This window comes from Paenibacillus sp. ACRRY, from assembly GCF_022346995.1.
In the GTDB taxonomy this organism is placed as follows: domain Bacteria; phylum Bacillota; class Bacilli; order Paenibacillales; family Paenibacillaceae; genus Paenibacillus.
This window is the reverse complement of sequence record NZ_JAKRNM010000004.1, coordinates 115,344-230,686: the sequence shown is the minus strand read 5'-3', so window position 1 is coordinate 230,686 and position 115,343 is coordinate 115,344. Positions and strand designations below refer to the sequence as shown.

General features: G+C 47.4%; 95 protein-coding genes and 1 riboswitch (2 of these 96 cut by a window edge). Of the genes, 32 read left to right on the top strand and 63 right to left on the bottom strand.

Annotated elements, in window-relative coordinates; all coding sequences use genetic code 11:
• The 3 genes from MH144_RS17035 to MH144_RS17025 all read right to left on the bottom strand — a co-directional run.
• On the bottom strand, positions 1 to 1,107 hold the 5' portion of the coding sequence (locus tag MH144_RS17035; protein WP_239302443.1) for a vWA domain-containing protein. It extends 582 nt beyond the left edge of the window; only the first 1,107 of its 1,689 coding nucleotides appear in the window; it begins with the start codon at positions 1,105 to 1,107; its stop codon lies off the left edge, out of view.
• Positions 1,108 to 1,119: 12 nt separating this feature from the next.
• Positions 1,120 to 1,857, bottom strand: a complete 738-nt coding sequence (locus MH144_RS17030; RefSeq protein ID WP_239302728.1) for a hypothetical protein — start codon at positions 1,855 to 1,857, stop codon at positions 1,120 to 1,122.
• A gap of 447 nt (positions 1,858 to 2,304) precedes the next feature.
• Positions 2,305 to 4,626 (bottom strand): glycoside hydrolase family 127 protein, encoded by a 2,322-nt coding sequence (locus tag MH144_RS17025; protein ID WP_239302442.1) that lies wholly within the window; start codon positions 4,624 to 4,626, stop codon positions 2,305 to 2,307.
• A gap of 202 nt (positions 4,627 to 4,828) precedes the next feature.
• On the opposite strand from MH144_RS17025, the gene MH144_RS17020 reads away from it, so the two are divergent.
• Both MH144_RS17020 and MH144_RS17015 read left to right on the top strand, forming a co-directional pair.
• On the top strand, positions 4,829 to 5,596 hold the full coding sequence (locus MH144_RS17020) for a helix-turn-helix transcriptional regulator (protein WP_239302441.1): 768 nt from the start codon (positions 4,829 to 4,831) through the stop codon (positions 5,594 to 5,596).
• A 159-nt stretch (positions 5,597 to 5,755) separates the two neighbouring features.
• Entirely contained in the window at positions 5,756 to 6,268 is a 513-nt protein-coding gene (locus MH144_RS17015) for a GNAT family N-acetyltransferase (RefSeq protein WP_239302440.1), read from the top strand.
• Between the two features lie 130 nt (positions 6,269 to 6,398).
• Here MH144_RS17015 and MH144_RS17010 read toward each other — a convergent pair whose 3' ends face one another.
• The gene (locus MH144_RS17010) at positions 6,399 to 7,442 is read right to left on the bottom strand and encodes a 2,3-butanediol dehydrogenase (RefSeq protein WP_239302439.1); all 1,044 of its coding nucleotides are present in this window, start codon (positions 7,440 to 7,442) and stop codon (positions 6,399 to 6,401) included.
• Between the two features lie 131 nt (positions 7,443 to 7,573).
• On the opposite strand from MH144_RS17010, the gene MH144_RS17005 reads away from it, so the two are divergent.
• Positions 7,574 to 8,485, top strand: coding sequence for a LysR family transcriptional regulator (locus tag MH144_RS17005; protein ID WP_239302438.1), 912 nt, complete (start codon positions 7,574 to 7,576; stop codon positions 8,483 to 8,485).
• 127 nt (positions 8,486 to 8,612) lie between these two features.
• On the opposite strand, the gene MH144_RS17000 is transcribed toward MH144_RS17005, so the two are convergent.
• From MH144_RS17000 to MH144_RS16970, 7 genes are all read right to left on the bottom strand, one after another.
• On the bottom strand, positions 8,613 to 10,337 hold the full coding sequence (locus tag MH144_RS17000; protein WP_239302437.1) for a methyl-accepting chemotaxis protein: 1,725 nt from the start codon (positions 10,335 to 10,337) through the stop codon (positions 8,613 to 8,615).
• Positions 10,338 to 10,640: 303 nt separating this feature from the next.
• Entirely contained in the window at positions 10,641 to 11,375 is a 735-nt protein-coding gene (locus tag MH144_RS16995) for an endonuclease V (RefSeq protein ID WP_239302727.1), read from the bottom strand.
• A 75-nt stretch (positions 11,376 to 11,450) separates the two neighbouring features.
• Positions 11,451 to 12,314 carry a prohibitin family protein gene (locus MH144_RS16990; protein ID WP_239302436.1) on the bottom strand — a complete coding sequence of 288 codons (864 nt, stop codon included), beginning with the start codon at positions 12,312 to 12,314 and terminating at the stop codon, positions 11,451 to 11,453.
• 1,157 nt (positions 12,315 to 13,471) lie between these two features.
• Positions 13,472 to 13,762 carry a hypothetical protein gene (locus tag MH144_RS16985; protein WP_239302435.1) on the bottom strand — a complete coding sequence of 97 codons (291 nt, stop codon included), beginning with the start codon at positions 13,760 to 13,762 and terminating at the stop codon, positions 13,472 to 13,474.
• A 13-nt stretch (positions 13,763 to 13,775) separates the two neighbouring features.
• Positions 13,776 to 15,164: a WXG100 family type VII secretion target gene (locus MH144_RS16980; protein WP_239302434.1), complete on the bottom strand. Its 1,389-nt coding sequence runs from the start codon at positions 15,162 to 15,164 to the stop codon at positions 13,776 to 13,778.
• A gap of 308 nt (positions 15,165 to 15,472) precedes the next feature.
• Positions 15,473 to 16,825 (bottom strand): amino acid permease, encoded by a 1,353-nt coding sequence (locus MH144_RS16975; RefSeq protein ID WP_275440158.1) that lies wholly within the window; start codon positions 16,823 to 16,825, stop codon positions 15,473 to 15,475.
• A 212-nt stretch (positions 16,826 to 17,037) separates the two neighbouring features.
• Positions 17,038 to 17,505 carry a GNAT family N-acetyltransferase gene (locus tag MH144_RS16970; protein ID WP_239302433.1) on the bottom strand — a complete coding sequence of 156 codons (468 nt, stop codon included), beginning with the start codon at positions 17,503 to 17,505 and terminating at the stop codon, positions 17,038 to 17,040.
• 255 nt (positions 17,506 to 17,760) lie between these two features.
• Between MH144_RS16970 and MH144_RS16965 the strand changes: the two genes are divergently transcribed.
• Together MH144_RS16965 and MH144_RS16960 are read left to right on the top strand one after the other, a co-directional pair.
• Complete coding sequence (locus MH144_RS16965) at positions 17,761 to 18,333, top strand: GNAT family N-acetyltransferase (RefSeq protein WP_239302432.1); 573 nt, start codon at positions 17,761 to 17,763, stop codon at positions 18,331 to 18,333.
• A 5-nt stretch (positions 18,334 to 18,338) separates the two neighbouring features.
• Entirely contained in the window at positions 18,339 to 18,680 is a 342-nt protein-coding gene (locus MH144_RS16960) for a DUF1801 domain-containing protein (protein WP_239302725.1), read from the top strand.
• Positions 18,681 to 18,887: 207 nt separating this feature from the next.
• Here the strand turns inward: MH144_RS16960 and MH144_RS16955 are convergent, their stop codons facing one another.
• On the bottom strand, positions 18,888 to 19,343 hold the full coding sequence (locus tag MH144_RS16955; RefSeq protein WP_239302431.1) for a hypothetical protein: 456 nt from the start codon (positions 19,341 to 19,343) through the stop codon (positions 18,888 to 18,890).
• A gap of 19 nt (positions 19,344 to 19,362) precedes the next feature.
• Entirely contained in the window at positions 19,363 to 19,914 is a 552-nt protein-coding gene (locus MH144_RS16950; protein ID WP_239302430.1) for an EndoU domain-containing protein, read from the bottom strand.
• Between the two features lie 163 nt (positions 19,915 to 20,077).
• Here MH144_RS16950 and MH144_RS16945 point away from each other — a divergent pair, with 163 nt between their 5' ends.
• Positions 20,078 to 20,419, top strand: a complete 342-nt coding sequence (locus MH144_RS16945; protein WP_239302724.1) for a DUF1801 domain-containing protein — start codon at positions 20,078 to 20,080, stop codon at positions 20,417 to 20,419.
• 353 nt (positions 20,420 to 20,772) lie between these two features.
• Here MH144_RS16945 and MH144_RS16940 read toward each other — a convergent pair whose 3' ends face one another.
• The 5 genes from MH144_RS16940 to MH144_RS16920 form a co-directional block, all read right to left on the bottom strand.
• Entirely contained in the window at positions 20,773 to 21,024 is a 252-nt protein-coding gene (locus tag MH144_RS16940) for a hypothetical protein (protein ID WP_239302429.1), read from the bottom strand.
• A gap of 105 nt (positions 21,025 to 21,129) precedes the next feature.
• Positions 21,130 to 22,434 (bottom strand): DUF1963 domain-containing protein, encoded by a 1,305-nt coding sequence (locus MH144_RS16935; RefSeq protein WP_239302428.1) that lies wholly within the window; start codon positions 22,432 to 22,434, stop codon positions 21,130 to 21,132.
• Between the two features lie 172 nt (positions 22,435 to 22,606).
• Complete coding sequence (locus MH144_RS16930) at positions 22,607 to 23,785, bottom strand: alanyl-tRNA editing protein (RefSeq protein WP_239302427.1); 1,179 nt, start codon at positions 23,783 to 23,785, stop codon at positions 22,607 to 22,609.
• A 213-nt stretch (positions 23,786 to 23,998) separates the two neighbouring features.
• Complete coding sequence (gene dhaK, locus MH144_RS16925) at positions 23,999 to 25,768, bottom strand: dihydroxyacetone kinase subunit DhaK (RefSeq protein ID WP_239302426.1); 1,770 nt, start codon at positions 25,766 to 25,768, stop codon at positions 23,999 to 24,001.
• Positions 25,768 to 26,907, bottom strand: coding sequence for a glycerol dehydrogenase (locus tag MH144_RS16920; RefSeq protein WP_239302425.1), 1,140 nt, complete (start codon positions 26,905 to 26,907; stop codon positions 25,768 to 25,770). Before MH144_RS16920 ends, dhaK begins: the two co-directional genes overlap by 1 nt.
• Positions 26,908 to 27,214: 307 nt before the next feature.
• Between MH144_RS16920 and MH144_RS16915 the strand changes: the two genes are divergently transcribed.
• Entirely contained in the window at positions 27,215 to 28,255 is a 1,041-nt protein-coding gene (locus MH144_RS16915; RefSeq protein WP_183522384.1) for a PocR ligand-binding domain-containing protein, read from the top strand.
• 5 nt (positions 28,256 to 28,260) lie between these two features.
• Here MH144_RS16915 and MH144_RS16910 read toward each other — a convergent pair whose 3' ends face one another.
• The 3 genes from MH144_RS16910 to MH144_RS16900 form a co-directional block, all read right to left on the bottom strand.
• A complete protein-coding gene (locus tag MH144_RS16910; RefSeq protein WP_239302424.1) occupies positions 28,261 to 28,734 on the bottom strand; it encodes an SMI1/KNR4 family protein in 474 nt (157 codons plus the stop codon).
• Positions 28,735 to 28,799: 65 nt separating this feature from the next.
• Positions 28,800 to 29,483: a hypothetical protein gene (locus MH144_RS16905; RefSeq protein WP_239302423.1), complete on the bottom strand. Its 684-nt coding sequence runs from the start codon at positions 29,481 to 29,483 to the stop codon at positions 28,800 to 28,802.
• An 86-nt stretch (positions 29,484 to 29,569) separates the two neighbouring features.
• Positions 29,570 to 30,496 (bottom strand): LysR family transcriptional regulator, encoded by a 927-nt coding sequence (locus tag MH144_RS16900; RefSeq protein WP_239302422.1) that lies wholly within the window; start codon positions 30,494 to 30,496, stop codon positions 29,570 to 29,572.
• A gap of 90 nt (positions 30,497 to 30,586) precedes the next feature.
• Here MH144_RS16900 and MH144_RS16895 point away from each other — a divergent pair, with 90 nt between their 5' ends.
• Positions 30,587 to 31,585 (top strand): quinone oxidoreductase family protein, encoded by a 999-nt coding sequence (locus MH144_RS16895; RefSeq protein WP_239302421.1) that lies wholly within the window; start codon positions 30,587 to 30,589, stop codon positions 31,583 to 31,585.
• Positions 31,586 to 31,712: 127 nt separating this feature from the next.
• Here the strand turns inward: MH144_RS16895 and MH144_RS16890 are convergent, their stop codons facing one another.
• Together MH144_RS16890 and MH144_RS16885 are read right to left on the bottom strand one after the other, a co-directional pair.
• Positions 31,713 to 35,891, bottom strand: coding sequence for an S-layer homology domain-containing protein (locus tag MH144_RS16890; protein ID WP_239302420.1), 4,179 nt, complete (start codon positions 35,889 to 35,891; stop codon positions 31,713 to 31,715).
• Positions 35,892 to 36,089: 198 nt separating this feature from the next.
• Positions 36,090 to 38,813 carry an S-layer homology domain-containing protein gene (locus tag MH144_RS16885; protein WP_239302415.1) on the bottom strand — a complete coding sequence of 908 codons (2,724 nt, stop codon included), beginning with the start codon at positions 38,811 to 38,813 and terminating at the stop codon, positions 36,090 to 36,092.
• A gap of 461 nt (positions 38,814 to 39,274) precedes the next feature.
• Here MH144_RS16885 and MH144_RS16880 point away from each other — a divergent pair, with 461 nt between their 5' ends.
• From MH144_RS16880 to MH144_RS16865, 4 genes are all read left to right on the top strand, one after another.
• Positions 39,275 to 39,493, top strand: a complete 219-nt coding sequence (locus MH144_RS16880; protein ID WP_239302410.1) for a hypothetical protein — start codon at positions 39,275 to 39,277, stop codon at positions 39,491 to 39,493.
• Positions 39,494 to 39,522: 29 nt separating this feature from the next.
• Complete coding sequence (locus tag MH144_RS16875) at positions 39,523 to 40,038, top strand: hypothetical protein (RefSeq protein WP_239302408.1); 516 nt, start codon at positions 39,523 to 39,525, stop codon at positions 40,036 to 40,038.
• Positions 40,035 to 40,442: a hypothetical protein gene (locus MH144_RS16870; protein WP_239302406.1), complete on the top strand. Its 408-nt coding sequence runs from the start codon at positions 40,035 to 40,037 to the stop codon at positions 40,440 to 40,442. Before MH144_RS16875 ends, MH144_RS16870 begins: the two co-directional genes overlap by 4 nt.
• 141 nt (positions 40,443 to 40,583) lie before the next feature.
• Positions 40,584 to 41,372 carry a formate/nitrite transporter family protein gene (locus MH144_RS16865; protein WP_095288637.1) on the top strand — a complete coding sequence of 263 codons (789 nt, stop codon included), beginning with the start codon at positions 40,584 to 40,586 and terminating at the stop codon, positions 41,370 to 41,372.
• A 195-nt stretch (positions 41,373 to 41,567) separates the two neighbouring features.
• Here MH144_RS16865 and MH144_RS16860 read toward each other — a convergent pair whose 3' ends face one another.
• From MH144_RS16860 to MH144_RS16835, 6 genes are all read right to left on the bottom strand, one after another.
• Positions 41,568 to 43,160, bottom strand: coding sequence for a glycoside hydrolase family 30 protein (locus tag MH144_RS16860; protein ID WP_239302404.1), 1,593 nt, complete (start codon positions 43,158 to 43,160; stop codon positions 41,568 to 41,570).
• A 19-nt stretch (positions 43,161 to 43,179) separates the two neighbouring features.
• Positions 43,180 to 45,891 carry a beta-glucosidase gene (locus MH144_RS16855; protein ID WP_239302402.1) on the bottom strand — a complete coding sequence of 904 codons (2,712 nt, stop codon included), beginning with the start codon at positions 45,889 to 45,891 and terminating at the stop codon, positions 43,180 to 43,182.
• 642 nt (positions 45,892 to 46,533) lie between these two features.
• Positions 46,534 to 51,504, bottom strand: a complete 4,971-nt coding sequence (locus MH144_RS16850; protein ID WP_239302396.1) for a DUF4132 domain-containing protein — start codon at positions 51,502 to 51,504, stop codon at positions 46,534 to 46,536.
• Positions 51,505 to 51,526: 22 nt separating this feature from the next.
• Positions 51,527 to 51,946, bottom strand: coding sequence for a hypothetical protein (locus tag MH144_RS16845; protein ID WP_239302395.1), 420 nt, complete (start codon positions 51,944 to 51,946; stop codon positions 51,527 to 51,529).
• A gap of 274 nt (positions 51,947 to 52,220) precedes the next feature.
• Complete coding sequence (gene nasC / locus MH144_RS16840) at positions 52,221 to 54,353, bottom strand: assimilatory nitrate reductase catalytic subunit NasC (protein ID WP_239302393.1); 2,133 nt, start codon at positions 54,351 to 54,353, stop codon at positions 52,221 to 52,223.
• Positions 54,354 to 54,385: 32 nt separating this feature from the next.
• Entirely contained in the window at positions 54,386 to 56,569 is a 2,184-nt protein-coding gene (locus MH144_RS16835; RefSeq protein ID WP_239302391.1) for an FAD-dependent oxidoreductase, read from the bottom strand.
• A 429-nt stretch (positions 56,570 to 56,998) separates the two neighbouring features.
• On the opposite strand from MH144_RS16835, the gene MH144_RS16830 reads away from it, so the two are divergent.
• Positions 56,999 to 58,228, top strand: coding sequence for a nitrate/nitrite transporter (locus tag MH144_RS16830; protein ID WP_239302723.1), 1,230 nt, complete (start codon positions 56,999 to 57,001; stop codon positions 58,226 to 58,228).
• A gap of 72 nt (positions 58,229 to 58,300) precedes the next feature.
• Here the strand turns inward: MH144_RS16830 and fabF are convergent, their stop codons facing one another.
• Positions 58,301 to 59,545: a beta-ketoacyl-ACP synthase II gene (fabF, locus tag MH144_RS16825; RefSeq protein ID WP_239302385.1), complete on the bottom strand. Its 1,245-nt coding sequence runs from the start codon at positions 59,543 to 59,545 to the stop codon at positions 58,301 to 58,303.
• A 140-nt stretch (positions 59,546 to 59,685) separates the two neighbouring features.
• On the opposite strand from fabF, the gene MH144_RS16820 reads away from it, so the two are divergent.
• Positions 59,686 to 60,552 (top strand): helix-turn-helix transcriptional regulator, encoded by an 867-nt coding sequence (locus MH144_RS16820; RefSeq protein WP_239302384.1) that lies wholly within the window; start codon positions 59,686 to 59,688, stop codon positions 60,550 to 60,552.
• Between the two features lie 119 nt (positions 60,553 to 60,671).
• On the opposite strand, the gene MH144_RS16815 is transcribed toward MH144_RS16820, so the two are convergent.
• The 7 genes from MH144_RS16815 to MH144_RS16785 all read right to left on the bottom strand — a co-directional run bounded on the left by MH144_RS16815 (position 60,672) and on the right by MH144_RS16785 (position 68,438).
• The gene (locus MH144_RS16815; RefSeq protein ID WP_153977011.1) at positions 60,672 to 61,511 is read right to left on the bottom strand and encodes a MetQ/NlpA family ABC transporter substrate-binding protein; all 840 of its coding nucleotides are present in this window, start codon (positions 61,509 to 61,511) and stop codon (positions 60,672 to 60,674) included.
• A 74-nt stretch (positions 61,512 to 61,585) separates the two neighbouring features.
• Positions 61,586 to 62,278: a methionine ABC transporter permease gene (locus tag MH144_RS16810; protein WP_227779605.1), complete on the bottom strand. Its 693-nt coding sequence runs from the start codon at positions 62,276 to 62,278 to the stop codon at positions 61,586 to 61,588.
• On the bottom strand, positions 62,251 to 63,039 hold the full coding sequence (locus tag MH144_RS16805; protein WP_239302383.1) for a methionine ABC transporter ATP-binding protein: 789 nt from the start codon (positions 63,037 to 63,039) through the stop codon (positions 62,251 to 62,253). Before MH144_RS16805 ends, MH144_RS16810 begins: the two co-directional genes overlap by 28 nt.
• A 130-nt stretch (positions 63,040 to 63,169) precedes the next feature.
• The gene (locus tag MH144_RS31010; protein WP_239302381.1) at positions 63,170 to 65,455 is read right to left on the bottom strand and encodes an outer membrane protein assembly factor BamB family protein; all 2,286 of its coding nucleotides are present in this window, start codon (positions 65,453 to 65,455) and stop codon (positions 63,170 to 63,172) included.
• A gap of 96 nt (positions 65,456 to 65,551) precedes the next feature.
• Positions 65,552 to 66,346, bottom strand: a complete 795-nt coding sequence (locus MH144_RS16795) for an energy-coupling factor transporter transmembrane component T family protein (protein ID WP_239302379.1) — start codon at positions 66,344 to 66,346, stop codon at positions 65,552 to 65,554.
• Positions 66,321 to 67,844 (bottom strand): ABC transporter ATP-binding protein, encoded by a 1,524-nt coding sequence (locus MH144_RS16790; protein WP_239302378.1) that lies wholly within the window; start codon positions 67,842 to 67,844, stop codon positions 66,321 to 66,323. Before MH144_RS16790 ends, MH144_RS16795 begins: the two co-directional genes overlap by 26 nt.
• Positions 67,845 to 68,438 carry an ECF transporter S component gene (locus MH144_RS16785; RefSeq protein WP_239302377.1) on the bottom strand — a complete coding sequence of 198 codons (594 nt, stop codon included), beginning with the start codon at positions 68,436 to 68,438 and terminating at the stop codon, positions 67,845 to 67,847.
• Positions 68,439 to 68,920: 482 nt separating this feature from the next.
• Between MH144_RS16785 and MH144_RS16780 the strand changes: the two genes are divergently transcribed.
• Positions 68,921 to 69,874 (top strand): copper amine oxidase N-terminal domain-containing protein, encoded by a 954-nt coding sequence (locus MH144_RS16780; RefSeq protein ID WP_239302375.1) that lies wholly within the window; start codon positions 68,921 to 68,923, stop codon positions 69,872 to 69,874.
• 165 nt (positions 69,875 to 70,039) lie between these two features.
• Here the strand turns inward: MH144_RS16780 and MH144_RS16775 are convergent, their stop codons facing one another.
• The 3 genes from MH144_RS16775 to MH144_RS16765 all read right to left on the bottom strand — a co-directional run bounded on the left by MH144_RS16775 (position 70,040) and on the right by MH144_RS16765 (position 75,018).
• The gene (locus MH144_RS16775) at positions 70,040 to 70,708 is read right to left on the bottom strand and encodes a pectate lyase (RefSeq protein WP_153977005.1); all 669 of its coding nucleotides are present in this window, start codon (positions 70,706 to 70,708) and stop codon (positions 70,040 to 70,042) included.
• 344 nt (positions 70,709 to 71,052) lie between these two features.
• Positions 71,053 to 73,875, bottom strand: a complete 2,823-nt coding sequence (locus MH144_RS16770) for an S-layer homology domain-containing protein (protein ID WP_239302374.1) — start codon at positions 73,873 to 73,875, stop codon at positions 71,053 to 71,055.
• A 267-nt stretch (positions 73,876 to 74,142) separates the two neighbouring features.
• On the bottom strand, positions 74,143 to 75,018 hold the full coding sequence (locus tag MH144_RS16765) for a radical SAM/SPASM domain-containing protein (protein WP_153980557.1): 876 nt from the start codon (positions 75,016 to 75,018) through the stop codon (positions 74,143 to 74,145).
• A gap of 202 nt (positions 75,019 to 75,220) precedes the next feature.
• Positions 75,221 to 75,323, top strand: a riboswitch (TPP riboswitch).
• A gap of 169 nt (positions 75,324 to 75,492) precedes the next feature.
• On the opposite strand from MH144_RS16765, the gene MH144_RS16760 reads away from it, so the two are divergent.
• From MH144_RS16760 to MH144_RS16730, 7 genes are all read left to right on the top strand, one after another.
• Positions 75,493 to 76,254, top strand: coding sequence for an ABC transporter ATP-binding protein (locus tag MH144_RS16760; RefSeq protein ID WP_239302372.1), 762 nt, complete (start codon positions 75,493 to 75,495; stop codon positions 76,252 to 76,254).
• Positions 76,241 to 77,059, top strand: coding sequence for an ABC transporter permease (locus tag MH144_RS16755; protein WP_239302371.1), 819 nt, complete (start codon positions 76,241 to 76,243; stop codon positions 77,057 to 77,059). The genes MH144_RS16760 and MH144_RS16755 overlap by 14 nt, the downstream gene beginning before the upstream one ends.
• 87 nt (positions 77,060 to 77,146) lie before the next feature.
• Positions 77,147 to 78,214, top strand: a complete 1,068-nt coding sequence (locus MH144_RS16750) for an ABC transporter substrate-binding protein (protein WP_239302369.1) — start codon at positions 77,147 to 77,149, stop codon at positions 78,212 to 78,214.
• Between the two features lie 47 nt (positions 78,215 to 78,261).
• Positions 78,262 to 79,074, top strand: coding sequence for a hydroxyethylthiazole kinase (gene thiM / locus MH144_RS16745; protein WP_239302366.1), 813 nt, complete (start codon positions 78,262 to 78,264; stop codon positions 79,072 to 79,074).
• The gene (thiD, locus tag MH144_RS16740; RefSeq protein ID WP_239302364.1) at positions 79,071 to 79,883 is read left to right on the top strand and encodes a bifunctional hydroxymethylpyrimidine kinase/phosphomethylpyrimidine kinase; all 813 of its coding nucleotides are present in this window, start codon (positions 79,071 to 79,073) and stop codon (positions 79,881 to 79,883) included. Before thiM ends, thiD begins: the two co-directional genes overlap by 4 nt.
• Positions 79,883 to 80,548 (top strand): thiamine phosphate synthase, encoded by a 666-nt coding sequence (gene thiE / locus MH144_RS16735; protein WP_110755687.1) that lies wholly within the window; start codon positions 79,883 to 79,885, stop codon positions 80,546 to 80,548. Before thiD ends, thiE begins: the two co-directional genes overlap by 1 nt.
• Positions 80,549 to 80,739: 191 nt before the next feature.
• The gene (locus tag MH144_RS16730; protein ID WP_239302363.1) at positions 80,740 to 81,483 is read left to right on the top strand and encodes a MerR family transcriptional regulator; all 744 of its coding nucleotides are present in this window, start codon (positions 80,740 to 80,742) and stop codon (positions 81,481 to 81,483) included.
• A 197-nt stretch (positions 81,484 to 81,680) separates the two neighbouring features.
• On the opposite strand, the gene MH144_RS16725 is transcribed toward MH144_RS16730, so the two are convergent.
• The 3 genes from MH144_RS16725 to MH144_RS16715 all read right to left on the bottom strand — a co-directional run bounded on the left by MH144_RS16725 (position 81,681) and on the right by MH144_RS16715 (position 83,677).
• Complete coding sequence (locus tag MH144_RS16725) at positions 81,681 to 82,163, bottom strand: hypothetical protein (protein WP_239302362.1); 483 nt, start codon at positions 82,161 to 82,163, stop codon at positions 81,681 to 81,683.
• A 237-nt stretch (positions 82,164 to 82,400) separates the two neighbouring features.
• Positions 82,401 to 83,057 (bottom strand): deoxynucleoside kinase, encoded by a 657-nt coding sequence (locus MH144_RS16720; protein WP_239302361.1) that lies wholly within the window; start codon positions 83,055 to 83,057, stop codon positions 82,401 to 82,403.
• Entirely contained in the window at positions 83,054 to 83,677 is a 624-nt protein-coding gene (locus tag MH144_RS16715) for a deoxynucleoside kinase (RefSeq protein ID WP_239302360.1), read from the bottom strand. Before MH144_RS16715 ends, MH144_RS16720 begins: the two co-directional genes overlap by 4 nt.
• A gap of 426 nt (positions 83,678 to 84,103) precedes the next feature.
• Between MH144_RS16715 and MH144_RS16710 the strand changes: the two genes are divergently transcribed.
• Positions 84,104 to 85,843 (top strand): methyl-accepting chemotaxis protein, encoded by a 1,740-nt coding sequence (locus MH144_RS16710; RefSeq protein ID WP_239302722.1) that lies wholly within the window; start codon positions 84,104 to 84,106, stop codon positions 85,841 to 85,843.
• An 83-nt stretch (positions 85,844 to 85,926) separates the two neighbouring features.
• Here MH144_RS16710 and MH144_RS16705 read toward each other — a convergent pair whose 3' ends face one another.
• Entirely contained in the window at positions 85,927 to 86,091 is a 165-nt protein-coding gene (locus MH144_RS16705) for a DUF3934 family protein (RefSeq protein WP_239302359.1), read from the bottom strand.
• A gap of 308 nt (positions 86,092 to 86,399) precedes the next feature.
• Between MH144_RS16705 and licT the strand changes: the two genes are divergently transcribed.
• The 3 genes from licT (at position 86,400) to MH144_RS16690 (ending at position 90,803) form a co-directional block, all read left to right on the top strand.
• Positions 86,400 to 87,260, top strand: coding sequence for a BglG family transcription antiterminator LicT (gene licT, locus MH144_RS16700; RefSeq protein ID WP_239302358.1), 861 nt, complete (start codon positions 86,400 to 86,402; stop codon positions 87,258 to 87,260).
• A gap of 185 nt (positions 87,261 to 87,445) precedes the next feature.
• On the top strand, positions 87,446 to 89,353 hold the full coding sequence (locus MH144_RS16695; protein WP_239302357.1) for a beta-glucoside-specific PTS transporter subunit IIABC: 1,908 nt from the start codon (positions 87,446 to 87,448) through the stop codon (positions 89,351 to 89,353).
• Between the two features lie 40 nt (positions 89,354 to 89,393).
• A complete protein-coding gene (locus MH144_RS16690) occupies positions 89,394 to 90,803 on the top strand; it encodes a glycoside hydrolase family 1 protein (RefSeq protein WP_239302356.1) in 1,410 nt (469 codons plus the stop codon).
• Positions 90,804 to 90,894: 91 nt separating this feature from the next.
• Here the strand turns inward: MH144_RS16690 and MH144_RS16685 are convergent, their stop codons facing one another.
• The 8 genes from MH144_RS16685 to pbp4 all read right to left on the bottom strand — a co-directional run bounded on the left by MH144_RS16685 (position 90,895) and on the right by pbp4 (position 98,700).
• The gene (locus tag MH144_RS16685; RefSeq protein WP_239302355.1) at positions 90,895 to 92,115 is read right to left on the bottom strand and encodes an MFS transporter; all 1,221 of its coding nucleotides are present in this window, start codon (positions 92,113 to 92,115) and stop codon (positions 90,895 to 90,897) included.
• 93 nt (positions 92,116 to 92,208) lie between these two features.
• On the bottom strand, positions 92,209 to 92,808 hold the full coding sequence (locus tag MH144_RS16680; protein ID WP_239302354.1) for a TetR/AcrR family transcriptional regulator: 600 nt from the start codon (positions 92,806 to 92,808) through the stop codon (positions 92,209 to 92,211).
• A gap of 111 nt (positions 92,809 to 92,919) precedes the next feature.
• Positions 92,920 to 94,068: a S1C family serine protease gene (locus MH144_RS16675; RefSeq protein ID WP_239302353.1), complete on the bottom strand. Its 1,149-nt coding sequence runs from the start codon at positions 94,066 to 94,068 to the stop codon at positions 92,920 to 92,922.
• 14 nt (positions 94,069 to 94,082) lie between these two features.
• A complete protein-coding gene (locus MH144_RS16670) occupies positions 94,083 to 95,327 on the bottom strand; it encodes an FxLYD domain-containing protein (RefSeq protein ID WP_239302352.1) in 1,245 nt (414 codons plus the stop codon).
• Between the two features lie 167 nt (positions 95,328 to 95,494).
• Positions 95,495 to 95,677, bottom strand: a complete 183-nt coding sequence (locus MH144_RS16665; protein WP_239302351.1) for a hypothetical protein — start codon at positions 95,675 to 95,677, stop codon at positions 95,495 to 95,497.
• 80 nt (positions 95,678 to 95,757) lie between these two features.
• Positions 95,758 to 95,934, bottom strand: coding sequence for a hypothetical protein (locus MH144_RS16660; RefSeq protein WP_239302350.1), 177 nt, complete (start codon positions 95,932 to 95,934; stop codon positions 95,758 to 95,760).
• A 151-nt stretch (positions 95,935 to 96,085) separates the two neighbouring features.
• Positions 96,086 to 96,505 carry a VOC family protein gene (locus MH144_RS16655; RefSeq protein ID WP_239302721.1) on the bottom strand — a complete coding sequence of 140 codons (420 nt, stop codon included), beginning with the start codon at positions 96,503 to 96,505 and terminating at the stop codon, positions 96,086 to 96,088.
• Positions 96,506 to 96,582: 77 nt separating this feature from the next.
• Positions 96,583 to 98,700: a penicillin-binding protein PBP4(5) gene (gene pbp4 / locus MH144_RS16650; RefSeq protein WP_239302349.1), complete on the bottom strand. Its 2,118-nt coding sequence runs from the start codon at positions 98,698 to 98,700 to the stop codon at positions 96,583 to 96,585.
• A gap of 148 nt (positions 98,701 to 98,848) precedes the next feature.
• Here pbp4 and MH144_RS16645 point away from each other — a divergent pair, with 148 nt between their 5' ends.
• From MH144_RS16645 to MH144_RS16625, 5 genes are all read left to right on the top strand, one after another.
• Entirely contained in the window at positions 98,849 to 99,253 is a 405-nt protein-coding gene (locus MH144_RS16645; protein WP_183522341.1) for a CBS domain-containing protein, read from the top strand.
• A gap of 360 nt (positions 99,254 to 99,613) precedes the next feature.
• A complete protein-coding gene (locus MH144_RS16640; RefSeq protein WP_239302348.1) occupies positions 99,614 to 101,890 on the top strand; it encodes a glycosyltransferase in 2,277 nt (758 codons plus the stop codon).
• A gap of 18 nt (positions 101,891 to 101,908) precedes the next feature.
• On the top strand, positions 101,909 to 103,066 hold the full coding sequence (locus MH144_RS16635) for a hypothetical protein (protein ID WP_239302347.1): 1,158 nt from the start codon (positions 101,909 to 101,911) through the stop codon (positions 103,064 to 103,066).
• A 106-nt stretch (positions 103,067 to 103,172) separates the two neighbouring features.
• Complete coding sequence (locus MH144_RS16630) at positions 103,173 to 104,594, top strand: MBOAT family O-acyltransferase (RefSeq protein ID WP_239302346.1); 1,422 nt, start codon at positions 103,173 to 103,175, stop codon at positions 104,592 to 104,594.
• Between the two features lie 16 nt (positions 104,595 to 104,610).
• Positions 104,611 to 105,822 (top strand): alginate O-acetyltransferase AlgX-related protein, encoded by a 1,212-nt coding sequence (locus MH144_RS16625; protein ID WP_239302345.1) that lies wholly within the window; start codon positions 104,611 to 104,613, stop codon positions 105,820 to 105,822.
• Between the two features lie 231 nt (positions 105,823 to 106,053).
• Here the strand turns inward: MH144_RS16625 and MH144_RS16620 are convergent, their stop codons facing one another.
• The 7 genes from MH144_RS16620 to MH144_RS16590 form a co-directional block, all read right to left on the bottom strand.
• Complete coding sequence (locus MH144_RS16620) at positions 106,054 to 106,494, bottom strand: hypothetical protein (protein WP_239302344.1); 441 nt, start codon at positions 106,492 to 106,494, stop codon at positions 106,054 to 106,056.
• On the bottom strand, positions 106,491 to 106,940 hold the full coding sequence (locus tag MH144_RS16615; protein ID WP_239302343.1) for an SMI1/KNR4 family protein: 450 nt from the start codon (positions 106,938 to 106,940) through the stop codon (positions 106,491 to 106,493). The genes MH144_RS16620 and MH144_RS16615 overlap by 4 nt, the downstream gene beginning before the upstream one ends.
• Positions 106,941 to 106,954: 14 nt before the next feature.
• On the bottom strand, positions 106,955 to 108,100 hold the full coding sequence (locus MH144_RS16610; RefSeq protein ID WP_239302342.1) for an effector binding domain-containing protein: 1,146 nt from the start codon (positions 108,098 to 108,100) through the stop codon (positions 106,955 to 106,957).
• 144 nt (positions 108,101 to 108,244) lie between these two features.
• Complete coding sequence (locus MH144_RS16605; protein ID WP_239302341.1) at positions 108,245 to 109,315, bottom strand: ABC transporter permease; 1,071 nt, start codon at positions 109,313 to 109,315, stop codon at positions 108,245 to 108,247.
• Positions 109,312 to 110,175 (bottom strand): ABC transporter ATP-binding protein, encoded by an 864-nt coding sequence (locus MH144_RS16600; RefSeq protein ID WP_239302340.1) that lies wholly within the window; start codon positions 110,173 to 110,175, stop codon positions 109,312 to 109,314. Before MH144_RS16600 ends, MH144_RS16605 begins: the two co-directional genes overlap by 4 nt.
• Positions 110,168 to 111,022: a hypothetical protein gene (locus MH144_RS16595; protein ID WP_239302339.1), complete on the bottom strand. Its 855-nt coding sequence runs from the start codon at positions 111,020 to 111,022 to the stop codon at positions 110,168 to 110,170. Before MH144_RS16595 ends, MH144_RS16600 begins: the two co-directional genes overlap by 8 nt.
• The gene (locus MH144_RS16590; protein ID WP_239302338.1) at positions 110,997 to 111,569 is read right to left on the bottom strand and encodes an RNA polymerase sigma factor; all 573 of its coding nucleotides are present in this window, start codon (positions 111,567 to 111,569) and stop codon (positions 110,997 to 110,999) included. The genes MH144_RS16595 and MH144_RS16590 overlap by 26 nt, the downstream gene beginning before the upstream one ends.
• A 224-nt stretch (positions 111,570 to 111,793) precedes the next feature.
• Here MH144_RS16590 and MH144_RS16585 point away from each other — a divergent pair, with 224 nt between their 5' ends.
• A complete protein-coding gene (locus MH144_RS16585) occupies positions 111,794 to 112,396 on the top strand; it encodes a hypothetical protein (RefSeq protein WP_239302337.1) in 603 nt (200 codons plus the stop codon).
• A 125-nt stretch (positions 112,397 to 112,521) separates the two neighbouring features.
• Here the strand turns inward: MH144_RS16585 and MH144_RS16580 are convergent, their stop codons facing one another.
• The 4 genes from MH144_RS16580 to MH144_RS16565 all read right to left on the bottom strand — a co-directional run.
• Positions 112,522 to 113,103 carry a hypothetical protein gene (locus tag MH144_RS16580; RefSeq protein ID WP_239302336.1) on the bottom strand — a complete coding sequence of 194 codons (582 nt, stop codon included), beginning with the start codon at positions 113,101 to 113,103 and terminating at the stop codon, positions 112,522 to 112,524.
• A 4-nt stretch (positions 113,104 to 113,107) separates the two neighbouring features.
• Positions 113,108 to 114,691: a glycosyltransferase family 39 protein gene (locus MH144_RS16575; RefSeq protein WP_239302335.1), complete on the bottom strand. Its 1,584-nt coding sequence runs from the start codon at positions 114,689 to 114,691 to the stop codon at positions 113,108 to 113,110.
• Positions 114,692 to 114,861: 170 nt separating this feature from the next.
• Positions 114,862 to 115,248, bottom strand: coding sequence for an iron chaperone (locus MH144_RS16570; protein ID WP_239302334.1), 387 nt, complete (start codon positions 115,246 to 115,248; stop codon positions 114,862 to 114,864).
• A 51-nt stretch (positions 115,249 to 115,299) separates the two neighbouring features.
• A protein-coding gene (locus tag MH144_RS16565; protein WP_239302333.1) for a M48 family metallopeptidase crosses the window boundary here: on the bottom strand, positions 115,300 to 115,343 show its final stretch. The gene runs 652 nt beyond the window's last position; 44 of the gene's 696 nt are visible here — the last part of the coding sequence; the start codon falls outside the window, past its right edge; it ends in the stop codon at positions 115,300 to 115,302.

The window sequence follows — 115,343 nt, the reverse complement described above, 5'->3', positions numbered from 1 at the left end:
CCCCCCATCAACGGTCGCAAGCTCGGACTTGTAATCCTGTAAACCATTAAATCCGAACTCTTCCGCCGACTTCTGGTACTTTTCCTGAGTGACGAATTCAGCGAACTTCTGGATGATTTCCTGTTTGTTCTGCGGCAGCTGCCCCAGTGCATACAGCGGACTGTCATGCCTTACGCCAAATGGGGTAAAGACATATCCACTCTTCAGGTCTGCGGTGTTGACGTATGTCTGGTACTCAAGCACAAAAGCATCCAATCGGCCTGACTTCGCGGCTTCACGCATCTGAATGGTTGTGGAAGCCGTAAATGGCACATTGGCCTGAAACTTCTCGAAGCCTTCAATCGCTTTCTCCCCCAGCGGATTGGAGCTATCGTACGTGTTCAGCGCCGTCACAAGAAAGTTAAGTCCTGTGGAGCTGGCAAACGGGTCGGTATACCCCATTGCGAGTTCGTTATTGGCAATCGCTTCGGTGACCGTTTTGACGTTGACAGAGCCGTACGTGTCAACGAGCGAATCATATTTGGCTTTGGAGATTACGATTCCGGGGACGTTGCCCACGAGTCTATCGGATACCTTTTCGGTCTTCACACCACTTGCGGCAACCATCTCGCCCCACAGTTCGTTGGAAGGTGTGTAGGCATCAGGCACGTATTTGCCAGACTTGATGTAATCGGCCGCCGTACCGGAAGCAATATTCCGGATTTTTACCGATACCGTTTGACCGCCCACTGTAATGTTAGCCTTGTTGAATTCTTCACTGACCTCAGTCAACCAGCCGTCTGCTCCGGTACCCGATTTTTCAATGGATGAGAAAATTTCGACATACTCATTCGTCGTATTCTCAACGGTAACCGCGAACTTGGAAATGTCCGGCAGGGATTCCGCTACATCAACCGGATCCAGATCGATCTGTCCCTTCACGGGTTCAGCCGTTGCTGGCGCAATGTCCGCATACAACTTGCCTAACTCTTTGCCTGCATTCTCTGTTGTCACCTGTGTACTGGATTTGCCGAAATTCGATGTCAATGTGATTCCGGCATACACCAATCCGAACACGAGCACCAACATCACAATCGATATGAGAAAAAACTTCCCCTTCTTGGCCATAAATGCAACCCCTCACTGTCTGTATAATTTGGTGTGCTTAATTAATTGATCAATGTCCTGCATACAGGGCATCTGTTCAATATCCCCGGCTTCAAAACTGTCCAGGCGTGATATTTCCAGCAGCAGCTGGTCAAGTTTGAGCAAGATTTCTTCATTCGTATGGAGCGAGTCTTTTACATAGGATAGATAGTCGTTATACACTTTGATCTTTTCCTGAACTAATTTGGGTGGAATCTTGGAGGATTTGGATTTCATCAAGGCGGCGTATTCGGCTTCATCGAACACATGGAGTCTGTTCAGCACGCTTCGAATGTTGAGATACAGCAGCTTCTCCACTTCAAGCGTGACGGAGGCAAATTTCTTATAACTCAGCTCCCCCGGATCGAACCGCTGGTTCAGCACGTTCAGGAGCGTCTCTTTCTTTTTCTTCATCCGGCTCAATTGGGACAATCCCAGCGTAATATCTTCCTCCAGCACTTTAATTCGTCTGTAAAAGGATAAAGCTTCTACATAATCTTCATGCGTCTCGATCTGCTTAACCGGCAAGACTACAGGCTGTTTGAACAGCAGGGTGTAACTTCCGTAAAATAGGGCCATCACACTTCCGAACAGCAGGGTGACGGACAGTGCAGTGGAGAAGGCTCCACCACCGAAGCCAAGCCCGATGAAGCCTGGTGAAAATAACAGAATATTGAGGACGACAACACCGAAGATCAGGCCCAGCCATTTTATGTATTTGGTCATCGTAATCCGCTGACCTCCTTTCTCGCTATATGATGGTCCAATTGTCGATATTTCCCACTAGCGTATATCTCTCATTGTACATGATGCGGCCCTGTTTCGGTCGATGAATATGGATATCCTAATATATACGTGGCGCAAGCTCATCCCATTTCATCGATATAGGGACATGAGGACGGATTTTTGACGGTTCACTAGGGAACCGATTTACGATGGAGGAGCAAACGAAAATATCCGTTTTCGGAAAAAGGAAGATTTACAGGTAATACGTGGAATCTGGAGGTTACGTGTCATTTTTTATATAGGACGAGCCGAAGATGGCAAACAAAAATACTCCGGGCACTGGGCACCGGAGTATTTTAAATTTAATTCTATTCCAGCCTGAACAGCTGATGAAAGGGTACGACTTTGTCCTCATTATACCATTGTGTTAGCTGATTTCCATGCTCTGAAGGTTTATGAAATTACAGATTCGGGCTTGCTCCGGGTCGTCCGCACCTCGACAACTTTCCCTGCGCACCCATGATCACCAATAGCCTGGAACGTAACGGTCACACTATCCTTACCGGAGGTAACAGCCTGAGGAATATCATAGGTCGCATAGAAAACCTCACCAATCTTGTTCAGATGGATTCGCTGCTCGCCAACTACAATTCCATCCACCAGTAGGTTGAATGATCTGTCATACCTCATCCCTTCCCGTTCAAATGGTGAATGATCCCCGCCCCAGTAGCCGACGCACAAAACATTGGTACCAGAACCATCCACCGCCAGCCGGTAACTGAAATAGGCCCCGCTGACACCATAGGCTTCGCGCCACATATGCAGCCTGTTACGGCTATCCGTATAGGAACCGTTGTGATGTTCTGCACGGCAATTGCTATCCAGATGATGCCCGATCTCGTCCTGCTGACCGTCTGGCTGCACCCTGTCGATCGTAATTGCATTCAGTTCCTTCTCCAGTGCATCGCCTTCATCGTTGAACGGCCAATAGACCGTATAAAACTCATGATGCACATCGTAGAACGGAATCAGCTTCACGGCTTCACCCGTTGACGTCACGTCCTTGCTAAGCTCAAAGGTTAACGTCCCCTTATCCACCACCTTGATCCATTCCCGGACATCCTCCTGCTCCGTCCAAATCACAGGCACGGGTGCTGTCTTCGGATTTAGCGCGGTCTCATCCACGATGGTATCCTCCGGCAGCCCTTCGCTGCCCAGTGCGCCTGCGAGCACAATGGGTCCATACAGGAAGGCGACTTTGTGGGCATCATCCCTGGACGTGTATCGGCTCAGCGACATTGGCAGGGTGATGGTCACGACATCCCCGGCGGACCATGTGCGCTGGATGGAGAGATAGCCGGCTTCCATCCGTGTATACGGATGGGCCGTATCCCCATTGACGGTTGCCGTCATTGGCTCCTGCAGCCAAGAGGGCACGCGTAGTCTTAGATTGGCCGGGGCATGGCCTCCGGTAATCGTCAGGGTTACCTTTTCCGAATAAGGAAAGTCGGTTTCAAGCTTCAGGGATAGCCCTTGTGACGTCCAGTCCAGTCCGGATGCGATATAGAGGTTCACATACAGATCCTGTTCATCTTCGAAATAGATGGCCTCGGCATATTTGCCGGGATTCTCCATACCTGAGCCTGTGCAGCACCACCATGCGGTATCGTGTGTACCGTAGATTTTGTAATGACCTTGGAGGGTTGAGGCAAAATACGTTTTGTTCCCTGTATCAGGATCCTGTGTGCCCAGGATGTGATTGTAGATAGCGTTCTCATAATAGTCCATGTAGGCACTGTCCGGGTTCCAGGCAAACAGCTGCTTCGTCAGATGCATCATGTTGTGGGTACAGCAGCTCTCCCCGGTTTTGATGCCAAGACTCTCCATACCCTTAGCTTCATAATGTTCCGATATGCTCGTGGCACCAAACACATAGGAGCGGTGATGAATCGTTGTGTCCCAGAAAAACTCCGCCGCCGTCCGGTAGCTCTCATGTGAATGATCCTGATTGTAAATCTCGGCTGCACCGATCACTTTCGGAATCTGGGTATTTGCATGTTTGCCCTGAAGGTCATCGCGCTCTTGCTCCAATGGCTCAAGGATCATGTGGTGGGTGAAGCGGTTGGCCGTATCGAGATACACGCGATTACCCGTAATGCCATACAAATGAGCGAATACCTCGTTCATGCCGCCATGCTCACACTGGAGCATCGTCTGTACCTGTTCCTCTGTCATGGCACTCATGCCTGTCACAGCCCAATCAGCGAACCGGATAACAACATCCAGGGCGAGCTGATTACCTGTGAGCTTGTAAGCATCAAGAAGACCGCGATAAATTTTGTGCACACTGTACCACGGAACCCAGAATCCGTTGATATCAAAACTGCCAATCCGCTCAGCCCGAAATGCCGCGTCGAACGCTTCCTCGGTTAACCCACCGATATATCCGCTGCCTGTTGCCTGCTGAATTCCCGCAAGCTCGGTGACAGCATAATCCAATGTTTGCTTGAGCGTCTCATTACCTGTCGCCTGATAAGTTACAGCCAGAGCAGACAGATAATGACCCAGGGAATGTCCACTGATTGTACGTGCCTCCCAGCCGGCATACCGCTCCTTCTTCGCCGTTAATCCATGTGCCTCGTAACATGGAGCCAGGAACCGATCAATATCCAGCGATAACAGATAGCGTTCCCCAACCTCTTGAGACGTCTGAAAAACCCCGTTTAATAGCTGTACGTGTTCCGGACCCAAAAATCCACTTTTTGTTTCGATCATGACCTATGCTCCTCCTTAATATGTAAAGAATGTTATTGTTCCTGAAATCTTTCCGGCATCATACGAGAGGGTAAAATCCGTTCTATCCACCAGTTGCTTCAAAACTTCTAATTCATAAAAACCCTTGAATATCCACATATTATCAAATAAAATACAACTACATCAGACTCATAATCCAAGAAAAGGTGGATAAATCCGTCTTATGCAGAAGCCACTCGAATTTTATCTGTGCGGCAAGTTCATCACGGAAGGCAATTGGACACATATGAAACGGATCATGCCTGTGCATGAGATCATTTTGATGCTGGAGGGAGAAATGTACATTGCGGAGGAGGAGCGGCATTACGTGGTTCGCGCCAATGATCTGCTGTTTCTGAGAGCCGGTCATACCCATTACGGGTATCAAGTCAGCGATGCTCCTGTCAGCTTTTACTGGGTTCACTATGACACGATGGCTGAAGGGTTCGATCATTATCCCACACATGCGACCATCCCGGTACCCTCCACGGCCAATCAACTGTTCAAGCAGCTGCTGCATGTCTCATCCTTCTCCACCGAAGAGGCCGATGCCGCACTTCTCCTGCTGTTAAAAGAATTGGAACGCAACACGGAGGCTGGTTATCGCCCTCATAACGCGGTTGTTGACCATATCTGCAAGTGGGTTGGTATTCATCTTCATACCGATATCACGGTAGGCAAGATTGCGGAGCATTTTAATTTTAATAAGGACTATATCTCCAAAATGGTGAAACGCGAGAAAGGTATTGGGCTTAAAACCTACATCCTTACCGAGCGGATCAACCGGGCCAAACAGCTACTGCTCAATACCAATGCCAGTGTTAAGGAAATAGCCGGACAATGCGGATTCTCGGATTACAAACTGTTTCTGCGCATGTTCAAGCAATACGAAGGCAGTACGCCAACCGAATATCGCAATAACCTGTATTCCACTCAGCTCAATCGTTTATGATCGATGGATTAGTATGAAATAATAAGATTGTCGCGTAGACTGACTCATAGAAATTCATGCGTATTCAATAGAATATTTTGATTATTCCGATAAATTTAGTTGTGTTAAGATGTGAAATAACTGTATTCATTCCACCCCATTTCAGAAGGAGAAATTGAAATGACGACAACGGCAGTCACGATTCAACCCGCTTCAGAAGCTGATCATAAAGGGATCGTAGATATCCTCATTGCAAGTTATGCGGAGTACAAGGACACCTTTCAGGATCAGGAACGTTGGGAAGCCTATGTGAAAGACATCGAGGAATCACTGGACAATCCCTACCTCACGCAATTGTGGGTCGCCAAAGTGGACGATCAGATTGTGGGGACCGTGCAATTGTTCGAAACGGCACATAATGCCTATCCCAATTTTGAACTCCCCATTGATTATCCGTTTATTCGCCTGCTTGGCGTGGATCCGGCGTGGAGAGGACACGGCATTGCCCGCGAGCTCCTTCGTCGGTGTGTTGCATCCGCCAAGGACATGGGCAAAAACACGGTGTACCTCTTCACGGGTGGGCAGATGACGAATGCCATCCGCTTATATGAACGATTTGGTTTTGTGGAGGATGAAGAGTTCAGTACACGCAGCAGCGGCGGCAATGCCATTTGTTATCGTTACGATGCCTGATTCATGCGGGAACACATAATATTAGGCGCAAGCTATAAACTTCAGTTCATTTGATGTGATAAAGATGACAAAAAGGCCACTCATCCGAGTGGCCTTTACTATGGAAGATCCAGCAGTGTAATACTGGTTATTAACCGCCGATCTCCACCAAAATTTTCGCATGGCTCTTGTCGCTCATCAGCAGTTCCAGTCCTTCTTCCACGATGTTATCCAGTTTGATTTTCTTCGTGATGACCTGTTTCACATCGAGTGCTCCTTCAGCAATGAGGGAGATCACTTCAGGGAAAATGTGACGATATGCCAATGTGGCCGTCAGGTTCGCTTCCTTCACCAGAAGATCGAAGAAGTTCACCTGCAGTGGGTTAGGGATGGCTGCAATAACAACCACTTCTCCGCCTTTTTTGACTACCGCTACAGCACTATCCATCGTAGGTTGTACACCTGCTGCTTCATAGGCGACATCAATTCCGCCAGATTGCTCCAGAATTACTTCCGTTGCATTCGCTTTGGCACTGTTCACTGGAATGGCTCCCAGTTTAGCTGCCAGGTTCAGGCGTTCCTCGAACACGTCAACCGCATAGATCGTGGAAGCTCCTGCCGCTTTTGCAGATAGAATGGTCAGCAATCCAATTGGGCCTGCACCATACACAGCGACCTTCTGTCCCACTTTCAGCTTGCTGTGGCGAACGGCATGGAAAGCTACCGCTGTAGGCTCAACAAGTGCTCCTTCTTCAAAAGAAACATTGTCTGGCAATGGGTGTACCATATAGGCCTCAACAACAACATACTCCGCAAAACCACCATCCCCATTCAAACCTACGAAACCAAATTCGGTACACTGATTATAGCGTCCCTGGATACAGTATTCGCATTTGCCACAATGATACAATGGCTCCACCACAACACGGTCCCCTACGCTGATACCGCTTACATCACTTCCCAATTCACTGACCGTTCCGGCGAACTCATGTCCCAATGTCAATGGTGCCTTCTGACCGGAGAGCGGATGATTTTCACCTTCTTGAATCCCTACACCATGGTGATAAGCATGCAAGTCACTGCCGCAGATCCCCGCATATTCCACTTTAATTTTGACTTGTCCGGATCCAGCGATCGGAACTTCACGTTCTTCCACTCGAACATCTTTATGGCCGTACCATACTGCTGCTTTCATGTAAATCCATCCCCTCTTATTGAGCTTATAAAAAGCTTGTCTATATATTATATCGCCGTTCACTTATTATTCATATTTATAGATACTAATGTTAATATTAGTAGCAGTAATGTTAAAACGGAGATGAGCCCATGAATCTGGAACAGCTTGAATATGTCGTTGAAATTGCCAAAACCCAATCGTTCTCCGCCGCTTCGGAACACCTTCATGTTACCCAATCGGCCATCAGTCAGTCGATCCATCGTCTGGAAAAGGAGCTTGGCCTGATCCTGTTTGAGCGCTCCCGTCAGGGGACCCACCCTACACCGGAAGGCAAACAGTTCATTGCCAAGGCACTGGACATTTTGCAGCGGGTTGATGAATTAAAATCGCTGAATGTGGAAGCGTCCTGCCTGACAGGCGATCTGCATGTAGCGACCTTTCCCAGTGTCATGCACTACCTTGTCCAGACCACTGCCGATATGAAACGGGAGCATCCTCTATTGAACATTTCCATTGAAGAGAAAGGTTCGATGGAAATTATCGAAGATATTCGGAACAACAAGGCACACCTTGGCTTCATTGCCATCTACACGAAACAGCTGCGTGAATTCGATGGACTGCATTTCAGCCCAATGTATTCCGGCAAACTGGTTGTAGGCACCCATCACCAGTCCGATCTGGCCAAGCTGAGCCGGGTGGCGCCGGATCAACTGAAGGAGCATCCCCTCGCGCTGTACCGCGATGGCTTCATAGAAGATTTCATTCAGGATTTTACCTACGATCATGGAGCGCTGTCCATCCTCTTCAAGACCAATAATTCGGAAGCGATCAACACGGTGCTTAAAAACAATATAGCATCCAGCATCGGCCATGACTTCTCTTTCTACCAGAACACATTGTGGAAAGAAGGCCTTGTGAAGATGGTGGAGATCGCCTCCATTGACCAGCCCAAGATGCAAATCGGCTTCGTACAGACCGAGTCCAAGGAGGTTGCCGTAGCCGCCGAACGATTTGCCCAGAAGTTCAGACAGGCGATCGAGCTGGATTATTTCAAGAGTTAAGTCTTTTCAATTTTCTAAGCACAAGCAACATTAATCAGGGACCAAATAAAACAAAAAGGTACACCACACGCTGGGGATGATCTGCTTCCACTCCTCCAGCAGCATGGGTACCTTCTCTTTGTGATGCCTACACTTTTACTTTTCTCACGGCTTCGCTCATCTCATTGGTTTGCTGCTCCAGCAAAACGGATGTCCGGGCCACTTCCTGGAACAGGATCTTCTGCTCCTGCATCAGGCGGTAGATGTCATCGGAATGATCCGAAACTCCGGTTGAAATCTGCGAAATGGTATTCACCGAAGCTGCTGCTTCCTCCGACCCTGCCGAGATCTCCTCTGCCGCTGCAGAGACTTCCTGAATACGGCTGGTCACCAGTTGGAACGCTTCGACCACATGGGAGAAAGCAAGCTCCGCCTCCGCCGTGATCGTAACCCCTTCTCCAATCTCCTTGGAGGTTAGTCCCATCTGTGAGCCGATCTGCTGTGACTCCTGCTGAATGCGAAGCAGCAGATCCGAGATGAGCTGCATGGATGTGCTCGAGGCTTCGGCCAGCTTGCGGACCTCTTCTGCAACCACGGCGAAACCTCTGCCATGTTCCCCTGCATGGGCCGCCTCAATGGAGGCATTCAGCGCAAGAAGCTTCGTCTGGCTTGCAAAGTCGTTCACCGTATGCAGCGCGCCGCCAATCTCCTGGGAGTAATTATTCAGCACATGTACCATCGCTACCACTTCATCCGAAACGGCCGAAATACTCTGCATCTGCTCTTTCATTCGGGACATGCTCAGCTTGCCGGTTTGCGCCGTGTTTAGTGCACTGGTTGCCGCATCGGATACAGCCATGGACGACTCTGATATGTCGGTGATGCCTTTAGCGATCTCCTCCATGGCATGGGCGCTGTCGCTTGCCCCCTGTTTTTGCGTGTGAGCTCCTTGGCGAATTTGTTCAACGGATTGATCAACCGCCTGACTCATCCCCACCATCTCATCGGTGCTTTGGTTAAACTGCTTGGTCGATTGGGCGAGCATATTGGTGGTAGCGGATACACCTGCAACCATATCGCTAACGATTTTATTCAGATGACCCGACATATGAGTCATCGCCTGATATGTCGTGCCAATCTCGTCTTCGCTGCGCGGGCGATATGATGTCAATATGCGGCTTGCTTCTGCAAGCTCCCCCTGTGCCATCTGCTCCACACTTGCCTTCAAAGGCCGCAGCGGACGCAGCCCTCTTACAATGAACCAAAGGACCACACCAATGCCCGCAACCGTAATAAGCAGCAGAAGTCCATAGAACGGAATACTTGACTTCAGGATATCTGCCTCGATGCTGCCAATAACGGATACAGCCGTATCAATTCCGAGCGCACCAATCATGACTCCATTCTGGTCCAATATGGGAGCATAGGATGAGATATATTCGCCGTACTCCTCGTTGTTAATGATCGGTGAGCTAGCCGTATGTCCTTGCAGCAGCCACTGGACAGCATCGCTTGGAATATCGGTGGCTTCATTAATCGGAGAAGCCTTATCGGCATCTTTCATGCCATCCACCATAATAAGCGGCGTGCCTTGATCATCTATTTTGACAAAATACACATACATGGCCCCAATGCTTACACGAAAATCATCCAGTTCATCACGAATCTTCAGGAACATCTCATTTTCCTTGGGATCTTGGGCAAACTCGGCATAGGGTGCAGTATCCATCTGCTGAACATAGCTCTGGGCAATCTGGATATTGTAACTTGAAATGGCCTCCTGCGCGGCTAACTTCATATTGGCCAACTGAAGCAGCATGCTCCCCGTGTAGATCACCAACATGACCAGTGTAACAACTGCAACAATTCGCACAACCAAACGCCTTCTGAAAAACCTGACCATCCGTTCCTCTTCCTCTCCCCTGAAACCCAAGCCTCTATCACCGGTCCTACCCAAAAGTCATAGGCTTGAAGCACTAAGTATGGGAAAATAGTATATGAATATGTCGAATTAAGCAAGAAAATATTGGATGTCTTTAAAACGCTATCATCACTGTGTCAGCTTCGATTGGACGGAACTTCGTCGCTCCTGCTCGAGGTGAAATCGTTACGCTATAATGCAAATAAAAAAACTCCAACGTGTTCGTCAGAGTTTTCGGTATTATTCGTAACTTGATTAGCCCTTACCGCCTTTATTACCGTCTGCTTGTTTCAGTGCAGCCCGGTGCTTTTTCGTTTCCAAATCAGCTTGCCTTACAGGGATGGGTAATCGACTTTCTTTGTTAATTAACACCAGAGTCACTTCGGTAGAGGTATCGATATCGATCCCATTGCCACAGGAGACAAAAATCGGCTTGACCTGAGAATGTGTTCGAAGTGCACGGCCATAGACTTCGCCATTAATCACAATATTCGTGAAAGCACCCGATTCGCTTGCTGGCATCTCATAGTCCGTGTCTTGAATTCGGAGATAGCTCTTGGCGATGCCGATGGTAGGCTTGTTGAGGTAAAACGAAGCATGGGTGGCAATCCCCATATGCCGTGGGTGCAGATAGCCGTTTCCGTCAAACATGACCAGATTCGGATCATTCTCCAGTTGTTTGAATGTATCCAGAATGAGCGGCAGCTCTCGGAAGGACAGATACCCCGCTATATAGGGCACCTTGATCTCATCCTGGAAGGACTTCGTTTCCACAATCTCATGGGTAGTGTAGTCCACTACGCAAATGCAGCACACCGCAAGTGTCCGGTCTCCATCCTCCCAGTACGCCAGATCTACTCCTGCCACCAGATGGACATCCTCCTTGTTGAAGCTGTTCTGCAAGTTTATTCTTTTCACCAGCTCCCGCTGGATCTGATCAAAGGTTTCTTCGTTAAATGATTCAGGGGGTAAAATGTTAAGTTGATTCAATGTCAATGGGCATCTCTCCGCTGGATTTGTTAAGGAAAATCTGTACCTCATTAGGGGAGACAAACTCCCCCTCATTTATTTTACCTCTTCAGTCTTTGTAGCTGCAGTTGGTAACTGGATCATTGGCGTATTGGATCCACTGACGTATGGAAGCACCCCGTCCCACTTCTTAATCGTCTCGTATTGAACCAATTGACTTGTAAGTGATTGTTGAAGCTCTTTATTTGCTTTGGCTTGACCTTCTGCTTCAATCAATAGTTTGTCTGCATTACCTTGTGCTTCCACACGTTTCCGTTCTGCCTCTTTCTTCGCAATTTCAAGCTCAGTCGTTTTACGTTCCAACTCTTGAGATGCCTCAACCCGTTTATCTATGGCTTCTTGGGTTTTTGCATCTGGTTGCGGAACACCAACGGTCACATTGGATACAATGAATCCTAGCTCTTTGACATCGTCTGCGAAACGTTGTTGAACGTCTACGCCAGCCTCAGATGATTTTTCTCCATATACATCGATTACAGTAAATTTAGAAATACCTTTCCGGGCAGCATCGCGAAAACGTGTTTTCAAATATGTATCTTCAATTTCTTGAATGCTAATGGGTCCAAAGGTATTGAAGATCGAAGACACTTGGCTTGGTTCTACTTGATAGTTGTAAGCAAAATCGATTGTGATGTTTTTTCCGTCAGACGTAGCAATCTGAATATCTTTGTATTCAACGGTTTGAATTCTAATTGGATATTTGGTTACCTTATCAAAAGCACCAACCAACTTCCATCCCTGACTCAGCGTATTATCTTTTACGCCCCCATTTGGTGAATAGACAACGCCAACATATCCGTTAGGAATTCGTGTCACAAAAAAGCTTACCAACACTACTCCTATAATAATCACTAATGCTACTGAAATGGCCCCTACCTTAAACGTCTTTAGATTCTTCATTTACATTCTCCTCTTGTTTGAATTTGTTGTATCTTTTCAACACTCTTCTACCTACCATATTGAATAGCGGGAACATTAATGACCATAGAATAAATGCTAAGATAAAGACTAAAATCATTCCTCCAATGAATGGCATACTCGTCCTCCCTCTATGGTTGTATCCAAACACAAACTTCATCATTACGTAGCAACTCACACATTTAGAATTACACTTCTGCTTAAACTCTCCCCCTGCTAATCCTTCGTAACCTAACTTTATTAAAATAATGTTATTACATCCATCTCTCCCTTCTCCCAGTCGTTAACTAAAATATTTAATTCTTCTAATTATATACTTCTATTTTCATATCTGGTTTCAATACTCTCTAAAGACTTCCTGCTGGCCAAGGATCTCTGCCTCACTTTTCAACATAGAAAAGACTCGAAAGAGCAAGACCTCGTTGCCGCCTGATCTCAACTCTCTGATCTCATTCCTTTGCACATAAAAAAAAACATCCCGGCATATATGCCGAGATGTTTGGTCCAGTGCAGCTCGGTGCACCAACTCCCGTTGGATCTGATCAAAAATTACTTCGTTAGATACTTCAGGGGTTAAAATGTTAAGTTGATTCAATCAGGGCACCTCTCAGTTAGATTTGTAAGAAATATCTATGTCTTCCCCAATTTTATCTATAGACTCTTCAATGATTTCCTTAACCTGCTTGTCCAAATCCATATTTAAAGCTAAATTCATCAACTCATAACTTTTTCGCAAATTCAGGTTTATAACCACACAGGCATAATTATCGACCAGTCCGGCAGACGAAACATCCCTTAGTCTGAGAACTATTTGATCGACTCTTGATCTTAAATTAGATTCCAACAATTCGTGGGTATAAACCTTTCTATCAGCTAGTTCTGATAATCTAAAACTTCTATGCAGTCCAAATCATCTGTGTTTTCAATTAAATCCAAGTAAGTATTAAAATACTTATTTAATGTTTCCTTCGACATTACATCAGGTGCTTTTAAAGTCCGAAAGTTTCATGTTTATCCTTACAAGCTATAATTAAAATATCCTCAATCAATCTAGTCACTGAACTAAACCTCCTTTTTATTTATAATTGCTATCTTTTTTTGTGTAAGGCAACCATCATCTAATCATGACATTAAACTCATTAAGACTTTTCTGTATACACTTCTGAGTTGAGGGGAATATCATGTTGGTTGATTGATCTACCAACACATATACCAATGCTTTTCTTATTCATTAATGAATTTGAGATTTGTATTGAAACCACTTCTATTGAAAATTCTTTTTTATCAGGTGTTCTAATAACAATACGATTATCGATGCGATTTTTAATTTGATCATGGCTGAGATCATCAAGTTCAGGATTGATACCCACTAAAATAGTGCCATATTCTAATGATTCAAAAACATCTCCAACATTCATCAATTTATACATATTAATATCCTTTCTATCTATGTTGAATATAAAGTTCATTCTTGACATCTCGTATACGGAGATCTGCATTTTTCAATCTTGTAATTGCATCTCTTAGTAGTGTTATTCTCTCTACAGAATTTAACTCTGGAGCGAATCTCGCTGCTCTTATACTGGCTTGAGCTTCGTCTAAAGCAAAATTCCGTGTATACGTATTATCATCAAGATTATATAGTTCAAAGGCTCTCCCGCTTTTAAACGCCTCATAATGTCCAATAATTTCATGAGCTATAGTAGCTCTACCCGAAACACGTGCATTGGCACTCAATGTGCCAGTTCCATGAGTCTCTGCAGGTAAAACGTCTGTATTGATATACAGTCTGTCGTACATCATTCCGGTATTCCAATGTTCTCGAAACACTATATTCTCTTCTGGGAAACCTAATGTTTTAGAGTAATTAACCAGTTCGGTTTTCTGTGCATCTGTTAGTTCTAGTTCGTTTCTCAAACCGTCTGAAGAAATCTGACGATGATCCCCTTTTCCAATTTCTTTTTCATTTTCCATAAACTTGGAAAACCCAGATGATTCTCTCGCCTTTTTACTCTCGGCAATATTGTCCAATACTCGCATGCGGGGATCCTGAAAGCCATTAAATCCACCCGTCATTTGTCCTGTACCCGATGGACGTGTGAACGAATTTATTTTCACGCCCCCTCCTGAAGATGTCAGTAGATTATGCGGTTTGATCATAGAAGAGGCATATCCGGTACCAACCATCAGCCCTCCCATACCAATCATATTCGCCCAGTGTTCGCTGGACCAGGCATTGGTTGGCATAGTAGCCTCCCTAATCGTGCCGTGAATACCGAATGTAAGCCAGTTTGCTGTATCATTGGGGGAGTTAAATGCTTTATCCGCCCGGTCTACATATCCCTGAACCAGTCCACTCGGGATACCAAACGTCCAGTAATCCAGAAATCCCCCTACACTATCATAACGTTTTTGATATCGATCGTCTGCAGATTGCATAAATGCACGACCCAACTCGGCCAAGCTGTCAGCTGATTTTTGGAATGCATTACGGTTGTCCGTTGCCGGAGCCCTACATTCATCCGGCGGTGGGGGTGCGCACCTCGAATCATAAGATTGCACTGCTTGCTGATCTGCAAGTCTGAATTTTTCTGCATGTCCTTCGAGTTCTTTCGAAATCGACTGAGATAATGAAACAAAGTTATCCATTATCTTTTGGGCAACCACAAAATCAACGTAAAACTTTTCTTTTGTGCTTCCACCCCACTGTCTTTCGATCTCGAATAAATGTTGTTTCAGGATACTATTCATCTGAAAAACCTGGCTCTGTGCGACTGCAAATTGTTTAGAAACAGATGATAATTGTTCAGGTGTTACCTTTATCGTTGTCATATGATACCTCGTTCGAATTATGTATTACGTTGTTATAAGAATACGGCAGGCAGGAAATATTGAATTGATTCAAATATACACACTTGGCCTTCTATTATAAAATGGAACTATATTATTTCGTAGCGACTGCTGGTTTATTTCCATAGTTCGTATTACCCCTAATATCTACCAAATGCAACAGATCATATCTTCCCTTATACTCTGAGATCATTCCTTTGCACATAAAAAAACATCCCGGCATATATGCCGAGATGTTTGGTCCATGTAGAGATCCACACCTCTACTCTTCAATTTCACTTCTGCAAGCCTTAAACTTCCTGTCCATTCGACTTCCTGAACCGGATCAGGGACCAGATAATCAATACGGCAAGGACACCGAGGCAGATACTGATGCTGAATCGATTGCCCTCATCGAATATGAACATCACTGCAATCACGCTAAGGGCCAGTACGACCAGTCCGGTTACGTAAGGGAATCCCCACACTTTGAATGTCGGTGTGATCGGATATCTCTTCCGCAATTTTAACTGGGAAGTGGCGATGCAGATCCATACAAGCATCACGACGAAGCCAGGCACTGCGAGCAATACGCGGAACAATTGATCCTGAGCGAACAGTCCAAGCATGGAGCCTCCGAGCAAAATAACGGAACAGACCAAGAGCGTATTCACCGGACTGCCGCTCCGATTGGTTTTGGACAGTGCTTTTGGAGCCTCACCGCCCACCGCCATGGAATGGAGCATCCGGGATGCACCGTAGATGCCGGAATTTGCAGCCGATAGAACGGCAGTCACCAGAATAAAGTTCATAATATGCGCTGCACCAGGCAGACCTGTGGAAGCCAGTACTTGTACAAACGGGCTGCTCTCCGGCCCGAGCTCATTCCATGGAATCAGACCACAGATGATGAGAATCGGCAGCGTGAAGAACAAAATAATACGGAGCATGAAATTGCCCACAATTTTCGGCATGACCTTGTCCGCATTTTCCGTCTCCGTCAGTGTCAGACCAATGAGTTCCGAACCTCCATACGAGAACATGACCACCAGCAGCGCGGAGAAGATCGATGACCAACCATTCGGGAGGAAACCTCCCGCTTGTGTGTAATTTTGCAAATAAGGTGTGTTGTCACTTGGAATAATACCAAAGATCAATGCGGCACCCAGGATGATAAAAATAATGATCATGGCAATCTTGATGCCTGCCAGCCAAAATTCAAACTCCCCGAACACCCCAACACTCAACAGATTAACGAGTATAATAAATGCCGCGCACGCCAGACTCAGCATCCATAACGGCACTTCCGCGAACCAATATTGCAAGAAGCTTCCCGCAGCGATCACCTCAATGACACACACGGATAACCATAGGAAGCAGTACATCCATCCCATAACGAAGGAAACCCTGCTGCCGAATGCTTCCTGCACGAAGTCTTTCATGTTTTTGTTTTTATAGACGGTAGCCATCTCTGCCATCGCTGCCATTACAACTAGCAGTAACAGTCCGGCAAAAATGTACGTTAGAATAACGCCCGGACCTGCGAGTCCAATCGTTTCGGCACTGCCTTTGAAAATCCCGGTTCCAATGACACCACCCATGGCCATGAAGCTGATGTGTCTTGGTTTAAGCTTTTTCTGTAATGTTCCTTCTGTCTGAGCCAATTCAAGTCCTCCTGATGTCAACAACGTCTGTAATCTTCTCACAAGCTTTTATAACATAATTTCCAGTATACCCTATTGTTCATGCCTCAGCACAGAAGTTCCTTATGGCAAATTCATTCAATTCATACGGCCACGTCAAAAAACCAGAACCCTGCGAAGGCAGAATCCTGGTTGATTACCCTTTTGAAAACGAAATTGAAACAACAAGGAGATTAACCAAGCGGTGATAACTCCTTCGTCATGAATGCACTATTCGGGTCCAATATATAATCTGCAAAAGGCTCGCAGTATTCGAATCCAAAGTCTTCATACATCCGGCGTGCCGGGATAAACGAATCCATCGACCCGGTCTCCAGGCTAATACGTTTGTACCCCCGACTTCTAGCAACCTCAATGATGTGAGTCAAGATTTGTCTCGCTACGCCTTTTCGAAGATGGGCCTTGGCTGTACGCATCGATTTCAGTTCGGCATGCTCGGCGCTCAATTCCTTCATGGCTCCACATCCCAGCAATTCTTCACCTTCCCATGCACACCAGAATGTAATCTCGGGTTTCTTCAACCCATCCAGATCCAATGCATGTATGCTTTCTGGCGGCGAATCTTCGGCCATGCCCAGCAAATGTTCTGCGATCAACCCCTTAACCTGATCCCCACTCAAATCATCCACTCTGATCTCCATAACAACCACTCCTGCCAACAATTTTGGTATATTCCATCGCTGCATTTAAACTTATGATTCCATCTTACTACCGTGGCAGGTTTACTGACAAGAGATTAAGAAAACCCACTGAAATGTATATTGTGATCCCCTGAAATTTCCAGTATGATGGGGCTATCTAATTTTCCAAAGGGGCGAAGATATTGCGCAGCAACCATACAGTTCAATTCCGTTCTGAGGTGAAGCGAGCTAAATTTATCTTCAAAGGAGACCAACATGACACTGACAACGGACAACCTGTTTCATAGCAAACGATTGAAAATGACACCTCCACGTGAGGGAGACGTGCAGACAATGCTGCAATGGAATGAAGATCCCGAGTATCTTCGTAATGTGGATACCGATATTGCCATTCCCTATTCGGAGAAGCAATTGGAGGATGAGGGGGAGACGAAAAACAAAGAAGTGTACTTCAGGCTTCGAAAACATGAGGAAGATACACTAATCGGTTTTGTCGTCATTCACAGCATTGAATGGAACAACCGCTGCGGACAGCTGGCCATTGGCATCGGACTTGCCGAACATCGTAACAAAGGGTATGGAACAGAAGCGTTGAATCTGATTTTGCGATATGCCTTCCATGAAATGAACCTCGATCGTGTGGGGCTGGACGTCATTTCGTATAATGCAAAAGGGATTCGTGCCTATGAGAAGGCCGGTTTTCAGTTGGAAGGGCGAGCGCGTTCCGCGGTATACCGGGATGGACGGCATTATGACCGCCTGATGATGGGCATTCTGAAGCCGGAGTGGGAAGCACTTAATCCAATACAAATGGAGGATGAACAATAATGACCTTGAATACAGATGTCACGGAGTTTATCGAACAGATTTCAACCCCCTGGCAAATCGCCGTAGCAGGACAATTACGACAACTGGTGCATGATTCCATTCCGGACGCGCAGGAGCGCATACAATACAAAAAGCCTCACTTCCTAAAGAACGGCAAATATGCCGCAGTCATCTCCCCTTCCAAGCAGGCGGTGTCCTTCACCATTTTTAATGCGGCCGCTCTTGATCTGCCCGATGGGGTATTTGAAGGACCAGCGGAGCGCAAAACGATCAAAATCAAGGAAAAGGATACGCCGGATTACGAATGGCTCGCTGGTCTGGTGACGCAGGCATCTGCAGAATTGTAGAGAGATGTACAAACTAATCTATTATAAGTGATTTCGTTCGAGTGTAATATGTTAGGCTGGTTCTATTCCAAGATATTACCGTAAGAAAACGAAGATAACATAAACCAGGTCAACCATGGTGGGCCCTAACCCATGCTCGACCTGGTTTATATAACGACGTTCCTCGCATTCATAGACTGTAGAGAGTTTACATAAAACGCTTCACACCTATCGACTCTCTAGTTCATACACCTCATTGCATTTTTTATTTATCCAGTCTACTGCTGATTCTGTTTCTTCTCTTAACATAACGCCTCGTTTGCACTTATACTGATAATTTTCCTTTGCCCATACCAGTATGATCTTTGCATATTCTAAAGTCTCAATTTTACATGTACTGTCCTCTTCACCATCTTCGGCAAATATGTCTTCAATGATTGTAAAACATTCATCTGATTTTATTATGTTTACATTCCCCCCACCTTCGTATAAAGTTACCTTTCCTTCTAATAATTCAAATAATTTTTCGATTTCATCCTTTACAGTAGCAAAATCCCCAAAAATATCTGAACCTAGTGAATTACTAATCAGATAACCATTCTTTAATGATGTATCTATACCGAAATCCAAAATAACCTCATTAAAATCTTCACTGTATTCAGTTGTATACAAATATTTAATCATGTTGTTATCTCCATTCTCCTTAATACAACGGATATGCTGACGTGATTTTTCCACTTTTTACAACAAACTCAATACTCATTCCTGTACTTGCAGTCCCTCTATATCTATTATTCTTGAAAACAACTTTGTTATCGAAAGCTATATTTATCTCGTCAACCACTTGCTGCGATGTCCAATCTTTCGGAAAAAACGTTGTCTTTGCTTTTTTCAGTACTCCATCAACCTCTATATTAGCTCTATATACACCATACTCATTAGGGGGATCAACATTCCCAACAATTTTCCCCTTACTATTTGGCATACCTTCATAATGAAATCCAACTGCTTGTCCTTTTATGAGTTCGCCCTCAAAAATATGATTTAATGCGTTACTCGTTGTTCCTTTTTTGAAAGCTTCTGTATTTTGTAAATCATCGAGATTCCAATTACCTTTAACAGTCTCCTTAACAATCTCCTTTTCCTTCTCCACAAATTCAGAAAATTTTGAGAACTCTCTCGCCTTTTTGCTTTCGGCAATGTTTTCAGTGATTCGCAAGCGTTGATCCTGTAAACCATTAAAGCCACCCGTCATATTTCCTGTCCCTGGACGGGAAAACGAGTTGATCTTCGCTCCCCCACCTGTAGAGGTAAATATTCTGAGTCTTGCTCATCTAAAAATTCAATACTTGTCTTAAATTTATCTTCATACAGGCAGCATTTAATCCAATACAAATGGAGGATGGACAATAATGACCTTGTATACAGAAGTCACGGAGTTTATCGAACAGATCTCAATCCCCTGGCAACTCGCCGTAGCAGGACAATTACGACAACTGGTGCATGATTCCATTCCGGACGCGCAGGAGCGCATACAATACAAAAAGCCTCACTTCCTGAAGAACGGCAAATATACCGCAGTCATCTCCCCTTCCAAACAGGCGGTGCCCTTCACCATTTTTAATGCGGCTGCTCTTGATCTGCCCGATGGAGTATTTGAAGGACCAGCAGAACGCAAAACGATCAAAATCAAGGAAAAGGATACGCCGGATTACGAATGGCTCGCTGGTCTGGTGACACAGGCATCTGCAGAATTGTAGAAGGATTTACATTTGGGGCTGTAATTAATCAGATCTAGTGATTGGGCGAGATCTAATGCGTCAGCTTGATTTTTTCTTAATTTGAAAAAACGTAAGAAAACGAAGATAACAAAAAAAACAGGTCAATCGTGGTGATATCTGACCATAATCGACCTGTTCTATGTAACGGAATAGCATTATTTAGGGTATAAAATTAAAGCCTTTACGTACATACAACCGAAATGACGAAATCTTTATACAAGTAATGCTATGAGTAATATGTTTATTTGTTCAAAAATGGGTTCATCAGGCACTGGGTAGCCCCTCTGTATAAAAGACCCTGAGAGACGAGAATCCAATCAGAGTTCGACTCCTCAGGATTCAAATGTCATTTTTTCAGGAAATACACCGCCCTCCTTAACTAGACATCTGGCCATTCTTTGAGCGGCTCTATCAAAGTAAAATTGATTTGAATGATTGGGGTTGTTAATTGATTCTAATTCGGAAAACATTCTAGTTCCTTTGTTTAATTCAATCTTACCCATTATCTCTTCTTTTGGGCCGAATCGATAAATCACAACTGATTCATCCTCATAGTCTTTCAAGAGTAAAACAAAAGCTCCCATTTAAATCACCTCTAATCTATTTGCAACGGATGACCTGACAGCAGCGTCGTGAGTAGTTTCATAGCTTGTCTTAAATATACCTTCAAACCTAATCGGCTAATTTAGTTAAGATTGCTGATACGTCACCGCAGTCATCTGACACGGCTCACATAGAAACATATAATACATGCCCTCGCCATACTCCTCGATCTGCGCCCAGTCTACCTGCCCAACCGCCTTCATGGTTGTGGAGCAGCAGGGACAGACCGGATACGCTGAATCCTGAACCCATCCGGGATGACCGCCAATCTGGGATAGTGACGGTTCCATGGACCACTCACTGCCATGGAAGGCCTGACGGGGCTCTGTCGAAATGTAGAATGAATCACCAGCATCCGGGGCAGGTTCAAACGAGTTTTCCGGATCAATGTCCTCCTTTCCTACTGGCATGACATTGTGAGAACTCCAGAAGGGCTCTCCTGCTGAGCTTGTCTCCATATAGACCACACCGTAGCAGCTGCAGTTGATGCAAGTTCGAATCTGCAGCTTTTCGGCTTGCCAGGAAACATTCTGCAAGGCCGGATGTCGCACATCCAGAGCAATCAGAGTCGTTAAGGCAGTTCCACACCATGGACAGCTGCTGGCACTTGTTTGAAGCATTTGAATGGGTACGCCGCTTGAAGCCGCAATCGTTCCTTCCTTTGCATCACCTTTATATAATGAATAACTTGGGGTGATGAACAATTCTCTCCGATTCCCGTCCTCGGTGAGTTCCCACCCTGCTTCGAAGGTGTATCGCTCTGGTTCCACGTTTAACTGATCTGCCCAGGCCGGCGGAGACTGCTTCCACTGCCAGAACTGCTCCACGACTACCTCATCGCCGATGTAGGCTAACATAATCAGGATATGGTTACGATTCTCGTCATCGGTGTGCACCTGCTGCAAGAGCTGCTCCCGCACATTCGCTGAAGCACTTTTATATAGGATGGCAGGATAGTAGATCTCCTGCTCCAACAACTCGGGAATCTGTGCAGCGAGCGAGATATCATGGTAACAGACCAGGTACAGGAGAATGTCTTTGCCGTTATCAATATCATCTGTACGAATCAACTCCATCGCATAGTCTCTCATCTCTTCCTGCTGCTCAGCAAACAGTGACAGGTAGACTTGCTCTTGGGAACGTTCATATGGCACATACTGAATTAATGGATCGCGTACATGAGCTGTATGCATGATTTTCAGAATCTCCACCGGATCATGCACTCCCTCATACAAATTCACGTCACGTCGATTCGCTTCAATGTATTTCCGGCGTTCCTCCCGCTCCATCTCCTGCTTGCAGGGCATGCAGTACCCACCTGTCTTGGCCGCGGTTGCCGGTAAAATCGTATTGGTGCATCCTTCACGAATGCATGGAATACGTTCTGTCATTCCTTTGTGCCTCCTCTGCCGTATGATCGATATACCCCCGAGTATATCACAGGAAAATCATGGGATGTATTAGACTCCACTCCTCAGAGCGTCCCCTCATGTGAAAAAACACGCCACATTGTGGCGTGCTGTTCCTTACTGTTATCACTCCGTCCCAGAAACAAAACTCATCTTAGTGATGTCCCAGTTGGTCCTTGGTAAATTCATAAAAGGCTAAGGCATCTTCACTGCTGGCAAATCCCGCCTGAGCCATTCTGTCACTGCCCCCACCCTTGCCCTGGTAGGCTCCGAGATTGCCCTTGAAGAATGGACCACAAGACCACTCAGGCGGCTGCCCGTTCTGAGCCAAAACAACCTTAGCCTCCGAGATGCTGGCAAAGAGCACGATGCCCTCATGATCTTCCGTCAGCTTGGTCGCCAGGCTCTGCATGTCCTTGAGGGATTTATCCTCGAATACCTGGGCAATAACCAAACCTTCCCGTGCTGATAGGAGCTCCTGCGCATAATACGTATCATTGGTCGATTTGACTGTACTCAGCTCGGACAGAAGCTGTTTTTGGTCTGTTTCCATTTTATCGATACGGTCAAGCAGTTCTTCCCTGCTGGTTTTTAATTTCACCGAAATTCCGTTTAACACCTGCTGTGCTGCTGTGAATTCGTTTAATGCTCTGAATCCACATTTGAAATAGATACGCGTCCCACCTTTAACCTTCTCCGTTTTCAGCAGCTTAAGGATGCCGATCTCGCCTGTTGCCGCCACATGTGTGCCGCCACAAGCGTTGTATTCCACACCCTCCATCTCGACAATACGAATGTCCTCTGTCACAGAGGGCTGCTTCACGAGCGGCAGACGCACTGCCTCTTCCGCAGTGACCCAGGAGCTGCTAATGCGGGCATTGCGGTAAATCTGGCGGTTCACTTCTTGCTCAATGGCTGTCAATTGATCTGCTCCCAATTCTGCAGCGGCTACATCAATTGTTGCGTATTCGGTCCCCAGATGAAAACTGAGCGTCATCGCATCAGCCAGCTTCAGCGTGATGGCTGACAACAGATGCTGCCCTGTGTGATGCTGCATGTGATCGAATCTGCGCTCCCAGTCAATCTCGCAGTGAACCTCCTTCTGCTCAGGCGCCTGTTCGACCTTATGCCATACCTCGCCATCTTCGATGTTTACATCAAGAACGGCGACACCTCCAATTCGGCCGAGGTCACAGGGTTGTCCACCCCCATGAGGATAAAATGCTGTCTCCGCGAGCGTGATATATGTACCTTCTTCCTTGTCCACTCTGCCGGTAATTTGTGTATGCCAATCCCGCGTGTATGCGGAGTCGTAATATAACTTCTGTGTCATTAACTGATCCTGATCCCTTCTCGTCAATTTAGATGCTGTTCCATGCACATTCCTTACGTATCTGTTCTACAGATTACACTATTTGGGATTAGGACACCAAATTTCTGCTCTGCTGCTATAGCTTCTTAAACCAAAAAGACCACTCTGTAACCAAGCTACAAAGTGGTCTTTATTACTTACATCCATATTGGACGAAACGTTGGTTATGGATATCTATTTCATTGACTCGGACAGCTCTGTGAAAATAACTCCCAGTGCGTATGCACCGGCATCCGGATACCCCAGACTGCGATCTCCGACCGTACCTGCGCGGCCCATGCGTGCCACGATGTCTTCGGTTTTCTTCGCACCCTCGACTGCCGCTTGTGCCCCTTTGGCAAATGCGGTTTTGAAGTCATCACCCGCATTTGCACTTTGTGTCCAGGAATCGGCACAAGGCACGAGTGCATCAATCAGCGTCTTGTCGCCTACGACTGCGCCGCGTCCAAAGGACCGTTCACCCGTGGATTGAATGCCTTGCACGGCTGCTTGCATCATTTCGGCAAACTCAGACACAGTCAGCTGCTGTTTATCTCCTACTGCCTTGCCAGCTGCGCGGAATGCCGAACCCCAGATTGGACCAGATGCCCCGCCGCAATATTCCATAATGACAAGAGAACATGCATCGAGGAACGAACCGATATTCTTCTTCTCTTCGTTGATAATATGATTCCATTCGCGTTTCAGCTGACGGAAGCCCTTCGCCACGCTCATTCCGAAGTCCCCATCTCCCGCATGCGAATCGAGCTCACAGAAAGGTACCTCGTTCTTGATGATGATCTCACCCATCTTATCGATCAGGTACACGATATTGTCCAAGGAGAATTGGTTGTTGTTAATGACTGCAGCCGATGCAGGTGTCTCCACTTCATAGGAAACAGGAGCGTCTTCACTTACAACTGCTTCAAGTGCTTCGGAGTAGGCTGCTTGTGCAGCCGGAGGTCCGGAAACCTTGAATGCAGGTGTGTCGCTTTCCTTGAATAACAACGACTTGAGCTCATCATCCAGCTTCAGGATTGTCAGCGATGCGCCGGCCATATCGATGCTGGTCATGTAATTGCCAACAAAGGTGGTGGCTACATGAAGACCGGAATGTCTTGCCAGCTCGCGCTGAACGGAGTTGTTAAGCAAGTATAGTTCCTGCAGCGGTGTTGCACCAAATCCGTTCACGAGCACGGCAATCTCCGCGGATGTGTCGCCATCCAGCTTCATGTCTGCCAGCAGGGCTTCAACCATCCGGCCCGCCAGCTCATCGGCAGAAACAATTTTCTCACGACGAATTCCCGGTTCACCATGGATTCCTACACCGAACTCCATTTCATCGCCCGCAATTTCGAACGTTGGTGTCCCTTTGGCAGGCACGGTACAGGACGTGAATCCAAAACCAATGCTGCGTACATTCTGGGCTGCCTTCTCGGCAACCGACTTCACTTCTGCCAGACTACGTCCTTCTTCAGCCGCAGCTCCGGCAATTTTATGCACCAGAACCGTTCCGGCTACGCCGCGGCGTCCTACGGTGTAGAGACTATCTTGTACAGCAATGTCATCTTCAACACGCACATACTGTACATCGATACCGTCTTCCTCCGCCAGATGTGCAGCATTCTTGAAATTCATCATGTCACCGCTGTAGTTTTTGATAATCAAGAGTGTACCCTTGCTGCTGGCCGTTGCCTTAATTGCCTGGTACACCTGAATCTGGGAAGGAGATGCGAATACATCTCCACATACCGCAGCATCCAGCATGCCTTTCCCCACATAGCCAGCGTGAGCCGGTTCATGGCCACTGCCGCCGCCGCTGATAAGGCTGACTTTGTCTGCGTTAATCTCTCTGCGTTTGATGACCTTATACTTCTTCAAAAATTCAAGCTCCGGGTGCGCCAGCGCAATCCCGTTGCACATTTCCATCACGACATTTTCAGCCTGATTGATAATTTTCTTCATTACTTTGCCTCCCGGCGAGCTTTGTATTCCCGTCCCATACGGTCAGCCGCTGCAATGGCAGCAGCCACTTCAGGAACAGTGATCGGGAACGGCATAGCGTGAATGGATTCTTCCGGAATACATGCGATCTCTGCCACTTTCAGCAGCTCTTCTTGAGTAATGGTATCTACACCGATATCTGCCAAGCTTACAGGCAGTCCTACCTCGAGGCAAAAGTCCATGACTTCGTGCAGCTCTTCGGTTGGAGCATTTTCAAGGACGAGCTGTGCAATCGTACCGAAGGATACTTTTTCACCATGGAAGAAGTGATGTGTTCCCTCCAGAACCGTCAATCCGTTGTGGATGGCATGTGCTGCGGCGAGACCGCCACTTTCAAATCCAAGACCTGACAACAAAATGTTGGTCTCAACGATATTTTCCAGCGATTGAGTTACAACGTTGCTGTCGCTGGCTACTTTTGCTTTTGCTCCGTCCGTCAGCAGCATTTCATAGCACAATTTTGCCAGCGCCAGTGCTGCATTCGTACCTACAGCAGACGGAGTATATCCTTCGCGGGATCCCATTGGCAGACTTGCGTTTACACGGGAATACGATTTCGCTGTTGCTCTTGCTTCGAAATACGTAGAGAGCGCGTCTCCCATACCGGATACCAGGAAACGTGTTGGTGCGTTAGCGATTACGGTTGTATCCACCAGCACTACGCTTGGACTTTGTTTGAAATATGCATAGTCATCAAAAGAGCCTTCCGGTGTGTACAATACTGCCGAGTGACTTGTTGGTGCATCGGTTGCAGCAATGGTTGGGCAAATAATCAAAGCTTCGCCTTCCGCAACGCATTTGGCTGCATCAATGGCTTTACCGCCCCCCAGACCGATAGTGCAGGTGCATCCTTTTTCCTTCGCAATTTCCTGCAGACGAGACACTTCCTGACGGGAGCACTCCCCTCTAAAACCGCTTTCAACAAAGGTAATATTGAACTTCTCTGCTGTTGCATCAAGCTTCGCCTTTACCCGTTGTACATCATCCGGATGTGCGATCAACAATGCCGAATCTCCAAAGGATTTTACAAAGTAACCAAGGTTCAACAGTTCATCTTCGCCTTGCACATATTTGGTTGGGCTGATAAATGCTTTTCTCATAATGGTATGCCTCCTAAAGATAGTTAATAGGGTGGTCGTGTTAATGCATCAAATTTGAATGGTTTACAATTAACCTAAATATATCTCATGAATGCGAGAGACACATTGGACTTTGATAACAAATTATTATAACTTCCAATCGTAATTTTTTGCTTTTTTCTGAAATCATGGTATGTTATTGTCATTGGATGGTTGAATGTTGACATCATCTTACATTACCCGTTTGCATCCCATTCTAATATGTACAACTTGCTAACTTTTTAGCGCTTAAGAGCTGTTAATTAGGTTAGCTAAGGAGGTTCACACATTGATTAAAGAATACTTGCACATCAATAAAATTCTCGACCTAAATAAATGGAAGCGCCTACAGGATTCACTGGCTAATGTAACCAAACTGGCCATCCTGACCGTCGACTACAAAGGCATTCCGGTGACAAGCCACAGCAGCTGCCAAGCATTCTGCCAAAATGTACGCAAAGATCCCGAACTTCTTCCCTACTGCCAGAAGTGCGATTCGCGCGGCGGGCTGGAAGCGGTTCGAGTGAATGAACCTTATGTATATTTGTGTCATTTCAATATTATTGATATCGCCATTCCCATCACCATTGACGGGAAATACATTGGAGCCGTGATGGCAGGGCAAGTTAAACTTGCAGATCCGGACAAAGGTACCCATCTGGAACAGATCGTCTCTTCCAAAAACGTGCCCATGCATGAAGCCAAGCTGCAGGAACTACAGGACGATTATGATCAGTTGCCTGTCATGACCTATGAAGAGATTGTGAAAATCTCCAACATGCTGTCCCTGCTGTGCAACTATATTGTAGAGGAAGCTCTCAATAAAAATTTGCTGGTGGAGATGTTCGAGAAGGCCTCCGGCTCCCAGGAATCCGTTAATCTGTCCACGATCTTGCCCGGGTACTCCATTCGCAATATTGAATCCATCAAAAAGGAAATGACCAATGCGATTGCGGATGCCTATCTCAAAAACAGTCCAAGTGATAATGCATGTACCAGCCCTGCGTTACAGCCTGCTTTTGAATATATTCACAGTCATAAGAGTGAGCAGGTGACATTGAAACATATGGCAGATCTATGCCACCTTAGTCCAAGCTATTTCAGCAGACTGTTTGCCAAGGAGACCGGGGAGAATTTCACAACCTATCTGGCCAAGCTCAAAATCAAATGGGCCAAGCAATTGCTGGAGGTTACCGACATGCCGATCTCACAGATCAGTGATGAGCTGGGGTTTAACGAATCCGGGTACTTTATTAAAATCTTCAAAAAATTCGAAGAGATTACACCGGCCCTTTATCGCAAATACATTCAAGAGCAATCTGTCACCTAGTTTAACTACTTCATCTGTTCCTGAACCCAGATCGCAGATTCAGCTAGCATCTCCATCAATCCGTTAAAATGAGGCGCCACCTCTTGAAATGGATGGTCCCCTGCATGATCATGGATAAGCATCAGAACTTTACCCGAATTCCGTTCCAGAACAGCGATGCTTCCCTCTCCAAAGCCGCCAATCGGGAACGGATTCAGGTCTTCAGACAGGTCATACTCTCTCTTATATTCTTGGTACGCCTCCACAAAAGCAGGGTATGCCCAGTCCAATTCCTGTACGGAATAGAGCGCAGGATCACCGAAGTGGCAGGCACCATAGTACAGCAAAAGGTCCCGGTATGACTCGGGAAGAGTAACGTTGTGTTTTTTCTCAAAATCAACAATCGCCTCCTCCGATTCCGGTGTACAGCTCCTCCCCATTACCGTCTGATATGCCTGATCCAAAAGAGTTCGAATCGGTTCCAATGCCTTTGATTCCATGAAAACCCTCCTTAATAAGTAAGATAAAGACCTCCAAATGGCCTCAATATGAGCATAGTTACTGACTAGAGGTCCTCAATATAACTGACTTCTGAGGGAAGCAATTCACCATTGTACTCCCTGTATTCAACTTCAATCGTACCTGTATATGTACCCAGAGAAACTTGCACCGGCATTTCGGCAATCAGCTTGTTTTCCTGAACCCTGTACCTGAGAATACGACCAATGGTTGCCTCATCAAACCACATTTCCGCATCTTCAAAAGGATAAGAATAGATATACTCTTTACCTGCAATGTTCACCGTGTATTCAACCGTTGCCTCGTGTTCCTTATACTCCGAAGACAAGACATTTCGAGCTTTTGCTATTGCATCCCCGACAGGTATTTCAGTCCAGTCCTCCTGTAACACATGAATGGCTGAGGCCCGCACCCCAGTACCTTTTCCAGTCGTAAGTATAATGATTACTTCGTCCTGACCTTCGCCATCTATATTGGCGGTAACCACTTCCGGGTAATAAGCTGGTTCGCTGATGTTTTCCCATGGAAATAATTCCGTTTGGTTATTCCACGTGACTGTAATTCCAGAGTACATCCCTTGAACAGATTTGGTTGCCGCGCGTAATGTAATGTCTTGTTGATTTTCTCTGATCTCTGCCAATACAGTTCGTTCTTGATTGGGAACAGGAAGATAACCTGGTAGAGCAATGATTGCTGCACAGATTAGTTTGGGTATGATCAACAAGCTCATCATTGAACCTCACTTTACTATCATAAAAATTTGAGTTTTGTCTCTCACGATTAATAACAGTGCTCAGTGCAATTTAGTTTGCTAAATTAAATCTCATTTTCCTTCTTTGTTTCTGGCCTGGTAGTCATCATCTCCAGCAAGCCACGTAATGCGGCCGATAGATGTTCACTTCGGGCATGTACAAGTCCCACTTCCAACCTGCAGTATGGCTCTGGCAAAGCTATCACTGAAACCTCTCCTCTCAATTCGGCTTGAACAACCGAAGATCGCGGGAGTAAAGATACCCCTATTCCGGCAGATACACCACTTAGGATCGTGTTCAGTGTACCAAATTCCATTACATTGAGCGTATGGACCCCACGACTATGTAGAAAAGCTTCAGCTTGAGTTCTGTGCGTACAGCCGATCTCAAAGAACAACATCGGTTTATCTAATACTTCGGGCATCTGATGCAAGCCGGGTTCCGCAATCAGAACCAGTTCTTCATCAAACACCTTGATATAGTTCAGTTCAGGATGATCGACTGGCCCATAGACTAAGGCGCCTTGCAGATCATGCTGCATGACTCTCTGATTCAGCTCATGGGTCCCTCCTGTGACAAGTGAAGTCTGTACCTCTGGATAACAGGAATGGTATTTAGCTAGGAATGGAGCAAGGAAGCTGGAGGCCGCTGTCTCAATGGAACCTAAACGAAGCTTTCCTGCAGGTTTACTTCCTGTTTGAGTCGACAATTCTGCTTCATGCAGCAAATCCAGTATTTTATCCGCATACTCGAGCAAATGATCTCCAGCAGGCGTAAGTACCATTCCCCGGTTCGTGCGATGAAAAAGGGGAACTTGAAGTTGACTTTCCAGCTGCCTGATCCGCGTTGTAACATTGGACTGCACATAATTCAGTGCCAATGCTGCTTTACTAATACTTCCCTCCCGAGCAACTGTCCGAAATATTTTCAAATCTCCTGCATCCACGATAATCACCTGCTTGCTAGCTATTGTTTTTATTGATACCCACATTCAATTCTGTTCATTTTACGTGAAACCACCCCAACTGTACAATGAGGTTCAATCATGACCTTTAATTACATCCAAGGGAGGAGTAACATTATGAAAGCTATTATACATGCAGGCCGAAGTGGCCTCAGGGGGCTCCAATATACATCATTCACAAGTCGAGCACCAGGGTTCGGCGAAGTCAAAATTCAGTTAAAATCCGCCGGTCTTAACCATCGCGATCTCTTCATCATGGCAGGTCGGACAACCTATAACGCTCCGCTTATTCCAGGCTCCGATGGGGCTGGTATAATAGTAGAAACTGGCGAAGGAGTTGTACACCCTTCTGTAGGTGAAGAAGTCATTATTCATCCAACTCTCGGTTGGAAGTATGCATCAGATGTGCCGATTGTACCTGAGATCATAGGTGGACCAACGGATGGAACACTTGCACAGTATATTACCATCCCTGCCGAAAATGCATTACCGAAACCATCTCATCTAACTTGGGAGGAAGCAGGGGTATTATCCCTATCGGCATTGACGGCCTACCGTGCGTTATTCACCCGTGGTGGTCTTCAGCAGGGAGAACATGTTCTGATTCCCGGCATTGGAGGTGGTGTAGCCACCTATGCTCTTCTCATGGCGGTATCAGCCGGAGCCAAGGTAACCGTAACTTCAAGGAGCGAAATGAAGCGAAAGGAAGCCATTCGATTGGGAGCTTTACAAGCATTTGGCAGTCATGAGGATTGGAGTCAGCATAACGAACTTGACCCTGTGGATCTGATTTTGGATAGCATCGGACAAGCCCTTTTCCCCCAATATTTTGATATTATCCGACCCGGTGGCCGAATCGTAATGTATGGCGCAAGCTCCGGAGATGATCTGAATATTCCGATCCGATCCATCTTCTTCCCTCAAGTTAGCCTGATCGGTACTTCCATGGGAAGCCATGAAGAGTTTGTCCAGATGCTGCAATGGGTGGAACATCATAATATAAATCCTGTAGTCGATAGAGTGTATGCGCTACAGGACACAGCGAAAGCGTTCAAACGGATGGAAAAGGGAGAGCAGTTTGGCAATCTTGTTATACGAATTCCTGACCCAAGATAAAATTCAACTCCGGCATGATCCTTTTCCAGTAGAAATAAATAAGACCTCCATACTCATTTCAAGAGCATGGAGGTCGGCCTACTTTATTACAAGGTTTCATATCAAAAGATGCCTTTAGTTCATTAACCTATGGAGTGTGAAAAGGAACAAATTGAAGGGTTCCTTTCGGAAACTCATTCCATTCCCCTGTCAATGAAAACTGCTGTGAACCCGTGTATATCCCACGTTTGCGGATAAATGTCCCGCCGGCAGGCATGAACTGATCATGAGAAGCTGGATCACCCAATACATCTACAATTCGGCCGTCCTTTTTGAGAACGAGAGCTACTACGTTATATTCATTCGGATTATAGAGAGCTAATTCATCGTTATAGTAAGAAGCATTGGTAATATCAAAGAAGTCATAGAATATAGTATCGATATAGATATAAGGTACGCCTGGAATCACATCCAATACACCGTAAGGCGTCACTTGCATCGTTGATGTTTTTTTCATCCACTTATAAACTTCTACTTGGTATCCAGTTGCTTTATGTGATGGATCTCCATCACCTGTGTAATACAGTTGCACAACACCGCGCCCATCTCCTGCATCAACGTATTGAGAGAAAAATAGCTCTGGCGTTCCTTGAGGCAGCGAATTCACTTGAACTACCACAGCTCTACCATCATTTCCAATAATCCAGTAGTTCAACGGAGATACTGTTATTGGGATTCGATTCGTATTCATGGTATCCGGCCCTGTGAACGTTGAATCTGGCGTACCACTGTAGACTTTGAAACTTGTTTGACCCGGGAACAGACTTGAGGTTGAATAGGTCAAAGCATCCTGAACTCCGGATTTTGTATTAATCTGTATGACCCCACCGTTCACCAGAGAAGCAGTCCGGACATTGAAGGAGTATTCAACCTGCCCACCTTTTCCATCTTTCGCTGTTATGGTTAAAGGAGCTACTGTATTCCCTGTTCCAGGCTTAATTGTTAGTTGATTGCCGTTAATGCTCGCATCCACTGCTTCGGCTGAGCTGCTGCTAATTGTATATTGCAGCACATCTCCATCCGGATCACTGAACAATTGACTCAGGTCATAGGTGCGTGCATTTGTTACATTCGGCGTTAATACTTGTTCGTAAATACTACTTACTACCTCAGGTACAGAGTTATTGACTGACGGCTCGGCTTGTACCGTTACGTTAAAAGAGGTCTGTTCTTTTCGACCTGCAAGATCATATACGGTTAGTGTTACCGTAGCTTGTCCTTCTGCTACTGGATTAACCGAAACCTGTGCTCCATTCGCCGACACTGTCGCAATATTTACGTCTGTAGAAGCAGCATCCACCGTTAAAGTACCGATGTCAAAATTCAGCAAATACGGAGTAAGGTCTATATCCAAAGTAGACCAAGGCCAAGTTATTGTTTGATCAGGGATGGCACCGAAACTTCCGGACTCAATAACCTGAATATCAATAGAGGCTGTCGCCTCTTTTCCATAAACATCTCTTGCTTGGATGGTAGCTTGAAATTTACCAACTTGCTTGGGATGAATGATCAGCTTGTTTTCCTGAATATTCAACTCAGCGATGAGGAAATTATTGAAGTCAAGTGGTGTTTGAAACTCTAACGCATCTCCGTCTGGATCACTAAAATATTGTGAGAGATCAATGACAGTATCCTCCTTACCCAGAAACAACGTTTGAGCAGGTAGATTACTAGTAAGAACTGGAGAAGCATTAGGCTTAGGATTAACTCTTACTTGAAATGCGGTTGAAATGGAACCGCCTTTGCCATCCTCCACCGAAAAATGAATGGTGTATTCTCCAAATTTCAGAGCAGTGAAACGAAGTATCCCTGAATTCTCCTCAACGATCAACCCATCAGGATCAGATGAAATGGCGCTGAATGTAAGTGGGTCACCGTCAGGATCTGTATAATAATCATTTAAATTAACAGTAGGAATAGACTCTGATAGGAAACCTAAGTATGCGGTAACCCAACCAGGTGGCTGTCCTACCGGATTCAAATTCGGGATAGGATCTACATTGATATCAAATGTTCCACTTGTTATTCCGCCTTTACCGTCATTAACGGAATAAGAAATCGTATACGTCCCTAATTGAAGAGCAGTGAACTTCAACTCACCTGCATCTTCCTCCACAGTAACCCCCTCGGAATTGGATGAAGTTGCCGTATACGTCAGAGAGTCACCGTCTGGATCAGTGTATAGTTCATTCAATTTTACTATAGGGATGTTATTGCCCAGGTATACGTCCATATTCGAGGGAGCTTCCCCCACAGGCGCACGGTTAAGCGGTGGGAGAACGACAACCCGCATCTCAACCTCGGTAGCACCCGTACTTCCATCATCAGCAATTTGCCCATCATCGACTCTTATTTTAAGAACGACTTCTCCTGCCTTCTTAGGCGTTAACCTCAGTACGGATTCTGCATAATTGCTTCCGACGATTTCGGAGTCTACGATATCCGAGGCATTATTCGTCACGCTGTAGAGTAGCTCCGATTCATATTTCTCATCATCCATAAAATAAACCATGAGATCCACTTCCTTGGTGCCTGACTCGGCAACAAGCTCCTGATCAGGGATAGGAGATGCAAGAGGAGGTGCATTCACGTTGACCTCGAATGTAGATCTTAACCTTTTGCCTCGCCCATCATTAGAGGATACGGTTATTGTAGCTGTTCCATGTTCTATTGGTGTGATCTCGAGATTGGACCCACTAAGCACTACCTTAGCGACGGAAGACTTGGATGAAGCAACGGTATACGTTAACGGGTCACCATCCGGATCAGTTACATAGCCATTTAGATTTAAAGTGGCACCTTGTCCGTTCGCCGTGAACTTGCGGGTTTCAAATGCTTTCAGCAGTTCAGGTGCACGATTGGCAGCAACAGGAGTCTCACTTCCCCCTGTTCCACCTGATGATGATGGCGATGCAGTGTTGGAAGAAGCCATCCCTGTACCTCCACTAACCGCAGAAGTTGGTACTCCAGCTGCCAAATTGACCTCAGCCACCTTCACATTTCCCGATACATTGATCTGTGCAGCGGGATTATTTACCTGGAGTTGCTGGATGGTGCCTGCAGCATTAATACTGATCGGTCCTGTCCCATCTACCGTGAGCTGCTGCACAGTCACATTTCCGTTAAGCTGCATGGACTTAGACGTATTTAGAGAAACGGTATCAACAGTTCCTTGAAGTTCCACTCTGCTTGCACCTTCAATGATATTCAACAGCGGAAGAGTAGCTGTCTGCTCAATATCAATTCTACTGTCTGACTGGACGCTAATTTCTTGAGCATGGGTACTTCCTGCCAGGGACACATGCACATCACTTTTATCCACATTCACGTTTTCTAGAGCTGAGTCTTCAAATACAACAGTATTACTGTCCCCGCCCTGTACCCAAACAGAATCTTCCACTTTTACATTTTTGGCGTGAAAATCATGCTCCATCTCCGGAGCTATTGTCAGCTTACCTTTAATTGTAATTCCTTGCACCGAGGTGAAGTCTGCTTTAATCGTCAGATTACCATCAAGTGTGGTGTCCCCGCCATTCAATAACAGATTACGGCTGAATTCTGCCTCATCTGTATGTGCAGCTTCTCCGCCTTTTCTAATTTCCAAAGCATTGATTTCGGTAAGATAATGATCTTGGCTCTTGAACTGTATTCCAGCTTGATCCAGTACAGTCCTGTTACGATCATTCAAAAGTCCCGCCACGTTGTCAGAGATATGATACTTTACTCCGTTGATCTGGACCTGATTGCCTTGGAGTTGTTGAATAACAGATAGGCGATTTTCCGGGAACATAGCCGACAGAATCATGCTCACCGCTTCGCCACGAATGAGTCCTTGTTTAACTTTGGTTTCTCCTGGATACTCACTGAACAGATCTGCCTTTACAGCCGTCTGGACGTAAGGTGCAGCCCAAGAACTTGTTCCGTTCCACTCTTGTGGAACAGAGTCTTCCTCCGTTTCCTGTTTGGCAAAGGCTGTGGCTCGCACCAAAACAGCTACTAGTTCTTGCCCGGTGATCTGCGCTTGTGGTCTGAAGTGTCCTGCTGCATCTCCCTGTAGAAGGCCCGCATGCTTCACCGCTTGAATATAAGGAGCTGACCAGCTATCCGATTTCACATCTGCAAAAGGAGAAGAAATGGTCTTACTCGTTGTCAGTCCCAGAGCCTTTGCAAGAACAACCGCCAGTTCCTGACGGGTAATTGGATGGGTTGTCCGAAGGTTTCCATCCGGATCTCCCTTGATGAAGCCCATGGTCACAGCTTTATTCATGGAATCATTTAGTGGGTTAGTAACATTAATATCCGAAGATATATTAGATGAAGGTAGTACCTGCTCTACTGAATTCCGACTCTGTGCAGCAACTGGAAGAGCATTGCTTAGAAGCAATGCAACTATGGCTAATTGCGCTGTCCTTCTCATTTTTCGCATCATGTTTCCCCTTCTGTATCTGTTATAAAACGAATGAAGTTAAGGATTAATTAGAGGATCAAATTTTCCCAAGTTGCCATAATTGTTTTCTCCGAGATTGTTCCATTCAGATGGTTCATAAGAAACCTTGTCACCTTGAATGGTATCCCATTTCCTTGTCAAAGATTGAGCCGGTACAATAACTGCCTTATCCATGACTTCCCCTTTATAATATAGAGTAAGCGTTACTGGTTCTGTATTTTCATCCAAATCTAAAGTCAAGTAATAGTACTCTTCCTCTGTAAAATCACTAAACTCTTCTGCGAGAACTAACGTACCTGTGGAGAGAATAATGGTACCCGAGTCTAGCGTAATCGGGGTATCTGAGTCGCTCCGAACAATCGTAATATCCCCTCCATTAAGTGATTTGGATGTCGGATTGTACAGCTCAATAGCTTGATTAAAATTCTCGCCCCAGACCAACTCGGAAATAAACAGTCCCTTTCCTGCATCAGGATCTTGAACATCTACAGCAAATGTTGTCACCGTCTCCTCACCATCCGGATCAGAAGCCTTGACGGTAATTGTAGCTGAACCTACAGCGTCCTTAAAGGTAAGTGTTAACATGTCTTCCTGCACCATCGCTTCTGCTACATTAGGGTCCGAAGATTCTGCTGTGTACGTCAGAGTGTCTCCATCTGCATCTTCGAATACTCCGGCCAGATTGACTGTATCGCTAACCTTTCCCAGCGTTACATTCATTTTAGTAATCTGTCTTGCTACTGTGGGCTTATGATTAACAGCGTTGGGTGCTTTGACCATGACATTAAACTTGCTCTCCACTTCCCCACCATTACTATCCTTGGCAGTTACCGTAATTTCAGCAATACCAGGAGAGTGGGTGTTCAACGTCAGCATACTGCCTGTAATATCAGCATCCGCAACTTGCTGATTCGAAGAGGTTGCAACGAAGGTCAGTACATCTCCGTCGGGGTCAGAGAAAATGGTCTTCAAGTCTGTTGGACCATTTGCAGCCCCCAATTCAACTTCAACCGCTTGCAATGCTTCAATCACTTCGGGAGCATGGTTTACTGGCGGTTGAGGCAAAATGATTGGCGGGATTACAATCGGTGGTATCGGTGGAATGAAGATAGGTTGGACGACATAGAGAAATGATGTTACCTCACTTCCTCCCTTTCCGTCTTCAGCTTTCACCGTTACCTTTGTATTCCCTATGGAAATGGGCTGTATTTTTAATTTGGAACCCTGAATTTCGCCAGAAGCGATCCTTTGATCCAATTCTGAAATTTCATAACTCAGTTCATCCTCGTCCACATCCGTAAATACAGTGCTCAGATCAATCTCTTGTGCACCTTCTCCCAAAAAAACGGTCTTGTTGGGAATAATCGCTTGAACAATCGGTTGATGATTTACAGGAGACGGTGGCACAACAACTGGCAGTTCTGGCTCTGGTTCTGGTGTTGGTTCTGGTGTTGGTTCTGGCGTTGGTTCTGGCGTTGGTTCTGGCGTCGGGTTCGGTGTTGGTGTTGATGGTCCAGATGAACCTGAGCCCGAACTTGAATTACTTGTTCCCGCAGAAGCAGATGATGTCGTCGTCGAAGGCGTATTGCGAATGATCTGAGATAATGCTCCACCCTCCGCAAGGATCACTTTCTCTGTTTTCACACTGGTAGGCAATTGAATGACGGATTTCGCACTTTTCAGTACAACCTGTCTCCACGTCCCACTTCCCTGAACAATAATTTTATCGGTGGTATCAACCGTCACTTCATCAATATCACTTTCGATAGTTAGTGTACTTGACCCGGATTTCAAAATAACTTTGGATAATGTATCGGCTTTCAAAATGACATGGTCTGCAGAGACTGAAATTGCACCCTGATAGGATGTATCTTTTAGATTCAATGTAATGGGCTTAGCGGCCGTACCCGGCTGTGTAATCTGAATGCCCGACAAGGAGGACAGATTGCGTGTTCTTGCATCATAGGTAATTACGGCATCCTGTAATGCTTTCTTGTTTCCTTCATTCAAAATGCTTTGCAGTTCCTTTCCGATTACAAAAGCACGCCCATCTATATAAGCAATATCTCCGTCCAATTCGGTTAAGGACGCCGTTCGCTCCCCTGTCCGGAACACATCCACCAGAATTGCTGCAATATCTTGACGTTCAACCAAAGCTTTAGATTCAAATTTCCCCTCACTCGATTCCAATAATCCAAGCTTCAGAGCCGTTTGTACCTGTTCTTTGGCCCAACCACTCACCAAGGACTCATCCGAGATCGGTTGTGGCTGACCTCCCTTAACTTCTTGCGTACCCGTAACTCTTACCAATATGGAAGCAAGCTCTTCTCGGCGAATCGGATCATTTGCGTGGAAATTTCCTGAGGCATCCCCGGTCATCCAGCCTGCTTTACGTATAGCCTCTATATAAGGAGATGCCCAGTCCTTGTTTTTAAGGCCAGTAGCCGACTGTTCCTCAAGAGGTAACTTAGACGCTTTGGCCAGCAATACAGCCATTTCTCTCCGGGTTAAATACTGACGTGGATGAAATGATCCATCCGGATAGCCAGAGATTAACCCTTGCTTCACTGCCTCTTGTACGGCTTGCAGGGAAGTTGAACGAATATCAACTTCGTCTATAAAAACCGATGATATCGGGTTAACGCCTCCTGTTTGCTCTTCTGCTGCACTAACGCTTTGATTCCCCCACAGCATGCCAATTACAGTGACAGTAAGCAGCAGCTTTTTCCAGTCCTGATTCATAGTCCGTTCCTCCCAAAAATACTTCGTTTCGGCCCATATTCTAGCAAGGGACTCTGAACCAATTCTGAACAAAATGATTAACATATTATCCATTAAAAAGGAGGCTATTAATGTTTATCTCAGGGACGATTCATATAACATGGATTCAACTCAACACATGCAATATAGCTTGAAATTCGAAATGAAATAAATATAAATATGTAACGAAAAAACACAAAAAAAATATCTATCCATATAATATGTATACATTTGAAAATCACTTTGTGTTCTTTCAGAAAATACCGTATCTCTGTCTTGGAATTCGTTATAATGTAGATAACTATTGGGGAGATTTGTAAGTTAATGCAATGCTCCACTAGGAAGCTGAAGGCGGATTTTGGAAAACGAAGTTGTACGCAGAAATTAATCTGTGTAAATCTAGTTAAGTAACTAATCATATGAATTATTCAGGAGGTTTTGATATGTCTGACCATGCTCAATTGGTAGAACGGGTTCGCAAGCTGATGAATGCCGAAGGAACCGAAGCGGAACTGGATAACATGCTGACTGAGCTGCAGCAGCAGCTGCCTTATGCGGAGATCAGTAATCTGATTTTCTGGGATGATCGGGACCTGACCCCCGAACAGATTGTGGAAGAAGCACTGACTGCTCGACCCATTCAGCTCCCTCCCCAATCCTAGCTTCTCATTCAGGAGGTGAATGATCTACTATGTCTGATCTGAATTACAATAACTTTGAACAGCCAGATTTTGACGCACTCAGTGGAGAAGAAAAGTTACAGGCTCTTCGTAATCTGACCGAGCTAACGGATAACCATCTCACGCAGCGAGTTCTCGCTATCGGCATGAATTCTCAAGAAGAAGATCTGGTGCGCATTGAAGCCTGGCGTGCCCTTGGTTTGGCAGGCTTCTCTGAACTTATAAATGAAGTCCTGCATGCTGCTGCGCAGCTTGTTCGTGATCTGGGCGAAGATGAGGATGTACAAAACTACGCTTTGCAGACTCTGGCCCTATTGCCCATCACCGAAGACGAGATTCAACTGGCTCTTGAGGTTTTGCAGGGGAATGCCTACATCCTGGTCAAGGGAGCTGCCTTTGCTGTTCTTGCTGCACATCAACACGTTTCTGGTGCGAGGTCGGCGCTAGAGTCACTTCAATCTGATCCCGATTTCGGCTCTTCTGCGAAGCGGGTACTACAATCAAACCAAGGAAGTGATAACCCATGAACAAACAAGACCCTTCTTCCCCTGAACATGAAGCTTATGAAAAACCGGATCAGTCCAATGCAGCATCGGGAGAACATGCCGTGAAGCCTGTCTACCTGACCCAGGGTGAGATCAATGCCTTGCAGAAGGCGATCATGTTCCTGAAGTTTGAATGTGAAGAAACCGACTCACTGCTCTACGCAGGCAGTCCTCTGCTGAACAGTGTGCTGGAAAAGGTTCGGGATGCGCATGCCTTTGCAGAGTACACCAAAGACTTTCACTCCCGTCCCAATGAATATGCCGAACGTTTTATGAGAGCCAAACTGGAGCGCTCCTACGCAGAAGAATTGGCCCCGCGTGAACGAACAGAGGAACAACTAGCTGAAATTCTAGGCGCCTGCATGTACCCTTTTCCAGTGAAATAGCATTCATTCTGTCTGGGTATCTGCATGATTGGATATTGAATGTTTAACTGAACTGCTGCTGTGGTAGTTTAAACTCATACCACACTTCTTCCAAATTTTCGTTATAATGTAAGCATTACACCGAGAAACAGGAGGCGAATTATGGAAACCGAAGGTTTACGCAATGTTGAACAGCTAGCCTTGAAGAAGCACAAGATTTACAAACAGAGTTTAATCAGGTACCTCTCACGTTCCATGTTAGCGAGTATGTTTATTGGATTTGGTGTGATCGTGGCATTTAAGACAGGTAACTTCTTTTATATGGAGCAGTCCCCATTTACATACCCCATGGCAGCACTTACGTTTGGAGCGGCTATTATTCTGATTGCGTATGGCGGGGGTGACCTGTTTACCGGAAATACGTTTTATTACACGTACGCTGCACTCAGGAAGAAGCTGCGCTGGCTCGAAGTCGTGAAGTTGTGGATTGCCAGTTACAGCGGGAACCTGATGGGCGCGGCCGTCTTTGCTCTATTAATCTATCTGACGGGATTATTCGATTCATCTCAGGTCAATGGATTTCTGCTAAGTGTGGTAGAGCACAAGATGGAAGCACCGGCGATGCAGCTCTTTTTCCGGGGAATTCTATGTAACTGGCTCGTGTGCCTGGCGTTCTTCGTGCCGATGTTCATGAAAGAGAACGGCGCCAAAATGTTCGCCATGATGCTGTTTGTCTTCTGTTTTTTCATCTCGGGATATGAGCACAGCGTAGCCAATATGTGTACGTTCGCCATTGCGCTGGTGCTGAATCATCCAGGGACGATCTCGTTTGGCGGGGTCATTCATAACCTCGTTCCGGTAACCCTCGGCAATCTGGTGGGGGGCGTACTGCTGATGGGCTTCATGTATTATGCGGTGAACAAACCCTTTCTCGATGATGAGACTCACTAATGTATGAAAAATCCCCCGCGACCATTCATCTCAAGATGTGGTTACGGGGGATTTCTATTTCAATTCCAAATGTGCTTCCCACACTTCCATGCCTGACAGAGCTTCACTCACCACACTTTTATAGAAGACAATATCCTCTTCGGCCAGAAATGTATGCGTAGCCCGTACCTGCTTATTGCTGAAAAAGAACCCAACTCAGCTTTTCGAGGTGTCCTCCGGCTTCCAGCGAAACGTGACAGCGGATTGAGACGGAAGTGTGTATTGAAACGATTCTCCCTCCATGACGACACGGAAAACAACATCTTCGTTACCTGTGTTAGCTGCAACCAGTACCATGGTTCCATCCGGGTTGCGGAAGGCGACATTCTTCAATTCGTCCCGTTCCTCCGTAGATTCCACTCTTACAGCTCCTGCACGAACATAACGACTGAGATGTGCAAGCGCGTAATATTCCACATTGCGTATCACTTCACCCGTTTCCGGATCAATGGTCACTACCCCTCGGCAATTCGTACAGCCTCCATTGGTTGGTCCGCCTTGCGGATCCAGTGCAATATTCCAGAGCAGTACGCTTTGAGCCCAGTTTCGCGGAGCGTCAATCATTAGATTGGACATCTGCCAACCTAAATTTTCACCAAAATCAGGACTCCAATCTCCCCCGCTGCACTCGGTAAAATAGATATGTTTATCCGGGAAGCGATCATGCACTTCCGTCATGGAGGACGGGTCTCCTTTATAACAATGGAATGCAGAACCATCAATATATGATGCAGCCTCCTCATCCCCAAGCACTCTGCCCGTGTATTCCACCGCCTGATCCCAGTTATGGTCATACGTAATGATTCGTGTATCCAGTCCGGCATCCTGCATAGCAGGCCCAAGGTAATCCCGAATAAACATGGCCTGTTCTTCGGCCCCCATACTCATGCTCGGATAATTAGCCGTAGTGAACTCCGGTTCATTTTGCAAGGTCATTCCATAGATCGGTATCCCCTGTGCCTGATAAGCCTGGATGTATTTTACGAAATAACGAGCATATGCTTCATACACTTGAGGATTGTTGTAATCGAGATACCAGCCATTCGTTGTCTTCTCGCCATATTTCATCCAGGCCGGGGCGGTCCAGGGTGTGCCCAACACCTTGATGTCCGGTTTCAGCACAGCGACCTGTCTCAGCATATCTACCACTTCCTGATCTTTGTCGATCGAGAAGTGATCCATATTATAATCCGTGCCGGACTCGATATCATTGTACGTATAACTTGATGGTTCACCCGATGCATCCACCGAGTAATCAGAAGCACCAATCGTGTGACGCACCATATCCAGGTTCAATCCTTCGCTTGTAAACAATTCCTTAAGTAATCGTTCCCGCTGTTCCTGCGGAAGCTGATCGAGTAAATAGGTGGCCGAGCCTGTCATGGCAGCACCAAATCCATCCATCGTTTGATACGTTTGGGATGGATCAATGATGATAGTTTGATCTGTTTCGGAATGGTTCGCTTCCGTTGTCGTTTTTGTCCAGTGAATTGGCTGCTGCGGTTCCAATAGATGCTGCTGATCTCCGGTTGTCAGCCATGCTTCAGCTGGTGCTGGGCTCTTCCCTATAGATGGTGGCGGGATAGCATCTTCTTCACTGCCGTCTACCATCCACCATGCACAGAAACCAGCTACAACACATACCGCGAGCAGCAAGAGCATCCATCTTGTTTTCTTCTCTCTCCACCGTGCGTTCATCTCGTTCACCCCACTCTCCAAGTGTGGAAAGAGCCGCGGCCATTCGGCCACGACTCTTCGCTTCTTCCTTTTATTTACCGGATGGACTTCCGATATTCACGCTGCCTGTCAGACGGATATCATCTGATGCACTGCCGACATAAACAGATACTTTACCCTTAGGCATTACCCACTCATGCGACTTTTCATCCCAATAGGACAGTGCGCTGCGATCCAGTTTGATTTTAACGCGCTGCTGTTTGCCTGCCTTCAGATCAACTTTAGCCCAGCCAGCAAGTTGTTTTTCCGGTGTTTCCACACTCGTTGGCAGATTGCCTACATAGACTTGTACAACTTCTGCACCAGAAACTTTACCGGTGTTCCGTAGGTTCAGGGACACTTCTACGGTAGCATCGTCCCCTTTACCTGTATTTTTTACATGCAGGTTGCGGTAGTCAAAGTCGGTATAAGACAACCCGTGTCCAAATGCGAACGCTGGTGTCATGCCTTCTTTGTCATACCCTTTATAGCCTACAAAGATGCCTTCAGAGTATGTGCCCACGCCATTCACACCCGGGAATTGTTCCGCGGTGGAGATTGGCGTTTGCGAATCGTCCGATGGGAACGTCACTGGCAATTTACCAGAAGGGTTCACATCACCAAACAGAACGCGAGCTACCGCGTTACCTTGTTCCTGACCTGCATACCAGGCTTGAACAATGGATGGAACTTCTTTTTGCCAGGAATCCATTTCCACAGCACGACCGCTCATTTGAACAACAATCGTCTTCGGATTCGCTGCTGCAACCTTACGGATTAATTGCTCCTGGTTGTTCGGCAGTTCCAGATCGGAACGGTCCACATAACCTTCGCTGTCATACGTACGTGTCACGACAACAGCAACATCGGATTTTTTGGCCAGTTCAACTGCTTTTTGCATTTTGGCATCCACGGCATCTTCAGGTGCTTCCCAGCCGAAACGCATTTGGGCACCCATGTCATGGCTCGACTGTACCGGGAAATCGGTACGGTATTCAATCTTAATGTTGTGGGATTCGCCTTCTTTTAACGTAATTGCTTTCTTCGTTGTGCTCAGCGTTTCACCTTGATTTTCTACGAGCAGCTGATCATCCACATACAATTTCGCAGATCCCAGGCTGGTCAGAGACAATTTGTAATCACCCGTTTTGGGTGCTGTAATGGAACCTGTCCAACGCGCGGACATTTTACTGTTGAATTTCGTAGGTGTAACCGGAAGCTTGGATGACTGGGCGTTGAACCCTTCATAGTTATAAAATCCAAGGTTCATGTTGACCTGATTGTCTGTACGAACCAGTGAAGGGTCACCTTCCATGTTCGTGTTGGTCCAGTATTCGGCACGAAGGCCATATTCCGCTTTGTCCGTACCATAATTTTGCTCGCTCTTCTCGGCATCTGCCGGGGACAAGAGGGTGGATGGTACTGCGGAAGGACCGTTAAATGCATCCCCGGCGGAGATAGGGTCCGTTCCGGCTGCATATTTCACTTCCACGCCATTGCCTGCACGGTTACGAATCCCTTCAAGTGGACTTACCGTATATGTCGGGTTAACGAGGCTGCTGCCTCCACCTGCCGCAGAAGCCGTATCTGCATCCGGTCCAATAACTGCAATGGAATTCAGTTCTTTCTTCGAAAGTGGCAACACGTCATTGTTATTTTGCAACAGCACCATGCTCTGCTCAGCAATTTCCCGTGCCTGCTTACCGTCTGCCTTCGCATTAATTTGTGTATTGGTTACAGGGTTGTCGAACAGCCCTTTCTCGAACATTTGGAGCAAAATGCGGCGAACCTTCTCATCAATGGTCTGCTCGCTGACTTCACCTTTTTTCACGGCTTCCAGCAGCTGTGTTCCCCATTTGCCATAAGGCTCCCCTGGTGTCTCCAGATCCAGACCCGCGTTAGCTGATTTGGCTGTACTGAAATTGGCACCGTAGTCACTCATGATGAACCCTTCGAAGCCAAACTGATCCTTGAGCAGATCGGTCAGCATCTCCTTGTTCTCGCAAGCATATGTACCGTTCACCTGGTTAAATGAACACATGGCGGAACCGAGATCCGCTTTTTCAACCATAGCCTGGAATGGACGTGCATAGACTTCCTGGATGGCACGCTCGCTGGCTGTTGCATTCGTTGTGAAACGCTCCGTTTCCTGATTGTTCAGGATGTAGTGCTTCGCCGTTGCAATCACCGGGTTGCTCTGAATTCCGTTGACATACGCTGCACCCATGCCGGAAGCCAGCAACGGATCCTCACCCAGGGATTCGAAGTTGCGTGATCCCCATGGTGTACGTGCAATGTCCAGACCAGGACCAAGAACAACGTTATGTGTTGTATCATGGGCTTCCTGTCCGATCAGATCACCATATTGTTTGGCAAGATCGGTATCCCAGGATGCAGCCAATGCGATCGGCGCAGGCAGTGCCGTGGACTTTTTGTCCTGCACATCCGGATTGGCAACACGTACCCCTGCTGGTCCATCCGCCATCTGTAGTGCCGGAATACCAAGCCGCTCCAATCCATCATTATAGAAACCATAATAGTTATTTACTTTACCGGTAACGAATCCGACTTTCTCCTCCAGCGTCATCGCCTTGAGCAGTAGCTCGGTGCGTTCCTTCGCAGATAAGGATTTGTTCATCCAAGGGCGATCTGCCCCGGAATCCGCCTCTGCGGCAAAGGCGTGTAGCGGCATCGCCGCAAACGCTACGATGATTAACAGCATAAACCATCGTTTGAGGAAAATCAGGTTGAGTCTTCTGTTCATGTTTGTAAGCTCTCCTTCTCTCTTGATCATTTTTCTTGCACACATTGCTTGAATACATGTATACAAGGGAATGCAAACTGGCTTGTCCCAGCCCTTCAAGCATTCAGGCAGCCCTGCACATCGCTACGAAAAGTGCGGCTCGACAAGCGAGCGAGCAATTTCGCTTTCTTACGATAGCCGACCTGCAAACCAATTGCATCCCCTTAAATATGGAAATGGAGCCGAAAGGAGTGAATTAGTTCTTAGGTATGATGTCGATTATAATTCAGATAACATCGTATGAAAACGAGTTAATTACATTTTTGTAACTTAAATCATACAAAAAATTTACTTTTAAAAACAGTCGTTATGTCCCACTTTTGATTTAACAATTAATTCAATTAATTATCAGATTAAGGAATTTCAACTGAACACCTGGGCCCAAAGTCTATTTGAAAACGGATGCAATGAACTCCTTCGTTCCACATGGAAAATAAAAAGCAACCGAAGTCCCTTTTAACAGGTACTCCGGCTGCTATTTCTTCATTACTCACTTCTAATCGTGTCGCATTTCTCCAGTCGAACTCACTTAAATCTTACATGCATTCTTACTAACCGTGTCACCTGTCTTAGCCTAATCTTGCCTGCCATTTCGAGCTATTACTAACTCTTCAGCTGTGCCAGGATTTGTGGATCCTTGATCTTCTTATCTTCTGCAAGTAGCATGATTTTGGAAAGAATCTCAGCTGTTCTTGGATCTTCGTCTAGGAATGGCAGGAAGATTCTCCCCCGATGCTGACTATGCACAGGTACGATATATAGCGCACCCGTTGCCTGTTTAAACACATTGCCACTGCCGAGATGAACGGCATATTCGCCGAGTTCACCTTCGATCCGTGCATAATTGCCATCCAGTCGTACATTGTCTATCTTGAGTAGACGCAGTGATTCATTCACGATAACATGGCGCATTTCAATGGTTGTCAGACTGGCTTCCGGATCTACCCCGCCCACATGTGCAACACTGACCACCAGATCAACATCACGCATGACCTCCGAGAAGAACACCATCGGTACATCTTTCAAAGCTACAGGCTTATACGTTTTGCGGTCATAAAATTGTACTGTCTCCAGCGTAGGTGCTTCCGTATCTGCCGGAGAGAACCAGTCTGCCATGGCATACAGATTGGCAATGAGGTTATGCTCATAGCTGACTTTCTGCAAGCCTTCTTCATAACTGACGGTCCACTGGCGACCCTTGAGCAGGGCGACCGTCTTCTTCGGTTGGATCTGATACCCGGCATACCGGCGGGAGACGGTTCCATTCGCAAGCTCATCCTCATTTGGAAGGTACAGCTCACGGAAGACCTGTTTGAACGGCTGACGTTCCTGACGGGTGAACAGATCCCGCTGGAATTCGCTCCATGTCCCGCTGCGGAACAATTGCAGTGGATGTGCAATCACCAGTGGATCTTGCTCCTGCAATGCATGTGTGGTACCTTGTTCGCCAGGTACAATCAGGCAGGCAGATTCCGCATCGAAATACCCCAAACGGTCACCTGACTGGAACACCAACGTGCGAATCAGTGGACGAATGACCGGATTTTGCATCAAACTGGCCACTTCCTGGACGGTAAAGGCAGTTTCTGCCGTCATGGAACGCTCCAGCTCCTGTTTTGCCCGTCGATACTGCTGGACCAGATCCCCTTTTAATTCCTTCAACTCCGTAATGTATCTGTCTTTCTTGAATCGTGCAGGTACCGATTTTAATGTCTTCCCTTTACTTACAAGAACCAACTCGGACTGACCATCCTCATCAATGACCAATTGTGCTGTCGTTGTCTCATCCAGGGCCTTCGGTTCAAAGTAGGATTTCATCTCATCCAGCTTGCTCGCTTCCATGTTCCAGATCAGCCGGGTGACATCCGTATACCCTGCATTGCGGGCAAGGTTGCCAAGAGCAATCTGCGCAGCGGCACCTTCACTGGCGCGACGCTGGGCTCCGAATTGCTTGCTCTCCAGCAGGAATTTCTGAATGAAATCATAACGTTCTCGCAGATCCTGTTCCTGCTCCGCCTGGAATGGAATTAAACTGTATGTGAGCAGATGGTCTTTATTACGCTTCTCCTGTACAGATTGACGCATGTCTTCCAGACGAAGCTTCCCTAGAGCTGCATCCGCGAACAACTGGGATCTGCGGTGGTTAGCTCCACCGGAAATATATTTGGCACAATCATATAACAGATTGAACCGTTCCTCGCCGACAGCTGCATAAGCCTCTTCGAACCAGGCAATATCAAATGCCCCATCGTTGAACTCCTGCGGCGATATCGGTGAATAGTGAGCGACGATGGTTTCCTTTTCAGCTGTAAAACGTTCGTTAATGTGGGCATGGAAGTACCACGCCGCACTGCGAAGTCCTTCCCATCCCAGATGCTTCGATACAATCTCCATCCACTGCGGTGCGTACATGGCCGCTTCCAACAGCTTTTTCTCTTGGATCGGATACTGCTCAAGCCATTGCCCCAGGAGCTTCTCATTCTCACCCTCACGTGGATGGCAGACTTGAATCAGATAACTGAACGTCTCCTTACGTGTTGTATGTTCTCCGTAGCTGTAAATATAGCCCCGTACAAATGTATCCTTATCCATGGCTGAGACCAGATGCACCCAATGTTCCATGCCTTCAATTCGTTCAAACTTCATGGCCAGTGTGCTAACTTCCGTGGAAAGTTCGCCTCGCGTCAGTTCAATCTCCAGAATTCGTTCAACGACGGTATTCCGCAGCTCTATCAGTTCCGGATCATCCATGATGCCTTCGGTGCGTGTCGATGTCAGCTCACGAATGAATGCAAAACGATCCCCACCTGTCAGCAACTGACGATACATAGTCTGATCATCAATCAAACGCAATTTGAATGCCCGCACGTAATCTTCGAATGATAACAGGGAGAAACGCTGTGTATTTCCCACAAGGTTGATGAACTGATAAGCCGTTTGGAAAAATCTTTGGAAACTGGCATCATCATATATTCGGCTTCTTACCAGGTAGTTCCACCGTTCCGTCAGGATATGAAGCATGCCAGCTTCCTTCTCCAGTTGATCGTCCGGCATACTGGCGATAATGGAGGCCCATGTCTTCTCCGCGATCTCAAATGTATCTGCAGGGTTACTGTCCCTGAACGCTGCTGCTATCAATTCAGCAACCTGATCCTTATAGGTCAGCGAAGCCGCCATCTGTTTCATTTCTTCCATATAGGAAAGAGGATAGGTCTGTTCGGCAAAAGACTTGCGCCAGCCTTCCAATAATGGGATTTTGCTTAATTCGTTATAATCATATTGGTCGTGATAATAGCTGTAATGTTCATTTAAGTTGCCGCTCAATGTGCTGAATTGCAGAATGAAATAAAGCTGCATGAGTTCCTTGCTGTTCAGATCACTGTGTGCAACGTACGCCTCCCAAACGTCGTGGAGAGGGTATTGTTCCATCTGTTTCATGTTATTTCTTTCCGCATAGGAGACCATGGAGCGCAGGCTCGCTCCAATCAAGAGCGTCTCTCGATATCCCGCATAATACTCCACTTCATACTCATGATCCCTGTGTTGTTGAACCAGAGCATCTAATCCTTCCATAAACGGTTTGGCCTTCTCCAGCGAAAGCGTGAAGATCTCCTTGGGATTGAAATCACCAAAATCACGCTTCTCCTGCAGCAATGGGTCCACCCGGGATGGGTCGAACAATCCAAAACCATTCGAAGAGGTATACCGGCTGCCCTCCTCCGTCAACTTATCCAGCAGCTTCTGCTCCTTCGCGGTAGGCTTCTGGATCAATCCGGCTAACGGCTGTAATTGCTCGTGCTGATCAGCACGTTCCGGATCCGCCGAAATTTCGGTCAACAGCTCAAGTGCGCCAAGACGCTGCAATTCATTCTTCGCCTTCAGCAAGCGTTCCAGTGACACAGCTAGTTGATCTACAGGTTGCAGCAAAAGAACCTGAATGACCTTCTGCCGTAGTGAACCGGTCTTAAGTTTGAGCAAGGCCTCCATCTGTTTCATCTCGTCAATAGTCAGCTCAAGCTTCCTTACTTTGATTAGGGCAATCTCCCGGTTACTCATGCTTTTGTCTGACAGGCTCTCAAACATAAACTGTCTTTGCACCTCTTTTTCGGGCTGCCGAACGAACTGGGATAACAGCTCGCCTCGAAGTTCCGGGCTCAGCATGTCCTTGATTGCAATGACTTCTCCGATCCATTCGGGGTCCATATCATACGCAGCCAGATAGAGCATTTTTTTGATCACATCATTCCGTTCAATCCGGTAATGGACATATTCAAGAACGCCAGATGGCCCACCTTCCCCTCCCTGGGGAATTCGTTCGAGTAGCTGCTTCAACTGATCGAAGTCCTGACGCCGGGTTGCCTTGTCTTCAAAGACAGGCAGGGGCGAAATGTGAATGCTGCGCAGATTCTCTCCATTCTCGAAGTGCCAGTTATGCATGTACATGGCATCATAGTTTTGAATAATCCAGTGCATTAGCTCCAGATCCTGTACATCCAAATAGCGACGGGCAATACTTAGCCGCAGATCACGATTCTGACTGTTCGCAAGCACATATTGAGCAACAATCTTCTGATACAGTTGGCCTTGATCCATAATACGGATCAATTTGTCATTAAGATGGTCCTCTTCAATAACAGCCGTCGCCCACAGACTGATAAATATCTTATTGGCATTTGAATCCTGCTCCCACTCTTCACGAACAGCTGCATCGGTCAATGCTTCATAGGCTTGCTCAATCAACTGTGATGTAACGCGCGAATTGGCCGCTTCAATTCCGAGACCTGTCCATACGGCTAACGCTCTAACCACTGAACTGAAACGAATGAGATTGTGATCGATGATTACTTTTAATATGTATATAAATGCTTCAATGGTTCCTTCATCCATCCGTTCGACGATACTTTGGCGCAGCCCTTCCTGCAGCCTTGCTGCCACAAGCAGCTCACCAACCATATGGTACGCCTCTGTCTGGTCACTCATGAATATACCTTTGATCATCTCGCCAGTAAGTAGCGCTGACTGATTGTCTCCATATATGATCTCATGTAATGCCCGCTTCATATCTCCGTTGTCATGGTCCAGTTCATATGCAATGCAATCCGGAAGCACGGATCGAACCTCAAACAAATGATCAAACTTATATTCACGAACCGATACATACTCGTCCAGGGAGAATTGGCGAATCTCCATGCGAAGCAATGCGATGAGTTTGCGAATTACCTGTCCCAAATGGTGCTCAGGATTGGCAGTTCGATAGGGACGGCGTTCGTACATGACACTGTATGGAAAATTAGTGGCGCGGTCAGCAATGTAACGGAATCGTTCCACCACCCATTCATTTGTCAGCTGCTCAAGCACGTTCAGCAGGGGCTCGAATAAGGGCTTTCCCGTTTCAGCAGCCTGCTTTTGAAGAAAATCCTCTGTATTCAGATATACTTCTTCATCTCCGCGCAAATACGTGGAACCAGCCATCTCCACCACATATCCTGCAAGCTCCGGCCAAGTCCCCTTCAATGACTCTGCCTTCTCTTGCAGACCGTTGATATACACCTGTTCATTATCTTTCTGATTCATCCAATCTCCTCCTTATCATTTATTACCACAAGCGGCCGGCAAGCATGGTAAACCGGATAAACACCAATTCGTCATCTTCCTGTAACTCCAGTGGCGCCTCCAGTTCGGACAATTCTTCATCATTGAGGAACACTTTGTATAGTCCATCTTCATAAGCCATCATAGCCGTTTGGACCGCATGCTCCAGGTCTTGAATCTCCTCATTGTACACTTCACCAAAACCGACTTTTCCCGTTGATCCCTTACGTTGAATCTCCTCAGGCATAAGATAGGTGAGTAACGCTGCACTGTTTCTCTTCTCCTGAAGAGCGTTCACCTGCACGTGTACCATATGTTTGATTAGCTCTCTTAACGTTCCGGTTGTTTCCGGAAGTTCTGTAGCTTGCTTGGCAAGTGCAGGCTTGCGTTTGCCCAGGCTTTTGACCGTGACCCATACGTTCACAACGCCCCCTCCCTTCTTCTATATGAACTGACTAATTACGTCTCGCCAGTCTAGTACAAAACTAAAAATACGTACACATGTACCCCTTATTAGCATCATAACCAATATTTCCGCCACAATCATGGGCCAATCCTCACGTTTACCTGAAACCTGCGAACTAGTGCACCCCAACGTACTTACGCAAAAAAAGCCGGGTTGTTCCAATAACCTTGGAACTCCCAGCCACATCAGTATTCAATCAGATCTGATTTGTGTTATGAGAACATCTTGGGATTCATCTGGCCAATCGCATAGGGCGAATCGTTACAGCAGCCGTTTTGAAGCCTGGCATACGGCAATAGGGGTCCAGATCGGGCCTTGTCGCCCGATTGACGTTCTGAATGCCGCCCCAATGCATCGGTACAAACAGCGTGTCTTCGCGAATATGTTCCTTAATACGGGCACGTACCGTGAAGCTCCCATGCACAGATTGAATCTCAACCCACTCTCCATCCATAATTCGATTACGCGCAGCTGTACCCGGATGAAGTTCAACAAAATTCTCCAGTTCACGGGCTTCCAGTGTTGGGCTCCGATGGGTTTGTACGCCCGTCAGATAGTGAGGAAGTACGCGGCCATTAGTCAGAATCAGAGGGAATTCCCGCGAGACATCCTGCCAACCAGCACTTAATTCACTTGTAAATGCAGCCCTGCCGTCCTCATGGGCAAACCGCTCACTGAACAGCAGCCCTTCACCTTCATCCTCCAGAGAAACGCAGGGCCAATAGATGCCTTTCTCCCTCCGCAGACGTTCGTAGGTCATTCCGTAGTAATCTGCAACCCCGCCCCGGCTGGCCAGTCTGAGTTCATTGAAGATATCCTCGGCACATTCATATTGAAAATAAGCAGCTTTGCCGAGTTCGCTGGCAATGGAGCATAGAATATCCCAATCGTGCCGAGTCCCTCCCGGTGCCGGTCTGCCCTGTTCCCTTAACAGCACCCGGCCTTCCAGATTGGTCAACGTACCTTCGTTCTCCAGATAAGTCGTGACCGGAAGCACCACATCAGCCATCTTCGCTGTCTCGGACAGAAACATATCTGCCACGACCAGAAAATCCAGCTTGCGGAGGCCTTCTTCTACCAAACGCACATTGGGATTGGATACAACCGGGTTGGAGCCCATCACAAGCAAGCCACGGATCTCCTGATCGTGCACCCGCTCCATCATTTCGTAGGCAGATACACCTTTTCCCGGCAAGGTTTCAGGCGCAACTCCCCAGACGGATGCTACATGTGCGCGGTCCTGTGCATTTTCTATGGAACGATATCCCGGCAGCTGATCGGCCTTCTGCCCATGCTCTCTTCCGCCCTGTCCGTTTCCCTGTCCAGTGATCGCACCATAACCACAACCTGGTCTGCCGATTTTCCCAGTCGCCAGTACCAAGTTAAGAAAATGACGGACCGCAAGATGTCCATCCGTTTGCTGTTCCACTCCGCGCGCAGTCATGATCATGCCTGTCTCCGCCTGACCATAGACCATTGCGGCCTGTCGAATCAGGTCCAAGTCCACCCCGCATTGTACTGCGGATTCTTCCAGGTCTATCTCGCTCAGTGCATTCTGCAGACTCTCATAACCTTGGGTTCTTGCATCAATAAAATGCTCGTTTACAAGCCCAGCTTCCATAATAATCTTCAGCATGATGTTCGCAAGCAGTGCATCCATACCCGGCTTGATCTGCAAATGAAGGTCGGCAATGGCTGCAGTAGCTGTCCTGCGCGGATCAATAACGATGATATACGCCCCGTTCTCCTTCGCCTGGTTGAAATAAGGCAGCAGGGTGGGCTGGCACTCTGCAACGTTGGTCCCTGCAAGTACAATGCACTCAGCCCGCGGGATGTCAGACAAGCGGAATGTCAGCCCCCGGTCCATGCCAAACACCTTACTTCCTGCAGAGGCAGCGGCAGACATACAGAAGCGTCCGTTATAATCAATATATCGTGTCCCTAAGGCAACCCTTGCGAATTTCCCTAGCAAATAGGCTGTTTCATTGGTGAGGGAACCCCCTCCATATACACCGATTACATCTGCACCGTATTGATTCTGAAGACTGGTAAAACGTCCTGCGATGTATTCAGTGACTTCAGGCCATGAAGAAGGTATTAGCTCACCATCCCGACGGATGAGGGGCTGCAGAAGCCGCTGTCCACTCAGTGCATGCTGATGTGCATTCATGCCTTTGACACACAATCTTCCCTGTGAAGCTTCATTCGGCACTCCTTCAACGGTGTACGTGGCACGGCGCTCACCAGCAATGGGCTCTGCAACTTCCTCGACGGTCATTTTGCACTGTACGCTGCAATACGGGCATTGTGTCTCCCGTACATGCAGTTTTGATAGAGACGAACTGTGTTCAGTTGATATCTTCATTCCCATCTTCACTCCCTTCCCTATCTTTTCGATCAATTAAGCGTCAATTCGCTTACTGTTCTGCCCGCCAGCTCGTTCTGGAATTGTTGATCCAGCAGATTTTCGCGGATCGATATGAACCCCAATCGCTCTACCCATGCCCAGAGGGGTTCATCGTACCAGGCGGTTCGGCGATACCACTCCAGGCATGCCGAGATCAGCCGCACGGCATCTTTTTCCGTCTCGCCAAGTCCGAGAAGTCCCCCTTCTTTTACCGGATGGGCTGCATGACCACCTGCGTAAATTTCCCAACCAGCGGGAGATTCCTGCAAACCAATATCCTGCACGATCGGGCTTACCCATGAGCTTGCTCCACCCGATAGCGCCACCTTCACGGGAGCAGGCATATCTGCATGGACCCACCTGAATTGAAGGTCCTCTGCCATGGCTTCGAACTTTAGATCGCCTGCATGGACCTCGATACCCACAACCGTATTCCGCAGGATATCATTCCGGTTTCCAGCCCAATCAGGCTGCTGCACACTTATCCACTTTCCGGTTATTTTCAAATAGTAACGAAGTGCAGATTGGCAGATATCGCAGCCTTCTTCTATTTTCCAGTCCAGCTGCCGCATGATTCTTCTCATTCCATCTCCCTCTTGAATTCCATCCAGATGGTGATGGTCTGCTGAAGCTGCAAGCTCAGAGGGATAACCATCCCACAACAGATTGAGCGCTTCTTTCAGTGAGGCATGGCCCAGATCCGTACAACTGCAAACGGGCCATTCTGCCGTTTTTGCCGCAGGTGCTGTTTCACTTGCACTACCGCCGTTTTTCTGGAGATACAGGGTGTGCTTCACCAGTGCCGTAACCATTGGACGACATCCGCCGCAGGAACCGGAGGCTCTGGTATGCTCCTTAACCTGTTCAGCAGTCTCCAGCCCCTTATCCTGTATGGCCCTCATGATCATCACCTTGCTCACATTGTTACAGGCGCACACCGTCTCCTGATCAGGCAGTGCTGCTGCCGCCTTCTCGGCTGGATTCGTCCCTTCCTCGCGCGGAGCAAGCTCCTCGATGCCAGCCCCACGCTGAACAAGTCCCAATAGGCTGGCACTCTCCGTCGTATCCCCGAACAGGATCGCTCCACTTACATGCCCTTCCTTCATCAATACTTTCTTATACGTACCACGAATACCATCGAGCATCTGTATAGCCGTCCGCATTTCGTCTCCGCTAATGTTTCCGGCCGAGAACACGTCAACGCCAGAGACCTTCAGTTGGGAATAGGGAATTGAACCCTTATACTCTGTTGTCTCCTGCCCACATAAAAAACGTGCGAGTACCTTACCCTGCTCATATAAGGGGGCTACCAGACCATAACTGATGCCCCGATGTTCGGCACATTCACCGACAGCATACACATCAGGTACGCTGGTACGCATATAATCGTCGACCACAATCGCCCGTTGGGTCTTGATTCCGCTTCGCCTGGCCACTTCAACATTGGGGCGAATGCCCACGGCCACAACGACAACCTGCGCTTCAAGCTTCGTTCCATCTGTAAATTGAAGCCCCTGAGCCTGGGACCGACCCATAATTTTTTGTGTGTTTTTGTTTAATAGAAAAGACATGCCCTGAGCTTCCAGCTCATGCTGAAGCATGGTCGCTGCCTGCAGATCCAACTGCCGATTCATAATATAAGGGGCGTTGTGTACCACAACGGCTTCCATTCCCAAATGCAGCAGTCCGCGGGCGGCTTCAAGCCCAAGCAATCCGCCACCAATAACGGCCGCCTTACGATGTACTTTGGAATACGCGGACATACGTGTGCAGTCATCTATGGTGCGGAAAGACATCACCCTCTCTTTATCCACACCAGGAATGGGCGGAATAAACGGAGCAGACCCTGTCGCAAGGATTAGAATATCGTAGGACTCCCTCATTCCGGATAACGTTTCAATCGTTTTGGACGGAGTATCAATCTTGTGGACTGTCTCTCCCGCACACAGCCGGATGCCATGATCCTCATACCAGCTCCAGTCGTTAATGATAATGTCCTGCAGATCGTGTTCACCCTGCAGCACTTTGGATAACATGATCCGATTATAGTTGGGACGTGGTTCACTTCCGTAGATGACAATCTCATATGTATCCGGAGATATGGCTATAATCTCTTCCACACACCTAACACCTGCCATCCCGTTTCCGACTACGACCAGTCTCTTTTTGCTCATGGGCTGCCCCCTGTCTCTGTTACATGCTGAGTTAGAAATAAACAGAAAAATCCCTTCTCCATGGATCGGAAAAGGGCACCGTTGCCTCCGGAAATCACACGCCATTGTGTGATTTCATATTAGATTCAGATTACGGCAAACCATGTTATATGTCAACAAAATTAACACACAATTCTAGATTAACATTCAAAATGATTTATTTTAAAATTTAATGTTATTTTTATTGACATATATAAATTCTCTTTTTATAATTTGAATCAAAATCACGTGCTGTGATCAAATCAGGTGCAGGAACACAATGACGTGTCCTGCCTGCCGGCAATGAGGCCGCAAATCGTTCATCATCTGGACGAATTGCGGCCTTTTTCTGCCTGAACTGCACAGAGACAGGATATGATTATTCAATTGGATAAGGAGCGATGCTGAATGGTGGAGAGCAAAAGTTTTTGGAAGAGCGGGCATAAGCCCAGCCTTTTCGGGGCATTTCTGTATTTTGATATCAGTTTTATGATTTGGGGCATGCTTGGCCCCCTCGCGGTTGTTATTGCCATGGATTACCCGATGACCCCCCTGGAAAAAGCCAATCTGGTGGCACTGCCCATTCTGGGCGGCTCCATTCTTAGACTTGTCCTAGGCTTTATGTCCGATTATATCGGTCCAAAGCTCACGGCTCAGATCGGCATGGGCGTCACGCTCATCCCTCTATTGCTGGGCTGGCTGTGGGTAGACTCACTAAGCCAGCTGTATGTTGTTGCCCTCCTGCTTGGCGTTGCAGGTGCCTCATTTGCCGCTGCCCTTCCACTCGCAGGACAATGGTATCCCAAGGAGCATCAGGGACTTGCCATGGGGATTGCCGGAGCAGGGAATAGCGGTACTGTACTCGCTACTCTGTTTGCCAACCGACTCGCTACTCATTTTGGCAGCTGGGAAGTCGTTTTCGGACTCGCCATCATTCCAATCGTGGTCGTTTTCATCCTTTTCTCCATCTTCGCCCGTAACAGTCCCAACCGGCCAGCACCGAAAAAGCTGTCTGAGTACGGTACCTTGCTGAAACAAAGGGATGCCTGGGTATTCTGTGCATTTTATTGTGTTACCTTTGGCGGTTTCGTGGGATTGTGTAACTATCTGACCATCTTCTTCAACACCCAATATGGCTTGTCTCCTGTCCGAGCCGCTGATATCACAACCTTTTGCGTTATTGCCGGAAGCTTCTTCCGACCAGTTGGGGGTTACTTGGCAGACAAAATCGGTGGTACGCGGATGCTGACATTTCTATACACAGGCGCCTGTGTCATGCTTGTAGGGGTATCCTTCCTTCCTCCACTTCCTGTTGTCGTCGTCATGTTATTCCTGGGCATGATGTGCCTTGGTGCTGGTAATGGTTCCGTGTTCCAGTTGGTTCCACAACGATTCGGCAATGAAATCGGCCTGATGACAGGCATTGTCGGCGCGGCAGGAGGTTTGGGCGGATATGCACTCCCGCTGATTCTCGGTCAACTGTACAGTTCCTATCAGTCCTATACGCCGGGATTCGTCATCCTTAGTCTGATCGCAGCCGCATCCATGCTGCTCGTACTGGTAATGCAGTCCAAATGGCGCGGCCAATGGCTGAAGAAATCTTTTAGCAGCAAAACGGAATCAACATCCCTCTCTTCATAAAGAATACAGATGACCAGCAGCTTCTGAAAAAGAGAACAGCACAGCCCTTCGGCTGCTGCTGTTCTCTTTTTGTCAGGAGATATATTTGCGAAAAACAACGACGGCATTATGCCCGCCAAAACCAAAAGAATTGGACATTCCGATCTGCATATCTGCCTCTCTAGCTTCATTAGGTACATAATCCAAATCACAGTCCGGGTCCTGCTGCTCCTGGTTAATCGTTGGTGGAATGATGCCATGCTGTAAGGTTTGAATCAGTGAGATAGCTTCCGCTCCACCGGCTGCTCCTAACATATGTCCAGTCATCGATTTATTGGCCGTCACGGGAATATGATAAGCTGCCTCACCGAAGAGCTGTTTAATCGCTCGGGTCTCCGAGAGATCTCCCGCTTCGGTACTGGTTGCGTGGGCGTTAATCACATGCACGTCATCAGGCTGAAGCTTTGCGTCAGCAAGCGCAGCTCTCATGGCCAGGAATGCTCCGCGTCCTTCCGGATGGGTAGCTACCATATGATATGCGTCTGAACTGGCACCATATCCAACAATTTCAGCGAGAATATTTGCGTTTCTAGCCAAGGCATGTGATAGAGATTCTACTACCACAATCCCCGCACCTTCTGCCATCACAAACCCATCTCTTCCAGCGTCAAAAGGGCGACTCGCCGTTTCATAGGCTTCGTTTCTTGTAGATAATGCGGTGGCATTACCGAAGCTGGCCAGCGAAACTTCCGTGATGGCCGCTTCGGTCCCCCCTGCAATAATGACATCTGCGCCTCCGTCACGGATTAGCCGGAAAGCTTCCCCTATGGCTGTATTTCCGATGGAACAGGCAGTCACAGGTGAAAGCGTCGGTCCCCAACATCCGAATTTCATGCTCACCATGGCAGCCGCCATATTGGAAATCATCATAGGCACAAGGGTTGGACTAACCCGGCCGGGGCCTCGTTCTGACAACAGCTTTCCTTGCTCCATCAGTGTTTGAATGCCACCGATGCCTGAACCAATGTATACCCCAACCCGTTCCCTATCCACTTTCTCCATATCCAGTCCCGAATGCACAAGGGCATCGTCAGCTGCTGCTACAGCGAATTGGCAAAATCGATCCATACGACGGGCTTCCTTGCGTCCGAACCGGCCCTCTCCGTCAAAATCTCGGACAACACCGGCCATTTTGGTTTTATATGAAGTGGTATCGAAGTTTTCAATTAATGATATTCCTGACTGCCCTTTCACAAGTCCGTTCCAAAATGTATCAACATCATTGCCCAGCGGCGAGACAATTCCCATGCCGGTAATCACAACACGTTCGCGTTCCATATCTAACTCATCCTCCCTAGCCATTCAGGCTAACCGACTGAACTTCTGCATTTATATTGGCACGTGTAGTATCCTATTACAAGTTGTGAATTATAATAGTATAATGACTACCATGATAAATGAGGTTGGGGTGGAATGAGATGAACCAGGATGTCAGGCTTCAGGCATTATCCGTATTTTTGAAAACTCAACGTGCCAAAATAGCTCCGTCAGCGGTCGGTTTGCCGGAAGGCACCCGGCGCAGAACACCGGGTCTTAGAAGAGAAGAGGTAGCCCAATTGGCGGGCGTAAGCACGACTTGGTATACCTGGCTGGAACAAGGAAGGGATATTCAGGTTTCCCATTCGGTATTGGATAACATAGCTTCCGCACTCAAACTGACCCCGGATGAACGCAAGTACTTGTTCTCCCTTGCCATGGAGCACTACTCCGAACTGCATATCCGTGAGGAAGAGCCTTACCAGCTCCATCCTTCCCTGCAAAAAATACTGCAGGAGCTCCAGAATTGTCCCACCATTATTTCCGATCGCCGCTGCTACATTGTTGGCTGGAATGAAGCTGCCAGTCATGTCTTCATTGATTTTGAGCAGATTCCTGCCGAACAGCGAAACATGATTAGTCTATTATTTGAGCGCAAGGAATTTCGGAGACTGGCAGTCAACTGGGAGGATTTTGTCCTCGGATACCTTGCGATCTTCCGTGCCTATTACGGCCAATATGTAGATGATGAATGGTACAATCTGTTTCTGAATGAAATGATGGATCGATATCCGGAATTCCAGTCCCTGTGGAAACAAAGCAGCGTGAGCAGTGCACCAGACGTACTGATTGAATTCAGACATTCCAGAGCCGGCAAAATGTTGTTCAATCTGACCTCGTTACAGGTTCAGGGTAATACTGATCTGCGCTGCAGTATATACACTCCTGCACAGGATACGGCCACCGAGCGGAAATTGATGCGCCTTATGGAACGTGAGAAGGAACGACAAGCCAGACCTAACGTATAAACAGCATTCCAATGCAACCAAACGAAAAAAGATCCGAGCGGTTTCCGCTCGGATCTTTTTGATGATCATCCAGCCCTTTGTATCGGATATGGATTAGATCAATCTATGCGTAGCAAATGTTATTCAAACGCCGGAATGGCGATGTCTGCATACTTCTCTTCGAAGAAAGCCTTCACTTCAGGGCCTGCCATGCGTTTGGCCAGCTTCTGAATGGCTTCGGAATCCTTGTTATCCTCACGTGCAACCAAAGTGATGGCAAAATGGGAGTCATCCTTTTCCGTGAACAGTGCATCCTTCTTCGGTGTAAGTCCCAGCGGGCTTGCATACGCCGGTGTCATGGCAACCAGATCTGCATCATCCAGCATGCGGGCCAGCATGAGCAGGTCCACTTCCTGGAACTTGAAGTTCTTCGGATTCTCAATAATATCCGCCTGTGTTGCGTTGAATCCTACGCCTTCTTTCAGCTTGATCAGACCGTTTTGTTCCATCATTACGAGTGAGCGTCCAATGTTGGAAGGGTCATTGGCAATAGCAACCGTTGCTCCTTCAGGCAGTTCTTCAGTGGTTTTGTACTTTTTGGAATACGCACCGTAGATCGCGTTGTAGATCGGCTGTACAGCTACCAGGTTCGCATTATTGGCTTCGTTGAATTGGTTCATGTAAGGCACGTGCTGGAAGAAGTTAGCATCCACTTCCTTGTCTTTCAAAGCCGTATTCGGTTGAACGTTATCAGACAGAACGACAACTTCCAAATTCACGCCATCTTCTTTAAGCAACGGCTTCACAATATCCAGTACATCGGTCATTGGCGGAATCAATGTTGCCACTTTCAACGTCACTTCCTGAGTCGCTTGGCTGCCTTCATTATTACCCTCCGCAGCAGGTGTCTCTTCTTTTTTGCCGCATGCGGATACAACCAGCATCACTGCGAGCAGCATAAGGATCATTTTTGATTTCATTTTCATTCTAGCCCCTTCATCGTGTAGTCTGTAATGTCATCCTAAATTCTTCTCGCCCTTTAACCTTGTTTGCCTCATGATCTGCGATCAAGCCAGCGGGATAATCTGCTTCCGGTAAACTGGATCATCTGCACCAGAATGATCATAATGATGATCGTAAATACCATGATCTCCGTCTCGAACCGCTGATATCCGTAACGAATGGCAAAATCACCAACACCTCCACCGCCGACAATGCCCATCACCGTGGAATAGGAGATAAAACTGATCGTTGCCGTGGTCAGTCCGAGTACGAGACCTGAACGTGCTTCCACATACAAAAATTTCAGCACAAGCTGCATGGTTGATGCACCCATCGACGATGCCGCCTCAACCACACCTTTGGGCACATCGAGCAGTGCCTGTTCAACCAGGCGGGCATAGTAGGCAATCGCAATAACGGAAAGCGGCACCGCCGCTGCCAATGTCCCCATCGCCGTTCCCACAATCATACGCGTGAACGGAATCATGAATACGACCAGCAGCAGAAACGGGAACGAACGAATGATATTGACCAGGCTGCCCAGAATCGTGAACAGCGGCCTGTTCTCATATCGTTGTCCTCTTCGGAACAGATACAGCAGCGTGCCGAGTGGAAGCCCAATCAGGACAGCTGCTCCAATCGAGATGCCAACCATGACAAAGGTCTCTCCGATCGCCTTCCATATCTCATCCTGGTACTTCAATATGGATTCAGGTATCATCGTTCCTCGTCCTCCGTTTCCCATGGCTCCGCCTCTTCACCAGTAAGCAAGGACGTTAGCAAATCCGGCTGTGGTGCGGGAATACTGCGTACTTCCGCTTCCGTTAGCGTTCGGACAATGCGCCCTTCTCTCATCACGGAAATTTGGTGGCAGAGTCTGCGTGCAACCTCCATCTCATGCGTAACCAGCACGATGGTCACACCCAGTGTTTCATTCACATGGCGCAGCACATCCAGAATACCGTTCGTTGTCTGAGGATCAAGCGAAGACGTTGGTTCATCGCAGAGCAATACATCAGGCCGGCTCGCAAGAGCCCTCGCAATAGCCACGCGCTGCTTCTGTCCTCCGCTTAACTGGGCGGGATATTGTTTCGCCTTATCCTCGAGACCCACGAATCTCAACACCTCAAGTCCGCGTTCTTCCCGTTCACTCCGGGAAACACCCGCCAGTTCAAGAGGCATGCAAACATTGCCAATCACCGTCCGGTTGCTCACCAGATTAAAGTGCTGAAAAATCATGCCGATGGAACGACGCGCCTGACGAAGAGCACTTTCGCTCATCCGGGTCAGCTGCTGTCCACCTACAGTTACTTCACCTGAATCCGGCTTTTCAAGCCCATTCAGCATGCGGAGAAGCGTCGATTTGCCCGCACCGCTGGAGCCAATGATCCCGTGGATCTCCCCCTGTCCCACTTCAAGCGAGACAGAGCTTAATGCCTCGAATCCCAGATCAGCCCGGGACCCGCGTTCGTTATAACGCTTGCTTACGCCGTATAATGAAATCATGGAGATTCCTCCTGCGATTAATCGTGCATGGTCCTTCGAGAACACATGAAGAAAGCCCGCACAGCCGATAACCGGAGCGCGAGCAATCCTGTTCATTTATAATAAAGCAACATTCTGTGTGAGACAAGCCTTAACGAGAGATATCTGTTTTTAAATCGTTTACATGATACAAGCTGAATCTTCCGTTCGAAGAACCGATGTAGATTTCATCACCTATCCGATTTATTGTGCCATTTTTGGCATCCCGATCCCGGTGTTCCGGCGATCCCATGACCACGTCATGCACTCGGCCGACCAGTGTACCATCCTCTTTGTTCATGATCAGAAGATCCTCACCCATGGGTAACAGGAGTTGGTCGTCGATAACTAGGTAACTTCCCTGGTTGGTAGGGTATCTCAAGGAAGAGATGGTATATTGTGCGTCCCAGCGTGTTTTTCCCGTTTGATAATCCAGTGCGGCCGGATAGCCGTTCTTGATTACATATAGTTGATCGTCTGCCACAAGCCCTCGCTCAACCTTGTCGTTTAACGTCCATCGTTTTTTATCGTTCTTGGCATCATACAGCGTCGTTGTAAAATCAGAATAATCGCCGTAATACTCACCTTGCTTATTCTCGCGGATCAACAGCATGCCATCATTCAGCACTTCGAAGCGCTGTCCGTTCCGGGCTTGAAAGTGAGCAAGTTTCTTGCCTGAATTCAGATCGACCAACACCCACTGATCCCCAAGCAGCATCCAACGTTCAGGCTTTGCCTCTGCGAATGGATCAAGACGGGTGATTCCGTCGAAGTACGGATCATTCTCGATATGATCCACAGTGGGCTTACCGGTTTTGATACTCCATACCGTACGACCTGATAGCGGGTCAGCTGCAACCAGTTGATTTTTCTCCCAATACATCACATACGGGTCAGCTGCTGTCTGGTTGAACAATTGATATCCGGCACTAAGCTTCTTAGTCCAGAGGGTTTTGCCATTAGAACTGTTCAGCACGGTGATCCGTCCCTGACTGGAGCCTTCCGCAACCGGGCTATCCACCACCACAACATTCTCCGCAGCTGTAATACCACGAAGTGAAAGTTTGGATCCGGTTTTGTACTCCCACTGCACTTTCCCATCCGTTAGTTTGATGTGACGTATGCGATCCTTGTACTCCTTATCTCCCGGAGCATAGGACGTAAAGATCGTTACGCCATCGCGCTTCGCATCCAATTGTGCTTGGAGTGCACCGAAGCCTGCATGAGTCTCCCACACATTTTCCCCGGTATGTCGATCAAGGGCGTACACGGATTTGTCATAATGCATGCCGCTAAATCCACCGTCGTCTCCTTTCATCAGAAGCACATCCGCTGTTGCAGCTTGCAGAAAGGGATAATTCAGCTTGCCCTGATTGGTCCATGTGGATTTCCAAGGTAACGTTGCAGGCAGGGTTTTGCCAAGAATTTGGGTTGTGAACTGATAGTCGTCCGAACGACTGAAATTCCAATCCGAAGGGACCACATTATTACGATCATCCACCGGGATGTTCCAGCGTGTCTGCACCAGCTTTCCTGCCTTGCTAAACGTTACCAGAAACTGTCCGTCTTCCCGCTCATATCGCCAGGTCTGTCCAATGCTCATGGAAACATTGGTTTCATTCAGATTCTGGGAATACTCTTTCCAATCCGGCTCGCCGAGCCACTGAGCAGCTTGTTTTGAGGTCGTGCTTTTATCTAATAAAATATCCGTCAGATGCCGCACATCCGCTATAGACATGGAGGACTGATTCCCGAACCAGCCGTCCGCTACGTTCACGCGCTGTTGCACGTCCTTCGCCCTAACCCAGATTATGGCTGGACGGTATACGTTCGACTCTTTGTTCCAGGTTCGCGGAGGAACGGAGACACCATACCACTCCTTCGTAGATGCAACAATTAGCGCATGATCCGTTAGAGAACTGGCAGAAGGCCAGCTTGTCTGGCTTCCAGGATACAGATACAGTTTACTTCCCGCCCGGAGTGTAAAGTTCTGCGGGGTGGACCTTTTCATCGTCTGGCTTTCCTTGGATGCGTACCATCCCGGCACCCAGAAACTCCCGAACTCGCTATGATTCAGCCTAATCCAATCTCCGCGAACAATCTGTACTTTCAGCTTTTCCCCGCCGGAGGTATATGTAGTTATTCTCATCTGATCAACGGGAACCTTGTGATCCATCGGTTGGGCATACCTAGGCAGGCCTTTTCCCAAAGTGACGGTTTCTCCAGCTTTATAGGTTATGGCTGCCGATAGGGCTTGTGTAACTGATATTGGGGCTTGGCCTTCACGGGCAGCCACATTCAGATCCAGCAGCATGTATCCTGTAACGATCACAGCAGCTGCTCCGGTAATGGTGATCCACCTGTAACCCTTTTTTCGCCAGTTCCCGCCTGTCTTCACGTTGGTTCACTCCATCCATTTGAAGTTATTTCCATTAAAGACGTTTTGAACAAGAAAAAGTTACTGTGCCGCCAAAAAAATGTCCGTCCCTTCTCTTCATCTGACATCCAGCATCGCCGGGTAATAAGGGAATTCCCAGCCTAACATGTAAGCCATAGTAAGGGTTGCTATAAAATAAAACACAAAATACAGATCCGCCCAGGAATACCCGGTCTGGATGTAATACGTCCGGCTCGCGCCGTCTGCGAATCCTTTTGCCTCCATGGCGATGGCCATGCGCTCTGCCCGCCGGATGCTCTGCGCGAGCAGGGGAATCGCATACCGCTTCAAGGTTCCATATACGTTCCAGTATGAAACACGCTGCTGCGTACCGCGGATGCGAATGGCATAACGCAGCGTCTGGAATTCGTCCAGCAGAATGGGAATCATGCGCATGGCGGCCAAAAAGCTATAGGCATACTTGGGTGGCAGACGCCACTCCTGCATCAGCGAGTAGAATAGATGGACCGGACGTGTGGTCAAGCCAAACAACAGTCCCGCAGCCGCCATGCTTAGGGAACGAAACCCCAGGTGCAGCCCGCGATAGAAGCTCTCTTCCGTGATATGTATCAGTCCATATTTATACCACGTCGTCTCGCCTTTACCAAACATCATCATGCCTGTGGAGGTGGAGATAAAGATCAATATAAAAGGCGACGCATAGAGCAGCAGCCGATGCCAAGGATGACCCGTCCAGCATAGTAACAGAAGCATGACAACCGCTACATTGATCATGACGTTCAGATTGTGAATAAGAATAACCAGGATAAACATCAGGGTCAGGAAAATAACTTTAAGGCCCGGATTCACGGCGTGCAGCCAGGTTTCACGATGAGGAAACGACAGCTGCATGCGTAACCCTCCCCTCTTCTACAGTCCACACTTTCGTACAATATCGGTTCACGATCTCCTGATCATGTGTCACCATGACAACAGCAGTCCCCGCGCGACGCAGGCGCTCCAGTTGTCCCAGCATGGCAAACGTATTACGTGCATCCTGTCCGAATGTGGGCTCATCGAGCAGCAATATCCGCTGTCTGCGAACCATAGCAGAAGCTACACTCAGACGGCGTTTCTGTCCCATCGACAATTGATACGGGTGCCTCCCAGACAGCTCCCTGAGTCCAAATTGCTCCAGCATTTCAATGCTTCTGGCCCGTCGCTCTTCCGCAGGAAGTTCTCCCCCGAGTAAGGAAAATTCCACCTCATCCAGAACCGAATTCGTAACGAATTGAAATTCCGGATTCTGAAACACGAATGCAATGCGGTCAGCCAGCTCTCTGGTCCTGCCGGGCCGTTGTCCTTCAACACGATAATGCCCCGTCGTCTTCAGGATATTCATCAGGGAAAGCAATAATGAACTTTTTCCAGCGCCATTAGCTCCAACGATTCCTACCCAATCCCCGTGAAATACGTCAGCGTGATCGATCTGTACAACCGGATTCTTTCCTCGCAGCCCTGTGAATTGGCACAATTCGAGTGCTGGATGGTATACACCTGATTCCCTGGAATCATCTTCTTCGACTTCCGCGCGATTGCCGGATCCGGACGTCATATGCTTAAAGGCTTCTTGAGAATCCTGCGGCTTCGCTTCCAGCTTCCGGGCACCACGTTCCTTCCATACTCCCGGATACCAGATGCCATACTCCTTAAGCATATCCCTCTCGTTCGCAAAGACCTGTTCCGCCTGTCCGTCTGCCACAATCTTCCCTTCGGGAGATAGCACGATGATTCGGTCAACCAAGTCCACAACCTCATTAATTTTGTGTTCCACGATAATGAGCGTCTTATCTTGTGCGACCTGCTTCACCGTATCCCACACCTGCGTGGTTCCCTCATCATCCAGTAGTGCTGTTGGTTCATCCAGAAATAGGACATCCGGCTCCATGGCTAGAATAGAGGCAATCGCAAGGCGCTGCTTCATCCCCTGGGACATCGATTGAATCCATGCACGATTATGTTCAAAAGAAAGGCCAACAAGCTCCATATAATGTTGAATCAGCTCAGGCATCCGGTCCCTTGGGATATTCCGATTTTCAAGCACAAAAGCAATCTCTTCATCCGTATAGGACATGCAAAATTGAGTATCCGGATCCTGGAATACAATGCCTGGCTGAATCGGTACCTGAATCTCGTCACATTTCATCGGAATCTCCACGGACCGTGGAATAAGACCGCTCAATATTTGCAGCAGCGTGGACTTGCCTGAACCACTTGGACCGAGCAGCAGCACTTTTTCCCCTTTACGCACGGAGAGAGACAAGCCCTGGAATACCAGGTCCTGCTCTCCCGGGAACTTGCATCTTAGATTGGTCACGCCTACCGCCTGCGAATTCCCTTCTCCGTTCATCTAGTCCAGTGCCTCATAATCCTGCTTGGATACAGGTCTCAATGACCGGGTCACGCCTGTCAGTTCAAGTGCTTTCGCAAGATAATACGCAAATACACCTGCAATCAGAATGCTTCCAACGAAGCGGAAACCGATAAACAATGTGTAATTCCACGCCGATAACGAGTCAATGTATCCATACTGGTAATCGAGCAAAAGCGAAGCTGCTGCTGCCCCAATGGCTGCGAGACAGGTGACGAACAGATTCGTTTTGCGGTACAGAAAAGCTGCGAAGAAGATCTCTGCGCCCAGCCCCTGTAACAGACCGTATACCAAGGTAGACATCCCCCATTCACTTCCAAGAAAAGCACTTACCGTTGAGGCTGCAACTTCAGCCAGAATGGCCACCCCCGGCTTGCGAATGATGACATAGGCGAACGTGCCCGCCATAAACCACATGCCATAGATCATCTGTTCCGCATGCACGCCGAAAGGCTTCATCAGATCATACGTCGGTCCCCATATCTTGTAGATGACCCCGAATACGACCGCGATCACGATCGTCACCAAAATATCGGTTAACTTCAATTTGTTGCTGCGCACTGTTGTTGACATGTTCTCTACTTCCTTTCTCTGCTCCCCATAAGGTTATGAAATGAAAATAAAAAAAAGCCTCCCCGGTTCCGGGAAAGCCTTGCGCACAGTGTCACAACCCATGATTGAAGTAACTCAGAATAAAATGAAATCCGGGCAACTCACGAGGCAAGCCTGCTTCCGCTCGCATTCCGAGATCAACCGTTCCCATTTTCATTCCCCAAGTTACCTATCATGAATTCATGTTCTCTACGCTGGCATTACCCAGATCAGATATACGGTCAGCGGCATAAGGCCCCAATCTCAGCCCAACTTCATTGAGCTCCCGGTTCACTTTATTTCATTGCTACTAATGTACACCACATGGGTATTTGTGGCAATAACATAAAGTCGGACAAGGTTTCACACTGGAGAATTCCGTGTATAGAAAGGATGCAAATTCCATTAATATGAAACATTTAGGAGATATTAGCCGTCTATATACGGGAAAGGGGATTGATGATATGAATACAACCAACACAACCTGGCAGCAAAAAAAGTGGAAATGGATCCTTGCCGCTTCGATCGTTACCGCAGGAACGGCACCTGCACTAATGTCATCCCATGTAGTGGAAGCGGCAGCGATACACCAGCCTACAGCCTATATTAACAATGTTCCTGCCGAATATGATGTGGTTATTCGTCAGGGAGTTACGTATGTGGCGCTCACTGAACTGAAATTTCTGGGTGACTATACTTTCGGGTACAACAACAAAACAAAACAAATTAGCATTAATACAGGAAGCGACAAGTATGTACTCACCCCTAACAGTAAAACCATCAAGAAAAACGGGCAGGATGCGGCGCTGTCCTCTGCTCCGATTCTGGTAAATGGCAAAGCCATGCTGCCGCTTCGTGCAATCGGTGAAACCTTCGGTGCAGAAGTTCGATGGAATCAGTCTGCCAAGGAAGCTTATATCTATACGCCAGATGCATCGATTATTGAGGAGTACAACAGTTCTGACCTGACGATTGCACGTGAGGCTGCACTCCGTCTTCCACGTTTTTCGGATTTAAAACAGGCACGCCTGGACATTCGTAATCCACTGGGTCCTGTCGACTCATCGATGACTTACATTTTTGAAAAAGGACAGAAGGACCGCTTTTTCGTTAACGAAGATAATGATCTCATCAGTTACTACGAAATCAAAAATGGAACTGCCCTGCTGAAATGGCAGGCCAACGTGAGCAGTGCAGCCGGAACAATCGGAGATCTGTTCTTCATCAAAACCAAAGCTGTAGCAGAAGCAGGGAAACGACCATCGGTAGCAGGCCTAACTCTTGTATCATTTAAATACTCTCAGATGCTGGAGGAGACTTCCTATGAGGTCATGAACAAGTCTGGCTCCATTGATTCGGGTTCCATTGCCCCGCAAAAAGACAAAATCATCGTTGCCGTTCCAGAAGAAAACGAATAACTACTGAGAGATAGCAGAGAATGCAGATTTTCAAAATCTCTTCATCTAGTTTTATGGCAAACGCAAAAAGGCATCCTTGAGGGTGCCTTTTTGCGTTTACTATAAAGAGGAATTCTGAACATGAACCTACTGTATCCTGTTTATCTTCTGGTTGACATACGATCCTCAATATTGCGTATTTCCCGATTGACTTGTTTTACCCGATGCGAATCCCTTGAACAGGGTAGGCACTTTGGAATAACGGGTATTCGTTATTTTGCCGACCGTAGAGCTGCTGTCTGTGCGCAGAATGGAATCCTTCACATTGGAAATGTTGGAGCTGTCCACGTTCATGGTAACTGCGTAAGAGGTTCCACCATTTTGACGTACCAGCTTGCCGATATCATCAGCTCTGAAGTTTTTGATGTTAATTGTCCCCGAAGCGTTCATCTGGAACACCTTATCATATGCCTTGTATGCTGCACCGCCCGTAATATTAACCGTACCCGAGGATTTAAGCGTGAGCGCATCTTCACCGACATCATTCCAGGTCACATTCTGAATATTGCAGTTGCCGTAACAATGGACGCCATCGGCTGCCGGGGCCTCGATCACTACATTTTTCAGTGTAGCTCCTGCCTCAAGACGAAAAATGGGTTTCTGGTTTTCGGCCTGACTGCCATCTCCCAATGTGTTCGGATCTGCGGCAACACTTTTTCCTTTGCCATCATAAGTCTCACCTGCTTTGACAATAATCGTTGTCTTTACAATTTCGGGAGCAGCAGACACGGGTAATGCACCAAATACAGAAGCGACCAGACCTGCGGAGAGCAGCAGTGATAACATTTTTCTCATACGTAAATCCTCCCTTATACGAATATATTGGTGTACAAGCCAGCTTGTCTTCCCGGATCCCTTAAGAGGTGCACCTCTTTCCTGGACCCTACCCTGATCCTACCAAAACAGGAGTGTAATGATAATAATCATTAGATTAGATATCCAATTAACGGTATGATTCCTGCATTCTTCGCATTCTTTGTCGATCCATTCCACAAGGAATGTGCTGATCTTAACTTTCGGTATGCTTCATTTACAGTCTGTAAAAAACCGTAGAATAAAAAAGAAACCCTCCGTCTATGAAAGACAGGGGGTTCTATAGATACTATAGTGTCATGATTTTTGCCAAATGCTTTTTGTATTTACAATTCTTCCTCACTATTTTCAACGGAAGGTTGAAGGGAATAGAAGGGGTTATTATCCGTAAATTCATTCACAGATTCAAATGCTACTGAACCGTTATCCGATACGATCATTTTAAAAACAACCCAGTATCTCTCGTTGCCGCTCCCTTCCTCTACTGTAAACGAGGCACTTGGTGTAGCTACAGCTCCGTGGAACACTTCAATTTTGGCGCCAGAACTCTTGATTGTACTCACTCCTGAAAAATGATGCACATAGAACGTATATGTTCCAGGAAGCAGGTGACGTATTGTAGTCGTCTCAGGTCCATAGGACGTGACATCATCCAAGTCCAGATCTACCATAAGTTCGTCATTATTATAGTATTGCTTATCTGCGAAGAACGTATGGAACACGCTGTTGTCACCTGCAGGACCTACAAGGTGTGAGTCCAAATCGGCTGGGTCTTTCCCCCATGTCAGAACAATACGTGTTTCATCTTGCGTAGGTATTTCAATAGCTGTTTGATTTTCATTTCTATTTTCCACATTTACTGCGGAAACACCAATCAGATACGTTTTAATATATTTCGTATCTCCCCCTCCCAGTTCACCTGTGTAGATGCCTGGTGGAAGATAAATGCGATAGTTACCATAAGTATCCGTTGTTACAGTACCCACAACTTCACCTGTTTTGTTATCCAGACCTTTTCTAAATGCAATTTGCAAATTAGCAACTGCTTCTCCTGCAACATCTTTGATGTGACCGCCGAATCCGGTCAGCTTAATTGCACCACTTTGGCTTCCTGCAAAATGTGTTTTATTCTCATCAGACTCTACAGTGATATACAATGTGGCTCCGTAACGGTCAACAGGTTCAAATGTAAACTCGCCATTATCGTACTGCAAATTATTCAATTGTTGTTCTGTACCATTCAAATAGGCATGAACTACAAAATCATCTGCTGTTAGTTCAGAGATCTCAAATCCTTCAGTAAATACCAATTTGGCACTTCCATTGGTAACTTGAATCCCTGTGAGTGTTGGATAGGCTGCTCCTTCGTTATAAACTGCAACGGTTACTGGAACATGAATCTTGAAATCTCCATATTCAGCTTGTACAACAGTTGTACCGTTAGCTTTGGCCTGAATTTTGCCTGAGTTAACGACGGCGATGGTGCTATCTTCGACTTTCCATGTTGCAAAGGAAGTAATATCTTTGGATGCTGAGCCAGTATTGCCCGTGAGCACGATCTGACGTGTCGAGTCAATTGCTGAAAACTCTGCTGCTTCCGGTGAATAAACGACACTCGTCACCGTTGGATCTGCTTCAATGGTTGGAGGCTGATTCAGTTGACTGAAATCAATGCCTTCTACATTAACCAGAGCGGAACTTAATGCTCCCTCTCCAGAAAATTGTACGATTGCATTTAATATCGCCCGATTCACTACCGCACCATGATTAATTTTAAACACGGTGTTCAAAGCTTGTTCGAATACTTCGAGATTGCCTATGGTAGAGTTATCTCCGAATTCCACTGAAATTTGCTCCGCATGAACCATTACAGAGTCGAAACTTCCGCTCAGAGCTACCAAAGCATTATGCGGAACCGACTCTGCAATATCGATTGGTCCAACCTGACCCGTGGAAACATTCTGTACGATCGCACCAGATCTAATTTCAATCTGCTGAACATCACTTCCACCTTCAAGGACCAGACGGATGCTGCCATCTGCTTTGTCAACGATCACTGTTGCAAGTACGGAGTTCACCGCATGAATACTGTTAGGTCCTCCACCATAAATCTCAGTGGTTCCCGTAACAGTAACATTATCAAGAGTCACATCACCGTTTTCTACGGACTCAAGTATTCTCAGATTACCATTTACTTTGGTGTTTTTTAGAGTGACACCTTGCGAGCTAATAGTTACATTTCCAGTTACATCCCCAAGTGTATATTCACCTGGAGCGGTAAGATTTTTACTAGGAGCTTGTTCCCCGCCTCCATTATTTCCACCATTGTTACTACCGTTCCCTTTATCTCCGGAACTGCTACCACTACTTCCTTTACTACTACCTTCAGAAGGTTTTGTCGTTTCCGGTTTGGCTTCATTAGAATCTTCAGTTTCATCCCCTGTCTTGGCAGGAGTCATGTAACTATCATATGTAGACTTATTCATTACAAACTCATATGCAAGTCTCGCTAATGCTTGGCGATCTGCAATTCCCGAAGGATTAAATTTTACTGTTCCATCTTTTTGAACTAATCCTTTGATGAAACCAGATTGGTAGGCCAGTGACACAGAATCTTTTGCCCAATTCGATACTTGATCCAAATCAAAAAGTTGAGGTTTGGATGACGGGCTCGGTACGTTTTGCTGTGTCCAACCAAAAGCTCTAACGAAAAATACAGCTAATTCTTCTCGTGTTACGTTCTTATTAGGTGAAAAGCTATCTTTCGAAGTACCTTGAGCAATACCAGATTTGACAAGTGCACCTACATACCCGGCATACCACTGATCTTCCTTAACATCCTTGAATTGGCTTGCCTCAGCAGTATCCGGATTTAAACGAAGCGCACCAACCATGATTTTTGCCAGTTGAGCTCTTGTTACGGAATCAGAAGGCTTAAAGGTACCATCAGAAAAACCCGTAAGTATTCCTTGTTCCACCAATTTGGTTATTTCAGTTTTGGCATACGAATTATCAATATCAGTAAAAGAATTTTTAGAAGTAGCTACTTCTGCCGATACAGATAAATTAAGAGATAACATGGAGACAACCAGCGACGTAGAAAGCATTAATGATAGTTTGCGATTAAACTTTTTCCATTTTGAATTCAAAACTAAAACACACTCCTCAGTAGGCTTCTAGTAGGTAAAAAACAATAATATGTGAATCTATGGAACTATATCACCTCCTGATCAATAGGATAATAATACCATGTAAATTCATAAAAACAAGATTATTAAACTATGATTTTACAAAAAAGTTGTAATTCTGAATTGATTTCAATTTTTTATTCTCTAAACAATTCTGCAAAAAAACAGAAAAGCGCACCACCCGAAATAAACATTCGAATGGCACGCTCTAAACACATTTTTATTCGACTAGGCTCCAAACCGCTGACGATATCCGCACTTCCGGCATAGTTCCTCTACAGCTTCCCGCTTGGAAAAACCATACACCAGATTGTTCGCCCGCTCGCCTTCGACAATCTCCGAGAATGACTTCTCATGGACGTTACCGAGATTTATGACACCTTCGCCATCGAGGCAGCACGGAACAACCGTGCCATCCACCAGTACGGCCGCCTGACTGCGCAGCGCATGACAGAAGCCTTTGCCGTCATCCTCTGGTGCATCCAGACTTGGCCACTGGAACTCATGGTCCTGATTGAGATAGACATTCGGCGCAATTTTGACGCCGCTGCCTGGAACCACCTTTTCCTCAATGCGGAAATCCAGGTTGAACTCGCGCTCCAGTACCTCCAGTGTTTCCCGGTTCCGATTCATCTGGGCATTCGTGAAGTTATCCTGCGTCAGATTCCAGAGCCGGAACGAGATGATCACATTATGTTTCACAGCTTCCCGGGCAAAAGATAGAATGTTGCTGAGGTATCCCTCACGGTCCGTCGATCCCTCGTGCCCGTCGAAGCTGTGCAGCGAGAAGTTCATTTGCCGCAACGCCGGTTTGCCAAGCAGTTTATGCTGGGTCTTGGGCAGCAATGTTCCGTTCGTTGTTATGTTTACCTTGAATCCCTTCTCGTGTGCGGAATCCAGTAACACATCAATTTTGGGGTGGAGTAACGGCTCCCCTTTTACATGCAAATAAATGTGTTTGGTATGTGGCTTAATCTGATCCAATATATTGTTGAAGACTTCAGGGTCAATGAATCCTTTTGCACGCTTGGTCTGCGGACAGAAGCTGCATGCCAGGTTACATATGCTTGTAATTTCAATATATACTTTCTTGAACGTTTTCAACTCGGGGTCCCCATTCTGCTTAGGAGGGAGAACAGTCCCACCCTCATTTGTAATCCGGCCCATATGTGCCATCCCCATTATATCGGGTTAGGAAGCCAAGGTAAATCCGCGAATGGTTTTAACGTTTAACTTTTGCCTCTAAGCCCTCTTTACATCTCGCGGGAATGTGATATATGCTGTTTACACAACTGCATATCTTGAACGATTGCACTAGGGGAGCCTTGCGGCTGAGACGAATGAATGTATTCGGACCCTTTGAACCTGATCTGGATCATACCAGCGGAGGGAAGTGGAGCGGACTTTCAGTTAACGGATTTTTTTCATATTCATATGAACATGAATGTCGGTTGAACTTAACAGGCCCACTCATTTCTCCGGAAATGGGCGGGCTTTTTCGCGTTTACTTACAACAGATCGCAAACAACGTGCATTTTCGTTCAGGCAGTTTTTATTCCAAGGGGGCCAAGGAACCAGATGAGCAACGATGTACAGATTGACAACATGACCTTTACTTTTCCGGATCAGAGACATTCCCCCGTGCTCTCCAATGTGTCGATGTGTGTAAAAAAGGGAGAATTCGTCTCGCTGATCGGCTCCAGCGGATCAGGCAAGAGTACACTCTTCAAGCTGCTGGCAGGCTTGCTTGAACCGACAGATGGCACGATCGAAATTGCTGGGGTGCCGCCAGGACAGCGACTCGGGCGGGTTGCCTACATGCCGCAGAAGGATTTGCTGTTATCCTGGCGGACGGTTATGGAGAACTGCCTGCTTCCTTCGGAGCTTGCCCTGAGGAAGCAGGACAAGGTGAAGCTGCGAGCTGACATTATGGCCGGACTCGACAGATTTGGCTTATCCGGCTATGAGCATGCCTACCCGGACGAACTGTCCGGCGGCATGAAGCAGCGGGTCGCCCTGCTGCGCACCTTGCTGACAGGAGGACAGCTCATGCTGCTGGACGAACCCTTTGGCGCGCTTGACGCCATGACCAAGCGGGAGATGCATCGCTGGCTGCTTGAATTGTGGGAAAACCTCGGCCAAACGGTGCTGTTCATCACGCATGATATAGAAGAAGCCCTGTTACTAAGTGACCGGATAGTCCTTCTCACTCCTGGCGGTCGGCAGCTGCTGGACATGAAGGTGCCTCTGCCCCGTCCGAGACATTCGGACATGGTCTACGATCCGGATCTGATACAGATGCGACAACGGTTGGAGGAACAACTACATGCGAAGCTTTAACGTCAGCAGATGGGTTGCCCGCTATGGCCTGTTCGCTGCGCTTCTCCTTTTGATGCTGGCTGGCTGGGAATGCATCGTTCGATTGGGCTGGGTTCCTTCTTTTATTATCCCTGCACCTACATCAATAGTAAGTTCTCTAGTTGAGCATCGGCGTCTGCTCCTCGGAACCCATCTACCTGCCACATTGATGGAGGTAGCAGTTGGCTTCGGCTTGTCCATCGTGGCTGGAGGCGCTCTGGCAGCGGGCATGCACCTCAGCCGTTCGATTGAAAAGGCGCTGTATCCCTTCATCGTAATCAGCCAGACGATTCCACTGATTGCCCTGTCTCCTGTGTTCATTCTGTGGTTTGGCTACACACTCTGGAGTAAAGTTGCTGTGGTGTTTCTGATCGCATTCTTTCCGATTGTGGTCAGCACCTATGATGGTCTCCGTCAAGGCGACCCGGATCAGCGCGAACTACTGATGACAATGGGAGCAAGCAAGTGGGATCTGTTCCGCAAGCTTAAGGTACCTCTTGCACTGCCCTCTTTCTTCTCAGGATTGAAGATGTCGGTGGTGTACTGCGTGGTCGGCGCAACTATTGGCGAATGGCTCGGAGGCAGCAAAGGACTTGGTTATTTCAGCCGCAGAATGTCAAGCAGCATGAATACCGATGCAATGTTTGCCTCCATTCTGCTGTTATCCCTGCTGGGCATCGGTCTGTTCGTGCTTATTGCCTGGCTGGAGCGAGTCCTTGGATTGAAGCGGAATGCAGACCATGCACGCAGAGGAAAGTCGATGAAAAGACAATCGGCAATGAGATAACAATTGCTGCTCGTCCCTGTCGATCTCTTTGAAACATATCAGCGATTGGAACCAAACAAAAATGAACGAAACGAGGCCCATTTATCCATGAGAAAAAAGAAAATCATTCACATCCTGCTTCCTGCCCTCATCTGTTTATTGCTGATCGTCAGCGGTTGTGGCAATACGGGTGCGAACCCATCATCGTCCGATTCCGATCCCCAGGTACAGGGCACAGACTCAACAACAACCGGATCGTCGTCTGGTGACCATGATTCATTGTCCATCATGCTCGACTGGTATCCGAATGCAGTCCATACCTTTATATACGCAGCACAGGAGAATGGATATTTTGCAGAACAAGGTCTCGATGTGGACATTCAGATGCCTGCCGATACAAATGATGCGCTCAAACTTGTAGCCGCTGGCAAAGTGGACCTGGCGCTGAGCTATCAGCCGCAAATTTTGCTAGCCCGTGGAGAAGGCATTCCTGTACGATCCATTGCCGCTGTCGTTCGGCATCCACTCGTTCATCTGCTGACGGAAACGGACGGAAAGGTGAACTCCCCCAAAGATCTTGAAGGACTGACGGTAGGGTATTCCTCCGTTCCCCTATATGAAGCCATGGTGCGTACGATGATGAGTCAGGATGGCGGCGATCCGGACCGCATGAATTTGGTGGATGTCGGATTTGATCTGATCCCTTCGCTGGCCTCCGGTCAGGCCGATGCGATCATGGGTGGTTTTATCAATCATGAACAGTTGATTCTCGAGAAAGAAGGTCATCCAGTCAAGTCCATTAACCCCGTCGATTACGGCGTGCCGGATTATTACGAACTCGTTCTTACAGCAAGCGACGAGGGAATTGAGGCGAAGAAGGATCAGCTCACCCGTTTCGTCAAAGCGATCCAGGAAGGTCAGAACTATGTGACCGAGCATCCCGATGAAGCATTGAACATCCTGCTCGCACACGAAAATGAGACGTCCCCGCTGGATCAGGAAATTGAAACAAAGAGCCTGGACATTCTGCTTCCGCTCATGACTGAAGAAGGTATCCCTTTCGGCTGGCAGGAACCTTCCTCCTGGGATAACGTGCGGAAGTGGCTGGTACAACGTGAATTGATTCCGGATTCGGTACAGGCCGAGGATGCATTTATCAACTTGCAGGAGAAGTAAAAAGTACAGTTGCTACAAAATAATCGCTTATCAGGAGGGAATTTCAAATGTCATATCTGGCACGCGTTCGTACTCAAAATCCACTGGTTCACAATATCACCAACCTCGTGGTTGCTCCGTTTACGGCCAACGGTCTGCTCGCACTGGGCGCCTCTCCCTTCATGGCCTACGCACATGAAGAGGTAGCCGATGTTGCTAAAATAGCCGGAGCGGTCGTGCTCAACATTGGCACACTCGATGACCAGGTTGTCCAGGCCATACGCCTCGCCGGACAATCGGCCAATGCCCATCATGTGCCAGTTGTACTTGACCCGGTGGGAGCTGGCGCTACGGCCTATCGCACGGATACGGTTCAGATGCTCGTGCGCGAGCTTCGACTTACCGTACTGCGCGGTAATGTGGCGGAAGTCGCCAATGTCATAGGCGAGAACTGGAGCATCAAGGGTGTCGATGCAGGCCAAGGCGAAGGTGACCGCACCGGAATCGCCGAGCGGGCAGCACAGAAGCTTGGCTGTGTTGTCGTTATCACTGGTCGCGAGGATGTCATTACGGATGGGCAGACCACGTTCCTGACGCAAAATGGACATACCCTGCTCACCCAGGTCACTGGCGCAGGATGTTTGCTTAGCTCCATCATCGGTGCCTTTGCTGCGATTGCACCGTCAGGAGAAGAATTGCTAAGCAGTGTTGTTGAAGCCCTTGCCTTCTACGGCGTTGCAGCCGAGATCGCAGCAGAGCGCACAGCCAACCTCGGGCCAGGCAGTTTCCAGATCGAGCTGTTAAACCAGCTTGCGCTGGTAACTCCGGACGTGCTTGCTCAGCGGGCTCAGGTGCGACAGCTTGGCGGTGATCCCCAATGAGTATGGCGCAGGCACTCACGATTGCCGGGTCGGATAATGGCGGCGGGGCCGGCATTCAGGCGGATTTGAAAACCTTTCAGGAGCTGGGCGCGTACGGCTTGTCTGTTATTACTGCGGTTACCGCACAGAATACACTAGGCGTTCAGGGAGTCTATCCGGTTCCTTTGGAAGGTATTGCTCAGCAGCTCGATTCCACAGGTGAAGATTTCCAGCCCGGAGCGGTAAAAACAGGCATGCTTTTCAGTGCACAAACCATTCGCTTGGTTTCTGAGAAATGGCGGCAATTCGGCTGGACCAATCTGGTCATTGATCCGGTCATGGTAGCGAAAGGTGGTGCCCCGTTGCTCCAGCAGGAGGCGGTGCACGCCCTGGTCACGGATCTGCTTCCACACGCATTAGTCACAACGCCGAATATTCCGGAAGCCGAACTGATCACCGGAATGACCATCCGCAATCTGGCCGATCGTGAAGAAGCCGCCAGACGAATCGTGCACATGGGCTCTGCGTATGCTCTGGTCAAAGGCGGACATGCTGAAGGTAACGGGATGATTGTTGATGTGCTCTATGACGGCACGTCCTTTCATTATCTGGAGAACGTACGCATTGTGACACGCCACACCCATGGGACCGGCTGTACGTACTCTGCCGCCATCACGGCCGAACTGGCCAAGGGCTCGTCTGTCCTGGCTGCCGTAACAACCGCGCGAGCGTTCATTCAGGCGGCCATTGAGGATGAACTGGGGATTGGGGCCGGACACGGGCCAACGAATCATTTTGCGTATCAGCGCAGACAGCGGGGTGAGCAGTGATGCGCAGATGGGATGCAGAGGCGGTACGCCAGGCCATGCAGGTGTACCTGGTGATGGGCAGCGTGAATACAACGCTGGACCCTGTGGATGTGCTGCGCCAAGCCATCGCCGGCGGCATCACGCTGTTCCAGTTCCGCGAGAAGGGAACTGGCGCCCTTGCTGGCGAAGCCCGCATCACGCTTGCGATGCGGCTTCGCGAGGTGTGCAGCCAGCACGGGATTCCGTTCATCGTGAACGATGATGTGGAGCTGGCTGTGGCAGTGGAGGCCGACGGCATGCATGTCGGCCAGGACGATGCGGACGCGGCGCTGGTACGCGCCCGCATCGGAGCCGGGCGGATGCTTGGCGTATCCGCCCACTCCGTGGCTGAGGCGCGCCGTGCGGTGCAAGCGGGCGCCGACTATCTTGGCGTCGGGCCCATGTACCCGACGCGGTCCAAGGCGGATGCCCACGCTGTGCTGGGCCCCGCCGGGGTGGCCGAACTGCGCGCCGCAGGCATCGCAGTTCCGGTGGTGGGTATCGGCGGCATTACGCCCGATACCACGGCCGCCGTGATGGCGGCAGGAGCCGACGGCGTAGCCGTCATCTCCGCCATCGCGGGCGCGGCCGATGTGCGCGCAGCGGCTGCGCAGTTCGCTGCGGCGGTGCGCGGGATGCAGGCATAGCCATGCCTCCCTGCACCGCCTCCCCTCACGCTGGGGCAGGGTGCTCCTTCCAGCGTGAATGCCTTACCGTTTTCCCAACATCATTGTTCCATGCTCTTCCGGATGCGACCTCCTGGCTCGCATCTTTTTTTACCTGTTGACTCTCACGTTACGTGACGCTATACAATCGGTGGTGTAAGGAGGTGTTGGTCATGGCCATGAAAGTCAAAGAAGTTGCCGAACTTGCCTCGATCAGTGTGCGCACACTGCATCATTATGATGAGATCGGATTACTGACCCCAGACGAGGTCACTTCAGCCGGGTACCGGCTCTACTCGGATGCCAATCTGGAAACGCTGCAGCAGATTTTATTTTTCAGAGAGCTTGATTTCTCCCTGAAAGAGATCAAAAGCATTATCACCAATCCTTCCTTTGACCGGGAAGAAGCACTGCAGATGCACCGCCGTATTTTGCTGGAAAAGCGTCAGCGACTTGATCAAATGATCGCCACCATTGATCGAAGCGTTTTGCATATGAGAGGAGAGATACACATGACAACGAAAGAACAGTTCGAAGGATTCGACTTCAGTAACAATCCGTATGAACAGGAAGCCAGAGAACGTTGGGGAGACGAAGCTGTCGAAAAAGCTAACCAGAAAATTAAGGGCAATTCTGCCCAAGAACAGAAAGCCCTGTCCGATGAAATGAATGAAATTTATAGACGGCTGGCAGCACTTCGTCACACGGACCCTGCCTCGAACGAGGCTCAAGCAGGAATCGCTGAATGGTATGCCTATCTGAACAACATGGGGAACTATTCCCCGGAGGCTTTCAGAGGACTCGGACAGATGTATGTGGATGACGAACGCTTTACTCGTAATATCGATCAATTTGGAGAAGGCTTGGCCATGTTCATGAGGGATGCGATGGCAGTCTTTGCTGATCGTAAGAGCTAATGCTGTATGCTTTTCTCATTAAATCCGATCTACTCCAAGTATAAAAAAGGGACGTAAGCCAGTAGGCGTTACGTCCCTTTCCCTGTATCTCAGCCGCAATGTGATGGACCCCTTCCGGCCCCTCACTCTGAGTACTGTACATGATATATCCAGTGACTACATTGCACCCTTCTGATTACCGAGACAGTGTTCCCCTATTAAGCTCTTGGCGCTTGATCCGATGACGAAGCTGTCGATGCCAGGCTTGTCTTCGCCATGCGTCCCGGAATCTGCCATGCAGATACAATGGCCAGCACGATGAACAACAGATCGATTGGCTCACTGAAGTAATCTGTGATGGTTGCGAAGAACTCGCGGATGATCTCAACATCAAACGCCAGTTCCATCATTCCGATATCCCCGAACAACTGGGATGTAAAATAGATCACGGTAAGATACTTACCCAGCAAAATGCCGAGAAGTGCGAAAATAACCGCAATGATTTTATGTACCGTTGCAATACGTTTGTTGGAGAACAACACAACTGCGTACCCCGTAAGCGCCCCAATCAAGATGGCAATAAGCCCAACCTCATATTCGGTTGATGCTGCAATTGCTGCCCACACGGCTCCCCCTACAATAGCTGCAATTAACCCACCGATGATCGGCAAGCCAATTCGGATTCCCTGTTTCTCTTCCACGTGCTTATCCCTCCTGAGTCATGCTTATGCTTATTTTCCAGAATTCACCTTTCTTATGAAACCACAAAATGTGACTCCTTTCAACAATTTTCTATTTATTTCTGAAAATTAATAGAAAGAAAGCATGACGATTCGCATTATATATTTCAGCAACGCAAAGATCCCTTCCACCAGCCTTAAGCTGAAAAAGGGATCTTTAATTCCGAATCATTTATAGTCTAAAACTCTGCTGACATCTTATAGTTTCGCTTCTTTGGACGGCTGAGTGACTGCTGCAATCTGTGCCAGAATGGCATCTACCGAAGCCGGATCATGCACATCATACTGATCAATGTTCAGTCGGAGTACCGGACAAGCCGTAAACTGATCGATCCATACCGAATAACGCTCATGCATATGTTCCCAATACGAGCGGTCGGTCTGAATTTCCATTTCACGTCCGCGTTCCGTGATCCGGTTCAAGATGGACGGCAGGCTACCTTCCAGATAGATCAACACATCGGGATGAGGGAAATACGGAGTCATCACCATCGCTTCAAACAAGCTGCTGTACGTTTCAAAATCCGTGGCTGACATCGTGCCCTGATCCGCATGCATTTGCGCAAAGATGCCCGTATCTTCATAGATGGAGCGATCCTGTACGAATCCCCCACCAAGCTCAAAAATCTTCTTTTGTTCCTTGAAGCGCTCCGCCAGGAAGTAGATTTGCAAGTGGAAGCTCCAACGCTCAAAATCATGGTAAAACTTCTCCAGGTACGGATTATGATCGACCTGCTCCAGGGATGTTTTGAAATTCAAACGCTGTGCAAGTGCTGCCGTTAACGTGGACTTACCCACGCCAACCGTACCTGCTACCGTAATTAATGCATTCGCCGGAATGCCATAGTTATTCATGTGATATACTCCTTTACCTGGTTAACAATCTGCCTGAAATGTTCAGGATGCTCCACAAAATCCAGCTGCTCCGCATTTACTTTAATAATGGTTGGCGGGTTGGTACTGTCCGCCAGGTAGGCCATGCCTGTTTTGTAATCCGCGATCAATTGTTCCATATATGCCGGGTCCATGTCCTGTTCAAAGGAACGTCCACGTTTATTAATGCGATACATCAATGTGTCCAGCTCGGCTTCAATGTATAACACCAGATTGGGTTTGGGCAGATCGTCGGTTAACAAGTGATAGATTTGACGGTACTTGTCCCGTTTGGTCCCTTTCAAGGTACGTTCGGCAAAGATCATATTTTTGTAGATATGATAATCCGATATGACGGGAGTATTTTGTTCAATGTAGTGCAGACCTGTGTCTTCCAATTGCTTGAACCGATTGCATAGAAAAAACATTTCAAGCTGGAAGCTCCACTCATCAATATTTTGATAGAAGGAAGCCAGAAAGGGATTCTCTTCTACTATTTCCTTCACCAGCGGAAGGTTTAATTCCTTGGAAAGCATCGTTGCCAGCGTGGTTTTCCCCGCTCCAATCGCACCCTCCACCGCAATAAACGGGGCTGAATTCATCGTGTTCCTGCTCCTCCTCGACCTCATGCGTGTTTCCGTTTCTGTACAGACCTCACCTATTGTATCACAGCCCGTAGCGTCGAAGGCCAGTATTTTATGTAAAGTTAGTCTCTATTAAATAGCCTCCCGCGAATGGCCTGATTACACCATACGATGAAGAGGACTACTTGCATAATGAACACTTCTTCTTGCTCCTATCCCTCTCCAACCTTTATGAAAAACGCGAAAAAACGCTGAAAGTTTTAGTGCTAAAGCATCATTTTATTTTCATTACTAACATTCATATGACTTTATTACGATATATTCCATGAATACGATATGTCTGGAGGTCCTAGAAGAGTCTGGAATGATTCACATATACGAATAGATCAAATTAGCCAGAAAAAGGAGAGAAACAAGTTGTTATCTAAGATTCGATGGAGTACCATGCCTTTCTTTGCCAAAAACCTCGTTATATCTTTCGGTAGTATTATGTTGATCGGAATCATCCTGATTACAGCTGGATATCAGCTGCAGAAAAACGTACTCAGCCAGCAGCTCTATGATCAGGCCAAAGTGACCACCCAGAAGTGGTCGGATGATTTGGACACAGCCAAAGTGCTTGAAGCCATTAATGAAAAAAGTTACGACGGCCCGGTGCAACAAGAACTGCGGGACTATCTGGATTCCATCCATGAACTTTATCCCAATATCGCCCAGACCTATATTTTTGGAACCGAACTGGCGGAAGGCAACCAAACGTCCATCATCGCCATTCCGACCAACCTGGTACAGCCTTTTGAAGAATTAAATCTCGCTGCAGGCTCCATGTACCCACTTCCACAAGAAAACGTCGAAGCACTGGAAGGCATGAAGAAGGACGGACAACCTGCACTAAGCAGCTTTTATACAGATGAATACGGTACCTGGACAACCATTATGTATCCCATCAAGAATGCTGCGGGTGAAATGTACGCGGCCATTTACTTCGATGTCGATGCCAACGCAATCCCAAGTGGTCTTCATAAACTTATTACATACAGCAGCATGTTCCTTGTAGGTTTCCTGCTTCTGTTCATGATCCTGCAATATGTCCTGTTGAAGAAAACGTTAACTCCGATCCGTAACCTGATGAAGGGCATCGATGTTGCCAGCTCGGGAAATCTGGATGTATCCATTCAGACAGGACGAGATGATCTGGGGATCATTAATCAGAAATTCAATACGATGATTGAACGCTTCAATGATACGATGTCCAAAGTCCAACTGACTTCACATCACCTGTCCAACTCCTCCAAGAAATTATTGGAGATCTCGGAAAATAACAATGGCAATATTCAAATGATCAGTACGAATATTCGGGATATCTCCCTTGGCCTTCGCTCTCAGGACCAGGCCTCTGTAGAAAATGCACGTGCCATGACGGAAATGTCCACCGTTGTCCAAACCATCGCGAGCAGTTCTTCGGAGGTTGCCGATGAAGCGCAGAGCATGGAACAGCGGTCCCATTCGGGTCATGAGATTATGCAGCAAGTCATTGAGCAGATGGACCTGATCTCGGGAGCCGTAAAACACACATCCGAATCCATCCAGTCTTTGGAAAACCGTTCCAATGAGATTAGCGGCATTGTAAATCTCATCACTGACATTGCAGGACAAACCAATTTGCTCGCCCTGAATGCTTCCATCGAAGCAGCACGCGTGGGTGAAGAAGGAAAAGGATTTGCCGTCGTGGCAGGAGAAGTACGCAAACTGGCAGAACAATCGCAGCAATCAGCTGATCAGATCCGCTCTTTAATCGACGAGATTCAGCGGGACATCGCGCAGTCTGCCGAAGCTATGCAGCTTGGTTCACGTGAGGTGGAGAAAGGTTCTCAGGTCACACGGGAAACAGGTGAATTCTTCGGCGATATCCTGACGGCCACGAACAAAGTCGCGAATCAGATCCAGGATATCTCCAGTTCGACGGAGGAAATCTCCGCCAGTACGCAAGAGATGTCTGCAACAGCTGATGAACTGTCCGCAAGTGTTAGCAAGGCAGCAAACAGCAGCAAGCAGATTGAACAATCGATCGCTGAACAGGAAGCTTCCATGGCTTCCATTGTCAGTGCTTCGGACGAACTCTCTGCTGTATCCAAGCAGCTGCAGGAGCTGATATCATTCTTCAAAGTTAAGCAAATGAATTAACCGATTATACGATGCCGTTCACAAAAAAAGAGATCTTCCCTTTCTCACGGGAGATCTCTTTTTCTATCTTATCTTGTGCCCACTCACTGGGACTTGTCACTTGAAGTTTCGGCATCGTCTTTCTTCTTCGTACCTTTGCTTTTATAAGGCTTTGGGGCACTTTTTGCCCGATTGGCACTGGCTTGCCAGCGATTCCAGCCTTTTTTGCCGGTACCACGGCCCGTGCCGCCTTTCTTTGCTTTGCTCATGTTATCACTCCATTAATCCTGTGTATGCTTAAAAATGACTGTCCTCGGTCCCTTTTATCGTAACCCAGCCCATCGTATTCACTTCCAGCATTTCTTATTATAACAAAAATAGACGTCTTTACGTCCATTTCCAAAAATGATTCTATTGTTATTCTGTTATGAAAGCGGTATAGTGTACATAATTGAAAGAAGAAGCCGCGTCTTCTTCGGGATTGTTACTGGTAAGCAGGCGATACCCAAATAAAGGCTGTATGATAAGCCTTTGTTTGGGTTTTTTGTTATTATAACGGCAATAGAGGTGAACAACGATGATCATTCGACAGATTTTCAACAATAACGTCATCCGGGCAGAGAACCAGGTGGGTCATGAATTTGTTGTCATTGGAAATGGTCTGGGCTTCAAGAAGAAGAATGGGCAGCCTGTTGATGAGGATAAAATCGAGAAAACCTTTGTTCTCAAATCGGATAAGATCCCCCAGAAACTGATCGACCTGATGGGCGAAACTTCCGTGGAGTATCTAACATTAGCCGACAAAATTGTAGGCTATGCCAAACAGGAAATGGGCGAGATTTTTAGTGACAATATCTATATATCTCTCATTGACCATATCCAATTTGCCATCTCACGGTACAGGAAGTCCGTCGGGCTGAAGAACTCGCTGTTATGGCAGATCAAAAAGTTTTATAAAAAGGAATTCATGATCGGCATGAATGCGCTAGAGTTGATCGATTCACAATTCGGCATTCAGATGGACGAACATGAGGCCAGTTTTATCGCCATGCATTTTGTCAACGCCAGACAGGATGGTCAGGGCATGCAGCAAACGGTTGAAATTACCGAAGTGATCGATGACATTTTCAACATCGTGACCAATCAATATGGCATAACCCTGGATGAAAATTCGTTTAATTATTCCAGGTTTATTACCCATTTGCAATATTTCGTCCAGCGCATGGTGAGCAGTGAACAGGAACAGACGGCGTCTGGTGATAACTTTCTGTATGATCAGGTCAAAGACAAATACGGCAAGGCTTTTCAGTGTACCCAATTGATTAACCATTACCTAGAGGACAAGTTCGAAAGTGCGATGTCCATTGATGAAAAGGTGTATTTGACGATCCATATTCACCGTGTTACTTCCCGAAATGAAATGCAGGACACGGAATAAAAAAAGCTTGCAAACGATTTCGCCGTCATTTATAGTAGGTCTCACAACTTAACGACAAGGATTGTTACTGGTCAAGCAGGCGATACCTAAACGATTGGCACCCCATCCATTTTTGGATGGCCACTGCCCTCCGTTTAGGTATTTTTTTGTTTTCTGGGGCAGTTCTACCACAAAGGAGAATGAACATGGATCATAAAAAAATGGGAGATGACATCGTACGCCTCGTCGGCGGTGAAGCTAATATCAACGGACTTGTCCACTGTGCGACCCGGCTGAGGTTTAACCTCAAGGATTCCAAAAAAGCCGAGCGCGAGACGCTTGAAAAACATGATGGTGTGATTACCGTTGTGGAAAGCGGTGGACAATTTCAAGTTGTGATCGGGAGTCATGTTGCTCATGTATATGCAGAGATTATGAAGAATCGGGATTTTGGAGGAGAGTCCTCCTCCACTGCAGAGACAACAGGTGAAAAAACCTCGGTCTTATCCAAAGTTTTTGAAATTATCTCGGGAAGCTTCTCTCCGTTAATTCCGGCCATGGCGGGATCAGGCATGTTGAAAGCCCTTCTGACCGTTCTAACCATGCTTGGCTGGATGTCAGACACCAGTGACACCTATCTTATTTTATCCGCAGCCGGCAATGCCGTATTTTACTTTCTCCCCATCTTCCTCGGCATTACGCTGGGCATGAAGCTGAAAGCCAACCCTTATGTCGCCGGGGTCATCGGTGCTGCCCTGCTGGAACCGAACTTTACCGGATTGATGGACAAGGGTTCTGATGTATCTTTCTTGGGCATACCTGTCGTCATGATGAACTACTCAGCCAGTGTATTTCCGATATTCATCTCCATCAGCATCTATGCCCTTCTTGATAGGCTGCTGAAGAAAATCATTCTGAAGGATTTGCAATTGTTCCTGGTTCCGATGATTGCCCTCATGATTATGGTTCCTCTGTCTGCAATGGCCTTTGGTCCATTTGGCACCAACGTAGGAGACTGGATTTCCTCTGGTGTAACGTGGCTCATTGACGTCAGCGGGATATTATCAGGGATTGTCCTGGGTGGATTCATGACCTTCATGGTCATCTTCGGTCTCCACTGGGGATTCACTCCGATCACGATCCAAAATATCGGGGTTGGCGGAGATCCAATCGAAGCGATGGCTGCTGCAGCCGTATTTGCCCAAATCGGTGTTGCATTCGGTATTTTCCTAAAAGCCAAAAAAGATAAAACACTCCGCACGCTTGCAGGCTCAACAAGTCTTACGGGATTGCTCGCAGGTGTGACGGAGCCTATCGTATACGGGTTGGTCCTGCGTTATAAACGCGTCATCCCAATCGTTGTCATCGCAGGTGCAGTCGGTGGTGCCATTAATGGACATTTTGGCGTTAAAATGACGGCATATGTGTTCCATAATATTTTTGCCATACCGGTGTACACACCAACCGTAGTTTACGTCATTGCAATTGTTTGTTCCTTCGCCATTGCTGCGGTATTGACCGTCATGTTCGGATACGAGAGCAAAACCAAGCCCACGGTAACAGAAGTTAAGGATACGAATGATACGAACACAGGTGCAATGTCCGAAAGTAAAACGAAAGAAGTTCCTGCTGCTCCAGAGGTAAAAACTGCCGAGGTCAAAAAAGAGCAAATTCATAGCCCACTTACAGGCAAAGCTGTTGCTTTGAGTACGATCAACGACCCTGCCTTTTCCTCTGGTGCTATGGGCAAGGGACTAGCCATCGTACCCGAGATTGGCGAAGTTGTTTCTCCCGTGGATGGCGTAGTCACTTCACTCTTCCCAACGGGACATGCCATCGGGTTAACGACCGGCGCCGGCACCGAGATTCTGATTCACATCGGGATTAATACCGTTGCGCTAAAAGGCAAACATTTCACTCCTGTCGTGCAGGAAGGTGACATCGTCAGACAGGGCGATCTGCTCATTCAATTTGACATCGAACAAATCAAGCAAGCCGGGTACGAAACCGTCACGCCAGTCATTGTTACCCTTACACAACACGAGGTGGATGTATTCGAAACACCCCAGGAACACGTACAGAAAAATGATGTCCTGCTCACTCTTGTTGTCTGATCAGCATACTTATTCCAAACTCAACTAGGAGGAACGAACAATGAAGCATACTCAACTCAAACCATTTCCCAAAGACTTCTTCTGGGGAGGTTCAACCTCAGCCTATCAAATCGAAGGCGCCTGGAATGAAGATGGCAAAGGTCCTTCCGTTATAGACATGGGAAACCATGTGGAAGGCGTAACCGACTTCAAGGTGACCAGCAATCACTATCATATGTATAAGGAGGATGTGGCCCTGCTTGCCGAGATGGGTTTCAAAGCCTATCGCTTCTCCATCGCCTGGACGCGGATCTATCCGCAAGGTGCAGGTGAAGTTAATCCCAAAGGACTTGCCTTCTATGACTCATTAATTAATGAACTGATTAAATACGGTATTGAACCAATTGTGACCATGTATCACTTTGATCTACCTTACGCGCTGGAAGAGCAAGGCGGCTGGTCCAATCGGGCAACAATCGATGCCTTTGAGCAATACGCCAGAACCCTGTACGAGAACTACGGGGACCGGGTCAAATATTGGCTGACCATTAATGAACAAAATATGCTCATCCTGCATCCTGGCTCTTTGGGCACACTGGATACCACGATGGTTGATCCGCAAAAAACACTGTACCAGCAAAATCATCACATGCTCGTCGCACAAGCCAAAGCCATGGTCCTATGTCATGAGATGCTTCCAGGTGCCAAGATCGGTCCGGCTCCCAATATTGGCGTGATTTATCCGGCAAGCTCAAGACCGGAAGATACCCTCGCAGCCGATAACTATGCAGCAATCCGCAACTGGCTCTATCTCGATATGGCCGTATACGGTCGCTACAATCACATTGCCTGGAGTTATCTTGAAGAGAAAGGATATACTCCGGTCATTGAGGACGGCGACATGGATATTCTGGCTCAGGGAAACCCTGATTTTATTGCTTTTAATTACTATACTTCGCAGACGGTCGGCGAAAGTCTGAATGATGGGAATGATTTCTCCCACACAGGAGATCAGCACGAAATTGTGGGCGAACCTGGTGCATACCGAGGATCTGTGAATCCAAATCTGCAGAAGACCGAGTTTGGATGGGAGATTGATCCGGTAGGCTTCCGCTCTACTCTTCGCCAGATTTACTCCCGTTATAACCTGCCATTGATCGTTACAGAGAATGGTCTGGGCGCTTTTGACAAGCTGGAAGAAGGTGACGTGGTTAACGACCCTTACCGCATTGAATTTTTCAATAAACACATTGAACAGATTCAACTGGCCATCACGGATGGGGTGGATGTATTTGGTTTCTGTCCTTGGTCTGCGATCGATCTCGTGAGTACACATCAGGGATCCAGCAAACGTTATGGATTTATCTATGTGGACCGCGAGGAATTTGATATTAAGGAGTTAAGACGTATCCGCAAACAGAGCTTCTATTGGTATCAAAAGCTAATTGAGACAAACGGTGAAGTGCGTTAATCATACCAAAAAATAAAACCAGTCGGTTACACAACATAACATGTGTTACCGACTGGTTTTTAGCTTTACATTGTATTGTTATGAATTGCGACTACATTTCCGTCTTCGCTTGCCCTGCGGGTCTAACCCCTCTGAGAACCCGGAGAGATAACAGGAAACAGATTGCCAGAACAGCAGCAGCTGAAACATACGGATAGTTGATATTTACATCGAACAAGGCACCAGCCACAATCGGACCTGCGATATTGCCCAAGCTTGTGTAAGCCGAGTTCAATCCAGCCACGAAACCTTGCTGTTCCTCTGCCAGTTTGGACATCTGCGTGCTGATGGCAGGACGCAAAATATCCATACCCAGGAATACAATAAAGGTGACCACCAGAATGAGCCAGTACGTGTGCACGAACAGGGTTAGCAGTACAAACACCGCCACGAAGAACAAACATACCGAAATCACTTTCTTCTCCCCAAACTTGTTCAGCAGCCACCCAATCAGGGACACCTGCACCACCGCACCCGCGATCGAGCCGAATGTAATGATGAATGCAATATCCTTGGTCGTAAAGCCGAATTTGTGATCCACAAACAGAGAGAATACGGTCTCATAGTTAGCCAGGCCAAATGCCATGACAAATACAATAATTAGACTGAAGAAGTAAGGCTCCCGGTACGAATTCAGCAGCTGGGATACCATTCCCGGTGTTTTTGCTTTTGCCGCACCTGCAGCGGGTTTACTTGCTTCTCCAGTGCTTCTTGTCGATTCCGGCAGGATAATCAGGGTAATAATCGCTGCCAGCAACCCGGCAACCCCTGCCGCATAAAATGGAATCCGAATGCCGAAATCCGCGATATAACCACCGATTCCCGGCCCAATAATGAATCCGGTCGTAATGGCTGCATTAATCAATCCCATCCCCTTGCCGCGCTCTTCTTCCGTTGTAATATCTGCGGTGTAGGCCATAATGGAAGGGAAAATCATCGCTGCACCGACCCCGCCGAGCATCCGGGCTGCGAAGAGCAGCACGGGGGCATTGACCGCACCAAACATGAATTCCGAAACGGCAAAAATCAGCATACCGCCGACAATGATCTTTTTACGGCCAAATGAATCGGACCACCTGCCCGCTACTGGAGAAAATAGAAACTGGGTAAAGGAAAATGCCGCTACCAGCAAACCAACCGTAAATCCAGTGATATGCAGCAGATCCATGTACGCAGGCATGATCGGTACGACCAAACCAATACCTGTAAATACGAGAAAAATATTAAACATCAACAGCAGGAGTGCGCCCCTGTTTCTTGTCAGTAATGCCATGATTGTGTCCTCCGTAAATTGTCAAAATGTTGCTGTTTATTTAGATGAGCAAACGTATTGCTTCATGGGTATCATGGGTGTATTCAATCCATCTTAATCATTGCTTCTGGAGATTCCATGCAAGAATACATTTGCTGCTTGGCGATATAAGGCCACGGCCTCTTCCGACTTCATCCCACGAGACAATTGGCTGAGTCCAATAATGGCACTTTCCAGAATCAGCGCCAGATGATCGACATTGTCTTCCTTGAACTCACCGTTCTCAATGCCCTGCTGAACCAATTGTCTGTTGAACTGGATATGCCGCTCAAACATCAAGGCAATGCGTTCCTCAATATCGTTCTCCTTCTTTTCCCCCGTGAAAAACTCATCGGCTGCCTTCGTCAGCGGGTGGTTCATGTCATCCAGAACAAGCTGCTCCATGAGTCCATGGACCTTCTCCGTGGATGTCTTATAGAGATGTTCCTTGGAAGCCCAGTTCTCTTCCCATTCCCGATCCCATTCATCAATCAGATAGAGAAAGAGGCCTTCTTTGCTCTTAAAATGGTAATAAATATTTCCTTTGCTGCTGCCAGTCGCAGCTACAATATCTTCTATGGACGTCGCTTTATAGCCTTTTTGTACAAAAAGAGCTCTTGAGGCATCCGCAAGTTTCTTCTTGGTCTGCTCGGTTTGAAGTTGTTTTTTGTTCATCCCATCACTCTCTCTCTACATACTGAACATTCGTTCTGTATTTTAGCAGATCACTGGAAATTTAGCAATACAAAAGGAGAATGGCCCGGGTGCCGATTCTCCTTTGTTTAATTATTTAATCTTTTTTCCCTGACCATGCAATATTTTCAACTGACCATTCTCGTAACCGAGCTGATACGTTACCTTATACTTCGTGGTCACATATTCGCCGTCCCTGCGTTCATCCGCCGTAATGATAGCCGTAACTTCCATCTCATCATTCCCATTATCGGAGGAAGAAATTCCGCTAATGGTCACATAGCTTGTATTCAGGTATCCTTCGCGGAACTTGGCATAACTCGTACCGCTCTGCCATTCACTGCCCAGCAGTGCATAAGCGGTAACATAATCACTCTCGTTCAGACTCAGATAGAAATTGGTCACCAATCCCTCTGCTTCAGCAGAGGTTCCGGATGCTGTAGTATTACCTCCACCATTCGTCTGTACCACCGTTGTCGCGTTGGGCTTCTCGGACCAGGCCTGAACCTGCTTCAGTACACTGGTGATCGGAATGCTGAAACCAATGCCGCCCTCCTGCTCCACAACAGCCGAATTAATGCCGAGTACTTCACCTGTCTCTGCGTGGATCAGCGGTCCCCCACTGTTGCCATGGGTAATGGGAGCCGAGATCTGATACAGATTACTGTAAATGTAAGGCGGAATCTCGAAGCTTCGGCCCACACCGCTAATAATACCTGTGGTTACCGTATTTTCGAGCCCTAGCGGACTCCCCAATGCCAATACCTCGTCCCCGGTCTCGGCTTTGGATTTGGCGATGGTTAGCGGCGTAAGCTTTTGTAAACCCGGCACTCGGACGACAGCGACATCCGTCTCTTCCCCGATTCCAATCACCGTTCCTTGATATTCCTCATGGTTAAGTGTGCGGACCGTTACCTCTTTGGAGCCTTCCACCACATGCGCGTTGGTTATCACATCGCCTTTGTCGTTGTAGAGAAAGCCCGAACCCAGCCCGATGCCGCTTTCAATCGTGACTACCTTCTTCTGGCTATCTTCAATGATCTGTTTACGTGTCTTCTTCACATTGGAATCGGAAGCCGTCTTCGCTGTCACCGTTTCCACTTCCTGCGCTGCGACGACAGCCAATCTGGGCCCTCCCTGCAGCTGATTCTCCGAATGCTGATGTATCCAGAACACGCCTCCTGCTCCGGCACCAATAATGATGGCACAGGATATGATCGTACTCCATGTTCGTTCGGCCATTCCAACCTGTCCTCCTATTCCAGATACCACGTTGCATTCACAACAGAGACTTGTGCTTCCTCGTACACACCATAATAGTAGGTTTCGAAGAACCCTTCTTCGCCCACTTCCAGCCAGCTTGGATACACATCGACATAGGTCTGACCCAGATAGGTGCCATCTGTTCCATAAATATCAACCATAATCGTGACGGATGAGATCGGTCTCGTCGCATTGTTCACGATTGAACCGCTGATGTACAGGTCTCCATAGTCATCCAGTGCCGCATCCACGTTTACGACGCTTACAGCAGCCGTACGATTTTTCAAGTCCTCTTCCGCAGCCTGCTGCTCAGCCAACTGAATTCGTTCCGCTTCCGCTTTCTCAAACGCCTTTTTCTCACTCAGCACCCGCTCACGGTACGCCGTAAGTTTGTCGTCCTCCGGTGCATAGGACAGTCCTTGATCTACGGTCTGCAGGGCGGCCGTAAAATCCTTTTTCTTCACTTGCTGTTCAGCCTGCTTATAACTAATCCCTGCCAGCTTGTCGATAATTTGTTTCTGCACAGCCTGGGCTTCATTGCCTTTCAGCTTCGACACCGTATCCAGCTTCTCCGCAAGCGCCTCTACGGTGGTCAAACCATCGATTTCCTTCTTCACCTTCAATACGGAAAGTGTAACCTTTCTGTTGTTCAATGCTGCTCGTACCTTGCCAAAAACGGGTTCCTCCCGCTCTTTCAGTTCTTTGGCTACCTCCTGGATGGTTTTATCCCCTGTGGACAGTTTGCCAGTTTTCAGACTTACCGCTGCTTCATCTAATTGATTTAGCAGATTGGACGCTTTCGCCGTAATCTGGCGATCCTGCATCAGCGCATCGTAGTTCGGGCGTTTGGCGATGGCCGTATCCAGCAGCTGCAGCGCTTCTGCATATTCCCCGTTCAGCGCTGCCTTTTCCGCTTGTTGATGCAGCGATTGTACCTCTGCGTTCACACTGCTCTCCTGATTGTAATAATACGTCAGCAGAGCTCCCATCACCGCTGCCAACAGCAATGGGATAATCCAGCTGAATGCGCGCCCCGGACCTTTATCGTTCTGCTTGGGTGCAGGCTGCTGTTGTCTCGATAACGAATGATCGATGTCTCCCGTTCCGGTCTCCAGACCCACTGCCGTTTCGGCCCAAATCTGTTCCTCTGTAGAGCTTGGATCTAATAATTTCGTTCCACACTTTCTGCACGTGTTATCCCCCGGACTGCTTTTGGTCCCACATACATGACAATACACCTTGATCCCTCCATCAAAAAGAACGTATGTATGTTTGCTGTTTTTACATGAATCGACACTTATCATATAGCAAAAAGGTAAAATACACCATATGTTATTCTGATGTAAATGGTGCCTTGCCATGGACATAAAAAAAGAGATACCGCCTGACGGTATCCCTTTGCAATTCACCCCTGTTGTCCTGCACGTACCCGAATGTTGCCCAGTTCATTCGCATTGATGGCAAATGCATTTCCGCCCTGTCCAACAGAAGCTTTGGCCGACTGACGAGCCTGGAATTTTAAACGGCTTTTGTCCACTTCTACCCGGTTAACCTGTTTCGCATGCTTGTGTCTCTTTCTTGTGCTCATCGTACCATCCCCCTATGATGATATATCCCGTAAAGTTCCGTTGCTCCAGATCTGCTCATCAAAACCCCCGAGCGATCCGTTTATCTTTTGCTCGAAGAACGACGGCCCTTCTGCTTCTTGATCTGTATATTTACGGCGTTACTTGCAAGCACATTGCCTGTCTCGGCATACCCTCTGGCGGTTTGGTGGATCTGTATGACAATATATTGCCTTTTCCCCACACGGTAACGATAACTTTTCACGTTTGAACGAGTCATGGCCATCTCCCTGTCAATCAGTTTTGAAACCTGCGTTATCCTATTCATGTCCATATCGATCTGGATGTGTGAATGTGTAGTTTTATAGAAATAGACAAAAAACCTCCCTACTATATAGTAGGGAGGGTGATCTATCCAAGTATTTTCTACTCTATTCTTGTGTTGGAAATGCGCTGAGGTCCATATAGGTAACTTCCCAGAGGTGATCATCCAGATCTTGAAAGCTCCAACCGTACATGAAGCCATGATCCTGTGGATCATTATACGGCTTGCCGCCAGCATCCAGAGCAGCTTGGACGATGGTATCCACCTCTTCGCGGCTATCTACCGATAAGGCTACAATGACTTCTGCCGTACTCGCCGCATTCGAGATTTCTTTCGAAATAAAGGATTGGAATCTTTCCTCCACCAGCAGCATGGCATAAATATTGTCTCCAATGATCATGCAGGTAGCAGATTCATCTGTAAAATTCGCATCAAACTCAAATCCTACTTTGGTAAAAAACTCAACCGATCTCTTCAAATCCTTGACAGGTAAATTGACAAAAATCTGCTTGGCGCGAACTGCCACCATCGACCACCTCAATCCAATAGAGTAGATTCTACCACAAAATAACATTTCCAATAGTGCCTGTCAACGCCAAGGTTTTACGGGGTCAGTTCCAGCTTTTCCAGGAAAGGCTTGAGCTTATCTACCACATAGTGGCTGCCGCCCCGGCCATTCACGCCTTCAATGACCGCCGAGATCAGGAAGCTGGGGGATTGCGTGTCGAACACGACAACGAATCCATTCTCCAAGCCATTTTCGCCCTTTTTCGCCTTCAGCTCGGCCGTTCCCGTCTTGGCCGCAAGCTCTCCTGAAAGCGAGTTCAGCGCATGAGCCGTTCCTCCCGAACGAGACACCACCTGAACCAAAGCATCCTTGACCGTGTTCGCTGCCTCAGGGGTAATTATCACCTCGGGTTCGGAGGTTTCTTTTCCTTCAATCAGAACAGGCTTCACCATTTTTCCTTCATTAATAAAAGGAGTAAAGGACGACGCCAGATGAATCGGCGACATCAGCATTTCGCCCTGTCCATAGGACGTGTCAGCAAGTAATACTTCGGAAGCCAAATCCAGGTTCGCTTCATTCGCATACTGGCTCGGCTTTAAGTACAACTCATCCAGACCGAAGTTATCTCCAAAACCAAACTTCTGGATTCCTTCAATAAACCGTTCGCTGCCCATCTCCAGCGCCTCTTGGGCAAAGTAAATATTATCCGAATAGACCAGTGCATCAACCATATTTACCGGAGTTAAACTTTTCACCCGCTTGACATAATATCCACCCCAGCTATCATCCTTGCGCCATTGCAGACCTGAGATCTCATGGGTTTTATCCGCCGTTGTGACCTTTTCCATCAATCCCGCTGCTGCCGTAATTGCTTTGAAGGTTGAACCTGGTGCATATCGATTGGTGAATCGATTGATAAAAGGAAGCCGTTCATCTGCTGAATACGCGTCCCACTCTGCCTGAGTGAGTCCTGTGACCATTTTGTTCGGATTGTAGGCGGGTGCACTGGCCAGGGCGAGCAGGTGACCATCGGCCGGATTCATAAGTACGGCCGCTCCGGCATCTCCGTCACTCGATAACGCCTTATACAGTTCCGACTGCGTTTCCGCGCTGATGGTCAACTTCACCTTTTGTCCGTTTACCGCATCCTTGCGAATAAGCTCCGAGAGGACTTTTCCTGCTTCGTCCGTAATTTCGATTATGCCCCCACGTTCGCCGCGGAGCTGCTTCTCCATCGACTGCTCCAGTCCGGCTCTTCCGATCCAATCCTCTGCACGGTAATATCCTTCCGTATCCTTCTCCAGATCTTCCTGAGTCACCTTGCGCACATACCCAATTAGATGCGCAGCCGATGCACCAAGCGGATAATAGCGGATTTCCTTGGACTGTAGCTTCACCCCACTTAATTGTTCAGGGATATTGTAATCCTCAGTTGAACCGATGGGGACAAAATACTCCGGCTTTACCCACTTTTGGGACAGGGCGTTGTTAATCACATCCTCGGACACCTTGTAATGCTTGGCGATCTGGGCAATCATCGCATCCGGGTTATCACCCAGCTTCTCCGGCACGATGCCCCACTCGTTCACCGTTCCCTTGGTAGCCAGAGGTAAACCGTCCCTGTCCACGATATCACCGCGTTCCGGCAAGAGTGTCCTCACTCTGACTTTGCTTCCTTTAATCATGTCGCTCAGGATCATGGAAGGCTGCCAGTTGATCCGCCACACTTTGCTGCCCTCTTCCGTTTCCTGCCGAACAAGCTTGAGCGTCTGTGTCTCGTTCACTTCTCCAAGGAAGGTTGTTAACTGCAAGTTATAATCCACTTCATAGGTATCCGGATTCTGATCCGATTTGCCCGTGTTCTGCTCCCCTTTGTCCTGATTCTCTGATGCACTGCCACTTTCCGCCGTGTTCGTTATCTTAGGCTTCACTTCCGCCTTCACGGCTGAGACCTCCATTCCCGAATAGATGGCGCTGTACTTCTCTACAAACTGTTCCCGGTTCATCCCGGACTCATCCAGCGACGCGGGCGTCATTAATTTATATAGCTGATCAAATTCCTGCTTCTGCAGATGCTGTATGTATTGATCTACGGTTGCCTCTGGTTTCGCTTCCTCTGCCTTGCTGCTTTGCATGTATAAATACGCTCCAATTCCGCCAGCAAACAGAAGGGGGAGCAAGCCATATATGATTTTTCGTTTTGATTTTTTCATAGTCAGATCACCTCTACTATATACTATAGATTTCCAGAGCTCCTGAAACAATGGAACAAATCTGACGAATTTATCATTAAAAATAGCCGAATGCTCACATAATATGTTTAAATAAGGAGAGTGAAACTACAGGCAAAGGAGCCCGATGATGGAAATCAGCTATTTTTTACTCCCCAAAGACGAAGTGGCTTATATCAAGTCCTCCGCTTCCATGAAGGAAGCACTCGAACAGCTGGAAGCACAGCATTATACCGCCATTCCCGTGATTGATCAGGACGGAAAATATGTTGCGACCCTGTCCGAAGGCGATTTGTTATGGAAAATGCGCAGCACCCCCGGACTGACCTTTGATAACATGGATCAGGTCCAGGTGCATGAGATCAGCAACCGGATATATAATGAATGCGTCTTCATCAAGGCAGAAATGGAGGATATGCTGACGCTGGCAGCGGACCAGAATTTCGTGCCTGTCGTGGACGTGGACCGCGTCTTTCTTGGCATTATCCGGCGCAAGGATATTATTGAGTATTACACGCGCAATATTTCTGATTAATGTAATGAATGAATGCCACCTGCAGTTTTCCCTGCAGACAGATGTAAAAAAGGCGAGCGCCTCTGCTCGCTTTTTTTGTTGCCCGAAATCTTCCTATTTCTTCCTCACAATCTCTTCTGTCAACTCGTTCTCAAGCTAATATAGTATCCGAAAACAACAAACATATTGCGCATTATTCGACAAATAACTACAATAATTATCATCATACGACATATTCAAGGGGATAAATCGTGTTTTTTCACCCCTTACGCTGTGAGGGTCCTACTGTTTTTTTCAGAATTTGTTCAGAATGCTTTAGTACAATAAGCACGTCCTTTTCAGTGCAGCTCCATTTCAGAAACATCAGAGAGAGGTATTCCATTGAATTATTTAAGTACACGCAACAAGATTCTGGTCACAGCTACGGTGATCATGTCTTGTATTTACGTCATTTGGCGTACGTTCTTCACCATTCCTTTCGGCCATGGCCCTCTCGCCGTGACCGCTGGTCTTGCCCTCCTTATTGTCGAACTCATCGGCATGTTCGAACTGGCCGTCCACTTTTACAATATGACCCGGCTTGAATACCCTGAGCTTCCCGTAGTAGATGAGGCGTTATATCCGGATGTGGATGTCTTTATTGCGACTTACAATGAACCCACTTCCCTTCTCTTCAAAACGATTAACGGCTGTCTCAATATGGAGTATCCGGACCGTTCCAAAGTACATATCCATCTGTGTGACGATTCCAATCGTCCCGAGATGCGGGAACTTGCCACCCATCTGGGCATCAACTACCTGACCCGGACAGAGCACAAACACGCCAAGGCTGGCAATCTCAACAACGCCATGAAACATACTTCTTCCCCCCTGATCGTCACCTTTGATGCCGACATGATTCCGAAGCATGATTTTCTGACGTCCTGTGTGCCGTATTTTCTGACAGGAGAAAAGATCGGTTTCGTGCAGACACCGCAAAGCTTCTACAATCCCGATCAATTCCAGTACAATCTGTACTCCGAGAACCGGATTCCGAATGAGCAGGATTATTTCTACCGTGACGTGCAGGTTGGACGCAACAAATCCAATTCCGTAATCTACGGCGGAACCAATACGGTGCTCTCCAGACAGGCATTGGAAGATGTAGGCGGCTTCTATACAGGTTCCATTACGGAGGATTTTGCAACAGGCATCGAGATGCAGAGCAAAGGGTATCGCTGTTTTGCTACCAATAAGGTACTGGCATCCGGGCTTGCCCCTGGTGACTTGAAGAGCTTAATCAAGCAGCGTCAGCGCTGGGCACGCGGTTGTATCCAGACAGGCAAGAAGATGAATCTGCTGTTCAAGAGAGGCCTGAGTTTCGCTCAAAAATTAAATTATATCTCTTCCATAACCTACTGGTATTCCGGGCTGAAGAGATTGCTGTATATCATGTCGCCGATTCTGTTTGCCGTCTTCGGCATTCTTGTTGTGAAATGCACAATACTTGAAATTTTGATATTTTGGCTGCCGATGTATCTCCTGACCAATACCTGTCTGCGCATGCTGTCGGGCAATATTCGAACAACCAAATGGACCAATGTTTATGAAACCATATTGTTCCCGTCCCTGCTGCCTGCTGTCATTCTGGAGACGCTTGGCATTACGATGAACAAATTCGTCGTTACCCGCAAGGACGGTGCGCAAAATGATGATCGGAACTATCAGATTAAACAAATGATTCCCCATCTGATTCTGGCTGTACTATCCATCATTGGTATCATCAACTGCATTCACTGGACGTTCAGTCAGGGCACCATTGGTTTCCTGGTCGTGCTGTACTGGCTGCTGATCAACTTTTACAACATCATGATGTCCATCTTCTTCCTGGCCGGACGTAAAGTATTCCGAAACCACGAGCGTTCACTCGCTACCGTGGACTGCACGATTACGACCGAAGGCGAGACGATCTCCTGCTTGACTCATGATCTCTCGGAAGGCGGAATATCCGTGATTCTCGAAACGCCGAAATATATCCCGAGTGATATGGAGGTCGGCATCAAGCTGGTTAACGATCGATATGCAAGTGAATTTACAGGCAAGGTCGCTCACGTTGCATCCATCGGCGATCGCTGGAAATATGCTTTTATCGTCAAGGAAATTACAGAGGAGCAGCAGCGGCAGCTGTTGCACATTATCTATGACCGCGAGCCTACGCTTCCTCAGAAGCTGGACAAGGATATCAGTACGTTCGAGGACATTCGCCTGAACTTTGTGCGCCGGGGGCAGAGTGAGTTTATGTCCAACCGGAAGCTGGCACGTATTGCAGTTAACCGTACAGTGGACACGCCAACGCATGGAGCCGTTACCCTGCTTGATTTCAACTATGAATATGTTCTGCTGGAGACATCACGCCAAGATCTGAGCTATGAGATCCATCTGCCCATTAGCGACGACCTGACTCTGGAGTGTGTATGGGTACAATCCCTACGGAACAAGCGAGGTAACCTGTACCGGGTGACCAACATCCAGGACATCGCCCGTAATCATCAGATGCATAACCTTGAGGCTTTGTTTACGCAGTGGAATAGGGAGCAGCGGCAAACAGGTCGGCCAAATGTCATATCCAAAGACAAAAACGTCTCGAATGATGAACTCAACGAGATGGCTTATTTATAGAGCGGAGGCAAGGTACACATGATCAAGAAGTGGAAACAACTTATACTTGCCGCCAGTCTCGCCGCATTATGGAGCCTGCTTCCAGTCCAGGCTGTTCAAGCAGAACAGCTTAAGCTGATCGGAAGTACGCTCCGCGAATGGAATAACGGGACTCAAGTAGATACCCATATGGATAAGAACGGCAGTATACAGATTCAAACCTCTACCGAGGGACTCAAAAAAGGCTATTATTCCGCTTATGTCTATGAATTGCGGAACAGGGACTGGTCAAGCTACGGTGCATTGACCTTCTCCATCCGTAATGAATCGGAGCAGACATTGCCGTTCAATGTCGTCATCAACCGGGCAGATCAGAGCTCCCTTACCGTAGCGGATAACCGAAATGTCATTGTCGTTCCGAAGGCAACCAAGGAAGCCACATTGGTTCACCCTACCGCAGGTCTGATTGAACTGGAGCCGGGCTTTGTCGGACAGATCCGCATCCCCTTCTCCAGCCTGATGGTTCAGGACAAGGCTAAGACGGCAGGCCAGGTCAAGCTGGGCAAAATCACCGGCTGGGGCATTACGACGACCACCACTGAGAATGCCAAGCTAAACTTACGGGTCGGAAACATCAAGCCACTATCCCGGAAGCAAGCCGCTGCAGAGAATGAGCTAACCACGCTGCAGATCACGGGCCAAGAGCGAATGGTGAAGCCGGAGGCTGGTGAATCGATTGCACAATATGAAGTTCGCTCTTCTTCCAGCAAAGGGATTCCGAATGCATCCTTTCAACTGGACCGTCCTGTGCAGGGGGCATCCATTACACCGGATGGCTTACTTACACTCCAGACTGCCGTTCAACCTGACAGTCTCACCATACGCGCACTCGTGAACGGAAAATGGAACCTGACCTACACCGTTACGATGGACCGTTCTACAGCCATGAATGTACAGGAGAAGGATGGGACGAAGCGTGCCATTCCGTCTCCTGATCAGGTAACCAAGGTGGTAAACCCCACCGATCCGCTGATGAAGCCTTGGATGGAGTGGCTCATCCGCATCATCCTGTCGGCAGCCGGCATTCTCACGCTTGTTGCCTACGGGCTCTGGCGAAAAGGCAGCAACACAGCTCGCGCCCAAAAAAGGCGGTCCCGCCGCGAGCAGCGCCGGGCAAGACGTCCATTCAGCATGTAGCTGAACGAAGGCAGACTATGCCATATCCCTGGATGCGGCATAGTCTGTCTCTACTTTAGCGTGAATACATGCTGTATTCTTATATGATCCTCAAGGAGGAAAGGCAGTGCTCTTTTCCAGTGTAGTCTTTTTATTTTATTTTCTGCCGCTTGTACTGGGGCTCTATTACGTACTGAGATTCTCGGTCACGCTCAAAAATATGCTGCTGCTTGTCGCGAGTTTATTCTTCTATGCTTGGGGTGAACCCTGGTTCGTCCTGATCATGCTGGCCTCCATTTGTTTCAACTATGTCTTCGCTCTGCTCGTGGACAAGTTCAGGGAAAGGCGCAATGCAGCCTATACCATCATTACGATGATGCTGATCGTCAACCTAGGCATGCTGTTTGTGTTCAAATATCTGGCTTTTGCCCTGCGCATTGTGAACGAAAATACGAGCTTCGGACTCAGCATTCCGAACATCGCACTGCCGCTGGGTATCTCATTCTTCACCTTCCACGGCATCTCTTACGTCATTGATGTCTATCGTGGACACGGCGCTGTACAGAAAAATCTCTTTTACGTCGCATTGTACATCTCCTTCTTCCCTCAGCTCGTTGCCGGACCGATTCTGCGGTACAACACGATTGCAGATCAGATGGTGAACCGTAAAGAGAGCTGGGACAAGTTCGCGGTAGGCTGCTGCAGGTTCATTGTGGGCTTGGGCAAAAAGGTGCTGTTATCCAACAGCATGGCTATTGTCGCTGATCATATCTTCAGCATGGGAGGCACATCCGAAGTGTCCTCCAGTTTGGCGTGGCTTGGGGCAATTGCCTATACGCTGCAGATTTATTTCGACTTCTCCGGGTACTCCGACATGGCCATTGGTCTGGCATTGATGTTCGGCTTCAAGTTCGAGGAGAACTTCAGATATCCGTACATCTCCAGATCCATCACCGAATTCTGGCGCCGCTGGCATATCTCACTCGGTACCTGGTTCAAGGAATATGTATACTTCCCGCTGGGGGGTTCACGCGTTACCAATAAAGATAAAATGATTCGCAACCTGCTGATCGTCTGGGGACTTACCGGCGTATGGCATGGTGCGGAGTGGACTTTCGTGGTGTGGGGATTAATTAACTTTGCGTTCATCGCGCTGGAGAAAATCTTCAGCTTTGACAAAGGAACACGCTTCATCCCGCTGCGGCATCTCTACGCCATGTTTATCGTTGTGATTGGCTGGGTCATCTTCCGGTCGCCGGATCTGCTGCAGGCAGGTCACTATCTGGGCAATATGTTTGGACTATACGGCAATGGATTCTGGAGCGATACGACCTGGATGTTCCTCAAGGAATATGCATTCTTCTTCATTCTGGGTATTCTGTTCTGCATGCCGATCGCTACCCGGATGAACAGACTCATGGTCGATGGCGCCCGTTTCCGCAAACCGCTGGAGCTCGTCTATCCGCTGACGATCATTCTATTATTCCTGGTCTGCGTATCGTATCTGGTTAAGGGTACATACAATCCATTTATCTATTTTAATTTCTGAGAGAAGGCACACAAGCATGCATAACTTTCTTGCCAAAAAGAGAATCACCGCTTTCCTCTTCATTCTCGTGCTGGTGACGCTCTCTGTTCTGAATATCATTCAGTCCTTCGGCCCGATCAAGCAGACACTGGCATCCGGAGACTACGATATCTCTGAAACCAAAGGACTGATCCACCAGCTGGACGCGGACATCAATGAACATGTCTTCGAGAAGTTTGGTTTCGTGGAAGCCTACGGATATTTGCAATCCCTCATGTGGAAAAACGAGGAGAACAACTTTGAAGTTGTCAAAGACATGGAGGGTAAGCTGCACTATACCTATTTTGCCACCGGGCCAACGTATACGAAGGATCTGTCGGACCGGGTTGCGGCGCTTGGAGCACATTTGGATCCACAAACGAAGCTGACTTACGTCATGACGCCGGACAAATACGTGCGTGGCTATACCACGTTCCCGGAGGGCATTCCATACAACTATAATAATGAAACTGCTGACGGCTTCCTAGCCAATCTGAAGCAGGATGGCATTGATACCCTTGATCTGCGGGAGGGATTGCTGGAGAGCGGCATTCCGCCGGAGGATCTGTTCTTTACAACCGATCATCACTGGAAAATCAGGACGGCGTTCTGGGCCTTCGGCCAGCTCGTGAATCATATGGACGACATGTGTACGAAGTCGCTGGACCCGAATCATTATTTCACGGATATCCGCAACTACAATGTGATTCCATATGAAGACATCTTTATTGGATCGCAGGGCCGCAAGGCTGGTAAATACTTCGCGGGTGCAGATGACTTCGACCTGATCTATCCGAAGTTCAAAACGAACTATTCCTTCTACTTCAAGACAGGCGAGACCGAAGCTGCACTTAATGGACGCTTCGAGGATGCGCTGCTCACCACGTATCCACTTAATGTGCAGGGAGCCACGTACGATCTGACTGCGGACAAGTATTTCACGTATCTGTACGGCAATCAGGGGATCGTTCATGTGGTGAACAAGGACAACCCGAAAGGGCTAAAAGTCATGTTCATCAAGGACTCCCTCGCCGTGCCGATGATCTCTTTCCTGTCCACGGTCGTGTCCGAAATCTACGTCATCGATCCAAGGTATTACACGGAGGACATTATGGATTTTGCCAGCAAGACGGAGCTGGATCATGTCTTTGTATCCATCTCTCCACAGGATCTGGTGGAAGAATTTTTCCCTTATGGGGCGAACAATTAAGTCAGTGAAGGATCATACGATGCCACTACAGTTGTAGAACAATCTTCCGATCACTGTTATCCCCCGATTCCCTTGAATTTTATTAAAGGAAGAAATCCGGTGATAAAGGTGAGCGCTTCGCTTCTTCAGATTCGTTCTACCCCCTCCGTTCCAGTATGATCTTGAAAAATAAAAGAAGGGTAACCCAAACTTTGGGTTACCCTTTTCTTTTTGTAAAATTTAGAATCCGTTCTATTGGCGGTTAGCACGTTCTTGCTTGTAATACTCTAATACATCGCTTGAGCAGCCTTGAAATGCGCGTTCTTTGCCGTACTCATAGGCTTGATGCAGATAAGAATACGCCTCGTCATGCTGTTCCAGTCTCATGCAGACGGTGCCCAGCTCAATGAGCGGCCCCATATTGATATCCGACCCTCGCGTTTGCAGCGATAATTCCGCCCAGGGCTTCGCCAGCGCATACTGTCCCAAGTCCATATGTGCATTCGCATGACAGGATGCAATCCAGCTTGCTATTTCCCATTCGGTCTTCGGCTCAGGCAGCATTCCCCATGCCTGATCATAATAGATTAGTGCCTGTTCATGCTGCTGCGTTTCGTCCAGCATATTGCCCGCTTCAACGGTTTCAATAATCTGTTTCTCCAGTTCGGGGTGTTCCGAAGTCAATTCCTTCATCGCGCCTTCTCCTCCTCCAGTTCGAAGTACCACTCCAGAAATGTATTAAAATCAGGCCACTCGGGGCGGCTCTCCCCGTTCAAGAAAAGTTCAATCGACTCACCAAGCTCTACCAGCACCACTTCACCGGTTTGCCGATTATAAAAGAATCCTCCCTCCCCTTCAAAGCTATCCAGCGGTATGTAAGCTTCAGGCAATCCGAGGGTGAGCTGGGCCACCGTCATATCTTCCAAATACACGGTATTCTCCATGACCCAGCAGATCTGATAGATCTCCTGATGTCTGCTATAGAAGATCGGGCCATCATCTGCATGCAGATAAAACTGCGCAAAATCAGACTGAAGATCAATATTCAGCTTCTGCAGTGCTTCCTCATACTCCTTCGGTACATCTTCATGCCACCACCCCTTGCCTTGGCAAAACTCAATAACTTTACTAGATAACATATTCATCCTCCTAATCAACTAAAGGGTTTAACAGGTATCCACACCTGGGGTGGTGCACCATGTCCTCCGTATACTTCGAGTTCCGGGATACCCGCATGTTTGTAAGGGGCCTTCCCAATCCACTCGCTCATAATATACTTCCATAATTGCTGTATCGCTTCTGGTACCAGTCCTTCCGCTTCAAATACCACCCAATGCGACGCAGGGATCTCGATTGATGATAAACCTTCCGGTACTTCACCCACATGGGAGGTGGCAATCCAGTACTCCATTTGACCGTTCTGCAGATCCCTCTGATCTACACAAATGCCAACCAATCCCGAAACAGCCCCATTATTTAATGCCATTAAACGCTCTTCAATTCCGTCTGCCAATGCCTTCTGCCACATCTTAGGAATCTCTCTCAAATTCTCTCCATCCACACATGAAAACGTCTTTTTGATCCCGACAAAAGTAAGGTCTTGGTGCAAGATCACATTATCTTTCACATTCATGATATGCTCTCCTCTCGGCCATACAGAACGATAGGGTGCATAAGTACTCATGACCCATTCATGAAATAGTTGGTGAGCGGTGCTGGCATCCGGGGCATGGAAGAGATAGGTTCCCTCGACCTCCCGGCGGCTAAGTTTGGAGTCAACCAGGTCTCTGTCCTCTTCTTCTTTAAGCTCAATTCGGTACGTCCCATCCTCCTCGCGGAAGCCGAGGGCATGCACGTTCGTTTCTTGTTTATAATAGCCCAGCTGCAGTATTGCTGGTTGTTCGTTTGCCACCAAGCCGGCAAAGGCCGGGTTCGGAAACTCCTCATTGAAATGGGATTCATCCAGGACAATTCCCTGATAAAAACCGTTAACTATTTCGCCGAGAAGGCTCACGATGTGATGGGCATAAACGTAAGGAAAATTTTCAATTTCGTAGATATCGGAGTCCGAGTGATGCCACTGTAGGTACTCCATGATCTTGGAATAGGTGAAGCTGACAGCCCCCGCTACTTCCCGATTCAGCGGTTGGTCCGCAGTGAGACGAGTCAGTTCTATTATGCTATTCACATAACTCCAGAATAACGATTGATCAAAATGTGCTTCCTCATGAAGCATGTATAAAAAGGTATTCTCTTCCGCTCGCGCGTTACGCATAAGCTCCTGGAGCGAATGTTCCATATGTTTTATACCTCCGAAACGTATATAAACACTGTATCAAAATTGAAGAACGTTTGGAAATATCACATTCTGTTCCTTCATATAAAAGAAGCCCGCATGTTTGCGGACCCCAATTGAATATTCATCTCCCCTATAAGGCTGCGATCAGGAAAACACCTCGCGGGTACGGAATGTACGATACACCCCAAATACAACGCCAATCGTAACTACAGCCATGATAATCATATACAAATTTAAATAGGACAGCTCCAGTCCAAATACAGAGTAACTAGCCGGTGTTTGAAATAACCTCGTTACCCGCATCATGGTACTGAATGAAAACTCCTCAATCCATTTGGCCCATCCCGGGTTAAAGTTCAGCACATCGAATGCCAGATAAGGCACGCCTACAATCGCAACATTAATGACCATGGCAACAAATGACGTTGAACAAAGCGCCGAGATACATAACACAACACAAGCAAAGACCAGACTTCCTGCCAAGTGAGTGACTAACTGTACTCCGTAATACTGTAGCGCCGATAGGTGATAGGGAGAGAAGTCATAATAAAAGCCCTGAAAATACATGCCAACACTCTGTAGAGGTGTATCTGCACCAGCCAAATTTCCAAACCTTAACCAGTAGATCAACAGATTGATACCCGTAAACAATATGACGCATAGCACGACATAAAGCATGGAAGCCATCAGTTTAGCCGATACAACTTGGCTTCTCCCCCGTCTGCTGCTGCGTAGTAATGCTGCGGTTCCCCGTGCATATTCCTCTGCAAATACAGGCGCCAGTCCGAGCAGAATGATGATCATCATGAAGAGTACACCAAATTGATCAATGTATTCCAGCAGATAACCCCATGGCTTATTGTAGTGAATCTCGGAGACGGTTACGGTTCGTTCCATGGCTTTCCCGCTGTCATCATATCGGGTGTAGTTTTGGGTGGATTCCGGCGAGAACATCGAGATTTCATAAAATACGCCATATCGAGTCTGGTTCTTTTCATCACTGTAACCCTCGATTTGCATCTGATCCCGTGCGGTCTGAACCTTCTCCTCCGTAATCGCTCCTTCATAAGGCTTATAATATGCTGTACCGTTTAACGGTCCGGAATGTCCAAAACAGGTATATAAAACAAGTAGTATCAATAGTCCGATGAGTGCGAGATAAACACTTTTACGTGTAATGATTTTGGCAAATTCATATTGGGTTAAACTAATCACGATGTCGCCTCCTCGTCAAAATAGTGCATATATACGTCTTCGAGACGGGGAGTCTCCGGTACAGCTTGCGGTACGGGCTGCTCTTTGGCCAAGATTCTGGCTACGATGCCATCCGACTGATAGGACAAACCACTTACCTTAAAATGCGAGGTCAGCTCAGCAAGCTGCTGCTGCGTTAACGTTGCCTTCCACACACTGCCCTGCATCCTGTTCATGATCTCCTCAGGTGTGCTCCGAGTAATCAGCTGACCATCATTCATCAGAATCATTTCCTTACACGAGAACTCCAGGTCAGAAATAATATGCGTCGATAACAGAACAATCCGGTCTCTTCCCAGCTCGCCGATAATATTACGGAACCGAATACGCTCCTTGGGATCCAGACCAGCCGTCGGTTCGTCGAGAACCAGAATGTGCGGATCATTCAGCAAGGCTTGAGCAATGCCCAGTCTCTGCCGCATGCCCCCCGAGAACGTGCGGATTTTATGCTGGGCCTGCTGTTCCAGATCCACCATCCGTAATGTCTCCTGCACGCGAACAGCAGCCTGAGGCGCACTCAGCCCTTTGAGCGAACACATGTACATGAGAAATCGATGAGCCGTGAAACGGTTATAAAATCCGAATCGCTGCGGCATATAGCCCAGTAGACTTCGATAACGATCTCCCATCCGCTCAATCGGTTGTCCATCCAGCAAAATCTGGCCGGATGTCGGCTTGGCGATATCGACAAGCATGCGAAGCAGCGTTGTTTTGCCCGCTCCATTCGGTCCGAGCAGACCGTAAACACCACCGCTGGACAGTTCCAGCGAGAATGATTTTACGGCCCACTTGTTCCTGTATTTCTTGGATACGTTATCCATGGTCAATATCAAAGGAATAACCTCTTTCTGTTTGTGATGTATATTTACGCGTCATCTGGTGTATTTGGCTGATCAACAGCAGGATTCCGCATATGGCAAGCACAATAAGCACTGGCGTTTGAATTGACTGCACCAGACGAATGAATCTTGGATTGCTCAATATTAGCCAGATGAGTCCGAACCATCCGACTAAAAAAAGGCTAACGGCTGTACCACCCCGGACACGCATGGCCAGCCACAAACTAGCTCCTGCAGCAACCATCAGTTGGGCGTACCAGAGAGCCATGGCACTCCATGAAATGGAACCACCTGTCCCCCCGGAAATGGCTAGCATAAGCAGCAGCACAAACGCCATATTTGCTGAGAGTACAACGATCAAGCGGGTGAGCATTAGCTGCTGCGATGTTATTTTGCAGGTGAGTTCCATTTCCATCAGTCCCTGATCCCGGCCTTTAAACACTTCGAGCAGCCCCAGAATAAAAGGTACAGGTACCAGAACAATCCCGCTCATATAGGGATCGATCGTGCTGTGCCCCCCTAACCAGAAGCCAATGATCAGGAGCAGCGTACATATTACCCAGTAGGATCTGTGAAAAATCGCGACCTCTCCTCGAACAACCTGGAGCAATTCTGTAAACGACCTCCCAGGTGATGGCTGTAAATGTTCGTTCATTTGGTCCAACTGTTCAGGCATATATGCCTCCAGTGTCCGGATCGTCTGATCAATCTCCATCTCGGAAGGAAATTCAACCGCATATTGATCCAGATAAGGGGCAATCTCGTTGAATTCTTCCATCTCGAATTCGGTGGTGTGCTTCTTTTTATTTTGGTTTTCGGTACGTTTCATCCCGCTCACCTCCCACTATAATCTCCTTTAACTTGGCTATGCCCAAGCGTATGCGTGATTTCACCGTCGATTCGTTGGTTCCCGTCAGCTCGGCGACTTCCCTGATCTTCAGTCCGTTGTAATAATTCAGAATGACCGCGTCCCGCTGCTGCTCAGGCAAACGTAACATTGCCTGTCTGACTTGGTCATTCTGAAGCCGTTTGTAGAAGATGTTCCACACGTTCTGATGCTCACTGGCAGGGAGCGCCTCTTCCGTTAACTCGCTTTCCCTATTTTGCTGTTTGAATTCGCGACCGCGAAAATAATCCATGCAATGATTCACTGCAATTTTCAGCAGCCAGTGACTGAATTTCCCGTTATCACGGTAACTGCCGAGTGACTTCATCATTTTTACGAATACCTCTTGAGTCAGATCATAGGCGGTATGATAGTCTCCCGTTTTACGGTACACATAAGTAAATATCGAATGATAATGCCGCTTCACCAATACTTCCATTGCAGCCCGGCTGCCTTTGCGAATCTCATGAATCAACTCTTCATCATCCAACGCTCCCTCACCCCCTCAATTCAATTAACGATAACCTGACCATAAAAGATCAAAAATGTTTAATTCATTTATTTGGAAATCGATAAGTTGCCTGAACGCAACTAAATGTAGCTCTGCGCAGCTACTGTTTTATCCAATTTGTCCGCAAGTCTATTTCCTTATTCTGGTGAAACTTTCTCTTCTGCCTTTCGTCTAATTACTGAAGAACAACAAAGGAGATGACTATGCGAATAACCTGCAGCCCTGCATATGCTGGAAAAATGATTGGGTCCATTGACCTTCAGCCATCGAAGTTTATGAAAGGAATCTCAAGCAAAAGCCAAATTACCGATCATGTTGATCCTGAACGCATTACAATCCCCTATATAGAAGACCCTGATTTTGGATCGCATCTGGATGCCATGAAGATCATGAAGGGAACCTATAAGGAAGAATTTCACGTAAGCTACGATGTAGAATTCACAATTGATGTTGATAAAAAAGGGTACATCACGCAATTTGAACATACGTTTCCCTTGGAACGCTATATTGATCTTGTCGCAACACAATCCTATAAAGTCATTAAAACCAAATGGCGTGAACGAGATTATCACGTGATGACTTACAGCTACATGGAGGAAGTATGTAACCCGACTAACGTCATTTTCAGATGCAATGCTGCGGAAGACGTATTCGTCGTTGCTGAACTTGCTCCCTACCGTATCGAAGGTGTGGTCGTACAACCCAACAATGTTTATCTTCACCTTCGTGCACTAATTTCAGCCAGAGATGATCTCTATCCGATCGATTACATGTGTGAGCCTGATTTTGATCTGAGTCTGGATTAGATCTGACATACATAAAGAAAAAGAGCACAAGGCTCTCCCTTTTACTTAGGAATAGCCTGTGCTCATTTTAAGTTGGACCAAATTCAAATCTTCTCACCAAATCTCTTCGCCACTGTCTTCATCACTTATTCAGACTGGACAACAGTCATCCGTTCCACTGTCTCCGTATTCTCTTTATACCATGCCATGACGATATCTCCCTCTTTCAGATCAGATACCTGAATTGCCCCGTTGGCGTCTGAACTGGTGTTACCGCGTCCTCCCATCTCCATACCTTCAGTGATGCTAACATCTGCATTCAGCTTTATTTTCATTTCAACGCCAGTTTCGTTCATCCCCCTGCTTCCGCTGCTAGGTGCATCTTCTTGCTGACCCTGAGTATTGGAGTTCTGTGAAGAGAAGCCCTGAAACTCAAGTAATGCTAGAGTAACGGTATCTCCGTCTATGGAGACAATCCTGCCTGTAAGATCGGCATTCATTGCACCACGCATATCATCCGGGCCACCTGTTCGATCATTCATGCCTCCGCCTCTCTGCATTCCTCCGTTCATGCCTGGGCCACCATTCATCATTCCCCCACCATTCATGCCTTGCGCAGTACCGGTATTCGTAATGTTTTGGGCTGTAATGACATTACAGGCAGCAAGCAGAACAGCACAGCCTGCCAGTAGAATCAGAACGGATGTGAAAACCATATTTTTTCGCATAAGATCACCTTTTTCCCAGGGATGTCCGTCCCCAGCCGAGTTTTCTTTGGAACATCAATTCATACGTATCTTTGAATCCCATATAGGACAACACGATAAGCAATGGATATACCGGATAGATATAGCGCGATTTGATCTCCCACAGGATATAGAACCCGATAAATCCGAGAACCACCAGAATCAGGGAGACCTCATCATATCGTTTGAGAAGAATTCCCCGGACCAACCGAACAAAAATAAAACAGTACATCATGAAGTTCATCACATATACGACCCAAAGCACACCCGTTCGATAGACTGAATCCCCCTGGAACAGGTCCGTTACCTCATTGGTGTAACTATAGGAGCCAGCAATTCCGCCTGCTCTTCCTCTTCCCATGCCTGAGGCACTTTCATTGCCGATTCCGTATCGATCCATCTGGTACGTCCCTTCAGTCCAGGTCCATATGATCTTTTTGTAATACATCTGAATCAGTTCACTGGCACTCGCTTCCGACAACTTCGATTCAATCTCCTGCTTAAATAATGTAGTGCTATCAGCCTTATTGTAATTGGCCTGTCTCTGATAGATTTGGTAGCTCTCCATATTGTCCCAGAATCCGAATCGTTCGAGGTTAATCCCCATGTTCAGCCACATATAGACGGGGGCCGAATTCTCGCCGACCGGTTCTTTTACCGTACCTGTGGACTGCAGCACGGCATTCTGGGTCCAACCTGGGACATTAAACAGAATAGCCAGTACGGCGATGGAGCCCAGTACCTTCTTGAACCTGATACTCCGCATGTTCAGCAGGATGTACAAGATAGCGGCAATCAGCACAATCGCGCCGATACTGCGGAAGTAGTTTCCGATGGCGAGAAGAATCGCAGCACAGAGAATAGCCTTCCATGATTTCTCGCGTACAAACCGAAGCAAAAAATATAAACAGGATGTTAGAAATGCCGTCGCTATAACATCGTTATAAATCAGGTTGTTCAAGAATAAGGAAGGCAAGTACGTCGCTGCAAAAATCAAAACGCCGTAATCACGTTCCTTAGATTTGGGATTCAGTTGCTTATAAATAAGATAAATCATGAAGGTGGTTACCGTTGAAAACAGAATATTAAACAGCTTGATCACCAGATAGTTATCCGGGAACAGGTACAGCAGTGTTTTTAAATAGAGCACGATGGAAAAGTTAAACGGGAACATGTGAAGATATCCACCCGTTTCAAACGAGGAATAATCCTGATCGTAGAGCATGCTCATCGCCAGAGAAACGACCGTCTGAGAGTCATCTGTCGGTACTCTTGGAAACACAAAGATAATCGCGATCTGAATCGCCATGGAACATAGCAAAACCACCGGGATGACAACCTTTGGACTGTACTTGTTCAATCTCAGGCAGAGACGGTATAGCCCGATACCCGTTAACAGAAGCAGGACGATGACCGGAAGGAAAATGCTCCATTGCTGGGTTCCCAGGATCGGATTGTCTCCATAAAGGCCATAATTATACTGCGCCCGAACGAATAGAGACGAAACAATAAACAAACCAATAAATAAAATAAGAATGAGATAAAGCGTCTTATGGATCACTTTAGACATGCCAAAACTCCTTTTCGAGTACAGGATTCGAAAACAGTATAATGGCTCTAACTGAAAAATCGCTGAATTCGAACAGTCACCTATCGCTGATCCTACGAACATGATTTTAAACACAAAAAAGACCGCCCTCTTCACCAAAGATAGCGGTCTATCTATTTCTCAAATACAAGCTACTTCTTTCGTTTCTTCTCCGCGGCCTTCTCCACATTTTCCTTCACCCGAAATTCCACAATCCGGCGGATAAGCTCTTCCGGCAAGGGTTGATTCAGGGGAAACTGCACCGAGCCTTTAGCGCCTTTGTAGACGGAGAGTTCATCCCGGAATGCCTCGATTCCGCTGGGTGCAGGATAGAATCCAATATGGTTCTTATATGCGGCAAAATGGACCAGATTCCCATGCAGCGCATACGTTGGCATCTGGTAGCTGATCTTCTCCTCCGCATTCGGAGCCGCTTCGCGAATAATCTGTCTTAATGCCTGCAGTCTAACCTGTACATCCGGGGCGAACCCCGAAATATATTCATCGACCAGTACAGAATAATGGTTACCCTCAGCCATCCCGGACTCCTTCCACCACGATTCTTGGACTCGTGATATGAATTTATTTTTTCACAACGTCATGGCCCGGCCATTGCGCATCAAATAATCTTCCT

What these genes read in the sequence shown, in the direction of transcription:
- MH144_RS16985 (WP_239302435.1), bottom strand. Translation starts at nt 13,762, where the DNA reads ATGTATAAATTGATGAATGTTGGAGATGTTTTTGAATCATTAGAATAT.
- MH144_RS17025 (WP_239302442.1), bottom strand. Translation starts at nt 4,626, where the DNA reads ATGATCGAAACAAAAAGTGGATTTTTGGGTCCGGAACACGTACAGCTA.
- MH144_RS16805 (WP_239302383.1), bottom strand. Translation starts at nt 63,039, where the DNA reads ATGATTTCATTATACGGCGTAAGCAAGCGTTATAACGAACGCGGGTCC.
- MH144_RS16760 (WP_239302372.1), top strand. Translation starts at nt 75,493, where the DNA reads ATGAGCAACGATGTACAGATTGACAACATGACCTTTACTTTTCCGGAT.
- MH144_RS16615 (WP_239302343.1), bottom strand. Translation starts at nt 106,940, where the DNA reads ATGTTATCTAGTAAAGTTATTGAGTTTTGCCAAGGCAAGGGGTGGTGG.
- MH144_RS16585 (WP_239302337.1), top strand. Translation starts at nt 111,794, where the DNA reads ATGCGAATAACCTGCAGCCCTGCATATGCTGGAAAAATGATTGGGTCC.
- MH144_RS16795 (WP_239302379.1), bottom strand. Translation starts at nt 66,346, where the DNA reads ATGCAGCTGTCGTTTCCTCATCGTGAAACCTGGCTGCACGCCGTGAAT.
- MH144_RS16885 (WP_239302415.1), bottom strand. Translation starts at nt 38,813, where the DNA reads ATGAATCAGGACTGGAAAAAGCTGCTGCTTACTGTCACTGTAATTGGC.
- MH144_RS16575 (WP_239302335.1), bottom strand. Translation starts at nt 114,691, where the DNA reads ATGTCTAAAGTGATCCATAAGACGCTTTATCTCATTCTTATTTTATTT.
- MH144_RS16580 (WP_239302336.1), bottom strand. Translation starts at nt 113,103, where the DNA reads ATGCGAAAAAATATGGTTTTCACATCCGTTCTGATTCTACTGGCAGGC.
- MH144_RS16705 (WP_239302359.1), bottom strand. Translation starts at nt 86,091, where the DNA reads ATGAGCAAAGCAAAGAAAGGCGGCACGGGCCGTGGTACCGGCAAAAAA.
- MH144_RS16790 (WP_239302378.1), bottom strand. Translation starts at nt 67,844, where the DNA reads ATGAACGGAGAAGGGAATTCGCAGGCGGTAGGCGTGACCAATCTAAGA.
- MH144_RS16855 (WP_239302402.1), bottom strand. Translation starts at nt 45,891, where the DNA reads ATGAACAGAAGACTCAACCTGATTTTCCTCAAACGATGGTTTATGCTG.
- MH144_RS16905 (WP_239302423.1), bottom strand. Translation starts at nt 29,483, where the DNA reads ATGAGCTTGTTGATCATACCCAAACTAATCTGTGCAGCAATCATTGCT.
- MH144_RS16620 (WP_239302344.1), bottom strand. Translation starts at nt 106,494, where the DNA reads ATGAAGGAATTGACTTCGGAACACCCCGAACTGGAGAAACAGATTATT.
- MH144_RS16730 (WP_239302363.1), top strand. Translation starts at nt 80,740, where the DNA reads ATGGCCATGAAAGTCAAAGAAGTTGCCGAACTTGCCTCGATCAGTGTG.
- MH144_RS16865 (WP_095288637.1), top strand. Translation starts at nt 40,584, where the DNA reads ATGGAAACCGAAGGTTTACGCAATGTTGAACAGCTAGCCTTGAAGAAG.
- MH144_RS16930 (WP_239302427.1), bottom strand. Translation starts at nt 23,785, where the DNA reads ATGACACAGAAGTTATATTACGACTCCGCATACACGCGGGATTGGCAT.
- MH144_RS16920 (WP_239302425.1), bottom strand. Translation starts at nt 26,907, where the DNA reads ATGAGAAAAGCATTTATCAGCCCAACCAAATATGTGCAAGGCGAAGAT.
- MH144_RS16570 (WP_239302334.1), bottom strand. Translation starts at nt 115,248, where the DNA reads ATGGCTGAGGGTAACCATTATTCTGTACTGGTCGATGAATATATTTCG.
- MH144_RS16965 (WP_239302432.1), top strand. Translation starts at nt 17,761, where the DNA reads ATGACACTGACAACGGACAACCTGTTTCATAGCAAACGATTGAAAATG.
- MH144_RS16645 (WP_183522341.1), top strand. Translation starts at nt 98,849, where the DNA reads ATGGAAATCAGCTATTTTTTACTCCCCAAAGACGAAGTGGCTTATATC.
- thiD (WP_239302364.1), top strand. Translation starts at nt 79,071, where the DNA reads ATGAGTATGGCGCAGGCACTCACGATTGCCGGGTCGGATAATGGCGGC.
- MH144_RS16600 (WP_239302340.1), bottom strand. Translation starts at nt 110,175, where the DNA reads ATGGATAACGTATCCAAGAAATACAGGAACAAGTGGGCCGTAAAATCA.
- MH144_RS17015 (WP_239302440.1), top strand. Translation starts at nt 5,756, where the DNA reads ATGACGACAACGGCAGTCACGATTCAACCCGCTTCAGAAGCTGATCAT.
- MH144_RS16950 (WP_239302430.1), bottom strand. Translation starts at nt 19,914, where the DNA reads ATGACGGGTGGCTTTAATGGTTTACAGGATCAACGCTTGCGAATCACT.
- MH144_RS16910 (WP_239302424.1), bottom strand. Translation starts at nt 28,734, where the DNA reads ATGGAATCAAAGGCATTGGAACCGATTCGAACTCTTTTGGATCAGGCA.
- MH144_RS16895 (WP_239302421.1), top strand. Translation starts at nt 30,587, where the DNA reads ATGAAAGCTATTATACATGCAGGCCGAAGTGGCCTCAGGGGGCTCCAA.
- MH144_RS16675 (WP_239302353.1), bottom strand. Translation starts at nt 94,068, where the DNA reads ATGGCCGAACGAACATGGAGTACGATCATATCCTGTGCCATCATTATT.
- MH144_RS16820 (WP_239302384.1), top strand. Translation starts at nt 59,686, where the DNA reads ATGAACCAGGATGTCAGGCTTCAGGCATTATCCGTATTTTTGAAAACT.
- MH144_RS16715 (WP_239302360.1), bottom strand. Translation starts at nt 83,677, where the DNA reads ATGAATTCAGCCCCGTTTATTGCGGTGGAGGGTGCGATTGGAGCGGGG.
- MH144_RS16750 (WP_239302369.1), top strand. Translation starts at nt 77,147, where the DNA reads ATGAGAAAAAAGAAAATCATTCACATCCTGCTTCCTGCCCTCATCTGT.
- MH144_RS16815 (WP_153977011.1), bottom strand. Translation starts at nt 61,511, where the DNA reads ATGAAATCAAAAATGATCCTTATGCTGCTCGCAGTGATGCTGGTTGTA.
- MH144_RS16900 (WP_239302422.1), bottom strand. Translation starts at nt 30,496, where the DNA reads ATGTGGGTATCAATAAAAACAATAGCTAGCAAGCAGGTGATTATCGTG.
- fabF (WP_239302385.1), bottom strand. Translation starts at nt 59,545, where the DNA reads ATGGAACGCGAACGTGTTGTGATTACCGGCATGGGAATTGTCTCGCCG.
- MH144_RS16870 (WP_239302406.1), top strand. Translation starts at nt 40,035, where the DNA reads ATGAACAAACAAGACCCTTCTTCCCCTGAACATGAAGCTTATGAAAAA.
- MH144_RS16635 (WP_239302347.1), top strand. Translation starts at nt 101,909, where the DNA reads ATGATCAAGAAGTGGAAACAACTTATACTTGCCGCCAGTCTCGCCGCA.
- MH144_RS17020 (WP_239302441.1), top strand. Translation starts at nt 4,829, where the DNA reads ATGCAGAAGCCACTCGAATTTTATCTGTGCGGCAAGTTCATCACGGAA.
- MH144_RS16980 (WP_239302434.1), bottom strand. Translation starts at nt 15,164, where the DNA reads ATGACAACGATAAAGGTAACACCTGAACAATTATCATCTGTTTCTAAA.
- MH144_RS16785 (WP_239302377.1), bottom strand. Translation starts at nt 68,438, where the DNA reads ATGTCAACAACAGTGCGCAGCAACAAATTGAAGTTAACCGATATTTTG.
- MH144_RS17005 (WP_239302438.1), top strand. Translation starts at nt 7,574, where the DNA reads ATGAATCTGGAACAGCTTGAATATGTCGTTGAAATTGCCAAAACCCAA.
- MH144_RS16875 (WP_239302408.1), top strand. Translation starts at nt 39,523, where the DNA reads ATGTCTGATCTGAATTACAATAACTTTGAACAGCCAGATTTTGACGCA.
- MH144_RS16970 (WP_239302433.1), bottom strand. Translation starts at nt 17,505, where the DNA reads ATGGAGATCAGAGTGGATGATTTGAGTGGGGATCAGGTTAAGGGGTTG.
- MH144_RS16755 (WP_239302371.1), top strand. Translation starts at nt 76,241, where the DNA reads ATGCGAAGCTTTAACGTCAGCAGATGGGTTGCCCGCTATGGCCTGTTC.
- MH144_RS16990 (WP_239302436.1), bottom strand. Translation starts at nt 12,314, where the DNA reads ATGAAGAATCTAAAGACGTTTAAGGTAGGGGCCATTTCAGTAGCATTA.
- MH144_RS16625 (WP_239302345.1), top strand. Translation starts at nt 104,611, where the DNA reads ATGCATAACTTTCTTGCCAAAAAGAGAATCACCGCTTTCCTCTTCATT.
- MH144_RS17010 (WP_239302439.1), bottom strand. Translation starts at nt 7,442, where the DNA reads ATGAAAGCAGCAGTATGGTACGGCCATAAAGATGTTCGAGTGGAAGAA.
- MH144_RS16880 (WP_239302410.1), top strand. Translation starts at nt 39,275, where the DNA reads ATGTCTGACCATGCTCAATTGGTAGAACGGGTTCGCAAGCTGATGAAT.
- MH144_RS16935 (WP_239302428.1), bottom strand. Translation starts at nt 22,434, where the DNA reads ATGACAGAACGTATTCCATGCATTCGTGAAGGATGCACCAATACGATT.
- MH144_RS16695 (WP_239302357.1), top strand. Translation starts at nt 87,446, where the DNA reads ATGGATCATAAAAAAATGGGAGATGACATCGTACGCCTCGTCGGCGGT.
- MH144_RS16955 (WP_239302431.1), bottom strand. Translation starts at nt 19,343, where the DNA reads ATGATTAAATATTTGTATACAACTGAATACAGTGAAGATTTTAATGAG.
- pbp4 (WP_239302349.1), bottom strand. Translation starts at nt 98,700, where the DNA reads ATGAAAAAATCAAAACGAAAAATCATATATGGCTTGCTCCCCCTTCTG.
- MH144_RS16595 (WP_239302339.1), bottom strand. Translation starts at nt 111,022, where the DNA reads ATGAAACGTACCGAAAACCAAAATAAAAAGAAGCACACCACCGAATTC.
- MH144_RS16850 (WP_239302396.1), bottom strand. Translation starts at nt 51,504, where the DNA reads ATGAATCAGAAAGATAATGAACAGGTGTATATCAACGGTCTGCAAGAG.
- MH144_RS16710 (WP_239302722.1), top strand. Translation starts at nt 84,104, where the DNA reads ATGCCTTTCTTTGCCAAAAACCTCGTTATATCTTTCGGTAGTATTATG.
- thiM (WP_239302366.1), top strand. Translation starts at nt 78,262, where the DNA reads ATGTCATATCTGGCACGCGTTCGTACTCAAAATCCACTGGTTCACAAT.
- MH144_RS16890 (WP_239302420.1), bottom strand. Translation starts at nt 35,891, where the DNA reads ATGAATAAAGCTGTGACCATGGGCTTCATCAAGGGAGATCCGGATGGA.
- MH144_RS16685 (WP_239302355.1), bottom strand. Translation starts at nt 92,115, where the DNA reads ATGGCATTACTGACAAGAAACAGGGGCGCACTCCTGCTGTTGATGTTT.
- thiE (WP_110755687.1), top strand. Translation starts at nt 79,883, where the DNA reads ATGCGCAGATGGGATGCAGAGGCGGTACGCCAGGCCATGCAGGTGTAC.
- MH144_RS16720 (WP_239302361.1), bottom strand. Translation starts at nt 83,057, where the DNA reads ATGAATAACTATGGCATTCCGGCGAATGCATTAATTACGGTAGCAGGT.
- MH144_RS16680 (WP_239302354.1), bottom strand. Translation starts at nt 92,808, where the DNA reads ATGAACAAAAAACAACTTCAAACCGAGCAGACCAAGAAGAAACTTGCG.
- MH144_RS16665 (WP_239302351.1), bottom strand. Translation starts at nt 95,677, where the DNA reads ATGAGCACAAGAAAGAGACACAAGCATGCGAAACAGGTTAACCGGGTA.
- MH144_RS16940 (WP_239302429.1), bottom strand. Translation starts at nt 21,024, where the DNA reads ATGGGAGCTTTTGTTTTACTCTTGAAAGACTATGAGGATGAATCAGTT.
- dhaK (WP_239302426.1), bottom strand. Translation starts at nt 25,768, where the DNA reads ATGAAGAAAATTATCAATCAGGCTGAAAATGTCGTGATGGAAATGTGC.
- MH144_RS16660 (WP_239302350.1), bottom strand. Translation starts at nt 95,934, where the DNA reads ATGACTCGTTCAAACGTGAAAAGTTATCGTTACCGTGTGGGGAAAAGG.
- MH144_RS16780 (WP_239302375.1), top strand. Translation starts at nt 68,921, where the DNA reads ATGAATACAACCAACACAACCTGGCAGCAAAAAAAGTGGAAATGGATC.
- MH144_RS16610 (WP_239302342.1), bottom strand. Translation starts at nt 108,100, where the DNA reads ATGGAACATTCGCTCCAGGAGCTTATGCGTAACGCGCGAGCGGAAGAG.
- licT (WP_239302358.1), top strand. Translation starts at nt 86,400, where the DNA reads ATGATCATTCGACAGATTTTCAACAATAACGTCATCCGGGCAGAGAAC.
- MH144_RS16690 (WP_239302356.1), top strand. Translation starts at nt 89,394, where the DNA reads ATGAAGCATACTCAACTCAAACCATTTCCCAAAGACTTCTTCTGGGGA.
- MH144_RS16775 (WP_153977005.1), bottom strand. Translation starts at nt 70,708, where the DNA reads ATGAGAAAAATGTTATCACTGCTGCTCTCCGCAGGTCTGGTCGCTTCT.
- MH144_RS16835 (WP_239302391.1), bottom strand. Translation starts at nt 56,569, where the DNA reads ATGAGCAAAAAGAGACTGGTCGTAGTCGGAAACGGGATGGCAGGTGTT.
- nasC (WP_239302393.1), bottom strand. Translation starts at nt 54,353, where the DNA reads ATGAAGATATCAACTGAACACAGTTCGTCTCTATCAAAACTGCATGTA.
- MH144_RS16810 (WP_227779605.1), bottom strand. Translation starts at nt 62,278, where the DNA reads ATGGGAAACGGAGGACGAGGAACGATGATACCTGAATCCATATTGAAG.